Here is a 110,243-nt window from a genome sequence, read left to right on the forward strand (position 1 = left end):
ATTGCATAGGTCACCGAGGTGTCGGTGATGGCCGAAACTGTCTGTCGGCCTTTGCCGTCTTTGCCCTCGAACTGAAACCCTGATCCAACGCCGTGGTCAGGACCAAAATGACTGATTTTCAGGTCAGGGTCCGCAGAGGCATAGGGGTTAAAGCTTTGATAGCCCATGTTGGACGCGGCCCGTGCAATGATATCTGCCGGAGCGGCTTGGACCAGCGCTGTGCGTTCAACGACGACATTGCGGGGCAGCAAATACGTCGCTGCAGTCAGCCCGCCAATGCCGGCCGCAGCAACGACGAAGGTTTGTATGAGGGTCATGATGTCTCTCCTTGGTGTCATGATCAAAAGCAATTTGTGCTTTCATGAACATGACGAACGCAGCAGAGCCGGATCGACAGTTTAGCGAAATATAATTGAGAAATTGGGACTGAGGATAAAAAAGGGGCCAGCGCAGTGACCTGGCTGACCCTTTTGGTTTTTAGGCGTCGTGGTGTTAACCTAGGATGCGTCGCGCGATGACTTGCGCTTGAATTTCCGCGGCCCCTTCAAAGATGTTCAGGATGCGGGCGTCGCACAGCACGCGGCTGATTTTGTATTCCAGCGCGAAACCGTTGCCGCCATGGATTTGCAGACCGTTGTCGGCAGCCGCCCAAGCAACTCGTGCGCCCAGCAGTTTCGCCATGCCCGCCTCTACGTCGCAGCGCCGGCCTTCGTCTTTTTCAAACGCGCTGAAATAGGTCAGCTGACGGGCCACCATGATTTCGACAGCCATCATCGCGAGCTTGTTTGCAACGCGCGGGAATTCGATCAGGGACTTGCCGAACTGTTTGCGGTCAATTGCGTACTGCATCGAAATATCTAGCGCGGATTGCGCCACACCAATCGCACGTGCGGCCGTTTGGATGCGTGCGGATTCGAACGTCTCCATCAGCTGTTTAAAGCCTTTACCCTCTTCGCCGCCCAGAAGGTTCTCGCCTTTGACGTGAAAGCCATCGAACGCCAACTCGTATTCTTTCATGCCGCGATAGCCCAAAACTTCGATTTCGCCGCCGGTCATACCGTCCGTTGGAAACGGGTTTTCGTCGGTGCCCGGGGTCTTTTCGGCCAAGAACATCGACAGGCCTTTGTAGTTGGTCGTGTCGGGATCGGTGCGGGCCAGCAAGGTCATCACGTGGGTGCGAGATGCGTGCGTGATCCATGTTTTGTTGCCGGTCACGGTGTAATCGCCAGCGTCGCCTTTGACTGCGCGGGTGCGCAATGCGCCCAGATCCGAGCCTGTGTTTGGTTCGGTGAACACGGCGGTTGGCAGTGTCTCTGCGGAGGCAATTCTTGGCAGCCACTTTTGTTTTTGCTCGTCAGTGCCGCCTGCGATAATCAGTTCGGCCGCGATTTCAGAGCGGGTCCCGAGGGAGCCAACGCCGATGTAGCCGCGCGACAATTCTTCGGACACCACGCACATGGATGCTTTGGACAGGCCAAAACCACCGTATTCTTCGGGGATCGTCAGGCCAAAGACGCCCATTTCAGCAAGATCGTCGATGATTTCCATCGGGATCAGTTCATCCTTGAGGTGCCATTCGTGGGCAAAGGGTTCGACCTTTTCCACAGCGTAACGGCGGAACTGCTCGCGGATCATTTCCAGTTCTTCGTCCAGACCTGTGGCCCCGACGGTCACATTTGCTGATTGTTCCTGCATCAGATCAACCAGACGAACGCGGGCCGCTTGAGTGTTGCCGCCTTGGGTCAGGGTTTGAACCGCAGGCTCCATCATGCCGCGCATCTCGGACTGGTCCAGACCCATATCTTGCAGCCGCAGCATTTCGCCCTGGTTCATCTGGATGCCGCCGTAGACCTGCCAAAGGTACTCACCAAAGGTGATTTGCAGGATCAATTGTTCGACTTCGCCAAATTTTCCGTCCGCATTTAACGTTTCGGCCCACGCGTGCATTTGGCGCAAAGATTGGGCGTAAGTTGCCAACCAAGCGAGCCCGTGTGTGGCCGTTTGGTGCTGTTCTACAAGGCGCGCGGACACACGACCATCCTCAGACACCAAACCACGCAGGTGGGTCTTGGCAACGTCCAAAATGCTCTCGACAGGAGCGATTGCCGCACCTGTGAGGGAAAGCAGATCGTCGAGGATAACCGAATGTGTCATCGTAAGGTCTTGTCCATCATGGGCCATGCATCACTTCCTTTTTGCTTGGGTCAGGGTCTAATCCTTTCGCAGGTGCAGCGCAACAAAAATACATTTGAGTGCGGCATCTTGTTCGAAAATTGCGCGTTGATTTTTTGCGGTGCAGCACTAACGCTAGGTGCTATAGCGGGCACATGGATATTTTGTTCGAAATCATGACGCTCCCTCAATTCATTTTTGCGTGCTGCATCGCGTTGTTGGCGGGATTCGTCAAAGGCGTCGTCGGATTCGCAATGCCGATGGTTTTTATATCTGGCCTCAGCACCTTTCTCGCGCCTGAGTTGGCTTTGGCGGGGCTGATTCTGCCCACTTTGGTGACGAATGTGATGCAATCCATGCGCCAAGGGCCGCGTGCTGCATGGGAATCAGTCAAACGATTCCGTGTCTTTTTAGGTGTCGGATTGGTGACACTGGTGCTCGGGGCGCAAATGGTGCGCGTTTTGGAACCCGCCACCATGCTGCTGGTGATCGGCGTGCCAGTGGTGGCATTCGCCTGCATGCAGCTGGTTGGTTGGGCCCCGACATTGCCCAGTGCCTCGAACAAGGTCGCAGTTGGCGTTGGCGCATTCACCGGTTTCATGGGTGGATTGTCGGGCATCTGGGGGCCGCCAACGGTCGCGTATTTGACGGCGTTGAACATCGGCAAAAACGACTTTATGCGCGTCCAAGGCGTGATCTATGGTTTGGGCGCTGTGGCGCTGACGCTGGCACATATGGGGTCTGGCGTTCTGCGGGCGCAAACGTGGCCGTTGGGAATCGCAATGGTGCCAACAGCGGTTTTGGGCATGTGGATCGGCGGGCAAGTATTAGACCGTATCGATCAGGCGATGTTCAAACGTGCAATACTTGTGGTGTTGCTTGTCGCTGGCCTAAATCTGCTGCGGCGTGCGGTTATGGGTTGAAACCTAACGCGGCAAAGAAGAATGGGCCTGACCAACTGGCCAGACCCATTTACCAAAACACTGGTTAAAAATTCTAAAGTATTAGGCGCGCCGAGCGACTGTTGTACCGGCGACGTCTTGGATGAAGGTCACGATGCGCGCCTTCATTTGTTCGTCCTTGATCGAAGCAACAGCGCTGACGATGTCCATCGCGCTATCTTTTTGCGTGTTCGCATCTTCGTCGAGGCCTTCAAAGAAATAGGATGTTGGCACTTCCAGAATATTGGAAAGCTCAAACAAACGGCTTGCTGCGATTCGGTTAGAACCAATTTCGTATTTTTGAATTTGTTGAAAAGAAAGTTTTAGGCGACGGGCAACATCTGTCTGAGACAAGCGGCGCAGAGTGCGGGCTTGCTTCAATTGGCGCCCGACGTGGATGTCTACTGCATGTGGCATTTTTATTTATCTCCGGTTGAACTGATTACTGTAATCGTAAAATTTGCCACGTCAGGCAATTGAGTAACTTTTTACATAATGCAACCATAGATAATGCATTGATGTATTAAAAATTTACCTATAAGGTTACACTAACTTACCATCGACGGTGTATTGATCATCCGTCTGCCTGAATTCTCTCCGAATCTCTAAGAGCTCTTGGATAATATGACGACCGTTAATCAGCCCTTACTTTTTGAAATGATCCGGTCATTCACGACATTGGCGCGGACATTAAATTTGTCGCATGCAGTCGAAGAATTAAAGAGCACGCGCCAAACTGTACGCCGCCATATTGAGGCGCTGGAATCTGCAATGGGCGCGCCTTTGTTCGAAGTCAAAGACCGGCGCTATCAATTGACCCATGCGGGCGAACAAATGCTGCCTTCCGCGCAGTCTATTCAGGCACAAGGCCGGCTGTTTCTGCGCGGTGATCTGGGCGAAGTCGACGGCATGATGCGCATGGCTTATCAGGACGGCGAAGGTTGGTATTTTTACATTCAAAAGCAAAAGATTAGCAGCGTTTGGGATTGTGGTTCAGGTCTGCTTCCTGCGGCGGTTCAGGCGTGGGCTGCGTCCAAAGGTGAGCTGGAAAGCGACGCGATGAATGTCGTGCGCCCCTTTGTGTTGGTGTACCGCGACACGCCCGCTGGCTGGTTGTGCAGTGAAGTGGGTGAAAATTCATTCTTTCGCAAGTGGTGGGGCCGGACCGAAGCGTTATCAAGCGTTGGTCGCCCATTGGACCAATTCCCTGGCGGACCAGAAGTCGCAGCGATCATGAAATTGCCATTTGTTGAGGTGCAAACCACCAAAGGCATTCGTCTTGATCAGGTCGCAACCTTGCTGCCACGGGGCGAAGATAGTGCCCCAACGACAATCGTTTTTAACCGACTTCTTATGGCCGCACGACTGCCCGATGGTAGCGACGTTCTGGTTGTAGTGGTTGATAGGGCTAATCAACTTATGATTGCCGACCTGGACAGCGCAATTTTAGAACGGATACCGGATGATGTAGTGCTAGAATTTTGATCTGATTAACCAATTTCTGAGTGTTTCCCGCCCAAGTGCGCTACACTCCCTAGTGAAGTAAACTCACTAGGGGCAGAAAATGACTTTTCAACACATCCATAATAGCGACCAGTTTGTTAACTCAGTTACTAAGTTATTGAATACACACGGTGTGTATCTGACCGTTGGGTATGATTTTAGCGTTTATCGCGACATCCTGAAAAAGTCTTTTCCAGATCGTAAAATAGGGACGCCGTTTGATTGTGATTCGCACGATCTGGACGACGGAAGCGCTTTTTGGATCATTGGCCACTCCCAAGATGGTACAATTGTACACACTCAGGCCATGCGTATGCTAAAAATGGGCCCGCGTAATCTCGCTGATTTTCTGACGTTGCGGTTTCACGAATTTGCACCGGCAGGCGTGGAATTGGACATGACGCGCAGCAGCTATCGTGCCGGTCCCGGTGCCAAACGGATGGATGGTCGGATCGCCTATCACGGTGAATATTGGATCGGTGGTGCGCCGGGTCAATTCCGTGGCACCGGCCTGTCGTGTATCCTTAGCCGCTATGCGTTGTGGCAGGCGATGGAACATTGGGACCCTGATCACATCATCGGATTTATCGCGCAAACCAATGCATTTAAAGGGTTTGTGGAGCGCACAGGCATGATGCATACCGAACCAAATGCGGTCATGATGTGCCCCAAGGGCAGTGACAAAGTGATCAACGGATTTTTGTCGTACCTGCACCGTGAAGATTTGCCTTACTTGCTGGACATCCCACTACAGGCGGCTTTGCTTGAGGCAGCCTAAATCGCAAACTGTTAGAAACAAAGAGTGCGGCAATCAGATTTGATGCCGCACTCTTTGTTTGTCGTTTTGGTGCCTGATCAGCCGATTGCAGCAGATTTCACGTCATCATCAATGTGCGGCAAATACTGTTTAAAGTTATCTGAAAACATCCCGATCAGTTTTGTGGCTTGGCGATCGTAGGATTCAGGATTGTCCCACGTGCGGCGCGGATCGAGCAGAATATCTGCCACGCCGTTAACCGAGACTGGCACGTCAAATCCAAAGTTCGGATCCTTGCGGAATTCGGCACCGGCCAACGACCCGTCCAGAGCAGATGTCAGCAGTGCACGCGTGGCACGGATCGGCATGCGCGAACCCGTCCCATAGGCACCACCGGTCCACCCTGTGTTAACCAACCAGCAGGTCGCGCCATGCTGGGCGATTTTTTCGCGCAACAGGTTGCCGTAGACTTCTGGGCGACGGGGCATGAACGGCGCACCAAAGCAGGTTGAAAACGTCGGCTCTGGTTCGGTCACGCCGCGCTCTGTGCCGGCAACCTTGGACGTAAAGCCGGACAAGAAATGGTACATCGCCTGTGCAGGTGTCAGACGCGCGATAGGGGGCAGAACACCAAACGCATCACAGGTCAGCATGATGATGTTCTTGGGGTGGCCACCTTGCGCATTTGCGCTCGCGTTCGAGATATAGTGCAGCGGATAGGCGCAACGCATGTTCGCCGTCAGGCTGTCATCGTCGAAATCCAGCTCTTTGGTTTCTTCGTCGTAAACCATGTTTTCGATCACGGTGCCGAATTTCTCGGTCGTTGCGTAAATCTCTGGCTCGGCTTCGGCGCTGAGGTTGATGGTCTTGGCGTAGCAACCACCCTCAAAATTGAAGGTGCCGCGATCGGACCAGCCATGTTCATCGTCACCAATCAACGTGCGGGCAGGGTCAGCAGACAGCGTGGTTTTGCCGGTGCCGGACAGGCCAAAAAACACAGCCGTATCAACAGGGTTACCCGTCGCGTGGTTGGCCGAGCAGTGCATCGGCATGACGCCTTTTTCGGGCAGCAAGTAGTTCAACAGCGAGAAAACAGATTTCTTGTTTTCGCCAGCGTATTCCGTGCCACCGATCAGGATCAGCTTTTTGTCAAAGTTCATCGCGATGACGGTTTCGGACCGGCAATTGTGCTTGGTCGGATTGGCTTGGAAGCTCGGGCAGTTGATGACGGTGAAATCCGCAAAGAAATCATCCAGGTCTTCACGCTCTGGGCGGCGCAGCATGTGGCGGATAAACAGGCCGTGCCATGCCATCTCTGTCACCATACGTACGTTAATCGAATAGGCGGGGTCAGAGCCGCCAACCAAATCCTGCACGTAATAGTCTTTGCCCTTCATGTGCTCCAGCATGTCGGCGTACAGCGCGTCAAACCCGGCTTCGGACATTTCGGCGTTGTTTTCCCACCAGATGGTATCAACAACACTGGCTGTCTTTACGACGTGCTTGTCCTTTGGGGACCGCCCTGTGAATTTTCCTGTGGTAACAAGGAACGCGCCACCTTTGCCCAGTGTGCCTTCGCCGCGCTTAAGGGCGGCTTCGATCAGCGCAGGCTCGATCTGGTTATAATAGACATTGCCCAGCCCTTTGATGCCTTGATCTGCGAGCTGAAATTGCGGGTTTACCCGTCCAAATGTCATATGTCGTCTCCTGTTTCCGCCAGTCTCGATGCTGGGCGGATGATCAAAATGAGGTGCAACACTGGTGTGGCCCTCGTGTGATGAGGGCGTCTTAGCATGGCGTCTCAAAGGATGAACAGGCAGCTTTGACGCAGTTAGCGCCACCAATTTGCACTTTGGCGGTTCGTCGCAGGCGAATTCATACCCGCCTGACGCGAAAGTGCGGCAATTTAGCCATTCCTAACCTGTTTGTGGCCTTAATGTGGCGTGCCTACAGACCGATTCGCACTTTTGGATTGATTCGACCGGCCAAAACGCAAAGAGTGACAGAAAAAAATAATGTGGCAGTAGCAGTACAAGGAAACAGGCAATGAACAAGATTGCATTGGTAGACGACGACAGGAATATCCTGACGTCGGTTTCAATGACTCTCGAAGCCGAAGGTTTTGAAGTAGAGACATATAACGACGGACAGGCAGCGCTTGACGCATTCAACAAGAAGTTGCCTGACATGGCCGTGCTGGACATTAAGATGCCACGCATGGACGGAATGGATTTGTTGCAGCGCTTGCGTCAAAAGACGACGATGCCTGTGATCTTCCTGACTTCTAAGGATGATGAAATTGACGAGGTTTTGGGCCTGCGTATGGGGGCCGATGACTACGTCAAAAAGCCGTTTTCCCAGCGCCTGCTGGTAGAACGCATTCGCGCGCTCTTGCGCCGTCAAGAAGCGCAAGCCGGTGAAATCGTTGCAGATAGCGAAGAAACTAAGGTCATGGAACGCGGCGAATTGCGGATGGATCCGCTGCGCCACGCGGTCAGCTGGAAGGGCAACGATGTGTCCCTGACAGTCACCGAATTCTTGCTGTTGCAGGCTTTGGCACAACGCCCGGGTTTCGTGAAATCGCGTGACCAGCTGATGGACGTTGCCTATGACGACCAAGTTTACGTTGATGACCGCACGATCGACAGCCACATCAAACGCTTGCGCAAAAAGATGCGTACGGCAGATGATGAATTCTCAGCGATTGAGACGCTGTACGGTATCGGTTACAGATACAACGAAGATTGATAACGTAAGTGTAACCTCTGGCTTTGGCCGAAAGGACGTTTGTGCGGGACATGGCACCAACTCCATCGCGGGACGGTGATGTGGTTTTGGGCGACGATTGGGTCGCCCCGGACGCAACAGCACCTTCAGAAATGCGCGCTCGCCGTGAACGGCGGGGGCTATTTTCGTTGCGCGCTTCGGCTCTCACCCGCAAAATCATCACCTTCAACCTGATTGCGTTGAACGTTTTGGTTGCGGGTATTCTTTACCTCAACTCTTCTCGTGACAGTCTGGCTGTACAGCGCGCCGTTTCACTGGTCAGCGAAGCAGAGCTGATCGCCGATGTCCTTGAGGCGCAATTGCCAACAGGTGCGCCAGTCAATTTGGCCACGGGCGATGGCATTGACGTTGATGCGTCTTTGGACGGCCTTGATCTGCGCAACGGGATCGAAGTTTTCATCTTTGACCCTACCGAAGCTTTGATCGCCAACACCAGCGGTAGCGTGGCCATTCCCGGCGCGGACCAACAAGCGGGTGGCGGCACCACGATTTTGACCGATGGTCTAAATTGGTTGTGGTCCAAAATTTCATCCCCCTTTACCAGCAAAACCGAAGAACAAATTGCGCCGATCCAAGAACAATTGGCCGCACGTGTGGCGCTTAGCCTGACGGATGGTACGCAAATCGGTGATGCAAAAGATGCCAGCGGTGGCGCATTGTTTAGTGTCGTCACTCCGATCCGGCAGGGTTCTGTCGCGGTGGGTGCGGTGGCCGTGACCAGCGCCAGTGGCGAAATCGATACGCTGGTGCGGGGTGAACGCGAACGCATGCTGCAAATGTTCATCATTGCGACCCTTGTGTCCATTGGGCTCAGCCTCGTTTTGGCCTCAACCATTGCGAACCCGCTTTCTGATTTGGCCGCCGCAGCCGAATTGGGTCGCGATAAAAATGCACGCAAAGTGAACCCGGGGCGCATCCGTATTCCTGATTTGACGGCGCGCCCGGACGAGATTGGGCGCCTGAGCGGTGCGTTGCGTGGGATGATTGCCGCACTCTACAATCGTATCGACGGCAATGAACAATTCGCGGCTGATGTGGCGCATGAGATCAAGAATCCGCTAGCGTCTTTGCGTTCTGCCGTTGGCACGCTGCGGATGATCAAACGCGAGGATCAACGCAACAAACTGCTGGATGTGATTGATCACGATGTGCGTCGTTTGGACCGTTTGGTTAGCGACATTTCAAACGCTTCGCGCCTCGATAGCGAATTGGTCAAAGAAGAAGAAGAACCGTTCAACATTCTAAATATGCTGAACAACCTTGGGCAATACTTGGGTGAAGATGCAAAATCGAAGGGTATCGATTTCATCACTGATCTACCTCCGAACCCGATCGAGCTTCATGGACTTGAGGCACGCCTTGCGCAAGTTTTTGTGAATCTGATCACCAACGCGATTTCGTTCTGCGAAGATGGCGATGCGATCCGCATTTGGGCGCGCAAACGCGAAAACCGTATTCTTGTTGTTGTCGAAGACACGGGCCCCGGCATTCCCGATCAAGCCTTGTCTAAAATCTTTAAACGATTTTATTCGCAACGCCCCGAAGAGCACTTTGGCAATAACTCCGGTCTTGGCCTGGCGATCTCGAAGCAAATTGTTGAGGCGCATGGCGGCGTGATCTGGGCAGAAAATATTCGCCCGACAAATGCGGACATCACGTCTGATCCGCTGGGCGCGCGCTTTGTCGTGGGTTTACCTGTCTAAAAGGCAGCTGGATGAAATGTGTCACCCTACATGCCAGTTGCGTCGCCCTTCAGGGCCAGGGCGTTTTGATTTTAGGGCAGTCTGGGTCTGGTAAGTCGTCCTTGGCGCTTGAGCTGATGGGTTACGGCGCGGATTTGGTCGCGGATGATCGCACAAACTTAACGCGAACAGGCGCGAGTATTGTTGCGACCGCCCCGGCGACTATCGCCAATATGATTGAGGCACGTGGGATTGGCCTTTTGAACGCCGAAAGTATCTCGCAGGCGACAATTCACTGTGTTGTAGACATGGATCAAATCGAAACAAAACGTTTGCCTGAGCCGCGAAATTACACCCTTTTGGGCCTCGAAATCCCATTGCTTCACAAAATTGGGAACCCCTCATTTGCCGCATCACTCTTGCAATTTATCAAGGCAGGACGGCAGGATACCACATGAGCACATCTGACCCAAACCCGCGCCGCGTCGTCTTGGTTACTGGCCCGTCCGGTGCTGGTCGCTCCAGCGCTATTCGGGTGCTAGAGGATTTGGGGTTTGAGGCAATCGACAACATGCCGCTGCGTCTGATCCCAGCTTTGCTGAGTGATCCTGCTGCGGGTAAACCAATGGCTTTGGGAATTGATCCGCGCAACCGTGATTTCTCGACGACGGCTGTCATGGACGCTTTGGGACAAATGGCAGGGTTGCCCGGATTTACGCCTGAATTGCTGTATCTGGATTGCGCTACGGATGTGCTGTTGCGCCGGTTTTCCGAAACGCGCCGCCGTCACCCGTTGGGCGATAGGCCTGCGGCGGGCATCACGCGCGAGTTAGAGATGCTTGGCCCGCTGCGTGAGCGCGCGGATGTGCTGATCGATACCTCTGCTTTGAACGTTCATGAATTGCGCGCCGAGGTCGAGGAATGGTTCGCGACCGGTTCGCAGGATCGGCTGTCTGTTTCGGTTCAGTCATTTTCATACAAACGCGGCTTGCCCCGCAGCGTCGACATGGTGTTCGATTGCCGGTTTCTGAACAATCCGTATTGGGAACCATCGCTTCGCAGCGGCACAGGGCAGGACAAAGCCGTGGCCGATTACATCGACAAAGATCCGCGTTACGCGACGTTCCGCCAAAAGGTGCAAGACCTCGCCTTGTGGTTGCTGCCGGCCTATTTAGATGAGGGCAAATCGCATCTGTCCATTGCATTTGGCTGCACAGGCGGGCAACACAGGTCCGTTGCCATGGCTGAGTCTTTGAACCGGTTTTTGACCCAAGCGGGATGGCAGGTGTCGCTCAGGCATCGCGAACTTGATCGACGAAAGAGAGAAGAGGCTAGCACGTGATAGGCATTGTGATCGTTGCACATGGGGGATTGGCGCGCGAATACCTTGCGGCCATCGAACATGTTGTCGGATCACAGACTGGCATCCGGGCCATCTCTATCGAAGCGAACCATGACCGCACAGACAAACAGACCGAAATTTGCCAAGCCGCCGATGCGGTTGATGACGGCAATGGCGTTGTGGTTGTGACCGATTTATTTGGCGGATCACCATCGAATCTCAGCCTTATGGCGTGCCAACCACAGGGGCGGCGCATTTTGTATGGCGCAAATTTGCCCATGTTGATCAAATTAGCCAAATCCCGCCACAAGCCCGTGGGTGATGCCGTGCGGGCTGCATTAGACGCAGGCCGTAAATATATCGACAGTCAAAACGTCAGCGCTGAAAGTTAATACCGCATTATGACCAATTGCTCCCTTACAATCGTTAATGAAAAAGGTCTGCACGCCCGTGCGTCGGCCAAATTGGTCGAGGTCGTCGAGGCTTTTGACGCTCAGGCTGAGGTCAGCAAAGATGGCATGTCTGCATCAGGCGACAGTATTATGGGGCTTTTGATGTTGGCAGCATCAAAGGGAAGTATTATTGAAATTGAAACTACGGGGCCGGATGCAGACGCATTGTCAGACGCATTAACGGCTCTTGTTGCTGACAAGTTCGGCGAAGGGGCCTAGTTTAGGTCTATCCATGCGATAAAATAAAGGTTTGAACACGTTGGTCGATAGCGTTCACGATGCAGATGCCGAAGGGCAAGTAGAAGCGGCGAGCTTCAAGAAATATGACCGGCGCAGCCTGTCGTATGCATCGACGTTTGACGATCCGTGGAAATCCACCGTGATCCGGATCATGGAGGCACTGACGGGCAAGTTGACCGTGCTGCGCCTTGTTAAAAAATTCGAGCAACAAGAAGCACCTTCGGGTCAAGGCTTTTGGCGCGCGGCGCTAAATGTGATGGGGATCGAACTTACGACCCCGCAATCGCAACTGGATCGTATTCCGAAAACCGGCCCTGTGATCGTCGTTGCCAACCACCCGCACGGAATGGTTGACGGCATGATTTTTGCCGACCTGATTGGTCGCGTGCGCCCGGATTACCGTATTCTGACCCGTTCACTGCTGACCGCGATTGACGAAGTCGCTGGCAGTTACATGATCGCTGTGCCGTTTGCCCATGACCCAGAGGCGCTGACCAAAGGCGTCGCAATGCGCGCCGCAGCAATGAAGCATCTCAAGGAAGGCGGCGTCGTTGCGCTGTTTCCATCCGGCGGCGTTGCCCATTCCGAAACGTGGTTTGGCCCTGCTGTCGAGGACGAGTGGAACGTGTTTACGGCCCAACTGATCCGTCGGTCCGGCGCGGCGGTTGTGCCAATGCATTTTCCGGGCCAAAATAGCCGTATCTACCAGATAGCAAACAAAATTTCACCGATTCTGCGTCAGGGTTTGCTGCTGCATGAAATCGTGTATTCACTGAATAAACCACAGGGGCCTGTGGTCGGAGATCCGCTGAGCGATGATGAGATCACCAAGTGGAAAGACGATCCACGTGGCTTTATGGCTTGGTTGCGCGATCACACCTTGGCGCTCAGAGACTAAGCGCAGGAAATTCCGCAATCGGGCTGGCCAAAAACGGGCCGAAATTTATCTGGTCGGGATCGGCACGTCGCCGCGATAATCATAAAATCCACGCTGTGTTTTACGGCCCAACCAGCCTGCTTCCACATATTTGGTCAGCAACGGGCAGGGGCGGTATTTTGTATCCGCCAGCCCGTCGTGCAGCACGTTCATGATCGCCAAACAGGTGTCCAATCCGATGAAATCCGCCAGTTCTAGTGGGCCCATTGGATGGTTCGCGCCCAGCTTCATTGAGCTGTCGATGGACTGCACGTTTCCGACGCCTTCATACAATGTATAGACCGCCTCGTTAATCATCGGCATCAGGATACGGTTCACGATAAAGGCCGGAAAATCTTCGGCAGAGGCGGCGGTTTTGCCCAGCTTATCAACGACCTTCTTGCACGCATCATAGGTCGGCGCATCGGTCGCAATACCGCGGATCAATTCGACCAGCTGCATGATTGGCACCGGATTCATAAAATGGAATCCCATGAATTTTTCAGGACGATCCGTCCGGCTGGCCAGTCGCGTGATCGAAATAGAAGAGGTGTTGGACGTCAGAATCGTGTGCGGTTCCAGATGTGGCAGCAACGCATCAAAGATCTGCTGCTTGATCGGTTCTTTTTCAGTCGCAGCTTCGATGATCAAATCACTGGGGCCGATTTCCGCCAGTTCTTGGGTTGTCGAAATACGGGCCATGGCGCTGGCTTTGTCGTCAGCGCTGATTTTGTCGCGGCTAACTTGGCGTTCCATGTTTTGGTCGATCAATGCGACAGCGGCGGCAAGGGTCTCGGCGCTGATATCGTTCAACAAAACATCGTATCCGGCCAGCGACATCACATGCGCAATCCCGTTGCCCATTTGCCCTGCACCCACGATGCCAATTTTCTGTATGTCCATAACGATACCTTTCCAGCGGATGCTGCACTGCCGCACCATAGCGGTCAGATGTGCGCAAGAGCAAGGCGGCATCAGCGACACCGTATCGCCACATTTGGTTAGGGGTTTGTCAGGATATCGCTGCCATAACTGCCGTCGGGTGAGATGAGAGGTGGACCGCATGAGTTTTGATGCATTGGGGACAGGTGCCCTAGATTATTTACCGTGCCGCTATGGCACATCCAAATTGCTGTTTCGCGGGCCGCGTCGGACTTTGACGGTGCCTTATGTCGCGTTTCTAGGGGGCACGGAAACCTATGGAAAATTCATCGAAAACCCGTTTCCGAGTTTGGTTGAACAGCATATCTCGATGACTTGCGTGAATCTTGGCTGCGTGAATGCAGGCATTGATGTGTTTTCGAAAGACATGCAAATCGCCGAGATGACGAACGATGCCGCTGTGACAGTTGTGCAGATCATGGGCGCACACAACATGTCCAACCGATTCTACTCGGTACATCCACGCCGCAACGATCGATTCTTGCAAGCGTCTAGCTTGTTACAGGCAATCTACCGTGAGGTGGATTTTGCAGAGTTCAATTTCAACAAACACATGTTGGGCCGTTTACTGACCTTGTCACCGGACCGGTTCCAAACGGTAGTTGATGAATTGCGCGAGGCATGGGTTGGGCGGATGCGCGGTATGCTGCGAGGGATCAGCGGTAAAACGGTTCTGTTATGGTTTGCAGATCATGGGCCTGAGGACGATCTGGCACCAGATGACGAACGTGATCCGTGGTACGTGACACGCGCCATGATCGAGCAGCTGCGCTCCGAAGTGACGGATGTGGTTGAGGTGGTCGCCTCGGACACGGCTCTTGCGTTAGGGACGGAAGGTATGGTGTTCAGCCAGATGGAAACGCCGGCTGCCAACAATTTGATGGGCCCCGCAGCGCATCAAGAAGCAGCAGAAGCAGTCGCCGCCAAATTGCGCGAGATCATGTAGAAACGAAAAAGGCCCGCCGAGTAACCAGCGGGCCCTTATTTTTATCCTGAGCTGCCTTACAGCTTTTCTATCAGCTCTGGTACAGCGTCGAACAAGTCTGCAACTAAGCCGTAGTCGGCGACCTGAAAGATCGGCGCTTCTTCGTCTTTGTTGATCGCCACGATGACTTTGGAGTCTTTCATACCTGCCAAGTGCTGGATCGCACCGGAGATACCGACAGCCACGTACAACTCAGGTGCGACGACCTTGCCTGTTTGGCCAACTTGCCAGTCGTTTGGTGCGTAACCGGAATCGACCGCTGCACGGGATGCGCCAACAGCAGCACCCAGTTTGTCAGCCAGTTTTTCGATCAGAGCGAAATCCTCTTCGGACCCGACACCACGACCACCGGAAACAACGACACCCGCAGATGTCAGTTCTGGACGATCAGAGGCAGCAACTTTGTCCTCGACCCATGACGACAGGCCAGGATTGCCAGCAGCGCCAATGTTTTCGACCGCGGCAGAACCACCGGTTGCAGCAGCATCAAAGGTCGCACCGCGGAAGGTGATAACCTTTTTCGCGTCAGACGATTTAACCGTTTGCATGGCGTTGCCCGCATAGATTGGGCGCTCGAACGTGTTCGCATCGATCACGGCTGTCGCATCAGAGATGATCATCGCGTCCAGCAGTGCAGCAACGCGCGGCATGATGTTTTTTGCGTCAGTTGTTGCAGGTGCTACGATGTGTTCGTAATCGCCAGACAAAGACACCAGCAAATCAGCGACAGGCTCTGCCAAACGTTTGCCGTAGATCGCGTCTTCGGCGCACAGCACTTTTGCGACGCCAGAAATTGTTGCAGCCTCTGTTGCAGCGGCGGCGCATGTGGCACCTGTGCAAAGAACAGTCACGTCGCCAAGGGAACCCGCGGCAGTCACAGCTTTTGCTGTGGCGTCCATTGCCAGTTCGCCGTCGTTGACTTCTGCCAGAAGAAGTACAGCCATTATACAGTCCCCGCTTCTTTAAGTTTCGCGATCAGCTCTTCAACTGATGCAACTTTGATACCGGCGGCACGTGCTGCTGGTTCAACCGTTTTCACAACTTCCAAACGAGGGGTCACGTCAACGCCGTAGTCCGCCGCTGTCTTTTCATCCATCGGCTTTTTCTTGGCTTTCATGATGTTTGGCAGGGACGCATAACGCGGCTCGTTCAAACGCAAATCAACCGTAACAACCGTTGGCATGGACACTTCGATGGTTTGCAAACCGCCGTCGACTTCGCGTGTCACTTTGGCTTTGTCGCCAGCAATCTCAAGCTCGGAGGCAAATGTCGCTTGTGACCACCCCATCAAGGCGGACAACATTTGGCCTGTGGCGTTCATGTCGTTGTCGATGGCTTGTTTACCGCACAGAACCAAACCGGGCTGTTCTTCGTCCACGATCGCTTTCAGGATTTTGGCAACAGCCAGTGGTTCGATGTCTTGGTGAACGTCATCCGCTGCAATCACCAGAATGGCGCGGTCTGCACCCATCGCCAACGCGGTGCGCAGCGTTTCTTGGGATTGCTTGACGCCAACGGAAACGGCGATGACTTCGTCCGCTTGACCCGCTTCTTTGAGGCGGATGGCCTGTTCGACGGAAATCTCGTCAAACGGGTTCATCGACATTTTCACGTTGGCGAGATCAACACCTGAACCGTCCGCTTTGACACGAACTTTCACGTTATAATCAATCACGCGTTTTACAGGTACTAGCACCTTCATGAGCGTTTCTCCTTTAGATATTCGACTCACCCGAATGGGCAATCATCACAGCTTGAACATTTCTTAGCGAAGCCGTGGCCGCGTAGACAGTGCAAAATCGTCATGTTGGCGCAAACGGACGCCGCGTTTCGTTTGATTTGTCAATTTCTAGCGATTTGCGCCCGGAACCCACAGCACATCTGCTTTGCCGCCATCATTGGCAATGCGTGCGGCCACAAAGAACCAATCGCTGAGGCGGTTGAGATATTTGATGGCTGCGGGGTTCACGGATTCCAGTGTCGCCAGTTCTACAGAAAGGCGTTCGGCGCGGCGTGCAACGGTGCGGCACACGTGCAAATGGGCCGACAATTTTGATCCACCCGGCAGAATAAAGCTGCGCAGGGGATCCAGAATTTCGTTCATCGCGTCGATTTCGTTTTCCAGACGCGTGACTTGGGCGTCGGCCATGCGCAACGGCGGGTATTCGGATTCGGCGTCCTTTTCCATGTCGGGGCGACACATGTCCGCGCCCAGATCGAAGAGGTCGTTTTGAATACGGCTTAGCGCGTCATCAACGGCGTCACCTGCCTCAAGGCGTGCGACCCCGACAAAGCAATTCAGTTCGTCCGAGGTGCCATAGGCCGTGACCCGCATCGCGTGTTTTGCAACGCGCGTGCCGTTGCCAAGCGCTGTTTCACCAGCATCACCGGTTTTTGTGTAAATTTTGTTTAAAACAACCATTGTTGTTAGCCCCCTTGGCGTTTGAGGTAGACGTAAATCACGATCAGCCCAACAGCGACCGCCTGCCCGATAATCCGGTAACGCATCAGCCGGTTAGAATTGCTGTGCAATTTTCCACTGCCTTTGCCAAATCCCGTCAGCCCCAAAACGAGGATGCCAACGACAATCAGCACAGCAATGACAACTAGGGCAAATAGGGGATCAGACATGAATTCAGGCTTTCCGTTGCGCGTTTGGCTTTGATGTAGAGGGCGCGCGCGCAAAAGCGAAGGAATTTTATCCAATTAGCGCGACAGCACCCAATCTAGGGCCCGTGTTGGCAGCAAACGGCGCAGCGTGGCCATCAGATATGTCGGAGTCGTGACGAAATAGCGCGGGCGCGGGCGTTTGGATTCAAGCGCGTGCACCAGTTTTTTCACCACCGCTTCGGGCGGTAGTTCAAACGTGTCTGGTCCGCTGGAATGGTACAACCGCTGACGCAGTTCGGTCTTGTACTGTTCGGCGCGTGGGGCGTTTTCCCAGTCGATCCAGCGTTCAAAATGCGGGATAGAATTGACGCGGATTTTTGAGGTCACAGGACCTGGTTCGATCAAAATGATCTTGATGTCAGTGTCACGCATTTCGATGCGTAACGTGTCTGTTAGGCCTTCGAGCGCGAATTTTGTGGAATTATACGCCCCGCGCCACGGCATCGTCACAAACCCAAGCACCGAGGAGCATTGGACAATTCGTCCGTAACCTTGGGCGCGCATGACCGGCAACAGACAGCGCGTCAGTTCGTGCCAGCCAAAGAAATTCGATTCGAAAATCGAGCGCAACGCGTCTGTTGGCATGTCCTCGACTGCACCCGGAATTGCGTGGGCACCGTTGTTAAACAGCGCATCCAGCGTCCCGCCTGTGGTCTCAAGGACTTCGTTCAGGCCGCTGTGAATGCTGGCCGTGTCGGTGTAATCGATGCGCGGACTGTCAAAACCCATGGCGCGCAGGCGGTCGCAATCGACTTGCTGCTTGCACGATGCAAACACCCGCCAGCCGCGTTCACGCAACCCCATGGCCGAGGCGAGGCCAATTCCCGAAGAGCATCCGGTGATCAAAATTGATTTTTGGGTCATACACGCATTTCTAAAATGAAGTCAGCGTACACCATAGGCTGAATCTGGTTGCTCTCAACTCTCGTTCAGTAGGAAATCGGCCAACCAGCCTTCAGAGCCACCGTCAACGGGGCGCATTTTGACCCAACCCTGACCTGGGTCAGACAGGATTTCGACCGCTTGGCCTTTGACCATGCGGCTCACGACGTCATAGTTGGTGCCCGGACCACCGCGTACATTCACGCGGTTGCCTGAAATTGTACGAATGATCGCTTGGGTTTCAGCCTCAAGCGAGGTTTGAACAGCGGCCACTGTCGGTTGGTCGCTGGCCGCGATCAGGCTTGGCAGAATGATCTTCGGGGCTTGGTCGTCCGCGCCTGTCACATCTGCTGTCACAGACGGCGTCAAGGTCGCGCTGACGCGCGTGTCGTTGGATGTCGTTTCAAGTGAGGCCAAGGTCACAACGTTGCGGGTCACTTCACCTGCGTCCAGCTTTGCTTCGGCGATCACAACTGGCGTGTCGACTGGGACGTTGGCCAGTTGAGTTTCCGCAATCGCAGGGGCTGCGTCAACGCGGCTGATGCGCAGGGCATTTGGATCGAAATCAGCGCCATCGCTCATTTCATAAAATGCAAAGCCAAGCAGGCCAAAGGTAATCAGGATAAACGATTTCATAACAGTGACCCCCCAGATCACAAACTCTTCACGACTCTTGCGAGTCGGTAGAAGCTAACACATTCAGAGGTCACGTTCAGGGGCAAGGTCACGAATTTTTCCCCGTAAGCGGCACACGTGGCTTGGATGCAACGTCGATGCGCGGGCATTTCGGCGCGATGGTGCAAAAGCCGAGCATAAGGCGCGATTGCCGTCTTGTTCGTTTTGCGCCACGCGGCTACACACCATCTATGGCTGACACTACAGATACCCCCAACATGGACCTAAGCGAACCGCTGCGCCGCGCGTTGGGTGATCGGTATCTGACCTATGCCCTGTCTACAATTATGCACCGTGCCCTGCCGGATGCGCGCGATGGGCTAAAACCTGTGCACCGTCGTATTTTGTTTGCGATGCGCGAATTGCGATTGGCGTCAAACGGCGGGTTCCGTAAATCGGCCAAGATTTCCGGCGACGTGATGGGCAACTATCACCCGCATGGGGACGCTGCGATTTACGACGCGATGGCGCGTTTGGCCCAAGATTTCAACGTGCGCTATCCGTTGGTCGATGGCCAAGGTAACTTTGGCAACATCGACGGCGATAACCCTGCTGCCTCGCGTTACACTGAGGCGCGCATGACGGCTGTGGCCGAGGCGATGCTTGAGGGGCTGAATGAAAACGCCGTTGATTTTCGCGAAAACTACGATGGCACGCTGACAGAACCTGTCGTGTTGCCGGCGCAGTTCCCGAACCTGTTGGCCAATGGATCTACGGGTATCGCCGTGGGAATGGCGACGAACATTCCGCCGCACAACATTGCCGAACTGTGCGATGCCTGCATCCACATGATCAAAGTACCGGATGTGCGTGATGATACGCTGCTGAACTATGTGCCGGGCCCGGATTTTCCGACCGGTGGTATCATTGTTGAAAGCCCTGAAAATATCGCGACGGCCTACCGCACCGGTAAGGGTGGGTTCCGTCTGCGCTGTCGTTACGAGATCGAAGATTTGGGCCGTGGCCAGTGGCAGATTGTTGTCACGGAAATCCCCTATCAGGTTCAGAAATCCAAGCTGATCGAAAAGATCGCGGAACTGATCCAGACCAAAAAGATCCCGATTCTGGGTGACGTGCGCGACGAATCTGCTGATGATATCCGTTTGGTGCTGGAACCGCGTTCCAAAAACGTCGACCCCGATGTGCTGATGGGCATGATGTATCGCAACTCTGATCTTGAGGTGCGGTTTTCGCTGAACATGAACGTGCTGATCGACGGTTTGACGCCCAAGGTTTGCTCGATGAAGGAAGTGCTGCGTGCCTTTCTTGATCACCGCCGCGAAGTTCTAATCCGCCGGTCCACGCACCGCATGGAAAAGATCGACCACCGTCTGGAAGTGCTCGAAGGCTTCATCGTCGCCTTCCTGAACCTTGACCGCGTAATCGACATTATCCGTTACGACGACGACCCCAAGGCAGGGTTGATGCGCGAAGACTGGTCCAAGGATCACGTGCGGGCCATGAACGAGGCAGACTATGTTTCGCCTGGGCCGTCGGATGGTGAATTGTCCGAGGTGCAGGCCGATGCGATCCTGAACATGCGTTTGCGGTCGTTGCGTCGTCTTGAAGAAATCGAATTGCTGCGCGAACAATCCGCCTTGATGGAGGAACGCGCCGGCCTAGAGGATTTGCTGGAAAGCGATGACATCCAGTGGGACAGCATCACGGCACAGCTAAAAGAAACCAAAAAGAAATTTGGCAAAGACTGGGTGATCGACGACGTCAATCGCGGTCAACGCCTGACGACTTTTGCTGAAGCTGGCGAAGTTGCCGACGTGCCGCTTGAGGCGATGATCGACCGCGAACCGATTACGGTTGTGTGTAGCCAGATGGGCTGGATCCGCGCGATGACGGGCCACATCGATTTGACCCGCGAGCTGAAATTTAAAGACGGCGACGGGCCTCGGTTTACCTTCCATGCGGAAACCACCGATCGCCTGTTGGTCTTTGGTGCGAATGGTCGTTTCTACACGATGAGCGCGTCGAACCTGCCCGGTGGGCGGGGCATGGGTGAACCGCTGCGCCTGATGGTCGATCTGCCGAACGAGGCTGAAATCCTCGACATTTTCATCCACAAGCCCGAGCGTCGACTGTTGGTCGCGTCCTCGGCGGGGGATGGATTTGTTGTGCCTGAATCCGACGTTGTGGCGCAAACCCGTACCGGCAAACAGGTGCTGAATGTGCGCGGCGAAACCCGTGCGCTGGTGTGCAAACCCGTGCGGGGCGATTTTGTTGCCGTTGTCGGCGAGAACCGCAAAGTGCTGTTGTTCCCACTGGAAGAGCTGCCTGAGCTGGGTCGCGGCAAAGGTGTGCGTTTGCAAAAGTACAAAGACGGCGGGCTGTCGGATGCAACCACGTTTGTGCGCGAACTAGGCCTTAGCTGGCTTGACCCCGCAGGCCGTACCCGCACCGAAACTGCGCTGGACGAATGGACTGGAAAACGGGCAGGAACCGGCCGCATGGCCCCGCGCGGCTTTCCGCGGGACAACAAGTTTAACTAGACCGGTTCTGCCGTTAACCAGACGCCGCCCTGAGGGCGTAGGGTCAGGATCATCACCGGTTCAGGATCACGTCCTTTGACCGGTTTGAATTTGAATTTTGACAGCATGGTCGCCAAAATAATCACGGCTTCTTGCAGGGCGAATGACGCGCCGATGCAGATGCGTGGCCCGTCGCCAAACGGCAAATAGGCGTAGCGCGGAATGGCTTTGCGATCCTCGAACCGTTCCGGTCGGAACGCATCAGGATCATCCCACAGCAATTCATTGCGGTGCAGCGCGTAGATCGGAATGATAACCGTGTCGCCCTTTTTGATCTCGCGTTCGCACAGGGTATCGTTCTTCATCGCGGTGCGAGACACGACACCAGCGGGCGGATAGAGGCGCAGGGCTTCGTCGACGATCTGGCGGATGAAAGGCAGGTTTTCGACGTCATCGCCGGTGGCCACACGGCCTTGCAAAACCGATTGCGCCTCTGTGCGCGCACGGGTTTGGGCGTCTTGATCAAAGGCCATCAGGTACATCGACCAGGCCAAAGTTAGGGCAGTGGTTTCGTGACCGGCAACGATGAAGGTCAGCAGATTGTCACGCAATTCAGCCGTGTTCATCTTGCGTTTTGTCTTGGGGTCAACGCCCGCCAACAGCAGATCGAGCAGGTCAGGGACCCCCTCGTGTCCACGTGCTGCGCGGGCATCAATCGCGCCGTCGGCCATTGCCTTCATTTCTTTGAGCGCCTTGCCTGACATGATCCGACCGGGGCGCGGAACCCAATCAGGAGCCCCCAGAATGTCAAAAAGAGAAATCTTGCCAGCCTCGGCCAAATAGTCATCGATTGCGTTGTGTACCCCGTCGCGATCAAAAGTATCACCACCCGAAAACGTGACATCAGCGATCACATCAAAGGTCGTGGTGACCATTTCATCCAGCAGATTTACCGCCCGCGGTCCTGCATCGTTGATACGCTGGGCCGCGCGTTCTGCGGCACTGGTCATGATGGGCGCGAGATTCAGCATGTTGCGATGGGTGAACACGGGCGAGGCCGCACGCCGTTGCCAGCGCCAATGCGCACCTTCGGCCAGAAACAAGGATTCGCCAATCGCAGGCTTCAAAAGGTTCTTTGTGACCAAAGACTTGGGGTAGTCGTCGACCTTATCAAGCAGCATCTCGCGGATGGTGGCGGGGTCCATGACCATATGCCACCGCTTGCCGGTTTTGCCTGATACCATTGGCTGTTTCGTGGCGATATCGGGGATGATGCTGAGCACATTCTTACGGGCTTCGTTCAGGCTTTTGAAGATGCCCCAAGGTTCGCGTACCAATGGCACTCGCACAGGTAGGGTGTTTGGCAGAACAGTGTCAGGCATCGCGTCGCTCCTGTTTGTATACCTGATGATATAAGTGCCGCACCGGTTCTGACAATCGCCTGCGGCCAATTGCGCAAATGTCCGACCTCGGGTATCGCGGTTATCGTACCATTGGGGAGTGTGCGGATGCTGCGTTGGATTGCTGGTGTTTTGTTGGTTCTAAGTGTCGCGGCCTGTAACGGGGCGGCGGATTTAACGGACGCGCCTGTGCCGCTTGGTGACTTTAATCTTGTGCACAACATCGTTGTGGCCCCAAAGGCTGTCAAAGGTGGGCCGCTGAGCCGCAAGGTTAGCAAAGATGAATTGTCCGCCGCGATGAAGGCCGCAATTGCAGAACGGTTTGACCGGTATGATGGCAGCAAACGTTACCATTTCGGCGTGAGTGTCGAAGGCTACGTTCTTGCGCAGCCCGGTGTGCCATTGGTTTTGTCGCCCAAATCAATCCTGATCATCAACCTCACGGTTTGGGATGATGCGGCAGGTAAAAAGATGAACGACGAGCCGCACCAGATTACTGTGCTTGAGTCGTTTGGCAGCGGGACACTTGTGGGGTCTGGCTATACGATGTCCGCCCAAGAGCAGCTGAAAAACCTGTCCCAGAATGCGGCCAAAGCAATTGAACGCTATTTGGTCAAGCAGCAAAAAGAACAAGGATGGTTTGGCGGCGTCCAGTAACGCCCTCAAATCACGCAGATTTCTGCGTATAACCGCGTCATGTAGGTGACAGGCGCGCATCAAGCGTCAAGAGGTGCTTGATTTATGTCCCGAATGGCAATAAATCGCGCGGCAGATGAACTTCGGGCCGCAGCGTGCGGTCCCTCAATCAAAGGGCGCCTGCATCATGGCTAAGGAAAAGTTTGAACGTAATAAACCGCACGTTAACATCGGCACGATTGGCCACGTTGACCACGGTAAAACGACGCTGACGGCGGCGATCACCAAGTATTTTGGCGATTTCCAAGCGTATGACCAGATTGACGGCGCGCCCGAAGAAAAAGCGCGTGGGATCACGATCTCTACCGCACACGTTGAGTATGAGACGGAAAACCGTCACTACGCCCACGTTGATTGCCCTGGCCACGCGGACTACGTGAAAAACATGATCACCGGTGCTGCCCAAATGGACGGCGCGATCCTGGTTGTGAACGCGGCTGACGGCCCGATGCCACAAACGCGTGAGCACATCTTGTTGGGTCGCCAAGTTGGCATCCCGCACATGGTTGTTTACATGAACAAAGTTGACCAAGTTGACGACGAAGAGTTGTTGGAATTGGTTGAAATGGAAATCCGTGAGTTGCTCAGCAAATACGAATATCCTGGCGACGACATTCCGGTCATTCCTGGTTCTGCTTTGGCAGCCATGGAAGGTCGCGATGAAGCGATTGGCGAAAACTCGATCCGCGCTTTGATGGCCGCGGTTGACGATTACATCCCGACACCAGAGCGCGCTGTTGACCAGCCGTTCCTGATGCCGGTCGAAGATGTATTCTCGATCTCTGGTCGTGGTACGGTTGTGACTGGTCGCGTTGAGCGCGGCGTGATCAACGTTGGCGAAGAGATTGAAATCGTTGGTATTCGTGACACGAAAAAGACAACTTGCACGGGCGTAGAAATGTTCCGCAAGCTGCTCGATTCCGGCCAAGCGGGCGACAACATTGGTGCATTGTTGCGCGGTGTTGACCGTGAAGGCGTTGAGCGCGGTCAAGTTTTGTGCAAGCCGGGTTCGGTTAAGCCACACACGAAATTCGAAGCCGAAGCGTACATCTTGAGCAAAGAAGAAGGTGGCCGTCACACGCCATTCTTCGCGAACTACCGTCCACAGTTTTACTTCCGCACAACGGACGTAACGGGCACAGTTCAGCTTCCAGAAGGCACGGAAATGGTAATGCCGGGCGACAACTTGAAGTTCGACGTTGAACTGATCGCTCCAGTCGCCATGGAGCAAGGCCTGCGCTTTGCGATCCGCGAAGGTGGCCGCACAGTCGGTGCCGGCGTGGTGTCCAAAATCACTGAGTAACAACGCCTAGCGTTGTTACCGGTGCGACGCCTTGTGGCAGTGGCTTTTCCCTCTTGAGGAAAAGGTCACGAGAGCAAGGGTCGGAACACAGGTTGTTATGAAATACAAAAGGCCGCAGCACACCGCTGCGGCCTTTTGCTTTGCTGAAACATCACACCTGTTTGACCCAAAGCCACTGACATTAGCTTTTGATTGCGATAAGCTCGCTTCATGAGAGCATTCCTAACCATTCCCGCCGTCGTATTTTCCCTGTTTCTGCTGTTGCCGAACCTTGTCTTGGCAGCAGATGCTGACCGTTTTGCGGGCACTTACGTTGGCCAGGCCGAAACCGTTTTGGACGGCGAAACCAAGGGTCGCGATCTAAAAGCGTCAATTGAGTTGACCGATGATGGTTTCAACCTGAGTTGGACGTCGATTTCTTACCAAGCTGATGGGGACGTCAAGAAAAGCACGTACAAAGTCGAATTTGTACCGAGCCAACGGGATCATATCTTTGGCTCTGCGATGAAAACAAATATGTTTGGCAAACAAGTTCCGCTGGATCCGCTGAAAGGCGAGCCTTTCATTTGGTCGCGGTTTGAGGGCGACACGTTCTCTGTTTTTTCCCTTTTTATCAATGAAATGGGTGACTACGAATTACAAGAATATCACCGGACTCTTCGTGATGGCGGATTGGATTTGTTGTTTCGACGGGTCAGCAACGGGGTGCCACAAAAAGAGATCACCGCGTTTATGGCGCGCCAGTGACAGGATAATCCTGCCTAAGGTGGTCGCCCTAGAGCTCTCACAGGACTAACACATGTTACCACCGCCTGAGACCCTGTATCCAGTGACATTGCCAGACGGGTCATCATACGCGGGAACGGTATTTCTGGCGAACGCCTTGCGCCATCCAAATATCCACGTCGGCGATTACACATATTTCAGCACGTTCGAGCCAGCGCAGGATCCGGCAGATTACGCAGCCCGCCTTGCGCCGTATCTGTTCGAAGGGGCCAAGGATTGCATTCGTATCGGCAAGTTTTGCCAAATTGCCCACGGCACCCGGATTATCACGACTGGGGCCAATCACGCGATGACTGGCTTTTCCACCTATCCGTTTCCGATTTTTGAAGCGGACCGGATCGGTGCGTACAGCGAAAGTTTTCCCAAAGGGCGGGATGTCGTGATCGGGCATGATTGTTGGCTGTCTGACAGCTGCACGATTTTGCCTGGCGCGCAGTTGGGGAATGGTGTGATCGTCGGTGCGGGGGCTGTCGTTGGCGGTGTGGTACCTGATTATGCCGTGGTGGTCGGGAACCCGGCAAAGGTGCTGCGAATGCGCTTTGATCCTGACACGATTGCCAACTTGAATGCACTGGCATGGTGGCATTGGCCACGTGAGGTTTTGACGCAGCACGAAGCCCTGATTGTCGGGCGTGATGTGCAGGCGTTGCTCGACGTTGGCAAATCCATTCACCCCTAATTCTTGGACCAAACCGGACCACCCTGCGGTTTTTCTTTCGCCCATTTTGCTTTGCTGCGACTGCACGGTAAAGGTGAATTTTCTGTGAGAAATCAAAGCTGGCATTCTATGCTGCATATGCAAAATCCTTGTTCGGTATACGACGGTATTCCGCTAAGTCATTAAAATTGCTTGATAAAATTGGAATCCTCTGCAATTTTAAAGTCCAGATGATTGCAGGAGCTGATGATATGGACCAAGTAAACCTATCCGCATGGGAAGGCCGCTCACAGACGCGCTCAGGGTGTGTTTCTCAGGCGCAGGCCGCTCAGCTTCATGCGACGCTGGGCAATGCGCGCACACTGGCTCCGACTCAGTGCGAACCGCTGCCTGCCTTGTGGCATTGGTGCGCATTTCCGATGAGCACGCCTATGTCAGAGCTGTCCAAAGACGGGCATCCGGGCCTTGGTGGGTTCTTGCCGCCTGTGCTTCTGGATCGTCGGATGTGGGCCGGTGGATCGCTGCGTTTTGGCGCACCGTTGCGTGTCGGCGAACTGCTAGAGGCGCGATCTTCCATTCGGTCTATTACCGAAAAATCGGGGGCCAGTGGGCCGATGGTTTTTGTCACGGTGGACCACGCGATCTACGGTGAAAAAGGTCTGGCAATCAGTGAACGCCAAGACATCGTGTATCTTGAAATCCCGCAGGAATTTTCGCCACCGCGCAAGCGTGACATGCCGCGTGATCCGGTTCTGAACCGGACAGTGGACATGCCGGAAACGCTGTTGTTTCGCTATTCTGCTCTGACCTTCAACGCGCATCGAATCCATTACGATCTGCCGTATGCGCAAGAGGTCGAGAATTATCCGGGGCTGGTGGTGCATGGCCCGTTGCAAGCGACGTTGCTGATGCAAGAAGCCGTTAAGCACCGTGGCCGCACGCCTGATCATTTTGATTTTCGCGGTGTGCATCCTGCCTTTGCAGGAGCGCCCTTGCAGATTGCGGCAACCGAAGAAGACGCAGGCGGTCTGTCGTTGGTGACCGGCACAGACACGCACCAGTGCATGCAAGCCACCGCCATGTGGGAGGAAACCGTATGAGCGGACTGCTCAGCGGCATGCGCGTGGTTGAAGGATCGGCCTTTGTCGCCGTGCCTTTGGCGGGGATGACCCTGGCGCAAATGGGCGCAGAGGTGATCCGTTTTGATCGCATCGGTGGTGGCTTGGACTATGGGCGCTGGCCTGTCGCCCCATCCGGTCAAAGCCTGTTTTGGGCGGGCATGAACAAAGGCAAGAAATCCATTGCTGTGGATATGAAAACCGAACGTGGGCGCGACCTGATCACCCAAGTGATCACCGCACCGGGCGAGGAGGCAGGGCTGTTTCTAACCAACCTTCGGGTGCGCGGCTGGATGGATTACGAAACGCTGAGCCAACACCGCAAGGACTTGATCCAAGTGACGTTAACGGGCGATCGCCATGGCCGCCCACAGGTCGACTACACGGTGAACCCAGCGTTGGGTATTCCGCACATCACTGGGGCCGAGGGCAGCGCCGATCCCGTCGCCAATGCCCTGCCTGCTTGGGATTTGGTTGCTGGAAACTTGTGTGTTTCGGCGCTGCTAGGCGCAGAACGGCACCGCTTGCGGCATGGCGCGGGCCAAGATGTAGAACTTGCGCTCAAGGACGTTGCTGCGGCCACGTTGGGGCACCTGGGAATGATAGGGGATGCGTCGATCAACAGCGACGATCGCGGTAAATCAGGCAACGCGTTGTATGGCGCATACGGGCAGGATTTTGTGTGTGCGGACGGTCGCCGCGTCATGATCATCGGTCTTACGGATCGCCAATGGCGAGGCATTGTCAAAGTGACAGACACCAAAGATGCGATGGCGCGTCTGGCGCAAGAACACAACGTAAACCTGATGAACGAAGGCGTGCGCTGGCGCTTGCGTCACGACATCACAGCGATCCTCGAACCGTGGTTCGCTGCGCGCGCGGTTGCTGATTTCGCCGCTGATTTCGACACCGCGGGTTTGACGTGGTCAGAATTTCGCACAACCCGCCAAGCATTGGCTGAGGATGCAGATCTAAGCACGGCCAACCCGATGTTTCGGGATGTTGTCCAACCGGGCCTTGGTACGTTTCCTGTCCCATCCTGCCCGATCCAGTTTTCTGCGTATGACCGTCAACCGCCCAAAGCTGCACCTGCATTGGGTTTGCACACAGAAGAAATCCTTGGCGATGTTGTCGGTTTGCCGGATGTGGAAATTGCGCAACTGTTTGACAGTGGTGTGGTGGAAAGCCCGGCGTGGTCGGCAAGACGCGGTGCTGCCTAAACATGTGATTTTGTCTCTTGCAAACTGCCCGTTCGGCGCGTAGATCACACCTCGCGTAGGGGTATAGCTCAGTTGGTAGAGCGACGGTCTCCAAAACCGTAGGCCCACAGTTCGAGTCTGTGTGCCCCTGCCACGATTTCTGATCCGCCAATGTACCCCAGTGTACCAAGGTGTGATCGATCTGCCTGTCATTGACATCAACGCTATGCGACCGACAGACAGGCGCATTTCGCCCAGTGATTCAAGTTTTGGGATGTGCTGCCTTGCACCAATGCCCCGACACTGCCCAGACCGCGCCGCCCTGTGACAATCAAATCAGCGCCGCATTGCTCGGCGCAGGCGATGATCTGTTTTGCCGGATCACCGTCGCCCGTGTGGGTTTTGGTGATGTCGCGGCCGAACTCTTTGGCTATTTCACGGCCAGAGTTCAAGACTTTTTCGCAGGCTTCCTGAACCTCTAGATGTGACGGCATCGTGGTCACCGCGTGGTAGCCCGCGACCGCACCCATCGCAAATGCAACCGTGTGCGGTTGGGGCGTGTGAACAAGGTACAGCTCTGAATCGTATTTCCCAGCCAGATCGCAGGCCAGGCGCAGCGCGTTTTCCGACAGTTCCGAACCATCAATGCCGACGACAATCTTTTTGAACATTTGGTGTCCTTCCAAGGATTAGAAAAGACAAATGATACCGGGGCGCAGCGTTTCGGCCTTGATTTGCATCAAGTTTCAATACCTCTGCGTTCGGTATTGCCAGCTGGCTGTTTACGTCTGACCCGCGATCGCTAGGGGGCGTATCCCAAAGCTCTAGCCGTCTGGCAGTTCCGGTGCGCGTCCGACACGTTCGGCCAGACGTGTCACGGTGAGCCCCTGAACGATGATTGAAAAGACGACGACGATGTAGGTCGAGGTCAGGATCAGTGGCTTCCAGTCACCCTCGGGCAGCGACAAGGCCAGTGCGACGGAAATGCCGCCCTTCAAGCCGCCCCAGGTCATGATCGGGATCACGCCATCGCTGAAATCGCGGAACGGTTTCAGCATCAACACCGGCACGGACACGGCGACCAATCGGGCAAACAGCGCCAGTGCGATCGCCATGCAGCCGGTGACCAGCAAATCGAAATCAAAGGCGACGGCAAACACCTCAAAGCCGATCATCAGGAACAGCACTGCGTTTAGAATTTCATCGACGAGTTTCCAGAAGGCTTCGACGTATTTGCGGGTTTCTTCGGACATGCCATGACGCGCGCCAATGTCGCCGATCAGCAGGCCTGCGCAGACCGCCATGATCGGGGCCGAGACGTGCAGGAACACGGCCAGCTCGTAGCCACCAAAGGCGAGCCCCAGCGTGATCAGCACCTCGAGCGAAAAGTCATCGATGCGGCGCATGACGCGGAAGGTCAGCCAGCCAAGGACGATGCCCAAAATGGCACCACCGAGGGCTTCTTGGAAGAACAGCTTTGCGGCGTCACCCAAGCCCGCGGCGTGGTGATCGTCGCCCGTTGGAAAGGCGAGACCGACAAGCACAAGGAACACCACGTAGCCGACGCCGTCGTTAAACAGGCTTTCGCCCGCGATCTTGGTTTCCAGCGATTTTTGCAAATCGGCCTGACGCAGCACGCCCAGAACGGCCACAGGATCGGTCGGGGAAATCAGCGCGCCAAAGACCAGCGCGATCATGATCGGCATGCCGGTTAGCCAATGAAACCCAAAGCCGACGATGGTGGTCGATAACCCAACGCCGATCGTCGCCATCAGCAGAATGACCAGCCACGCCTTGCGCAGGTCAGACAATTTGACGTGCAAGGCACCGGCAAACAGCAGCAGGCCCAACATGCCTTCTAGCAATGCTTCGGAAAATTCCAGTTCCAGCACCTGCGCGCGGATGTTTTCTTCGACCGTTAGGGCAGGGAACAGCGCGTCAGTGGCAATCACTGCAAAGGACGCAATCAGCGCGACCACGAGGATGCCGATGGCTGATGGCAGTTTGAGAAACAGGTAATTGATGGCGCCGAACGCTCCGGCAAGAACGATCAAAAGCGACGCGATTTGAAGAAGTGACATGATGGTCCAGTCTGGATTTTTGTAATCCTTACCACCGTTTGTCATGCGCCGCCATTGTGCAGCGCATGACCATTTTCGTTTGCGTATCTAGCCGGAGATCAGGCTGATCACTGTAAAGATCGCCGCAGACAGCAGTGCGGCGGCAGGCACCGTGATGACCCAGGCCGCAATGATCGTCAGAAAGTGCGAGCGGCGCACCAGTTTGCGACGACGGCGTTCTTCGGTTGGTTGCTCTGGCAAGGTAGGCACATCAATGCGCGCCTTTTTCATGCGGCGTGTTGCATCCCATTCGCGAAAGAACCCGACACCAAAGACGCCACCCACAGCAATGTGGGTCGAGCTGACAGGCAGGCCCAGCCAACTGGCGACAATCACGGTGATCGCGGCTGACAAGGCAACGCAATAGGCGCGCATCGGGTTCAGTTTGGTGATCTGGCTGCCGACCATGCGGATCAGTTTTGGGCCAAACAGGAACAGACCGAACGAGATGCCAAGCGCGCCGATCACCATGACCCATAGCGGGATCGAAATAGCATGCGTGAAATCACCCGATTGCGAGGCTTGGACGATGGCAGCAAGTGGTCCGACCGCGTTCGCCACATCGTTGGCCCCATGCGCAAAGCACAGCAATGCGGCCGAAACAACCAGTGGAATTCCAAATAAAATCTTGAGCGATTTGTTGCGGTTCTCTAGCCCTTCGGATTGTTTCTTGATCACCGGGATCATGATGGCCCAGATCGCGATGCCAATGGCCGCACCGATCATCAGGGACGTCGTGATGTCGATCTTGATGATCTTCTTCAGGCCCTTCAAGGCGAGGTAGCTGGCGAATGCGCCAGCCATGATGCCGACTAGAACCGGCACCCATTTGCGGGCTGCAGCGATCTTGTCAGGCTGATAGATGATGCGGGCTTTGATGAACCACAAAAACGCGGCCGCCACGGCACCGCCCAACACAGGCGAGATCACCCAGCTGGCTGCGATCTTGGTCATTGTCGGCCAGTTTACGGCCGCGAAGCCGGCAGCCGCGATGCCCGCGCCCATTACGCCCCCCACAACCGAGTGGGTCGTGGACACAGGTGCGCCGACCCACGTGGCAAGGTTCACCCAAAGGGCCGCTGACAAAAGTGCTGCGAGCATCGCCCAGATAAACACTTGGGCCGTTGGCAGGCTGTCTGGTGCGATGATGCCTTTGGCGATGGTTTTGACCACGTCGCCGCCGGCAATCAGTGCGCCAGCGCTTTCAAACACCACGGCAATCGCGATCGCGCTGCCCATCGACAGTGCACCGGCCCCAACGGCGGGGCCCATGTTGTTGGCGACATCGTTGGCCCCGATGTTCAGCGCCATGTAGGCCCCGATCCCGGCGGCAACGATCACAACCAGCGTGTTGCTGGATTGCCCGAAAAACACCGCCGCCAAGAGGCTGGCCAGCACGATGAACACCAGCGATATACCCGGCCCAACCATGGGGCGCGCAGCATAGGCCGTTGCTATTTCCAGATTGGACAGGCGCCCAAGGTCACGGTCGAGCGTCTCTAGATTGCCCGCTTCGAAATCGTTATTGGACATAGTCCCCCCCAAACGACAAATTCATTTGAATCGCGATTAGCAGACTTTTTCGAATGGCTCAATTACCGCAAGTGCCGTGTTATCATCTTCCAGTGAAACCGGCTGTAACCGTGCTCTGTGACCTTCAGGTGTGGCATAACCATCGCATGTAGGTCCTGAAGTCGATGAAACGGGACGGTCGGGCTGGCGTGATGTTCTGCGTGATAGGGCATGTTCCACGCCAGTTTACGAATGACGAAAGACGTGAATGTGGTCCGTGTGTTGGCAAACATGTCGGCCACCAGTGGGCAGCGCCCATGCTCTGCCATCAGGTACAGACGCAGGAATGGCTGACCGAGCAGCATCGGAATGATCCAGATGTACAGCACCTGCCAAAACCCGCCCGATACACTGACCAGCGCAATCAAGGCATAAATTCCGATCAGAACCTGCGCCTCTTTGCGCACTGTTGCCAGCTTGGCGGTCGGGACGAAATCGTCGTCACAGTGCCCGCGCGCATTGTGCACCAAGGTTTTGAAATGGCTGGCATAGGTCGGCAGGCCTGAAACATGGGTGATGTACTGGCCCCATGTTTCGGGCTTTGGAAAGGCCAGTTCGGGGTCTTTGCCTTGAACCTGCGTGTAGCGGTGGTGTGCGAAGTGGAAATACCGAAACCAGTTGGACGGAAGCACCAGAACGCACCCACAGACGGCACCGACAATGCGGTTCAACATCGGTGTTGCAAACGGCGTCAAATGGCAGGTTTCGTGCAACAAGGTGAACAAGAACACCAACAGAATGCCTTGGATCAACATCAAAACTGGCCACCCCGGAACTTGCCAGACAATCAACGTTCCAATCAGCGCAATCAGCCCCCAATGTGCGGCCAGATGCATCAACCCGATGACATCAGATTTGGCATTCAGATCATTGCGTAGCTCTGGCGTGAGCGATTTTAGAAAACTGCGGTGATCCATATTCGTCCTTTAGGGTCTCAAAATTCATACGTTAGAAATTTCGATGTTGCCACGGATTTGCCACAGTTCTGGCACGCGGTTGGCACATTTACGTGGGATTGTGTCGGTGAAAGGGCGCACGTCTGCTGTGCACCTTGTGTTTACGATTTATGAATGAGTACTGCCATGAGCGCCCAAGCTGCCACCTTGGATGACGACAAAACGTTGTCCGCCATCCGCTCCGTTTTGACCGAACCTGCTGAGGTTGCGGCCCCAGTCCCCAAGATTGAACAGGAACCGCGGATCCGGTCCACAATTGACCCACTGCCAACGGCCGCAGTCGCGGCAGAAGCACCAGCCGATGCCAAGCTATCCTTGGTGGAACAGGTGCGCGGTATCGCGTTTCGTCCATCGCGCAAAATGGTGTTTTGGGGTGTCGTGGCGCTGCTGGTTATTTTGCGCCCGCATGTGTTTGTGATCGGCGCAATTGTCGCCCTGTTCATTATCGGCGGCGCATTCGCTGTGTTTGGCGGCGATGCGGTCTGGGGGGTTGCGATGCGCTGTTTTACGCGGTTCGCCAATATCGCCCCGACGCGGGCTGCGCGCCTTGCCAAACGTATGGACACGTTCGCCTTGCGCTGGGACGCGTTGTTGGACCGGTTCCCGGATGGATCCGTGGACGGGCTTTACTTGCCCGACTTTCAGGCACAGACCAAAGCCGATGAACATCACGCCGCGGTCATGTCCGAACGACTGGCGCGCATGCAATCCAGCGCTCGGGCCTAAGCATCACGCGCAATGTGGCCTTGAATTTGCCTGAAACCACGGTTACATGGCCTTTCAACGCAGCGCGATAGGGCATCACCATGGCAATCACCAATCCACTTCAGTTCATTCAGCAAGTTCGCTCTGAGGTGTCCAAAGTTGTTTGGCCGACACGCCGCGAAGTCGTGTTGACCACCGTCATGGTCTTTATCATGGCCGCGCTGACAGCGATCTTTTTCGCTACAGTCGATATTTTGATCCGCGGCGGGTTGCGCCAGGTTCTCGAAATCTTCGGCTAAACCCCTCCGTTATTACGCTAAGGGCCTTGAACCGAAACGGTTTGGCGGGTAAATGGCGGCTCTACCCAGTGTGAAGGCGTGCGTCGATTCGAGATGTGCGCAGTGGTTCATATGGGGATCCCACGGTGATCACCGTGGGGAAATTTTGAATTCGGTTGCGGGCGTTTGCCACGTGACCCGCAGACAAGGGCAGACAGCACATGGCGAAACGGTGGTATTCGGTCAGCGTTCTTTCGAACTTCGAAAAGAAAATTGCTGAAACAATCCGGACGTCAGTCGCCGAGCAAGGTCTGGAGGACGAGATCGACGAAGTTCTGGTCCCGACCGAAGAAGTGATTGAAGTCCGTCGTGGCAAAAAAGTTACGAACGAACGCCGGTTCATGCCAGGCTATGTTCTGGTGCACATGGAAATGTCTGACCGTGGCTATCACCTGATCAACTCGATCAACCGCGTCACAGGTTTCTTGGGTCCGCAAGGTCGCCCGATGCCGATGCGCGATGCCGAAGTGAACCAGATCCTGAACCGTGTACAAGAAGGCGAAGACAGCCCGCGTACGCTTATTCACTTTGAAACAGGTGAAAAAGTTAAGGTCAACGACGGTCCGTTCGAGGATTTCGACGGTATGGTGGAAGAAGTGGACGAAGAGAACCAGCGCCTCAAGGTGACGGTATCGATCTTTGGTCGCGAAACTCCGGTCGAGCTGGAATTCACTCAAGTCACCAAACAGATGTAATATCTGCGGTGGGCCGCGTGTCCACCAACGCTATTTTCGCTAAATGTAATTCAAGAACACGCCTTTCGGGCGTGTTTTTTTGTGATTTACGCTAATCGGCGTCAGGGCCAAAAAAAAATATGTCCCAGGGCGGACGCAGTTGGCACGCCCTTGATTCAAAAGGAAATGAGTCTTTCCAATAGTTTAGCTAGGCGGCTGCAACCATGGCGATTCTCTGCGGGTAATTTGAACGCAAGAAAAGTCAAACGCACATGTTGACGGCTCCCCTAAATATGCTTCAATTGCGACAATTCAACACGATATATTGCTGTTGATCTAAAGAATTCGAGCCGTTTTTAGGGGGTCAAAAACGATGTCATTAAGATTTTTCAAGGAAAATTTACCTTGGATCGCACCGTCTGCCGCGATTGTATTTGCTGCTTCAGGATATTTCGACCGAGGGTTAAGAACGCAAGCCGCACCAGAGACTGTCATTGAACAGGTTCAACCCGTACAGGCTGCTGCCGCGCCTTTGGTTGGAAATGGTGTTGTCGCACAAGCATCGCAAGATCAAGTTGTCGCGCGCGCGGACACAGGCATCGGGACCAGCCTGACATCGCCAATCACTTCGCAAAACCAACCGACATTCACGGACACGCAACCGACTGCCGTTGCGACCTTGGGTGCCGTGCAGGGGCAATTGTTGGGTCAGCCGCAACCGACACAACAGGTTGCGTCCTTCGAAAGCAATCCGGCCGCGTTCTTTAAAGACGCGCAAGCCAGCCTGAACGCTGCGAATTCGTGCAAAGACGATCTGCGGGCTTTGGCGGCGCAAGCGCGTGTTTATTTCCCAAGCGGTGGTCTGACTGCCGAAGAAGCCGGCCTGTCACAAGCCCGTTTGATCGGCACAGTGATGCAAGGCTGCAAAGGCGTTGGCATTCTGGTCACTGGCCACTCTGATCCATCTGGTGATCCGGCTGTGAACCTGCGCCTTAGCCAAAAACGCGCCGAATTGGTGATCCAACGGATCAGCGCATCTGGCATCGATACCTCGTCGTTTGTGCCGCAAGGGTTTGGCGATCGTCAGCCATCGACCGCAACGGGCTCAAAGACGCGGGCATACTACGATCGCCGCGTTGAATTCTCGGTTGTGGATTTGCAAACCAACGCATCATTCACAACGGCCTCGACGCAATCGACGTTCACACCATCTTGTGTCGCGCGTTTGGAAAAAGCCGTTCAGAACACCAAACTGTACTATTCGCCACGCTCCATCGCGGCCCCTGCGGCTGATTTGGACACGGTCCTGCAACTGGCAAAACAAGCATCGGCCTGCCCGCAAGCCCGCTTGCGCATCATTGGCCAGCACACGGACGAAACTTGGGCGAACGAAGACTTTAACACCGGCATCCTGCGCGCCAAGGCGTTGATGTCGATCCTGGTCGGGCAGGGCATCGCCTCGAACCAAGTGATTATTGCAGCACCGTCCCGCTCTGTCGGGGTGGAAGGGCAACCACAACTGAGCAATAGCCGCGTCGATTTCGACGTCATACAAGAGCCGAGTTAAGACCTGTCGAGCAGACTCTTAAAAGAAGCTCATAAAATGGGGCGCGCAAGCGCCTCATTTTTTTTGTCTAAAACCACGTCTTGAATTGTTTCAGGCTTCGGTGTATCCGCCGCGATGGTCGCATCCGTGTGACTGTCCCTGTGGGAGGAAAGCGCAACGCGTTGCGACAACCGAACCACATCACATAAATCTGGCGCAACGCGATGTGTCGGAGTTGAGAAAGGAAATGGCTCATGGCCAAGAAGCTCGTCGGGTCGATGAAGTTGCAAGTTGCAGCTGGTCAAGCAAACCCATCCCCACCCGTAGGCCCAGCATTGGGTCAACGCGGCATTAACATCATGGAATTCTGCAAAGCGTTTAACGCCAAAACTGCAGACCTGGAGCCAGGTGCGCCTTGCCCAACCGTGATCAGCTATTACCAAGACAAGTCTTTCACGATGGAAATCAAGACGCCACCTGCGTCCTACTTCCTCAAGAAAGCTGCCAAAGTGAAATCTGGCGCGACCAACCCGTCCCGTGACGTTGTCGGTTCCGTGACTGTGAAACAGATTCGCGAAATCGCAGAAGCCAAAATGGCCGATCTGAACGCCAACGATATCGAAGCGGCGATGAAGATCATCATGGGCTCGGCCCGTTCTATGGGCATTGAGGTTAAGTAAGATGGCAAAACTAGGTAAACGTACAACCGCCGCCCGCGAAGCATTTGTTGGCAAAAACAATCTGACCGTCGAAGATGCTGTGGCACTGGTGAAAGCCAACGCAACTGCGAAATTTGACGAAACAATCGAAATCGCAATGAACCTGGGCGTTGACCCACGTCACGCGGACCAAATGGTTCGTGGTGTTGTTGGCCTGCCAAACGGCACTGGCAAAACAATGCGCGTTGCTGTTTTTGCCCGCGGCCCAAAAGCTGACGAAGCAACAGCGGCTGGTGCGGACATTGTCGGCGCAGAAGACCTGATGGAAACTGTGCAATCCGGCAAAATCGAATTTGATCGCTGCATTGCAACACCAGACATGATGCCAATCGTTGGTCGTCTGGGTAAAGTTCTGGGTCCACGTAACCTGATGCCAAACCCAAAAGTGGGCACGGTAACAATGGACGTGGCCGATGCGGTCAAAGCGGCCAAAGGCGGCGAAGTACAGTTTAAGGTCGAGAAGGCCGGTGTTGTACACGCAGGTATCGGCAAAGCGTCATTCGACGAAGCCAAGCTGATCGAAAACGTTCGCTCGTTCATCGATGCGGTTGCTAAAGCACGCCCAGCCGGGTCCAAAGGCGCGTACATGAAAAAGATCGTCATCAGCTCTTCCATGGGCCCAGGTGTTTCGATCAACATCGAAAGCGCGACCGGCGAAGCATAAGCTTTTCTGCTGTAAGATTTTGGAAAGAGGCGCTCTTGCGGGGGCGCCTTTTTTGTTTTGGAGCGGCGTTCTGATGACGGTCGTACAGTTATTCGTGCATCGCCTCTTGCCCAACTGCGGCTTTGGGACTAAACCACGCCTCGTCTGGTCGCGCGATTCTGTCGTGTGATCTGATACTTCGTCCGAGACGGTGGGTTGAGACAGGACAAAATCTTGTTTCTATAAAGCCTGCCTGAGATGGGAAAAACCAGATTTACTCGAGCGCCTGAATGGGCCTCGCTGCGATCTTGGGCGGACCCGTAAGGACCCGACTGTCAGGGTTTCTCACGAGACTCTGGCTGAACTGAGCCGGGGATACTTCCCCAAAATTGGAGTGAAACTGTGGATAGAGCACAAAAAGAACAATTGGTCGACGAACTCGGCCAAATCTTTGAAAGCTCTGGCGTTGTTGTGGTAAGCCACTACGCCGGTCTGACAGTTGCTGACATGCAGTCTTTGCGCGCGAAAGCGTCCGAAGCAGGGTCTGCTGTTCGTGTTGCCAAAAACAGGCTCGCCAAGATCGCCCTAGACGGAAAGCCATGCGCAAGCATTGCTGACTTCCTAACGGGCATGACCGTTCTAACCTATTCTGAGGACCCCGTGGCAGCTGCCAAAGTGGCCGAAGACTTTGCCAAAGAAAACGATAACTTCGTGATTCTTGGTGGGGCAATGGGTGAGAACGCGTTGGACCGGGCTGGTGTTACAGCTGTTTCCAAAATGCCGTCGCGCGACGAACTTATCGCGACAATCGCCGGCATGCTGGGCGCACCTGCAAGCAACATCGCTGGGGCCATTGGCGCACCTGCAAGCAACATTGCATCCATCTTGTCCACTGTTGAGGACAAGGCGGCAGCTTAAGCAATCGTCAAACTGGCGTCTGGTGAATATGCCGACGTTGGAACACACATATCGTTAACGGAAAGAGCTAAAACATGGCTGATCTGAAAAAAATGGCAGAAGACATCGTTGGTCTTACACTGCTTGAAGCACAAGAACTGAAAACTATCCTCAAAGACGAGTACGGCATCGAGCCTGCAGCCGGTGGCGCAGTCATGATGGCGGGCCCTGCAGACGGCGGTGCCGATGAAGAGGAAAAAACTGAATTCGACGTCGTTCTGAAGAACGCCGGCGCATCCAAAATCAACGTGATCAAAGAAGTTCGCGGCATCACAGGCCTGGGCCTGAAAGAAGCCAAAGACTTGGTTGAAGCTGGCGGCAAAATCAAAGAAGGCGTTGATAAAGCTGAAGCAGAAGACGTTAAAGCCAAGCTGGAAGCAGCTGGCGCAGAAGTCGAACTGGCCTAAGCCACTTCGCCTTTATGGCATTATGGAAACGGCGGTCCGCAAGGGTCGCCGTTTTTGTTTGTGGGGTTGGTGTCTAACGCCTGGTTCGCGGATTAGCGGACCTTGAATTCAACTTCGATATGTTCTTGCTCGCGTGCTACGTCGAAGAGGGCTTTGACACGAGGCACCAAAGCAGCGACGCTTGTTGGCAGATTGGTGCCTACTGACAAATCGATGGAATAAGGTGGCATAACGTTGTTGATATCGCTTGTGACGCTGTCCCATAGAGCATCCAAGTTTCGTCCGTGCCAATCCGGCGCATCGAGCGATGAAAGCAAAATACCGTAAAAATCATCAACGGTTTTTCAGCTTGATATGTCGATAGCAATTCGCTTCATCACGCAAGCATCGCATACGTTTGGCGCGGTTACTATGGGCTCAAAACCGCCGTTCACCCAAACCTATTGACCGACCCCACCCATCTTTGCGACACTCCCTTATCACAGCGCAAACCACGCTAGGCCACCAATCTGATCTGATCCCCCCTTGCGTTCGCCACGTTCACGACTTATTTAGCAACTTCACGCGGGTTCGATTGATTCGAAACCCGTTTTTTCTGTCGCGCATAATGGAGCCGTAAATAACCCTCTGACACCCACAACGTCACGCAGGGAACGGCAAAGCATTGTGCGACACCTGTCTTGGTAAGTCCCCGAAATCGCGGGCATTTTCCAAGGCAGGAGAGGTCGGGAGCCACACATTGGGACGTGTGGCAAGAATAGGCCTCTCTATCGCTGTCTCGTAGGGATAGGCACCGTGGCCCGACGGTGACTGTCTCAATTGAGAAAACTGAAAGGTGACCTAGTCTTATGGCGCAATCGTTCCTTGGTCAGAAACGTCTACGTAAATATTATGGCAAAATCCGCGAAGTGCTGGAAATGCCGAACCTTATCGAGGTACAGAAATCATCGTATGATCTGTTCCTGAACTCTGGTGATGCCACCACGCCGACCGACGGCGAAGGCATTACAGGTGTGTTCCAATCCGTCTTTCCTATCAAAGACTTCAACGAAACATCCGTTCTGGAATACGTCAAGTATGAGCTGGAAAAGCCCAAATATGACGTAGAAGAATGTCAGCAACGCGACATGACGTACAGCGCGCCGCTTAAGGTGACGCTGCGTTTGATCGTGTTTGATGTAGATGAAGACACAGGCGCAAAATCCGTCAAAGACATCAAAGAACAAGACGTGTTCATGGGCGATATGCCTTTGATGACACCAAACGGCACGTTTGTTGTAAACGGTACCGAGCGCGTGATCGTTTCGCAAATGCACCGCTCGCCTGGTGTGTTCTTTGACCACGACAAAGGCAAAAGCCACTCTTCGGGCAAACTGTTGTTTGCTTGCCGCATCATCCCATACCGCGGCTCTTGGTTGGACTTTGAATTTGACGCCAAAGACATCGTATTCTGCCGCATTGACCGTCGCCGCAAACTGCCGGTAACGACATTGTTGTATGCCCTTGGTCTTGACCAAGAATCGATGATGGACGCCTATTACGACACCGTCACCTACACACATCAAAAGAACAAAGGCTGGGTCGCCCCGTTCTTCCCTGATCGTGTCCGTGGCACGCGCCCGACCTATGATTTGGTTGACGCCGCCACCGGTGAAGTGATTGCCGAAGCTGGCAAGAAAGTAACCCCACGCGCCGTCAAGAAATTGATCGACGAAGGCACGGTTCAAAACCTGCTGGTCCCATTCGATCACATCGTTGGCAAATTCGTGTCCAAAGACATCATCAACGAAGAAACCGGTGCGATTTACGTCGAAGCTGGTGACGAGTTGACACTGGAATACGACAAAGACGGCGATCTGATCGGCGGCACAGCAAAAGAGCTGATCGAAGCCGGCATCACGGACATCCCAGTTCTGGATATCGACAACATCAACGTCGGTCCGTACATGCGCAACACCCTTGCGATGGATAAAAACATGAACCGCGAAACCGCGCTCATGGATATCTACCGCGTGATGCGTCCGGGCGAGCCACCCACCGTTGATGCGGCGTCGAACCTGTTCGACACGTTGTTCTTTGATGGCGAACGCTATGATCTGTCGGCTGTTGGTCGTGTGAAAATGAACATGCGCTTGGCTTTGGACAAAGAAGACACGCAGCGCACGCTGGACCGCGAAGACATCGTGGCCTGCATCAAGGCGCTGGTTCACCTACGCGACGGGCGCGGCGACATCGACGATATTGACCACTTGGGCAACCGTCGTGTGCGTTCCGTTGGCGAGCTGATGGAAAACCAGTACCGCGTTGGTTTGTTGCGCATGGAGCGCGCGATCAAAGAGCGTATGTCGTCTGTCGAGATCGACACGGTCATGCCGCAAGACTTGATCAACGCCAAACCGGCGGCTGCTGCGGTACGCGAATTCTTCGGCTCTAGCCAGCTGTCGCAATTCATGGACCAAACCAACCCGCTCTCTGAGGTTACGCACAAGCGCCGCCTGTCCGCGCTTGGACCAGGTGGTTTGACACGCGAACGTGCCGGTTTTGAAGTCCGTGACGTTCACCCAACGCACTACGGTCGGATGTGTCCGATTGAAACGCCCGAGGGTCCGAACATTGGTCTGATCAACTCGCTGGCCACGTTTGCCCGCGTGAACAAATACGGCTTTATTGAAACACCGTACCGCCGCGTCGAAAACCGCGTTGTGACGGATGACGTTCAATACATGTCCGCGACCGAAGAAATGCGTCACACTGTGGCTCAGGCCAACGCGCAACTCGACGAAAACGGTCGTTTCCAAAACGATCTGGTCAGCACGCGCCAGTCTGGTGATTACACGCTGGCACCGTCTGAAAATGTCGATCTGATCGATGTTTCACCAAAGCAGTTGGTATCTGTTGCGGCGTCTTTGATCCCGTTCCTCGAAAACGACGATGCGAACCGGGCCTTGATGGGTTCGAACATGCAACGTCAGGCGGTTCCTTTGCTGCAGGCCGAAGCGCCTCTGGTCGGGACCGGCATCGAAGAAGTTGTGGCACGGGATTCCGGTGCGGCTTACATGGCGAAACGCGCAGGCATCATCGACCAAGTTGATGCCACACGTATCGTTGTGCGTGCGACCGAAGACCTGGAACTGGGCGACGCGGGCGTAGACATCTACCGCATGCGTAAATTCCAACGCTCCAACCAAAACACCTGCATCAACCAGCGTCCGTTGGTGAAAGTTGGCGAACGCGTGACCAAAGGTCAGGTTATTGCTGATGGTCCATCGACCGACATGGGTGAATTGGCCTTGGGTAAAAACGTGGTTGTCGCGTTTATGCCTTGGAACGGTTACAACTACGAAGACTCGATCCTGATCTCTGAGCGCGTTTCGCGTGACGACGTGTTCACATCCATCCACATCGAAGAATTCGAAGTGGCGGCACGTGACACGAAACTGGGTCCAGAAGAAATCACTCGCGACATTCCAAACGTCGGTGAAGAAGCGCTGCGCAACCTCGACGAGGCAGGCATCGTTTACATCGGCGCGGACGTTGAACCGGGTGACATTCTGGTCGGCAAGATCACACCAAAAGGCGAAAGCCCGATGACACCAGAAGAAAAGCTTCTGCGCGCCATCTTTGGTGAAAAAGCCTCTGACGTGCGTGACACATCGTTGCGTGTGAAACCGGGTGATTTCGGGACTGTTGTTGAGGTTCGTGTGTTCAACCGCCACGGCGTTGAAAAAGACGAACGTGCGCTGCAAATCGAGCGTGAAGAAGTCGAACGTCTGGCCCGTGACCGCGACGATGAAATGGCGATCCTTGATCGCAACATCTATGCGCGTTTGTCGGATCTGATGACAGGCAACGAAGTCGCAAAGGGGCCAAAAGGCGTCCGCGCGGGTGCGTTGGTCGACGCAGAAATGCTAGAAGCGTTCCCACGCTCTGCTTGGTGGCAGATCGCGTTGAAAGACGAAGACGCAGCACAGATCGTCGAGGCCCTGAACGAGCAATACGAAGTGCAAAAGCGCGCTTTGGATGCCCGCTTTGAGGACAAAGTCGAGAAAGTCCGTCGTGGAGATGACCTACCGCCGGGCGTCATGAAGATGGTCAAAGTGTTCATCGCGGTAAAGCGCAAGCTGCAACCGGGCGACAAAATGGCTGGCCGTCACGGGAACAAAGGTGTTATTTCCAAGGTTGTACCGATGGAAGACATGCCGTTCCTTGAGGATGGTACACCTGTCGACTTCTGTCTGAACCCACTTGGCGTTCCGTCACGTATGAACGTTGGTCAGATCCTCGAAACACACATGGGTTGGGCCGCACGCGGTCTGGGTTTGAACGTGGACGAGGCTTTGCAAGAGTACAAACGCTCTGGCGATTTGACACCTGTGCGCGAAGCAATGTCTTTGGCCTATGGCGACGATGTCTATCAAGAAGGCATCGCTGGCATGGACGAAGACGAGCTGGTTGATGCGGCTGGCAACGTCACACGCGGTGTGCCGATCGCGACGCCAGTCTTTGACGGCGCGAAAGAAGCAGACGTGAACGATGCGCTGAAACGTGCGGGCTTTAGCACCTCTGGTCAATCAGACTTGTACGATGGCCGCACAGGCGAGAAATTCTCGCGTCAGGTCACCGTGGGCGTCAAATACCTGCTGAAACTGCACCACCTTGTGGACGACAAAATCCACGCGCGTTCAACTGGTCCATACTCGCTGGTCACCCAGCAGCCATTGGGCGGTAAAGCGCAATTTGGTGGTCAGCGCTTTGGGGAAATGGAAGTCTGGGCGCTTGAAGCGTACGGCGCGGCCTACACCCTGCAGGAAATGCTGACCGTGAAATCGGATGATGTTGCTGGACGGACGAAAGTCTACGAAAGCATCGTCAAAGGCGAGGACAACTTTGAAGCCGGCGTGCCGGAATCCTTCAACGTTCTGGTCAAAGAAGTCCGGGGCCTCGGCCTGAACATGGAACTCCTGGACGCTGAGGAAGACGAATAACGGATCGAGGCGGGGGACACCCCCGCCTTACCGAAACTCGACCTTCTAATGCCTCCCTTTCAAGGATTTGAAAATGAACCAGGAACTGACAAACAACCCGTTTAACCCGATCGCACCGGTGAAAACCTTCGACGAGATCAAAGTGTCTTTGGCATCGCCAGAGCGCATCTTGTCGTGGTCTTTTGGTGAGATCAAAAAGCCGGAAACCATCAACTACCGGACGTTCAAGCCCGAGCGTGATGGCCTGTTCTGCGCGCGTATCTTTGGCCCGATCAAAGACTACGAATGCCTCTGCGGCAAATACAAACGCATGAAATATCGCGGCGTTGTCTGCGAAAAATGTGGTGTCGAAGTCACGCTGCAAAAAGTACGTCGCGAGCGTATGGGCCACATCGAATTGGCCGCACCCGTTGCACACATCTGGTTCCTGAAGTCGCTGCCATCCCGCATCGGCCTGATGCTGGACATGACATTGCGTGATCTGGAACGTGTTTTGTACTTTGAAAACTACGTTGTGATCGAACCCGGTCTGACGGAACTGTCCTACGGTCAGATGATGTCCGAAGAAGAGTACATGGACGCCCAAGACGCCTACGGCATGGACGCCTTCACCGCCAACATCGGTGCCGAAGCGATCCGCGAAATGCTGGCGGCGATCGATCTTGAAGCCGAAGCTGACCAGCTGCGCGCCGATTTGGCCGAAGCGACTGGTGAGTTGAAGCCCAAGAAGATCATCAAACGGCTGAAAGTTGTGGAATCCTTCCTTGAATCCGGCAACCGTCCGGAGTGGATGGTTCTGACCGTGATCCCGGTGATCCCGCCAGAATTGCGCCCGCTGGTGCCGCTGGATGGTGGTCGTTTTGCGACGTCCGATCTGAACGATCTGTATCGCCGTGTGATCAACCGGAACAATCGTCTGAAACGTCTGATCGAACTGCGCGCGCCTGATATTATTGTGCGCAACGAAAAGCGGATGTTGCAGGAATCTGTGGATGCGTTGTTTGACAACGGCCGTCGTGGCCGTGTGATTACGGGCGCCAACAAACGTCCGTTGAAATCACTGTCCGACATGCTGAAGGGTAAGCAAGGTCGTTTCCGTCAGAACCTTTTGGGCAAACGCGTCGACTTTTCCGGTCGTTCGGTGATTGTGACGGGGCCTGAGCTGAAGCTGCACCAGTGTGGCTTGCCGAAAAAGATGGCTTTGGAACTGTTCAAGCCGTTCATCTATTCGCGTCTTGAAGCCAAAGGTCTGTCTTCGACCGTCAAACAAGCCAAGAAGCTGGTCGAAAAAGAGCGTCCCGAAGTGTGGGATATCTTGGACGAGGTTATTCGCGAACACCCGGTCATGTTGAACCGTGCGCCGACCTTGCACCGTTTGGGCATCCAGGCGTTCGAACCGGTCCTGATCGAAGGTAAAGCGATCCAGCTGCACCCGCTGGTGTGTTCTGCGTTTAACGCGGATTTCGACGGTGACCAAATGGCGGTCCACGTTCCGTTGTCTTTGGAAGCGCAACTCGAAGCGCGCGTTTTGATGATGTCCACGAACAACGTTCTGTCGCCTGCCAACGGCGCGCCGATCATTGTTCCGTCACAGGACATGATTTTGGGTCTGTACTACACGACGCTTGATCGCGCTGGCATGAAGGGCGAAGGCATGGTCTTCTCCTCGATCGACGAAGTTCAGCACGCGCTGGATTCCGGCGAGGTGCACTTGCACGCCCGCGTCACTGCCCGTCTTCCGCAGATCGACGAGGAAGGTAACGAAGTGATGCAACGCTTTGAAACCACACCTGGTCGTATCCGTTTGGGCGCGCTGTTACCGCTGAATGCCAAGGCTCCGTTCGAGCTGGTCAACCGTTTGCTGCGCAAGAAAGAAGTGCAGCAGGTCATCGATACGGTCTACCGTTATTGCGGTCAGAAAGAGTCGGTTATCTTCTGTGACCACATCATGACGCTGGGCTTCCGCGAAGCGTTCAAGGCCGGTATTTCGTTTGGTAAAGACGACATGCTGATCCCTGATAGCAAATGGCCACTGGTTGATGAAACGCGCGATCAGGTCAAAGATTTCGAACAACAGTACATGGACGGCCTGATCACTCAGGGCGAAAAGTACAACAAAGTTGTCGATGCTTGGTCAAAGTGTAACGACAAAGTCACCGACGCGATGATGGGTGCGATTTCTGACACACGCCACAACGAAGCGGGCGCTGAAATGGAGCCGAACTCGGTTTACATGATGGCCCACTCTGGTGCGCGTGGGTCTGTGACGCAGATGAAACAGCTGGGCGGTATGCGCGGTCTGATGGCGAAACCAAACGGTGACATCATCGAAACGCCGATCATCTCGAACTTTAAAGAAGGCCTGACCGTTCTCGAGTACTTCAACTCGACGCACGGTGCACGTAAAGGTCTGTCTGATACGGCTCTGAAAACGGCGAACTCGGGTTACTTGACCCGTCGTTTGGTTGACGTGGCGCAAGACTGTATCGTTCGCATGATCGACTGTGGCACTGAAAATTCGATCACAGCCGTGGCAGCGATCAACGATGGCGAAGTTGTCTCGTCCCTCGCCGATCGCCTGTTGGGTCGTGTTGTGGCCGAAGATCTGCTGAAGCCGGGTACGGACGAGGTACTCATCGCGCATGGCACATTGATCGACGAGCACATGGCAGACGCCATCGACAAAGCCGGCGTTGCCTCTGCACGCATCCGTAGCCCATTGACGTGCGAGGCCGAAGAAGGCGTTTGCGCAACATGCTACGGTCGCGACCTTGCACGCGGTACACGGGTAAACACTGGCGAAGCGGTCGGCATTATTGCTGCCCAATCCATCGGTGAACCGGGTACGCAGCTGACAATGCGGACGTTCCACATTGGCGGCGTTGCACAGGGTGGCCAACAGTCGTTCCTCGAGGCGTCCCAAGCGGGTAAGGTTGTGTTCGAAAGCGCGCAAACTTTGAAAAATGCCAACGGCGAAATCATGGTCATGGGCCGCAACATGAAGTTGTCCATTGTCGATGAAAACGGCGACGAGCGTGCCAGCCACAAAATCGGCTATGGTTCCAAACTGTTTGTCACAGACGGCCAAGACATTGCCGCCGGCGACAAAATGTTCGAATGGGATCCGTACACATTGCCGATGATCGCGGAGAAATCCGGTACTGCGAAATTCGTTGACCTTGTCAGCGGGATCGCAATCCGTGACGAAACCGATGATGCGACAGGCATGACCCAAAAGATCGTCATCGACTGGCGCTCTGCGGCCAAAGGCAACGAACTGAAACCAGAGATCATCTTGGTCGACAAAGACGGCGAGCCAGTGCGCAATGACGCGGGCAACCCTGTGACCTATCCGATGTCTGTGGATGCGGTTCTGTCCATTGAGGACGGCCAGGAAATCGTTGCCGGTGAAATCGTCGCGCGTATCCCGCGTGAAGGTTCCAAGACCAAGGACATTACCGGTGGTTTGCCGCGGGTTGCGGAATTGTTCGAAGCACGTCGTCCAAAAGATCACGCGATCATCGCGGAAATCGATGGTTATGTGCGCTACGGCAAGGACTACAAAAACAAGCGTCGCATCGCGATCGAGTCATCCGAAGATCCGGATCACAAGGTCGAGTACATGGTGCCCAAGGGCAAGCACATCCCTGTTGCTGAAGGTGACTTCATCAAGAAGGGTGACTACATCATGGACGGCAACCCGGCCCCGCACGATATTCTTGCGGTTATGGGAGTAGAGGCGCTTGCGAACTACATGATCGACGAAGTGCAGGACGTTTACCGCCTGCAAGGTGTGAAAATTAACGACAAACACATCGAAGTCATCGTCCGCCAAATGCTGCAAAAGTGGGAAGTCCAGGATTCTGGCGACACCACGATGCTGAAGGGCGAACATGTAGACAAGCAAGAGTTCATGGCCGCCAACGAAAAGGCACTGTCCAAGAAAGGTCGCGAAGCCAAAGGCGAACCGATCCTGTTGGGCATCACCAAAGCGTCCTTGCAGACACGTTCGTTCATCTCGGCTGCGTCGTTCCAAGAAACAACCCGCGTTCTGACCGAAGCCTCGGTTCAGGGCAAACGCGACAAACTGGTTGGCCTCAAGGAAAACGTAATCGTGGGTCGTTTGATCCCTGCCGGGACGGGTGGCGCGACCATGCAAATGCGCGCTGTTGCCACAGACCGTGACAACGTGGTCATTGAAGCCCGCCGCGAAGAAGCCGAAGAGGCCGCCCGTTTGGCAGCCCCTGCAGCGACAGACGTGGTTGGTGGTGATGTGTTCGACACAGTGATCACAACGGACGAAGACAGCCGCGACTAAAGCGACACGTTTTCAGACCTAAATTTGGCCCTCGCATCCCGCAACGGATGCGGGGGCTTTTTTGTGTGGTACGGCGAGCGCCGCAGCGCGGTCGTAATCCGCCGGATTTATCTAAAGTTAAGCAACAATTTCAAATTATTCTGAATGAAGTTGCACTGTCCTGCCGCAATCATTGCCAGCTTTGAACACGTAAACCTTGTGAATTGATCCTCAGAACACACACCCACTCAGGGTCGACTAAATCACAAAGGAGACTACAAATGTTTAAGAAAGCCGTATCCGCCGCAGTTTTGTTGGCTGTCACTTCTACCACTGCTCACGCGGGCATTGGTGACAGAATTTTGAACATGTTTGAGACAAACAACGTCCAACTTGCATCCGCCAATGGAGGGCACAAACGGGTCTACAATCGCCCGCCTGCGTCCTACGTTGGTCAGTGGTTCACGACATCTGACGGTTGTTCCTATTCGCGCGCCAATCCTCCGGGTGGTGTGTCCACGTGGTATCTGATCCAGAATCCGCATCACATTGGCCAGCCGAACGCACATTGGGGATGCGCCCCGACATTGTAAAAATAGGCCTCGTCGTAAAACACGAGGCCTTTTCTTTTGGCCGCTGTCGGTGTTGTGTAGCGATTAGACCTCGCAACTCAAAGGCGCTCAGGCATGTCTCCAAATATGACCGGCGCGCTGCTGATGATGGCCTCGATGGCCGCATTCACTGCCAACGATATTTTTGTGAAACTGACCGGCGGTGCCGTGCCGCTGTTCCAATTTTTGTTCCTGCGCGGGATACTTTCGACGCTTATGGTGCTGGGCTTTGCGCGGTATCTGGGCGCGCTCCGATTTGACCTGCGGCGCAGTGATTGGATCATTGTCGCTATCCGTTGTGTGGCTGAAATCGCGACCGCGTATTTCTTTCTAACTGCGCTCTTCCATATGCCATTGGCCAACATCACAGCGATTTTGCAAATCTTGCCGCTGACAGTGACGCTGGGTGCTGCAATATTCTTTAGCGAAGTCATCGGATGGCGCCGCATGATCGCCATCGCCATTGGATTTTGCGGCATGCTGCTGATCGTCAGACCCGGTGCCGAAGGGTTTAACGTGTGGTCCGTCTACGCCCTTTGCGCGATGATGTGCGTGACAATCCGCGATCTCGTCACCCGCCAGCTCAGCAAAGATGTCCCATCGATGACGGTGACGTTTGTCGTGTCGTTTGCGGTCATGGCATTTTCCGGACTGGTGACGTTGACCAATCCGTGGGTGGCGATCAGCGTGCCAAACCTGTGGATGATTGTCGGTTCATCCTTTTGCATCTTGGGTGGCTATTTCTTTTCCATCCAGGTCATGCGCGCAGGTGACGTCGGATTTATCGCGCCGTTTCGCTATGTCAGTTTGGTGTTTGCGCTGCTTGCTGGTTGGTTTTTGTTTGACGAATGGCCGGACACAATCACGTTGGTCGGTGCCGCGATCGTTGTGGGGACCGGGCTGTTCACCCTTTACCGCGAACGTCACGCATCACGCGCCTGAAAACACCCGTCGCACGTGATCTGCGTCGATGTTGAAGGTATCGCGAAAATGATCCTCGCCAGCGGTGTCCAGCAGTTCCATCGGTTGAACTTCGTGCCCCGGTTTTTGCATGGAGTCGTTGAAATCATTGTAGCCGCGCGCCCACATATTATCGTCAGCAAAGGTCAGCGTTGGCATCCCGTGCCACAGCTTGTGATGCCCGTAGTTCATGACGGTTTTGGGGACGCGCGGTGATAGCACCAAGGCTTGGGCGATCCCAAGAGACAGCTGGCGGTGCTCCATCGCTTCGATCCCGAGAGGACCCATACGCGCCTTGAACCCCTGGACAAAATCGATAGCGAACACCTTGCGGGTTAACATCATTGGCAGGGCCAACTCAGCGACCGCCTTGGCCTTTTCAACAAAGGTAACCGCCATCGCGTCGTCATCATCCAAGCGGAACTGAATGCAATGTTTGCCATCAAATTCGCGGATCGAATTCACGGCCGTGGCCATAACCGTGCGGTGGCGGTCAGGGGCATGGACCTGAATGATGGCTTGCGGGATGTCAGCGATCAGGGTGTCCAAACGCCTGCGAAACGCGTCGGGAAACCGTTCGCCGATCACGATCAGGAATTTGAAATCCGGATCAGTTTGCCCGCGAACCGACGGCAGCGTCATCGTTTCAAAAAACCTGAACCGTTGTTCCAACCTGTCGGCGTTGTACAAAAACGCCTCTCGGTCTGCGAGGGTGTCATGCATGGTCTGAAAACCGCCGTCACCGAGGTAGGAAAATCTACAAAGGCCAATCGTTTGCATAGTTTAGCCTTTGGAAAAAGTTTCACGGATGACATCCGCATTGATAGCAAATCGGTTCACAAATTCGAGTTCTTGTTCACCGGTTAAAGGCGTTACAGAGACCGGTTTCACCTTTTTCTGGCGCGAGTCGTTAAAACCATTGTGCGAGCGCACCCACATTTGTTCGTCCGGGTAGGACACCACTGGCATGAATTTGTTAATTTTCTCATGGGCAAAGTTCATGATTGTCAGCCCGTCGTTGGCCTGAATACGCACGCCCAGTGATGCGACGTAGTGCAGCCGGTCCATTTCCACAGCCGCGATGCCATCCGCCCCAAATTCCGCCACATAACCCTTGTGCCAATCAAATGCGACAGCGCGATGTTTGTCACATAGCCCCTCGGTATCCTCTGCCGCTTCGCGCAGTTTTTCGACAAGGTCGATGGCGACAGCATCATCATCGTCATAGCGAAAATGCAGCACAGGTTTGGATTTATCGCGACGCGCGGCGCGCATGATATCTTTCATCCGCTCGCGCTGTTTGGCGGGTTCGTGTTCCTGGATCTGGACCTGCGGCATGCCAGCGGTGATGTCGTGCATCCGGTCCATGTGCTGTTTCGGGAACTGATTGCCAACAACAATGATCAGATCAAAGTTGGGATCCGTCTGCGCTTTGAGGCAGGGCAGGGCGACGGTTTCGAACAATTGAAACCGTTCCTCTAGCCGCTTTTCTTCGTACAGATAGGCGATGCGTTCTTCGATGGTTTCGTGTTCGACTTGAAAACCGCCGAGGGCAGGGTAGGAAAACCGGCACAATCCTATGGCTTGAAGCATGTGTGACGGTCCTTGTGTGGTTATGAAACGAATATGCGAGTGGGGGTGGGGAAAAAGCAAGACGCAATGAAGCAAGTTGCGTTTGTGAACATCAAGACGCGGCGGTTGGTAAAGGGCCTCACGAAAACGGAAGCTTTTGAATTCATGGTCGATTCAATCGAAACCGGATGTCCAGGTTGAAACCGAAATGGTTTGTCCATATGATTTTTTCATTTAACAAAGGAGGCGCTGATATGTCGCCAGACGCACGACGACTTTGGTATTGGGTGACGACCTGTGTGGATGATTTTGCATTTTGGTGTGGGCCAAATGACAATGCAGGCCCCACATATTCAGAAAAAATCACGTATTCCGTATGGCAAGAAATAAAGGAACACCACAAACAGACAGTTTTTGTGGACAAAGAATACTACTATAAAATTCTCGCTGGACAGTTCAAAAGAGACGGGCGAGGTGCGCAAGGGAATGTTCAACTGCGAGACGCCCAATACAAACTATGTATGAATTTGCACGTCCCGCTTTACCGAGTGGAAACCGTTTACGACGCGGACGGATTTGAAAGCAAGTTCAATCCGCCCTATAAGTCAAAGTAACAAGCCTATGTTTGGTTTAGGACTTTTCTTGGGCATGGGACATAACGCTTGCGCCTGTTGACACCTCAAGCGACTCCCCATATACGCGCGCTATCTCGGTGATGGGGGTTTCCCTGTTGTGACCGAAATCATGTCTGAAGTGGTCAAGATCCGTCCTAATGCTGGGCCGATCCTCTGAAAACCCACCGCAACGTTTTCCTCGGTACGGGAACGTCGCGGTCTTTTTGCTTTGCGAATTCGGTACACCGCGTACCGATCTTTGTTTTTAGCAAATCCAGTCATGTAGAATTTCGCCGCAGGGGCACGCGCCTTTGCAAAAGTATGTGCTAAACGGGGAATAACCGCCAATGCCAACGATCCAACAGCTGATCCGCAAGCCGCGTCAGCCAAAGCGTAAAACATCCAAGTCGCAGCACTTGGAACAGTGTCCTCAAAAACGTGGCGTATGTACGCGCGTTTATACAACGACACCAAAGAAACCAAACTCCGCGATGCGGAAAGTTGCCAAGGTTCGCCTGACCAACGGTTTCGAAGTCATCTCCTACATCCCGGGTGAAAGCCACAACCTTCAGGAGCACTCTGTTGTCCTGATCCGCGGCGGTCGTGTAAAAGACCTTCCCGGTGTGCGTTACCACATCCTGCGCGGTGTTCTGGATACTCAGGGCGTCAAAGATCGTAAACAACGTCGTTCGAAATACGGCGCCAAGCGTCCTAAATAAGGAGATCAGCAGATGTCACGTCGTCACGCCGCTGAAAAACGTCAAATCCTGCCAGACGCTAAGTTTGGTGATATGATTTTGTCGAAATTCATGAATAACCTGATGGTAGATGGTAAAAAATCTACAGCAGAACGCATCGTCTATAACGCGCTTGAGCGTGTTGAGACAAAAATCAAACGCGCACCTGTCGAAGTGTTTCACGAAGCGCTGGAAAACATCCAGCCGTCCGTCGAAGTGCGTTCACGTCGCGTTGGTGGTGCCACCTATCAGGTTCCAGTCGAAGTGCGCCCAGAGCGTCGCCAAGCATTGGCCATCCGTTGGTTGATCAAAGCGGCCCGTTCGCGCAACGAAAACACAATGGAAGAGCGCCTCGCAGGCGAGCTGATGGACGCCGTACAGTCCCGCGGCACAGCTGTGAAAAAGCGCGAAGACACCCACAAAATGGCCGAAGCGAACAAAGCTTTCAGCCACTACCGCTGGTAAGAGGAACGCACCACTATGGCACGCGAATATCCACTCGACCGCTACCGCAACTTCGGCATCATGGCACACATCGATGCGGGCAAAACCACGTGTTCAGAACGCATCCTGTTCTACACGGGCAAATCCCACAACATCGGTGAAGTTCACGATGGCGCCGCCACCATGGACCACATGGAACAAGAGCAAGAGCGCGGTATTACTATCACGTCTGCGGCGACAACAACGTTCTGGGAACGCACAGAAGACGGCGTAACGCCTGACTCTGAAAAGCACCGTATGAACATCATCGACACACCGGGCCACGTTGACTTCACCATCGAAGTTGAACGTTCCTTGGCGGTTCTTGATGGCGCGGTTGCTGTTCTTGATGCGAACGCTGGTGTTGAGCCACAGACTGAAACAGTTTGGCGTCAGGCCGACCGTTACAAAGTTCCACGTATCGTTTTTGTCAACAAAATGGACAAAATCGGCGCGGACTTCTTTAACTGCGTCGAAATGATCAAAGACCGTGTTGGTGCTATCCCATGCCCGATTCAGATCCCAATCGGGGCTGAAACCGAGTTGGAAGGCATGGTCGATCTGATCACCATGAAAGAATGGGTATGGGCCGGTGAAGACCTCGGCGCATCCTGGGAACTTCGCGAAATTCGTCCAGAGCTCAAAGAGCAGGCCGACAAATGGCGCGCAAACATGATCGAAATCGCCGTCGAAATGGACGACGACGAGATGGAAAAATACCTGATGGACGGCGCTGAGCCGGACGAAGCAACTTTGCGTCGTCTTATCCGTGCGGGTACTATCGCGATCAAGTTTATCCCGATCTTGTGTGGTTCGGCGTTCAAAAACAAAGGCGTCCAGCCATTGTTGAACGCTGTTATCGACTTTTTGCCGTCCCCGTTGGACGTTGTCGATTACATGGGCTTTGAGCCAGGTGACGAAACAGAAACACGCAACATCCCGCGCCGTGCGGATGATGAAATGCCGTTCTCTGCACTTGCATTCAAGATCTGGAATGACCCCTTCGTTGGTTCCTTGACGTTCACGCGCATCTACTCTGGCACGATGGCCAAAGGCGATAGCTTCTTGAACTCGACCAAAGGCAAAAAAGAGCGCGTTGGCCGCATGATGATCATGCACTCCAACGACCGTGATGAAATCACCGAAGCATTCGCTGGTGATATTATCGCGCTTGGCGGCCTGAAAGACACGACAACCGGTGATACGCTTTGCGCGATCAACGCCCCTGTCGTTCTGGAAACAATGACGTTCCCTGATCCTGTGATCGAGATCGCCGTTGAGCCTAAAACCAAGGCTGACCAAGAGAAAATGGGTATCGCGCTGGCACGTTTGGCAGCTGAGGATCCATCCTTCCGCGTTGAAACTGACTTTGAATCCGGTCAGACAATCATGCGTGGCATGGGCGAACTTCACCTCGACATCCTTGTCGACCGTATGAAGCGCGAATTCAAAGTCGAAGCGAACATTGGTGCGCCACAAGTGGCCTACCGTGAGACCATCGGCCACGAAGTAGAGCACTCTTACACGCACAAGAAACAGTCCGGTGGTTCTGGTCAGTTCGGCGAAGTGAAATTGCTGATCTCTCCGACAGAGCCTGGCGAAGGTTACTCGTTTGAATCGCGTGTTGTTGGTGGGTCCGTGCCTAAGGAATTTATTCCTGGCGTCGAAAAAGGCATCAAATCGGTTATGGACAGCGGCCCTCTGGCTGGCTTCCCGGTCATCGATTTCAAAGTTGCTTTGCTCGAGGGCAAATACCACGACGTTGACTCTAGCGTACTGGCGTTTGAAATCGCGGGTCGTATGTGTATGCGTGAAGGTATGCGCATGGCGGGTGCGAAGCTGCTTGAGCCGATCATGAAAGTCGAAGTTGTAACACCAGACGAATACACTGGTGGCATCATTGGCGATCTGACGTCTCGTCGCGGTCAAGTTCTGGGTCAAGACACACGCGGCAATGCGATTGCCATCGACGCGCAAGTGCCTTTGGCCAACATGTTCGGTTACATCAACACGTTGCGTTCGATGTCTTCTGGTCGTGCGAACTTTACCATGCAGTTCGGTCACTACGAGCCGGTTCCGTCGAACATCTCTGACGAAATCCAAGCGAAGTTCGCGTAAGCGGTTAGGGATACGAAACGATGCATACTCGACGTTTTGCGATGCTTGGTGCGGCGCTGCTTTTGGCAGGCTGCATGGGCGACACTGGGGGCCAACCAACGGTCTCTGCACCAGCTGCATATACAGTTTCAAAGGTGACTTTGAAACTGGCAGAAGGTGCAACAGTGAAAGGCCGCTTCGAAGACAAGGCCTTGCGCGATTCCGTTTTGGCACGTGTCAGCGCAACTGCGACTGAATACGCCAAGTCGAAACCCGGTGGGGCGCAAAACGCGCGTGCCATCGTGTCGGTCACAGAAATGCAACTAAAAGGAGCTGACGGTCGCTCTTTTGGTGGCGTGAATGCGATCAACGGACAAATGTCGATTGTTGCCTCTAACGGGACGGTTCTTAAGGGACCCGTTCCGGTCCGGTACTTCGATCAAGCGAAAAATACGGGTGCCAGCTTTAACGGTATTCCAATTGGTCTCTTGATCAACGCCGGTCGTAACTCTGCTGATCAAGAGTCTGGCGCGGATGTAGACACACTTATCAAAGGGTTCGCCACACAGGTCGTGGCGGGCTTCTAAAGTCTAAAACAGTATTCGTTCTCGGTGATCCGAGACCGACAATGAATGGAGGCCATCATGGCTAAGGAAAAGTTTGAACGTAATAAACCGCACGTTAACATCGGCACGATTGGCCACGTTGACCACGGTAAAACGACGCTGACGGCGGCGATCACCAAGTATTTTGGCGATTTCCAAGCGTATGACCAGATTGACGGCGCGCCCGAAGAAAAAGCGCGTGGGATCACGATCTCTACCGCACACGTTGAGTATGAGACGGAAAACCGTCACTACGCCCACGTTGATTGCCCTGGCCACGCGGACTACGTGAAAAACATGATCACCGGTGCTGCCCAAATGGACGGCGCGATCCTGGTTGTGAACGCGGCTGACGGCCCGATGCCACAAACGCGTGAGCACATCTTGTTGGGTCGCCAAGTTGGCATCCCGCACATGGTTGTTTACATGAACAAAGTTGACCAAGTTGACGACGAAGAGTTGTTGGAATTGGTTGAAATGGAAATCCGTGAGTTGCTCAGCAAATACGAATATCCTGGCGACGACATTCCGGTCATTCCTGGTTCTGCTTTGGCAGCCATGGAAGGTCGCGATGAAGCGATTGGCGAAAACTCGATCCGCGCTTTGATGGCCGCGGTTGACGATTACATCCCGACACCAGAGCGCGCTGTTGACCAGCCGTTCCTGATGCCGGTCGAAGATGTATTCTCGATCTCTGGTCGTGGTACGGTTGTGACTGGTCGCGTTGAGCGCGGCGTGATCAACGTTGGCGAAGAGATTGAAATCGTTGGTATTCGTGACACGAAAAAGACAACTTGCACGGGCGTAGAAATGTTCCGCAAGCTGCTCGATTCCGGCCAAGCGGGCGACAACATTGGTGCATTGTTGCGCGGTGTTGACCGTGAAGGCGTTGAGCGCGGTCAAGTTTTGTGCAAGCCGGGTTCGGTTAAGCCACACACGAAATTCGAAGCCGAAGCGTACATCTTGAGCAAAGAAGAAGGTGGCCGTCACACGCCATTCTTCGCGAACTACCGTCCACAGTTTTACTTCCGCACAACGGACGTAACGGGCACAGTTCAGCTTCCAGAAGGCACGGAAATGGTAATGCCGGGCGACAACTTGAAGTTCGACGTTGAACTGATCGCTCCAGTCGCCATGGAGCAAGGCCTGCGCTTTGCGATCCGCGAAGGTGGCCGCACAGTCGGTGCCGGCGTGGTGTCCAAAATCACTGAGTAAATCGGGTAAGGTGTGCCTGTGGCACATCCCTCGTGATACAACAAAGGCCGCTGAGAAATCAGCGGCCTTTTGCTGTGGCATCAAAAGCAACAGAGAATCTGCCAGATTTGGTAGGGTTCAAGATTTAGTTGCGATGTTTCAGCCTGCTCGCTAACTTACTAAAAAATATAAAAAAGTTCGAGGCAGGCAAAACATTGACACACCCCTATGAAAATATGGGGCCTGAGGCCTATTGGAAATCTGCTGTCGCAGAACCCGGCGCTCATGGCCTAACGGGACTTTGGTCGCCAAAGTTTCAAATCAAACCCAATCATCGCATTGTGACTGCGGGATCTTGCTTTGCTCAGCATATTGGCAATGCCCTGGCGAACCGTGGTTATCAGTGGGTCGATTGCGAACCCGCGCCGCCTTTTGTCTTAGGCCAAGAGGCGCGCCACTATGGATACGGTGTGTTCAGCTTTCGCACGGGTAACATTTATACGCCTTCAATTTTGTTGCAGTGGTTAGAGCTGGCGTATGGGTTGCGCGAAGAGGTTCGCGAAATCTGGGAAAAGAATGGCCGGTTCTATGATCCGCTTCGCCCTGCGATCGAACCCGGTGGATTTGCTTCTGAGGACGAGGTGTGGGCAGCACGGGCTGTGACCTACGCGTCTTTGCGAAAGGCCGTGGAAACGGCGAATGTTTTTGTCTTTACGCTTGGGCTTACAGAGCGTTGGATGAACCGCGAGACCGGTCTTGAATACGCGTTATGCCCCGGTACGGTTGCGGGCACGTTTGACTCATCTGTACATGCGTTTTCCAATGCAACGACGCGCCAGACCATGCGCGCGTTGACCAAATCGCTAAAGCTTCTCAAGTCTAAAAACCCCAAAATCAAGGTTCTGCTGACGGTGTCACCTGTGCCCCTGACGGCAACCGCGTCGGGCAAACACGTATTGACCGCCACACAGTATTCCAAATCTGTTCTGCGCGCGGTTGCGGGGCAGGCGGCCGAGGATTTTTGGTTCGTCGATTACTTTCCCTCGTTTGAAATTATCACGCACCCGATCTTTCGTGGCATGTTCTTTGCCCCCAACATGCGCTCTGTGGTGCCTGAAGGTGTGAATACGGTCATGAGCCATTTCTTTGCGGATCAGCAGCGGACCTTTGGAGGCGATAAAAAGCAGGCCGCCAAAGTCGCCATACCCATTATTGCAGAGTCCGAAGAGCAGGATATCAAATGTGAGGAGGAGCTGCTTCATGCCTTTGCACCAAGAACCTAAGCGCGTTTGTTTTCTTGGCGACAGTCAAATGGGCAGTTTGCGGATTGCGCTGGAAGAAAATCTGACGTCATTGCCGACCGGCGTTGAGGTAGAGTATTGGGGTGCTACTGGTCCGGCATTTCGCCAAATTGATTGGCAAGACGGGGCAATTCACGCGACCGGCGACGCGCTTGATATGGCGCTCGCGATAAATGGAAATGAGCGCGCGTTCATTGCGCCGGACGATTTTGACACGTTGGTCTTTTATGGCGCGCGGTTGCGAGTGGCAGAATTTTTTGGCAGCTACCTCGACTGGATTGATGAAAACGGACAGATGCCCAGTGCCGCAGTCGTGAAGGCGGGCGCGCGGTTGTTTTTGAATAACACCCGAATGTTTCGCATTGCTGGAAAGGCTGCGATCGCAGGGTGCGAAGTAATCTATGTTCCGTCGCCGTTTTATACGGATGGCATTCGTGATTTGTCTGTTAAAAGCCGTTTCTTTGATGCCTACCCCGGTGCGGAAAAAGCCACGCCAGAGCAGCGCGCGATGCTTTGGGATGCCTTGGTGTCGGTTGCTGGTGATGACGGAATTACGCTTGTTCCCCAGCCCGAAGACACCGTCATTCGAGGCAGTTTGACAAAGAATGAATTTGCCCGTGAAAATGCGCTTGAAGATGACGATGCTGGCCATAAGTGCCCGGCGTTTGCAGCGCGTTGGATGCAGGATGTTTGGCCTTTGATCCAGCCCGCTGCACAGGCGGCGTAGGGCCGGCTTTTACGTATCCAAAGGTCTGTGGCTTAGGAGGTGGGATTGTCGCGGTTGCGATGGATTCCCCTCTTGCCAGCCATCCCGACTCGGCCTATACGCGCGCTTACGGAACAGGGGTACGTCATGCGTGCCCCTCATTTAGTTTCGCAAAACTATACGCGATGAGGGTGTGCGATGAGCGCCCGTCCTCCTCTCCGTTGCAATCCCAATCCAAGGGATGATGATACATGGCACAAAGCCAAAACATCCGCATCCGTTTGAAGGCGTTTGATTATCGTGTGCTGGATGCGTCCACACAAGAGATCGTAAACACCGCCAAACGCACTGGTGCATCTGTTCGCGGGCCTATCCCGCTTCCGAACAAAATCGAAAAATTCACTGTTCTGCGTGGTCCACACGTAGATAAGAAATCCCGTGACCAGTTCGAAATCCGCACGCACAAGCGCCTGCTGGATATCGTTGATCCGACTCCACAAACCGTTGACGCGCTGATGAAGCTCGATCTTGCGGCCGGTGTGGACGTCGAGATCAAGCTGCAGTCTTAAAGGAGGGTATAGAATATGCGCTCTGGAATTCTCGCAAAGAAACTCGGCATGACACGCTTGTTCATGGAAGACGGCAAACAGATCCCTGTTACCGTTTTGCAAATGGACGGCCTGCAAGTCGTGACACAACGGACAATCGAACGTGATGGCTATACCGCTGTTCAGCTTGGTGCTGGCACGGCGAAAGTCAAACGCGTCAGCAAAGCGATGCGTGGCCACTATGCCGCTGCAAAAGTTGAACCAAAGCGCAAGCTGGTTGAATTTCGCGTGTCCGCAGACAACCTGATCAGCGTCGGCGAAGAGCTGTCTGCTGAGCATTACCTTGACGGTCAAAAAGTTGACGTGACAGGCACATCCATTGGTAAAGGTTTCCAAGGTGCCATGAAGCGTCACAACTTTGGTGGTTTGCGCGCGACACACGGTGTTTCGATCTCGCACCGTTCGCACGGTTCTACTGGCCAATGTCAGGATCCGGGTAAGGTTTTCAAAGGCAAGAAAATGGCCGGTCACATGGGCGCTGCTCGTGTTACCACTCAGAACCTTGAAGTTGTCAAAACAGACGTGGATCGTGGCTTGATCATGATCAAAGGCGCTGTTCCTGGCTCCAAAGGTGGTTGGGTTACAGTCAAAGACGCTGTGAAAAAGAAATTGCCAGATGGCGTGCCGTTCCCGGCCGCTCTGAAATCGGCAGCTGTAACTGAAGCTCCGGCGACAGAAGCACCTGCGGAAGGTGGTGAAGCATGAAACTTGATGTGATCAAACTGGACGGCTCCAAAGCCGGTTCTGTTGACTTGGACGCGGCCCTGTTCGGCCACGAGCCACGCGCAGACATCCTGCACCGTGTGGTCCGTTGGCAGCGCAATGGCGCCCAAGCCGGCACGCACAAAGTTAAGACACGTTCCGAAGTGAACTATTCTACCAAGAAGATCTATCGTCAGAAAGGTACCGGCGGCGCACGTCACGGTGCACGTTCTGCTCCGATCTTTCGCGGTGGTGGCGTTTACAAGGGTCCGGTATCCCGGTCCCACGGCCACGATCTGACCAAGAAGTTCCGCAAACTGGGATTGTGCCACGCACTGTCCGCAAAGTTTAAAGCGGGTGAATTGGTTATCTTGGACGACGCGAACTCTGACGGTAAAACATCCGCGCTGGCAAAACAGGTCAAGGCCTTGGGTTGGAAGCGCGCGTTGGTTATCGATGGCGTTTCTGTCAACGAAGATTTCCTGCAAGCGTCGCGCAACATTGAAGGTCTGGATATCCTGCCGACAATGGGTGCAAACGTCTATGACATCCTGAAGCGTGATACACTCGTGATCACCAAAGCCGGGATCGAAGCACTGGAGGCCCGTTTGAAATGAGCGCCAAAGCAGAACATTACGATGTGATCCGCAAGCCGATCATCACCGAAAAAGCCACAATGGCGTCCGAAAATGGCGCAGTGGTTTTCGAAGTGGAAATCAGCAGCAACAAGCCACAGATCAAAGAAGCTGTCGAAGCTTTGTTTGGTGTAAAGGTCAAAGCGGTCAACACGACAATCACCAAAGGTAAAACCAAGCGTTTCCGTGGGGGCCTTGGCCGCCGCAAAGACGTGAAGAAAGCCTATGTGACGCTCGAAGAGGGCAACACGATTGACGTATCCACTGGCCTGTAAGGGTTAAGTGATAAACGGTTTGGGAAACCCCGGCTGCGAGAGTAGTCGGGGTTTTTCTGTGTTGGGTGGAGTTTTCCAAAATTCGCGTTTAACAAGAGCAGGAGTATCTAGTGCATTTATAAGGTAAAACAGAATGATAGCTTTCGATGTAAATCCCTTCGGATATGGAATCCTGTCGCTTTCAAACCCAAAAACATGGCCTAATGAGGCTGAATGCGATGAATGTTCTCATATTATCACTGGAAAATCTGTTTACGTCTGGCCTTTGGTATTTGCTGCATACACTTGGCACCTTGAAAATAGGAAGGGGACGGATTTCCCTTCAGAACTGAAAAAGATTGACGACTATATTGGGCGTCATTTTGCTGAGTTCAAAGCAGCCAACCCAGTCGATTTCTCGAACGCGGGTAGCCAATATGTCAGATCGAAGCCAGGCTCATTTCAGGCAATTCGCAAAAATTTTGGTGCTCCCGTCAAGAAACTTCAAATTCCAGATGCAGAGAAAAAGCTGTCCAACGAGCTGAGAGACTTAGAAAATCGACATCTCATTGTTGACCCATTCACTGTGACGGCGGCTGGGGCTACACTGGCTGTACTAGGGGCCATACCATATTCGTTCACTCAAAGAACCGATGAAGGCGATGAGAAATATCTGCAAATCAAGGCGATGCTTTGGGAGTATGAGAACCTTACTAAGGGAGAAAAGCACGAAGTCCGTTTTCACTTCTTTATGGAAAAAGCGATTGCTCATCTGAAAAAACACTTGAGACTTTTGCTCGTTGAAGACCAGCCTCAACAAGAACAAGAACAAGAACAAGAACAAGAACAAGAACAAGTTTAACCTTAATCCAGAATAAAGTCGTAGGCTTCGGGCTAGTGGCGGACCGTCTGGCGCTTTTGAAAGAGCCGCGCTGTCGTACAGAGTTCGGGATGTGAGCAGCGGCCATAAAGTGCCACGCCCGAATGTCGCAGCGCCATCCCACGGCCCGTCGTTCACCCATCGCACAAATCGCGGCGCTTTGTCGCCCATCTGCGTCCTCTCAACATAAACCCTTGCTATTCACCCCAGATAGGCGCAAACGCGGCCCTGCAACGTTACGACTATCGTCATCACTGCTCCTTACGGCTCAGTCTACGATCTTTCCAATGACTTAGCCGCCCTGCCGCATTCCGCGGGCAGACTTATAAGGAATACTAAAATGGCTTCAGGTACAGTAAAGTGGTTCAACTCCACAAAAGGTTTCGGTTTTGTAGCACCAGAAGGTGGCTCTAAAGATGTATTCGTACACATCTCTGCCGTTGAGCAAGCTGGTTTGACAGGTCTGCAAGACGACCAAAAAATCACATTCGACATCGAAGCAGGCCGCGACGGTCGCGAATCTGCGACAAACATCAAACTGGCATAAGCCGGTTCGCCCTTGAGGGGGCGTTGTTTGAGTGAATTAAGTGGGCTTGTCCGAAAGGGCAGGCCCGTTTTTATTTGGGTAAACTGAATTGCCAAAATATGAGACACTGACAACTTATTGGATCAATCGCTAAAGAGATCGAATGCTTTCAAAGAAAAATCCAGACCAATCGTTGTGGACGGCGAACCTTATCGTTGGCTGGTTTCGCCGGACCTCAAGCATGTCGTTCTGGTGATCCGATGCGCCACCTCAAACGGACAAGTGTTGGAGGTTCTAATCAATTCTGATGTCCATCGTTTTTGGATCGAGTTTCCGGCACTGATAATTTGAACTTGCGTACAATACAGCCTTCTTTGGTGTCTAAAGTAATTGGATCTGCGCTCGCATTCGGATGGAAGCCAACTGCAAAGTCCCAGCCTATGAAGGTCTATCTTGGTGTGGAAGATAAGCTGGAGGCGCGCTGAACGTTCGGCAATCCAGTGGTTTAGTTTATTACTTTCCTTCTTGCCACACAAAGTCGCGATCCGCATAGCTATCCCTGACCTCAACGCAAAGGCGCACCACATGGCCAAAGACGATCTGACCACAGGCCCGATGGCGCTGCATTTCAAGAATCTCGCCATTCCTGCGGCGTTGGGGATGTTGTTCTCGACCCTCTATAACGTCGTTGATGTGTATTACGCGGGGCAGTTGTCGACCGATGCGCAGGCGGGTCTGGCGATCGGCTTCCAAGCGTTCTTTATCCTCATGGCCATCGGGTTTGGTTTGGGTTCCGCCCTCAGCGCGTTGGTCAGCAATGCCAAGGGGCGCAAGGACAGTTCGGGGACGCGCAAGCTGGCCGCACAGGGCATCAGTTTCGGTGTTCTTGCAACGCTGACCCTGATGGGTGTCGGCGCGCTGATTGGGCCGCACTTAATTGCGCTGGTGTCCGAAGCGGGCGGTTATCGTGACGCGGCCCTTGGGTATTTCAATGTTCTGATCTTTGCGTTGCCGGGATTTTTCCTCGCGTATGGTGGCAACGGTATCTTGCAGGCGCATGGCGACAGCGTGTCGATGCAGCGTGCGATGATGGTCGCGTTTGTTGCCAACATCGGGCTGAATCCGCTGATGATGTATGGCGTGCCGGGGCTGTGGGATGGGATGGGGTTCAATGGCATCGCTGTCGCCACCGTGCTCAGCCAAACTGGCGTGATGCTGTTTATCCTGTCCCGCGTGTTCCGGTTGGGCATGATGGTCGGCGTGCTGCGGACCGAGTTCTTGCCTGATTTGACCAGTTATCGCGCGATCATTGCGCAATTGCTGCCGGCAAGCACGGCGATGATGGTGATGTTTGTGTCCGGCTTTGTCGTGCAATTTGCGCTCAAAGGGTTCGGAGGCAGTGCGATTGCGGCCTATGGTGTGGCGCTCCGGATCGAACAGATCTTGCTGCTGCCGGTTTTGGGCATGACGGGGGCGTTGCTGCCGATTGCGGGCCAGAACTTTGGGGCAGAACAATTTGATCGTGTGCGCGAGGCGCTGTTCTTTTGTTGGAAGCTGGGCTTTGCCATGACCCTGATCGCGACGCCGACCCTGTGGTTTGCAGGGGGCTTTGCGATGCGCTTGTTTACGGATGATCCCGAAGTGATTGCCGTTGGCATCAGCTATTTGCGCGTGGATGGGTTTTTGTTCCCGATCTACATGATGCTGTTTTCGATCAACGCGCTGTTGCAGGCCCTGCAACGTCCGATCTGGACCCTTTGGATCAGTATCTATCGCCAGGGCTTTGGTGTCGCGTTTTTCATCTGGGTGTTTATCGGGTTTATGGGCTTTGATGTATGGGGCGTCTGGTTCGGGATTGCGACGGCTGTGACCAGTGGCTGGATCATCGCGTTGATCGTCGCAAACGGGGTCGCCAAACAGCATATTGGTGGATTGCGTCCGGCAATGGCCTGACTTGGCGGGTTTTGCGGTCTTACGGCTTGACCCTATCCCACCTCTGACCTAAACGAAGCCAACGGCAGAGCCCCAGATTCGTCTGGGGCTTCGTTGTTGTTCGGGATGGTGTGCGACACGCACACCTTACGGACACCTCGGTAAGGTGGGTCTTGACCCATCACGCCACTCTAAACGGGGACCTTCGGGGCCCTATAACCATCGGCAGGCCCCTCAATCGGGTTCTGCTGCACAAGCAAACGGAAGACATCAACATGGCACTAAAGTCGTATAAGCCGACTACGCCAGGCCAACGCGGGTTGGTACTGATCGACCGTTCGGAGCTGTGGAAAGGTCGCCCTGTAAAGGCGCTGACTGAAGGTCTCACCAAGAATGGTGGCCGCAACAACACCGGACGGATTACGATGCGCCGCAAAGGCGGGGGCGCCAAGCGTCTCTATCGTATCGTCGATTTCAAGCGTAATAAAATGGATGTTTCGGCCACGGTCGAACGCATCGAATATGACCCTAACCGGACAGCCTTTATCGCTCTCGTAAAATACGAAGACGGCGAACAGGCCTACATCCTTGCGCCACAGCGCCTGGCCATTGGGGACAAAGTGATCGCATCTGCCAAGGCAGACATTAAGCCGGGCAACGCGATGCCGTTCTCAGGCATGCCAATCGGTACGATCATCCACAACATCGAAATGAAGCCAGGCAAGGGCGGTCAGATCGCACGTGCCGCCGGTACATACGCCCAGTTCGTTGGTCGTGATGGCGGTTACGCTCAGATCCGTTTGTCTTCGGGCGAACTGCGTTTGGTACGTCAAGAATGCATGGCCACCGTTGGTGCCGTGTCTAACCCTGACAACTCCAACCAGAACTTCGGTAAAGCGGGCCGTATGCGTCACAAGGGCATCCGTCCTTCTGTACGTGGTGTCGTAATGAACCCGATCGATCACCCGCACGGTGGTGGTGAAGGTCGGACCTCAGGTGGTCGTCACCCGGTTTCCCCATGGGGCAAGCCGACCAAAGGTGCACGTACTCGCAACAAGAACAAAGCGTCGCAAAAGCTGATCATCCGCTCGCGTCACGCCAAGAAGAAGGGGCGTTAATTAATGTCTCGTTCCGTATGGAAAGGTCCATTCGTCGACAGCTATGTCTTGAAAAAGGCAGAAGCAGTTCGCGAATCCGGCCGCAAAAACGAAGTGATCAAAATCTGGTCGCGTCGTTCAACAATCCTGCCCCAGTTTGTGGGCCTCACATTTGGCGTCTATAACGGCCACAAACATATCCCGGTGAACATCACCGAGGAAATGATTGGTCAAAAGTTTGGTGAGTTTTCACCGACGCGGACCTACTATGGTCACGCCGCTGATAAGAAGGCGAAACGCAAATGAGCAAGGATAAGAACCCTCGCCGCGTTGCTGATAACGAAGCAATGGCAAAAACACGCATGTTGCGCACCAGCCCTCAGAAGCTGAACCTGGTTGCACAAATGATCCGTGGCAAGAAAGTCGACAAGGCCCTTACGGACCTGACGTTCTCCAAAAAACGGATCGCTGGCGATGTTAAAAAATGCCTACAGTCTGCAATTGCAAACGCTGAAAACAACCACAACCTGGACGTCGACGAACTGATCGTTGCCGAAGCTTGGGTCGGTAAAAACCTGACGATGAAACGGGGTCGCCCTCGTGCCCGTGGTCGTTTTGGTAAGATCCTCAAGCCTTTTGCTGAGATCACGATCAAAGTGCGTCAAGTTGAAGAAGTGACAGGGGAGCAAGCCTAATGGGTAACAAAGTAAATCCAATCGGGATGCGCCTTCAGGTTAACCGTACTTGGGACAGCCGCTGGTATGCGGACACCAAGGACTACGGCAACCTGTTGCTCGAAGACCTGAAAATGCGTGAATTCATCAAGAAAGAATGCGCTCAAGCGGGTATTTCCCGTGTGATCATCGAACGTCCGCACAAAAAGTGCCGCGTTACGATCCACACAGCCCGTCCAGGTGTAATCATCGGCAAAAAAGGTGCGGACATCGAAGGTTTGCGCAAAAAGCTGGCGAATTTCACTGCCTCCGAATTGCACCTCAACATTGTTGAAGTTCGCAAGCCGGAACTGGACGCAGCACTTGTTGGCGAATCCATCGCACAGCAACTGGAACGTCGTGTATCGTTCCGTCGCGCTATGAAGCGTGCGGTACAAAACGCGATGCGCATGGGGGCCTTGGGCATCCGTGTGAACCTTGCCGGTCGTTTGGGCGGCGCGGAAATCGCGCGTACCGAATGGTACCGTGAAGGTCGCGTTCCGTTGCACACATTGCGTGCCGACATCGATTACGCACACGTTGAAGCGATGACTGCTTATGGCATCATCGGGATCAAAACCTGGATCTTTAAAGGCGAGATCATGGAACACGATCCAGCAGCGCGTGACCGTAAAGCACAAGAACTCCAAGACGGCCCAACACCTCGCGGTGCTGGCGGTCGTCGCTGATAGGAGGGCATATAGATGCTTCAGCCAAAGCGTACCAAATTCCGCAAGCAGTTTAAGGGCTCTATCAAGGGTCTGGCTAAAGGCGGTTCCGATCTGAACTTTGGGACTTATGGTCTTAAGGCAACAGAGCCTGAGCGTGTGACAGCACGTCAAATCGAGGCGGCTCGCCGCGCGATGACACGTCACATGAAACGTCAGGGCCGCGTCTGGATCCGTATTTTCCCAGACGTACCTGTGACAGCCAAACCTATCGAAGTTCGTATGGGTAAAGGTAAAGGTTCTGTTGACCGTTGGGCAGCCAAGGTCAAACCAGGCCGCGTGATGTTCGAGATCGATGGCGTCAACGACGACATCGCTCGCGAAGCCCTGCGTCTTGCAGCGATGAAACTGCCAATCAAAACGCGCGTTGTTGTGCGCGAAGACTGGTAAAAACGTCGCTCCGGCCTAGGCCGGAGCTGGCGATGCGGAGGCAGGGTATTTATTCATAAATGCCCGTTCCGCACAGTAGTTATAAAGAAGCCCCTGCCGAGTGATCGGTGGGGGCTTTTTGTTATTTTGTTGCAACATTCATTGAATTCAGTGAACCTGAGGCATTAGTTTTTAAAGGACCAATCGTGAAATTCATTATACAAACGGCATTTGCCTTTCTCGTCTTATCGTTAAGTTTTTCCATATCTAACGCACAAAACTATGTGCCTCGAATTGCACAGTGTGTTGCAATTGAAAATGGCGAAACTATCGTGAATGGCCCGTGCATGTTTGAGGCAACAGACGAAGAAGGTTCCTTTAAGTTTCAGACAGACGGGATGGAGTATTGGGGATCATTCACTGTGGACAATCAATCAGGGGTGATCATTTGGAACGGTGAATCTTTTGCATCTCATGCACATAACATCCAACGCAATCTCAGGCGCTATGATGCGTGTTGGGTGAACGAAGCGTCTCTATTTTGTTTCTGGTAATAGGCTGGGTTGCTTAGATCTTGCCCAATCAAAGATTGGGCAGCGTCCGTACATCCCCCGTCTTGCCGAAGGCAAACCTGCGGTTTGAATTGCGAGATTATCGCCAGCCCCCATACCGCTTTAATTTCGCCCGCATATCCGGTTGCTCCAAATGACGGTATTTCCCTTTAGAGTAATGCCCACCATCCAACGCTAAACCTGCTTTAACGATTTCCGCCCCGATATCTCTGCCATCCGCCAAATAGGCAGTGCCAACCAAACGATCATATGAAGTCTCGCCAGTCAGTTCGACACGCAAGACATTCCCCTTACAAATTCGCACCATTTCCCACTTGGATTTTTGCCCCCACGGCTGATCTAACTCGGGTGCGTCGATCCCGGCCAAGCGCACTTTGATCTTGCTGACGACAATCGTATCGCCGTCGATCACGTACGCACGGCCATTTAGCTCGCGGGATGCTGGGATGTCAGGGGGCGGGGCGTGCTTGACCTCGTCGTCTTCGATTTTGGTTGGTTTTTGCAGCTGAGATGGTTTTGCCGGTGAGGGCGTTGGCTTTTTGGGTTTTGGTTGAGGCCGAGGTGGCGGTGTGACAAACGGTGGTGGTTGCCTATTTGCTTTCGAAATTCCGTTCGCCGCGAACACGACAAAACCCAAAACGACCAGACTTATAAATAAATATTCCATAAACTCTCAACCGACTAACTTTTTTAGAATAGTCAGTACCGATCGCCATTCGCAACCGGGATATTTTGAGGTACTGATCTGTCGGGATTGGATGATGCCCGCTAGGGGTTGCCCCACACCCGAAACCCTCCTATACGCAGCCATCTACTATGACCTCCACCAGAATCAGGGTCACCCACATGGGGCCCGCTGGTGATGTTGAAAGGAACAGGCGATGAACGCCAATGAACTACATGATCTGACACCGGATCAGCTGCGCGAAAAGCTGGCTGAGACCAAGAAAGAAAGCTTTAACCTGCGCTTCCAAGCAGCAACAGGCTCTCTTGAAAACCCTGCACAAATCCGCAAAGCCCGTCGCGGCGCTGCGCGTATCAAAACAATTCTGAACCAAAAAGCCGCAGCTGCGGCGTCTGAATAAGGAGAGCACTTATGCCTAAGCGTATTTTGACCGGCACAGTGACCTCTGATGCCAACGAACAGACAGTCACCGTTTCTGTAGAGCGTCGCTTTACACACCCGGTTCTGAAGAAAACCATTCGTAAGTCCAAGAAATATCGGGCGCACGATGAAAAGAATGCCTTTAAGACTGGCGATTCCGTACGCATCATCGAATGCGCGCCACGCTCAAAGACAAAACGCTGGGAAGTGATCACAGCCTAAGCTGCGAACGCGAACAGTATAATCGAAACCCTGGGGATCAGGCGCGCATCGCCCCCCAAAGGTCGGGAGAAACCATATGATCCAGATGCAATCAAATCTTGAAGTGGCTGACAACAGCGGCGCACGCCGTGTTCAGTGCATCAAGGTTCTGGGTGGTTCCAAGCGTAAATACGCATCCGTCGGCGACGTTATTGTCGTGTCGGTCAAGGAAGCCATTCCACGTGGTCGTGTTAAGAAAGGTGATGTCCGTAAGGCCGTCGTCGTTCGCACGGCAAAAGAAGTTCGTCGTGACGATGGCACAGCCATTCGTTTTGACACGAATGCAGCAGTCATTCTGAACAACAACAACGAGCCAGTAGGTACACGTATCTTTGGACCGGTTGTTCGTGAATTGCGCGGCAAGAACTTCATGAAAATCATCTCACTCGCTCCGGAGGTGCTGTAACCATGGCTGCTAAGCTGAAGAAAGGCGACAAAGTCGTCATGCTGGCCGGTAAGGACAAAGGCAAAGAGGGCACGATTTCCTCTGTCAATCCTACCGCAGGCAAAGCCGTTGTTGACGGTCTGAACATCGCTATTCGTGCGACACGTCAGTCTCAAGAATCCCAAGGTGGCCGCATTCCAAAAGCCATGCCAATCGCGCTGAGCAACCTTGCTTTGATCGACGCAAACGGCAAGCCAACACGCGTTGGCTTTAAAATGGACGGCGACAAAAAAGTGCGTTTTGCCAAGACAACAGGAGACGTGATCTAATGTTGGACGAAGCAAACTACACACCCCGTCTTAAGTCGATCTACGCGGACACAATTCGTCCGGCGATGAAAGAAGAGTTTGGCTACAAAAACGATATGATGATCCCTCGTTTGGATAAAATCGTATTGAACATTGGTTGTGGCGCTGCTGCGGTACGCGACTCCAAGAAAGCCAAATCCGCTCAGGGCGACCTGACATTGATTGCCGGCCAAAAAGCGCTGACAACCATTGCCAAGAAATCCATCGCGGGCTTCCGTGTACGTGAAGAAATGCCAATGGGTGCGAAAGTTACCCTGCGCGGCAATCGCATGTACGAATTCCTTGATCGTCTGACCACGATTGCAATGCCTCGTATCCGTGACTTCCGCGGCGTATCTGGCAAATCTTTTGACGGTCGTGGCAACTATGCCATGGGCTTGAAAGAGCACCTCGTGTTCCCTGAAATCGATTTCGATAAAATCGACGAAAACTGGGGAATGGACATCGTTATCGCAACGACGGCTAAAACCGACGACGAAGCAAAAGCACTGTTGAAAGCTTTCAACATGCCTTTCAATTCGTAAGCGGAAGGGAATTTAGATATGGCTAAAAAATCCATGATCGCACGCGAAGTTAAGCGTGAGAAGCTGGTCAAACAGTACGCCGAACGTCGTGCTGAGTTGAAAGCAATCGTGAACAACCAAGAGCTGCCTATGGAAGAGCGTTTTCGCGCTACTCTGAAGCTGGCCAAGTTGCCACGTAACTCGTCCAAAGTTCGCTTGCACAACCGTTGCCAGCTGACAGGTCGTCCACACGCTTACTACCGTAAGCTCAAAATTTCGCGGATCGCGTTGCGGGATCTCGGCTCTGCCGGTCAAATCCCCGGCATGGTCAAGTCGAGCTGGTAAGGAAGGGCATTAGATATGAACGATCCTATCGCAGATATGCTCACACGCATTCGTAACAGCCAACTGCGCGGCAAATCCATCGTCGAGACACCAGCCTCAAAGCTGCGTGCCTGGGTTTTGGACGTACTCGCAGACGAAGGTTACATTCGCGGCTATGAAGCAACGACAGGCAAAGACGGCCACCCGGCCATCGAAATCAGCCTGAAGTATTACGAGGGCGAACCTGTTATTCGCGAACTGAAGCGGGTCTCTAAACCCGGTCGTCGCGTTTACATGGGCGTCAATGACATCCCAGTTGTCCGTCAGGGCTTGGGTGTGTCGATTGTCTCCACCCCTAAGGGTGTGATGTCGGACGCAAGCGCGCGCGCAGCCAATGTTGGCGGCGAAGTGCTCTGCACCGTATTCTAAGGAGCATTTGATGTCTCGTATTGGTAAAAAACCAGTCGGTCTTCCTGCAGGCGTTTCCGCCTCCATGTCTGGCCAAACTATCGAAGTCAAAGGCCCAAAAGGCACACGTTCGTTCAAGGCAACGGATGACGTGACCATCACGGTCGAAGACGGCTCTGTATCTGTAACACCACGCGGTAAATCCAAGCGCGCACTTCAGCAGTGGGGCATGAGCCGCACAATGATTGCAAACCTGGTCACCGGCGTCACCGATGGTTTCAAGAAAGAACTTGAAATCCACGGTGTTGGTTATCGTGCAAACGTGCAGGGCAACACATTGAAACTGAACTTGGGCCTGTCCCATGACGTTGATTACGTCGCGCCTGAAGGCGTGACCGTAACGTCACCAAAACAGACCGAGATCATTGTGGAAGGCATCGACGACCAGCTAGTTGGTCAAGTTGCCGCGAACATTCGCGCTTGGCGGAAACCAGAGCCCTATAAAGGCAAAGGCATCCGTTACAAGGGCGAGTTCATCTTCCGCAAAGAAGGCAAGAAGAAGTAAGGAACGCACAGATGGCAAACAGCAAACGTACACTGTTCATCAAACGCCGCATGCGCGTTCGGAACAAACTTCGCCGCGTAAACGCAGGACGCTTGCGTCTTTCGGTTCATCGCTCCAACAAAAACATCAGCGCGCAGATCATCGACGATGTGAACGGCGTGACGCTCGCGTCCGCTTCCACATTGGAAAAAGGTCTGGGTTCTGTTGGCAAAAACAACGTCGAAGCAGCGACCAAAGTGGGCGCGGCAATTGCCGAGCGTGCTAAGAAAGCTGGCGTTGAAGAAGCTTACTTTGATCGGGGCGGTTTCCTGTTCCACGGCAAAGTAAAAGCAGTTGCAGACGCGGCCCGCGAAGGCGGTCTGAAGATCTAAAATCTTGAGGGCAGCGTTCGCGCTGCCCCGATGATCCGGGGGCATGTCGCCCACCAGGATTGAAGCTATTTGGCGCAAGCCACCAATGAAAAAGGATGTTCTCAATGGCAGAACGTGAAAACCGTCGCGGCCCACGCCGTGATCGTGACGAAACACCGGAATTTTCCGACCGCCTGGTCGCGATTAACCGCGTATCGAAAACCGTAAAAGGTGGTAAGCGCTTTGGTTTCGCAGCTCTCGTAGTTGTTGGTGACCAAAAAGGCCGCGTAGGCTTTGGCAAAGGTAAAGCGAAAGAGGTCCCAGAGGCCATCCGCAAAGCCACAGAGCAAGCCAAGCGTCAAATGATCCGCGTGCAATTGCGCGAAGGTCGGACACTGCACCACGACATGGAAGGCCGCCACGGCGCCGGTAAAGTTGTGATGCGCTCAGCACCAGAAGGTACCGGTATTATTGCTGGTGGTCCAATGCGTGCCGTTTTCGAAATGCTGGGTGTTAAGGACGTTGTGTCCAAATCCATCGGTTCGCAAAACCCGTACAACATGATCCGCGCCACCATCGACGGCCTGCGCAAAGAGGCATCGCCTCGTTCCGTAGCCCAACGTCGTGGCAAAAAAGTAGCTGACATTCTGCCAAAGCGTGACGACGCGCCTGCGGCCGAAGCACCTGCTGAATCAGCAGACGCATAAGGACTGGCATCATGGCTAAAACAATCGTCATCAAACAAGTAGGCTCCCCGATCCGCCGCCCTGCAAAACAGCGCGCAACTCTGATCGGCCTTGGCTTGAACAAAATGCACAAAACCCGCGAGCTGGAAGACACACCTTCCGTACGCGGCATGGTAAGCTCGATCTCTCACATGGTTGAGATCATCGAAGAAAAAGGCTGAAGTCAGCCACCCGTAAGGTGCATCTTGATGCACCCCGCGATAATTAGAACGCCTCGCATGAAAATGCGGGGCGTTTTCTTTTCCGGAGTTTTATCAGTCTTGAGGTAGAAACGATTTAGTTCAAAGTGACGTAAACTAGATAAACATTTAGGAGGGTCGCAATTGTAACAATCGCCGTTAGCCAGACAATAAGGGTGTTCTGGCGGTTCGCTTTGCGAGCGCGAAGTTCATCGTAGATGAAGTTCACCCCAACCTGAACATTTATCTCCATACTTGAGAGCTTCTCAATCAAATCCTTCTCCGTCATTGATTTCAATTCAGTATACTTGGGCAGCATCATTGCAATTAATTCCTTTACAAAACGATTTGGAATGTCGGTCGTGAAGCTGATCCAACACAGGCTACAAATGATGTAGTACTTTTTTGTCGGTTTTTAACCGCCCGTAGTCCCCGACTACGGGCCGCGTCCGACCCGCCCCATGGGCGGGCGCGTCTTCGCTGCACCCGAGGCTATCGCCTTCTTCGGCCTCATTTGATCCAGTGGATCAAATGCAAGACGGCCTACGACCCCGTGTCGGACGCGGCCCTAGGTCTTCGCTGCGTCGATGATTTCGTCAGAGTGTAGCCCATACTTCCCCGCAAACTTTACCCTTGCTGCCACCAGCCGCGCGTCATCCGGCTCTAACCCCAGCGTCTTGATAAACTCGATCCGCTGCTTGGACCGCAAAGCGTCCCGATTAATTGCCGTCCCCATCATCCGGTCAATCACATGCCCGCCGGGCGACACATGAAACCACCGATCGAAATCGCGAAAGTGATGTTGCGCGTGCAATCCTGCCACATGTCGTTCAATCCAAGTTTTGCGCACGGGCAAGTGGGCCGTCATGTGGAACCACTCGTACCCCAGAAACGTGCCGACGCCGCCGACCATGACCAAGGCGGCGGCGATGGGCAGGGCGTGCATCGACACCAGCGACGCGATCCCCCAGACCAACGCAAAGTTGATCACCAAGATCGGTAATGTCACCCACGCAGGTGCAAAGAACAGCGGGATGTTCGTTGGGAAATCGTGATGGCCGTAGTGCGCTTGGTATAGGATATCGAATTTCCATTGTTCGCTTGGCGGGGGCAGATGAAAGATATGGCGATGCAGCGAATACTCGTTCAGCATTTGCAGTGGCACGCCCAACAGCGCGAACAACCAGACCCACCACGGTCCGCTAAAGGCGACGATCAACACGCCTGCGCATAAGGCAACCACCATCGGAGGGATGGAATTGTGTGACAGCATGATCCGCCAGCGTGGCAGGAATTGTTGATTTTTTGACATAAGACCAGATCAACACAGGCTGCCCTGTGCACGCAATAGATTCCCGTACGGCAGTTTCAAACCAACTGCCCCTTGATCCCTCCTTGCTCGGCGACTATACGCGGCCAGTGTTCACCTCACAGGTGACTCGAAAACCAAACATGCCGTGGTTGTCCCATTTGCTTCGAGGGGCATATCCGGCGATAGGAGAAGCAAAATGTTTAAACTAAATGAACTACGCGACAACCCAGGTGCCACCAAACCACGCAAGCGCGTTGGCCGTGGTCCAGGTTCCGGCACCGGTAAAATGGGTGGCCGTGGTATCAAAGGTCAAAAATCCCGTTCGGGTGTTGCGATCAAAGGTTTTGAAGGCGGTCAAATGCCTTTGTACCAACGTCTGCCAAAGCGTGGCTTTAACAAGCCGAACCGCAAGGCATATGCCGTCATCAACTTGGGTCTGATCCAGAAGTTTGTTGACGCAGGCAAGATCGACGCGAAATCAGCCATCACCGAAGAAGCGCTGGTCGCATCTGGTGCGGTTCGTCGCATTTTGGACGGTATCCGCGTCCTGGCAAAAGGCGAAGTTACGTCCAAGCTGAACATCGAAGTACACGGCGCGTCCAAGTCTGCTGTTGAAGCAGTCGAGAAAGCTGGCGGGAAATTGACCCTGACAGCCAAGGTTGCGGCCGAGTAACTGAGCCTTCGGACTTGTGAGGCGTGCGTTTGCCGCCTACATAGTCCTAAGAGTTTTCCAAACGCCGCCCCCCGGAAAATCGGTGAGGGCGGCGTTTTTGATATAGAAAGAGCCTTCCTATGGTATCTGCCGTCGAAAATATGGCCGCCAACACGACTTGGGCGAGCCTTGGCAAAGCGACCGATCTGCGCAACCGCATCCTGTTTACGTTGGCGCTGCTGATCGTTTACCGCTTGGGCACGTTTATTCCTGTCCCCGGCATCGACGGCGCTGCATTGCGCGACTTTATGGAAAATGCGGGCCAAGGGATTGGCGGCATGGTGTCCATGTTTACCGGTGGCGCGCTGGGTCGCATGGGTATTTTTGCCCTCGGGATCATGCCCTACATTTCGGCCTCGATCATCGTTCAATTGATGACCTCGATGGTGCCCTCGCTTGAGCAACTCAAGAAAGAAGGGGCGCAAGGCCAAAAGAAAATTAACCAATACACCCGTTACGGGACGGTCGCGCTGGCCACGGTGCAGGCATACGGCCTTGCTGTGTCGCTGGAATCTGGCGACTTGGTCACCGAGGCTGGTTTCTACTTCCGCATGACCTGCCTGATTACGCTGGTTGGTGGGACGATGTTCCTGATGTGGCTGGGTGAACAGATCACTGCGCGCGGCATCGGTAACGGTATTTCCTTGATCATTTTCGTCGGCATTATTGCCGAAGTTCCTGCCGCTTTGGCGCAGTTCTTTGCCTCCGGCCGGTCCGGCAGCATTAGCCCAGCGGTGATTGTCGGGGTGATCGTGATGGTGATCGCAACCATTGCATTCGTCGTCTTTATGGAAAGGGCCTTGCGCAAGCTGCATATCCAGTATCCGCGCCGCCAGGTCGGCATGAAGGTTTATGACGGTGGGTCCTCGCACTTGCCGATCAAGGTGAACCCAGCCGGCGTTATCCCCGCGATCTTTGCATCGTCCTTGTTGTTGCTGCCTGTGACAATCAGCACGTTCTCTGGCGGGTCTACCAGCCCTGTGATGTCGTGGTTGCTCGCGAACTTTGGTCCCGGTCAGCCGTTGTACCTGTTGTTCTTCATCGCGATGATCGTGTTCTTTGCGTACTTCTATACGTTCAACGTGTCGTTCAAACCGGACGAAGTTGCGGACAACCTGAAAAACCAGAACGGTTTTGTTCCAGGGATCCGTCCGGGCAAAAAGACCGCTGAATATCTGGAATACGTTGTGAACCGCGTTTTGGTTCTGGGGTCCATGTACCTTGCTGCGGTGTGCGTTCTGCCAGAAATTCTACGCGGTCAGTTCGCGATTCCGTTTTACTTTGGTGGCACGTCGGTTTTGATCGTTGTTTCGGTGACGATGGACACTATCCAACAAGTGCAAAGCCATTTGCTTGCTCAGCAGTACGAAGGTCTGATTGAAAAATCGAACCTGCGTGGCAAGGGTAAAACACGCAAGAAACGGAGCCCGGCTCGTAAATGAACATTATCCTTCTCGGGCCACCAGGCGCTGGCAAAGGGACGCAAGCGCGTCATTTGGTTGAAACACGTGGCATGGTGCAACTGAGCACCGGCGACATGTTACGCGCTGCCAAAGACAGTGGCACCGAGATGGGCAAGGTTGTTGCCGACGTGATGGCACGGGGTGCATTGGTCACGGACGAGATCGTGATCGGCCTGATCCGTGAACAGCTGAACACGGTCAAAGCAGCGGGTTTCATCTTTGACGGTTTCCCGCGGACGCTGGCACAGGCGGATGCGCTGACGGAATTGCTGTCAGCTGAGGGCGAAAGCCTTGATGCGGTGATCGAGATGGAAGTCGATGACGAGGCGCTTGTTGCCCGCATCACTGCCCGCTCAACATGCGGTGCCTGTGGTGAGGTCTACAACGACAACACCAAGCCAGAGCCGGCAGACGGCAAATGTTCCAACTGTGGTGCGGTTAACAAATTCACCCGCCGTGCAGATGACAACGAGGAAAGCCTGAAAACGCGCCTCATGGAATATTACAAAAAGACGTCTCCACTGATCGGCTATTACTACGCCAAAGAGATGTTGAACCGGATTGACGGTTTGGGTGACATCGAAACCGTGCAGCGCGATATCGCAAAGGTCATGGATTGAAGCGGGCTCGGATTGCAGCCTTTCTTGCCATCTGCGGTCCTTTTGCGACGTATGCAGACGGTCAGGCCGGCGATTACTTTGTAACAAACATCGAACAATGCGCGCTTGATTCTGCGGGACTGCCACTTGTCGACACTTTGGTGCTGCGCGCCCAAAGCATTTCAGGTCATGGTGTCAATTGTGATTGGGCCGAGGCATTGGATTTTGATGCCTTGGTGGGGCAAACTGTTATTGCCAAGACGACCTGCGGCAATGGCGAGAAAAGCTGGACAGACGAGTACAGTTTTTCGGTTCCCGTTCTTGGGGCCGTTGCGACCAAACCCGTGCGTGTGCAGGGTTTGCCCACATTATTTTACCGGTGCGAGTGAATCTTTGGCTCTGACCGATTGGATTCACAATCTACGGGCTTTTCGCAGTTGACGCTTGGGCCAAAAGCCCATAACCAGCCGTATCTCTTATGAGAATCAAATATGTTTCAAAGGTCGCTCCTGCGAAACACGATCACCTGATCAGCTGCGGCCCGAATGCTTAATTGCCTCGGGCTTACGTTGTGAAAAAAGGGCCTGGAATGACGGGCTCGCAACGAAAAGGAATTCCACACGTGGCACGTATTGCCGGCGTAAACATCCCGACTGCAAAGCGGGTTCCAATCGCCCTCACATATATCACCGGTATCGGCACAACTTCTGCGCAAGCGATTTGCGAAGCTGTTGGCATTGACGCGACACGTCGCGTTAACGAACTGTCCGACGCCGAAGTTCTGAAAGTGCGTGAGCACATCGACGAAAACTACACCGTTGAAGGTGACCTTCGTCGTGACACACAGATGAACATCAAACGCCTGATGGATTTGGGTTGCTACCGTGGCTTGCGTCACCGTCGTAACTTGCCTGTCCGTGGTCAGCGCACTCACACCAACGCTCGTACTCGCAAAGGCCCTGCAAAGGCCATTGCTGGTAAGAAGAAATAAGGGAGGCTCTGATCGATGGCACGCGATAAAGTACGCGCAAAGAAAAAAGAGCGTAAGAACATCGCCGCAGGTGTGGCGCATGTGAACTCTTCTTTCAACAACACCAAAATCTTGATCTCAGACGTTCAAGGCAACGCAATTGCATGGTCTTCTGCCGGCACGATGGGCTTCAAAGGCTCACGTAAATCTACGCCTTATGCGGCGCAGATGGCTGCCGAAGATGCAGGCAAAAAAGCACAAGATCACGGCGTGAAAACGCTGGAAGTCGAAGTGCAAGGTCCAGGCTCTGGCCGTGAAAGTGCGCTGCGCGCATTGGCTGCTGTTGGGTTCAACATCACATCTATCCGTGACGTGACACCAATGGCGCACAACGGTTGCCGCCCACCAAAGCGCCGCCGCGTCTAAGCACGACTACTTCGGTTGGGGCCGCGTGTTTTCGCACGGCCCCATTCCGCATTTTTTGAAACCTCGGGCGCTTTAGCCTTTAGGACATGGGGCTGAGGCAAGAATGGAGGGACGCATGATCCACAAGAATTGGGCTGAACTAATCAAGCCAACACAATTGGACGTTAAGCCGGGCAATGATCCAGCACGTCAAGCAACCGTTGTTGCAGAACCACTGGAACGTGGTTTTGGTCTGACAATGGGCAACGCGCTGCGTCGCGTTCTGATGTCATCGCTGCAAGGTGCCGCGATCACGTCTGTGCAAATCGACAACGTTTTGCACGAATTTTCGTCAGTTGCTGGTGTACGTGAAGACGTCACCGACATCATCCTGAACCTCAAAGGCGTTTCATTGCGCATGGAAGTCGAAGGGCCAAAGCGCCTGTCGATTTCTGCAAAAGGTCCGGGCATTGTCACAGCAGGCGACATTTCTGAATCCAACGGCATCGACGTGCTGAACCGTGATCACGTGATCTGCCACCTCGACGATGGTGCCGATCTGTACATGGAACTGACGGTTAACACCGGCAAAGGTTACGTTTCTGCTGAAAAGAACAAACCAGAAGATGCACCAATCGGTCTTATCCCGATCGACGCGATCTATTCGCCGGTCAAGAAGGTCTCTTATGACGTTCAGCCAACGCGCGAAGGTCAGGTTCTAGACTATGACAAACTGACGATGAAAATCGAAACAGACGGGTCCATCACGCCAGACGACGCGGTCGCTTTTGCGGCGCGTATTCTGCAGGACCAACTGGGTATTTTCGTGAACTTTGACGAACCAGAATCAGCATCCCGCGCGGATGAAGATGACGGTTTGGAATTCAACCCGCTGCTTCTCAAGAAAGTGGACGAGTTGGAATTGTCTGTTCGTTCGGCAAACTGCCTGAAGAACGACAATATAGTGTACATCGGCGATCTGATCCAAAAAACCGAAGCAGAAATGCTGCGCACCCCGAACTTTGGCCGCAAATCTTTGAACGAAATCAAAGAAGTGTTGTCAGGCATGGGTCTGCACCTCGGCATGGACGTCGAAGACTGGCCACCAGACAACATCGAAGATCTGGCGAAAAAGTTCGAAGACGCCTTTTAAACAATTCGGGTAGGCAGGCCATGTGTCCGCCTACCCATACGAACAGACTGGGCAATCTGCCCCAAGGAGAGCCTGCGACACGCATCAAAGGCCAGACAAAGTAAAATCGCTCGTAGAGAGCACACTTAGGAGAATAGAAAATGCGTCACGCACGTGGATACCGCCGCCTGAACCGTACACATGAGCACCGCAAGGCGCTCTGGGCAAACATGGCCGGCTCGCTCATTGAACATGAGCAAATCAAAACAACATTGCCAAAAGCAAAAGAACTGCGCCCGATCATTGAGAAAATGATCACTTTGGCGAAACGTGGCGATCTACACGCCCGTCGCCAAGCCGCATCCAAGCTGAAGCAAGACCAATATGTCGCGAAATTGTTCGACATTTTGGGACCACGCTACAAAGACCGCCAAGGTGGTTATGTGCGCGTCCTCAAGGCCGGTTTCCGTTACGGCGACATGGCACCGATGGCGATCATCGAATTTGTTGACCGCGACCGCGACGCCAAAGGCGCAGGCGACAAAGCCCGCGTTGCAGCAGCAGAAGCCGCTGGCGAATAAGAATTTGAACCATCCGGTTCTAACAATGCCCTCGCCAATTGGCGGGGGTTTTTGCGTTTTGGGGAACAGATGCCGAAACTGACAATTCCGGCACTGTATTTGCTGAGCATGCCAGTTCTGATTGGCACATTTGAACGGGTTGCATTTTTAGTGACGCCCCCGTCGCACGCAGCTTGGGTTGATCAGCGATACATTGATCACCCTTATCTGACGTTACTGCATCTGCTTCCGGGATTGGTTTTGTTTCTTTTCGGCCCGCTGCAGTTTTCAATGGTTTTGCGTCGCAAAGCATTGTGGTTACACAGGTTGATCGGGCGCACTTTTGTTGTATCCGCGGTGTTGTGTGGCATCGGGGTCTGTTGGATGGTGATAGCGTTTCCCGCGCTTGGCGGGCTGCTAACCCAAGCCGTAACTTTTGTATTGGTTGCTGTAATGATTGTATTTATGGGACTGTCCATTCATGCAATCCGTGCCCGAAAACTAGTACGTCACCAGGCGTTCATGATGCGCGCTTATGCGATTGCATTGTCTGTCACGACTGCGCGCATATTTATTGACGCAGCCAAATGGTTGTTTGATCTACCGTTCGAGACGACTTTTGTCATAGCGTCCTCGTTAGGTGTTATTTTGAACTGCACGTTTGTCGAAATGCTCATATATCCGCGCGCGCGTAGATAACCTGAATACACGGGGTTGCATGATTGTGGGGCGCTGCGCATATCCTAGTCCATGAGACATATTTTTGCCCTAATCGCTTCGTTTAGTTTTGCAACCGCCGCGTTGACGCAAGAGCAAGTGCCGCAAAGTCAGACGCAAATCGCCCTCAGCTTTGCGCCCTTGGTCAAACAATCGGCACCTGCGGTCGTGAACATCTATGCCAAACTTATTACGCAGGCACGCCCCAATACCTTTATGGAGGACCCGTTCTTCCAGCGTTTCTTTGACGGTGGCACACCTGCGCCACGCGTGCAAAATTCGCTCGGGTCTGGTGTGATCCTGTCCGAAAGCGGGATTGTCGTGTCCAACTATCACGTGGTCGGCATGGCGACGGATATCCGTGTGGTTCTGAACGATCGCCGTGAATATTCCGCCCGTGTTTTATTGGGGGACGAGGACAGCGATCTGGCGATTTTGCAACTGGAAGGGACTGACGACTTACCCAGCCTCGATCTGCGCGCCAGCGACGACGTTGAAGTTGGTGAATTGGTGCTCGCCATCGGTAATCCCTTTGGTGTCGGTCAAACTGTCAGCAGCGGTATTGTGTCGGGCCTTGCGCGATCCGGCAGCTCGAATGGGTCGGGGCGCGGGTATTTCATCCAAACGGATGCACCGATCAATCCCGGCAATTCCGGCGGCGCGCTGATCGACATGGCCGGTCGCCTGATTGGCATCAACACGCAGATTTTGACGCGCTCTGGCGGGTCCAACGGTATCGGTTTTGCTATTCCGGCTGACTTGGTTGGTGCTTTCGTGGCCCAAGCCGAGGCGGGCAATCAAGAATTCCTACGTCCGTGGGCCGGCATGAGCGGGCAATCGGTAGATGCCGATATGGCCGATACTTTTGGCCTTGATCGCCCGGGCGGCATCGTCATTTCGGGACTGCATCCTATCAGCCCGTTTAAGCAGGCGGGCTTTGCCGCAAGTGACGTGATCACGGCGGTCGACGGGCAAGTCGTCAATACGCCCTCGGAAATGGTGTTCCGGATGAGCGTTGCCGGGCTTGGCAACACGTCGCAGGTGACCCGTATTCGGGACGGCATCGCCGAGGACATCGCTGTCAATCTGGTCGCGGCCCCTGATGATCCACCCCGAAACGCGACGGTCTTGGGCGAGGATTCGATCCTGCCCGGGCTGCAATTGGCGCAGATTAATCCGGCCGTGATCAGTGAGATGAACTTGCTATTGCAGGCCGCAGGCGTCGTGATCACAGACACCGGCCCGTTTGGCGCGCGCGTCGGTTTACAAGGCGGGGACGTCATCGAAAAGGTGCGCGGCACACCAACGCGAACCCCGTCGGATGTCGAAGAATTGCTGGCAAGCGGCGGGCGCAATGTGTCGATCGTTGTGCTGCGCGGCGATAGCCGTGTGCAGCTTCGGTTCCGTCTCTGATGGCGGATTTATTTGGGGATCAGCCAGTTCCTGATATGCCGCGCCCTTTGGCGGATCGTTTGCGTCCACAGACGTTGGCAGAGGTTATTGGCCAAACCCAAGTTCTTGGTCCTGACGCGCCGCTTACGGTCATGCTGGGTGCGGGCGCGTTAAGTTCGCTGATCTTTTGGGGCCCGCCGGGCGTTGGAAAAACCACAATTGCGCGGCTACTGGCCAACGAAACCAATCTGCATTTTGTACAAATCTCAGCCATTTTTACTGGCGTTCCTGACCTGAAGAAAGTATTCGAGGGCGCGCGTATTCGGCGTCAAAACGGGCAGGGGACACTGCTGTTTGTCGACGAAATCCACCGTTTCAACAAAGCCCAACAAGACGGGTTTTTGCCGCACATGGAAGACGGGACCATTTTGTTGGTTGGCGCGACAACCGAAAATCCGTCGTTTGAACTGAACGCAGCGGTTCTGTCGCGCTCGCAGGTTTTGGTACTTGAACGCCTTGATTTGTCGGATATGGAACGCCTCGCGCAGCGTGCGGAAAAGGAATTGGACCGCGCGTTGCCGCTGGATGGTCCTGCACGCGAAGCGCTGCTTGAGATGGCCGACGGCGATGGCCGCGCGTTGCTGAACCTGATCGAGCAGGTCGCTGCGTGGAAGGTTGAGGGCAAGCTGAACACAAACACGTTGTCGACCCGTTTGATGCGTCGCGCGGCGCAATACGACAAGGGCGGCGATGCGCATTACAACCTGATCAGCGCGCTGCACAAATCGGTGCGTGGATCGGACCCGGACGCGGCCCTTTATTGGTTTGCGCGGATGCTTGAAGGTGGCGAAGACCCGCGGTTTCTGGCCCGTCGCATCACCCGAATGGCGGTTGAGGACATAGGTCTGGCCGACCCCAACGCCCAAGCTGTGTGCCTGCAATGTTGGGAAACCTACGAGCGTCTTGGCAGTCCCGAAGGCGAATTGGCATTGGCCCAAGCGGTCACGTATCTTGCGCTCGCCCCCAAATCGAACGCGACCTACGTGGCGTACAAAGCCGCGCGCAATGCCGCCAAACAGACGGGATCGCAACCGCCCCCAAAGCACATCCTGAACGGGGCGACATCGTTGATGAAAGATCAGGGTTACGGGGCCGGATATGCCTATGACCACGACGCCGAAGACGGGTTTTCGGGGCAAAACTATTTCCCCGACGGGATGAAACGTCCGGTGTTGTATGTCCCTGTGGAACGCGGCCATGAACGCGAATTGAAAAAGCGGCTCGATTACTTTGCTAAATTGCGCGCCAAGCGCGGCGAATAACCCACAAAACTTGACTCTGCCTGCCGTGTGCGCGATGCGGTCGATTATGTTTTCAACCTTGTCTCTTGTTGCCCTTGGCGGGGCCATCGGCGCGTCGACGCGCTACCTCTTTGGGGTTGGTGCGATGCGTTTGGCTGGCCCAACCGACTTTCCTTGGGCGATCATGTCGGTCAACGTCATCGGTTCGTTTCTGATGGGCGTCTTTGTCGTGGCAGCAGCGCAGCGCGGGTTAACCCATTTTAGTCCGTTCGTGATGACGGGCTTGCTTGGTGGTTTCACAACGTTTTCGGCCTTTTCGCTGGAAACCGTCACACTGATGGAACGAGGTAACATTGGCGCGGCGAGCCTTTACGTGGCCTTGTCCGTCGGACTTTCAATTGTTGGCCTGATGGTAGGCCTGGCTGTCGCCCGAGGTATATTCGCATGAGCCGTGTTCAAACAGTAATCGTAGGAAAAGACGAAGGCGATCAACGCCTGGATCGTTGGTTCAAGCGGCGCTTTCCGCATATCCCGCAGGGGCGCGTCGACAAGATGTGTCGCAAGGGTGATTTGCGTGTCGATGGTGGGCGCGTCAAAGGGTCAACCCGCATCGAAGTCGGTATGCAAATCCGCATTCCGCCGCTGCCCGATCATGCGGCCCCGGAACCCGATCACAAACGTCGCGTGTCGGCAGCAGACACCAAATTGATGCTGGATTGTGTGATCTACAAAGATGACCACGTCATCGCGATCAACAAACCTGCAGGCTTGCCGACCCAAGGTGGATCCGGTCACTCCCGTCACGTCGACGGGCTAGCCGAAGCCTTGCAGTTTGACTACGAGGAAAAGCCGCGTCTGGTGCATCGCCTCGACAAAGACACATCCGGTGTTTTGCTTTTGGCGCGCACACGTGTTGCCGCACGGGCATTGACCGAAGCCATGCGTCACCGCGAAACCCGCAAGATTTACTGGGCGCTCGTCGCTGGTGTGCCGACGCCGTATCTTGGTGAAATCCGCTTTGGTCTGGTCAAGGCCGCAGGGCGTGGCAAGGGCGGCGAAGGCGAAAAGATGATCGCAGTCCACCCGCGTGACGTCGAAAACACCGAAGGCGCCAAACGCGCGCAGACGTTGTACGCGACGCTCTACCGTGTGGCATCGCGGGCGGCGTGGGTCGCGATGGAACCCATCACCGGACGTACCCACCAGCTGCGTGCGCACATGGCCGAAATCGGGCATCCGATCATTGGCGATGGCAAGTACGGCGGTTCCGGTCAGGAAAATATGGGCGACGGTTGGGGCGCGCAATTGGGCGGCACCATTTCCAAAAAACTGCACCTGCACGCGCGCATGATGCGGTTTCAGCACCCCGAAACGAAAAAGGTCATCACGGTCACAGCCGAGTTGCCAGAACACATGGCGCACAGCTGGGACACCTTCGGGTGGACCGAAGATCTGGCCGCAGAAGACCCGTTCGAGTCGCTTTGATGGCTGCGGATTTGCGGCTGGTTGTGTTTGATGTTGATGGCACGTTGGTGGACAGTCAGGGCGATATCGTTTCAGCGATGACCTCTGCATTTGTGGCGCTTGGGTTGGCGGTGCCAGAGCGCGCTGCGATCCTTGGTGTCGTGGGATTGTCACTGGATGTTTTGATGCCAATGCTGGCACCTGACGCGTCTGGCGCAACCCATGCGCAGTTGGTTCAGGCCTACAAAGACAGCTACATGGATGCGCGTAAACAGCAGGGGGCGGCAGTGTCATCGCCGCTTTATCCGGGTGCGCGTGCCTGCCTTGAGGCGCTAAATTCGGACCCGAACATCTTGCTGGGCGTGGCCACGGGCAAATCCAAACGCGGGCTAGATAAACTGATCGAAGGCCACGGGTTCGAGCGCATGTTCGTCACCCAACAGGTCGCAGATTTCCATCCCTCCAAACCGCACCCGTCCATGCTGATCCAGGCAATGGCAGATGCGGGTGTTGAGGCGCACAGTGCTGTGATGATTGGCGACACCAGCTTTGATATGGACATGGCCAAATCTGCGGGCATGCGCAGCATTGGTGTGGCGTGGGGCTATCACACTCGTGATCGTTTGGCGCAGGCCACGCGTTTTGCTGGCACCTTTGCCAACATACCTGACATTCTGACCGAGCTATGGAGCACACAGCCATGAGCGATTGGGCGCTAAAACGGTTTTGGACAGAGGCAAAAAGCGTCGCGGTTGACGGTGGATTTGCTGTTCAATTGGACGGGCGATCGGTTAAAACACCGGCGAAATCTGCATTGGTTGTGCCGACCCAAGCGCTCGCGGATGCGATTGCCGCCGAATGGGACGCGCAGAGTGAAAAAGTAAATCCGAACACGATGCCGTTTACCCGATCGGCCAATGCGGCGATCGACAAAGTCGCAACCCAACACAGTGAAGTTGCGGACCTGTTGTCGGAATACGGTGACAGTGATTTGCTGTGCTACCGTGCTGACACGCCTGTCGAACTGGTCGCCCGGCAAACGGAGCAGTGGGATCCGATGCTGGATTGGGCGCGCACCAATTTGGGTGTCGTACTGCACCCGCGCGTCGGCATTATTCACGCCCCCCAAGATCAGGGCGCTTTGGATATTCTGCGCGCCAAGACCCATGCATTCGACGCGTTCGAATTGGCAGCCTTTCACGATCTGGTGTCGCTCAGCGGGTCATTGATTCTTGGTTTTGCGGCGACGACGAACAATTTTTCCGCAGAACAGATGTGGAAAATTTCGCGCTTGGACGATCTTTGGCAAGAAGAACAATGGGGGCCAGATGACGAGGCAACCGCACTCGCAGAGGTTAAAAAGAGTGCATTTGCGCACGCAAAGCAGTTTTTTGATGCGTGTCAGCGCGCTTGACGCTGGGGAAGGTGAACTTATGCGGGATTGTGACACCTCGAACGATCCGTTTTCGTGATGCAACACTTGACGTTGGATGATGAATCCTAGCACACTGTGCGACACGGGCTCAGTAACAACTGGGCCTGTATCGCTTACGGTGTAAAATACACCGACGAACCACCCTAATTATGGTGGAAAATCAGGAAGAGGTAAAAATGAAAAAATCTGTAATCTTTGGCGCGTTGACCGTTGCTGGCCTTGCGGCCGGTGCTGCGGCAGCTGGCACTTTGGAAGATGTACAAGCACGCGGCAAACTGAACTGCGGCGTGACAACTGGTCTGGTTGGCTTTGCTGCACCAGATGCGAATGGCGTATGGAAAGGCTTTGACGTTGCTGTATGTCGCGCTGTAGCCGCCGCTGTTCTTGGTGACGGCAATGCCGTTGAGTTCGTTCCTACAACAGGCAAAACACGCTTTACTGCGTTGGCGTCTGGCGAAATCGACATGCTGGCACGTAACACCACATGGACATTCTCCCGCGACGTGGACCTGAAGTTCACTTTCGTAGGCGTGAACTACTATGACGGCCAAGGCTTCATGGTTCCAAAAGATCTGGGTGTTTCTTCTGCCAAAGATCTGGATGGCGCAACTGTCTGCATCCAAACCGGTACAACAACAGAGCTGAACTTGGCGGATTTCTTCCGTTCAAACAACATCTCTTATGAGCCAGTGCCAATCGAAACAAACGCCGAAGCGCAACAGCAATACCTGTCCGGTGCGTGCGACGTTTACACGACAGACGCATCCGGCCTGGCCGCGACACGTGCAACTTTCGAAGCACCTGGCGACCACGTTCTGCTGCCAGAAATCGTTTCCAAAGAGCCACTGGGCCCGCTTGTTCGCCACGGCGACAACAACTGGGGCGACGTTGTTCGCTGGACATTGAACGCATTGATCACAGCTGAAGAGCTGGGTGTGTCCTCTGCAAACCTGGCAGAATTGTCTGCTGGCACAAACAACCCAGAAGTTAACCGTCTGTTGGGTACCGAAGGTACACTGGGCGAAATGCTGGGTCTGTCTGCTGATTGGGCGAAAAACGCAATCGCAGTTGGCGGCAACTACGGTGAGATCTTTGAAGGTAACATCGGCGAAGCAACACCGATCGGTCTGGCCCGTGGCCTGAACGCTCAGTGGACAGAAGGCGGCCTGTTGTACAGCCCACCGTTCCGCTAAACGCTACAGTCAAAGGGCGCGAGGATCACCTCGCGCCCTTTGCACTTTGACGACACTGAATTGCGACGACTTACTAAATCTCCGGCCTTTGGCGCACAGACGCCGCATTAAGCTTTGGACCGGAACACGGGGAAACATTCCATGACAATTATGACCGACCCTCCGAAGGGCGCGTTCCGGCTATCTATGCTGTTGAATGACACCCGCTACCGGTCGCTTACCTTGCAAGTGATCGCAGCGATCGTTCTCGCATTGGCAATCTTTTATCTTGCCAGCAACGTGGTTTCAAACCTGACGCGACTGGGGTTGAACATCGACTTCGCCTTTTTGGGCGCGCCTGCAGGTTACGACATTAACCAGCGTTTGATCGAATATACCAGTCAATCGACCAACCTTCGGGCGGCGTTTGTCGGTATTCTGAACACGCTACTTGTGGCGTTTCTGGCCTGTATCATGGCGACCATCTTTGGGGTTCTGGCGGGTGTTCTGCGCCTGTCGAACAACTGGTTGGTCAGCAAGCTGATGGCCTTTTACGTGGAAATCTTCCGCAACATCCCTGTGTTGATCTGGATCTTGATCATCTTCGGCATCATGACTGTGGTGCTGCCGGGCCCAAGGGCGTTCCGGGGCGAAGATGCAGAAGCATCAATGTTCTTGGGCATTTCGGCCTTTACCAATCGCGGTGTGTACCTGCCGGGACCAGAATTTTCGCGCATCTTTGGCGAAACTGGCATCTTGTCGGCGGGTATTGGATGGCTGGTTGCGCTCGCCGTTCTGGTCGGTTCCTTCTTTGGGGCGCGTACAGTCAACAAACGCGCCACGCGCATCCAAGAAGCGACGGGCGTCCGCCCAGCCACAATGCTGACCAATCTGGCAATCTGGTTTCTGCCAATAATCGCGTTTTTCATCATCACTGGCCTTAGCTTTGAAATCCCTGAACTCAAGGGCTTCAACTTTAAGGGTGGCATCAAAGTTGGTGCACCGCTGATTGCGATCTGGTTCGCCCTGTCGATTTACACCGGTGCCTTTATCGCGGAAAACGTGCGTGCAGGTATTCAGGCCGTGTCAAAAGGGCAAACCGAAGCGGCTGGTGCCTTGGGCATTCGTCCGGGCCGGATCATGAGCCTGGTTGTTCTGCCACAAGCCATGCGGGTGATCATCCCGCCGCTGATTTCGCAGTATCTGAACATCACCAAAAACTCGTCTTTGGCGATTCTGGTTGGCTACGCGGACGTTACGGCGACTTTGGGTGGCATTACCTTGAACCAAACCGGGCGTGCGATTGAATGTATCGTTCTGTTGATGTTGTTCTATTTGATCATCTCGCTGTCGATCTCTGCGGTGGTCAACGTCTACAACAACACCATTAAACTGAAGGAGCGCTAGGCCATGTCAGATGTATCTGCTAATGTCGTCGCCTTTGTTCGGACGGAAACCGTGCCACAGTCTGCCCCGCCCTCTAACGCGGCGGGACCAGCTAAATGGGTTAAGGATAATTTGTTCGCCGGTGTCGGCAACTCGATCCTGACCATTCTGGCCTTCATCGCGATCTATTTGATCCTTGCCAAAATCATGCCTTGGATCTTGAACGGGGTTTGGGATGCGCCAACGCTTTCCGCGTGCCGCGAGATTCTTGAAGGGGCGACTGGTGGTTGCTTTGCCGTCATCTCCGAACGCTGGAACCAACTGTTGTTCGGGTTCAAATACCCAAGCGACCTGTACTGGCGCCCGGCCCTTGCCTTTGCGATGTTGTTCTTGGCAGCGGCCCCCGTGCTGTTCTTTGATCTGCCGCGCAAACTGCTGATCTTTACAGGGCTTTACCCCTTCATCGCCTTTTGGTTGATCTGGGGCGGTCCGGTGTATTACCCAATCATGGCTCTGGTTGGCTTTGTCGTTGCGTTCAAAGTGTTCGAACGCCTCGAAAAGCAAAACTTTGCTCTGGCTTTGGGTGCTGGCGTTCTTGGTGCGGCGATTGTTTGGTACCTCGGCACAATGATCGGACCAGATGACGCTGCGCGTAAGGCGGGTTCATTGTTTGCAGCAGGGCTTGAGCCTGTGCCAAGCCGTGATCTGGGTGGTTTCATGCTGAACATGATGTTGGGTGTGACCTGTGTGTCGTTGTCCTTGCCTTTGGGCATTGCACTGGCGTTAGGTCGTCAATCATCGATGCCGTTCATCAAATACATCTGCGTGATCTTTATTGAATTCATTCGCGGCGTGCCATTGATCACCCTGTTGTTTGTGGCCAGTGTCATGCTGTCGTACTTTTTTCCACCGGGCACTGGCGTGGATTTGTTTATCCGCGTTGTGATCATGATCACCCTGTTTTCGGCAGCATACATTGCCGAAGTTATTCGGGGTGGCTTGGCCGCCTTGCCAAAAGGGCAATACGAGGCCGCGGATTCACTGGGGCTGAATTACGCCCAAGCAACACGCCTGATCATCCTGCCACAAGCGTTGAAAATCTCGATCCCAGGTATCGTGAACATCGCAGTGGGCCTGTTCAAAGACACCACGCTGGTATCAGTCATTTCGATGTTCGATATCGTGGGTATGATCCGCGGACCCATTTTGGCGTCAACCGATTGGAACGGGGTGTATTGGGAGCTGTTCAGCTTTGCAGCCGTCCTGTTCTTCGTCGTTTGCTACGGCATTTCACAATATTCGCAGTGGCTGGAACGCCGTCTCGCGACAGATCACCGATAAGGAGGCCGGAACATGGCTGAACAAGCAAAAATGCAAGTGTCCGACGAAGTCGCGATCAGCATCCAGAACATGAACAAATGGTACGGCACATTCCACGTGCTGCGCGACATTGATTTGACCGTTCAACGCGGCGAACGGATCGTGATTTGTGGGCCGTCAGGCTCAGGCAAATCCACGCTGATCCGGTGCATCAACGCGTTGGAAGAGCACCAAAAAGGGTCGATCGAAGTCGACGGCACGCTGTTGTCATCCGACCTTAAGAACATCGACAAGATCCGGTCGGAAGTTGGCATGTGTTTCCAACACTTCAACTTGTTCCCGCATCTGAGCATTTTGGAAAACCTGACGCTGGCTCCAATCTGGGTGCGTAAAACGCCCAAGAAAGAAGCCGAAGAACTGGCGATGCATTACCTTGAAAAAGTAAAAATCCCTGATCAGGCGAACAAGTATCCGGGCCAGTTGTCCGGTGGCCAGCAGCAACGTGTGGCGATTGCCCGTTCGTTGTGCATGCAGCCGCGTATCATGCTGTTTGATGAACCGACGTCCGCGCTGGACCCGGAGATGATCAAAGAGGTTCTGGACACGATGATCGAGCTTGCCGAAGAAGGCATGACAATGCTGTGCGTCACGCACGAGATGGGTTTTGCCCGTCAGGTGGCGAACCGCGTGATCTTTATGGATGAAGGTCAGATTGTGGAGCAGAACGAACCGGAAGAGTTCTTTAACAACCCGCAAAGCCCGCGGACGCAGTTGTTCCTGAGCCAGATCTTGGGTCACTAACGACGCGTGGTGTGCGACACGCACACCTTACCAACATTTCGCAAACGGCTGGCTGTCAGGGCTGGCCGTTTCGCGTTTTAGCGACCCGTAAAGGCACGCATGTGAAAGGCGCTTTGTTCTGGATCACGGTTGAAAGATTGGCTGACGGGGCAGGCGGTGCGCACGTGGCAGCCCCCAGTCATGCAGCTATCGCCAGCGGGCGTATCCAGATACGCCTTACACGTTGGGACATCGTACATTGCCGTCAGAGACAAAGCATTAACTGGGCAGGCAGTCGCACAAGGCTGTTCTGCGCAGGTGTCACACGGGTTTTCTGACAACTGTGTTTGCACGGCGAATGGCAGGCGGACCGCGCCACGGATCGAGATCATCAACCCGGCTGTATCATGCACCATCATGCCGGTTGGGCTTTGCCAGAACCGCCCCGATTTCAGGGCCCACGCGATGAACGGAGCATAGGGCGGCCCGTCTGATGGGAAGATTGCCGAGCCGCCGTGTTCGGATGCAAGCGCGTTTATGTGTCTCTTGGACCACCGGTCAATTGGGTTAGCTATGTCGTCACTGTACTCGGGTGCCTTGGTGAAAACGGACCAAAACGTATCGGCGGCACCCAGTAGGACAATTGCGCCTTGGTCTTGGTTAAACGCGCCCATCACAAACAGACCCAGCGGGTCGATGCGTTGTGCGATCTGTTTAAGGATCATTTGCGCGTAAACGGCAATGTCAGGGACCAACCAAGTTTGCTTGGCCTGTCGTCCTGCCATTGTAGCCCAACCTGCATGTCATCGTGTCCTGCGGCCGGTTGCGCGATGTAGGTGCCGAACATCTGATCCCAAATCGATAAGGCAAAGCCGTAGTTGCTGTCGTGCTCCTGACGGTTCACGGAATGATGCACGCGATGCATGTCGGGCGTGACCAAAACGCGGCGCACAATGCGATCAACCGCCAAGGGCAGGCGGATATTAGCATGGTTGAACATAGCGGTGCCGTTCAGCATTATTTCGAAGAGGATCACGGCAATTGCGGCTGGCCCAAGCAGGTAGACGACGCCAATTTTCAAGATCATAGACAACGCGATTTCTACAGGATGAAAGCGAATAGCAGTGGTGACATCCATGTCGACATCCGCGTGATGAACACGGTGCAAGCGCCACAGCAGGGGGACTTTGTGGGTGATCAAATGCTGTGCCCAGATGATGAAATCAAGGATCAACATGGCGAGGATCACTTCGGCCCAGGCCGGCAAGGCGATCGCATTGAACACCCCCCATCCATTTATCTGCGCATCTACTGCGGCCCCAACTGCGAGAAACGGTAGGAAAATAGCCAAGGCACGCAACGCCACCATGTTCGCGATGGTGATGCCCCAGTTTGTCACCCAGCGGGCCTGACGCGTTTGGCTGCGTACGCGGCGCGGTGCCAGCGTTTCGATCAACGCAAGAACAGCAAACAGGCTGATGAAGACGGACAGGCGGATGAGAGATTCATTTTCCATAGGCCAGACGTAGCGTAATGGGGGCCTTGTGCCAACCTGCAGATCAACACGGTTGCGTCAGTCGCGGATCAAGCTGCCAGCACCGTGATCAGTAAACAGCTCTAGCAAGCAGGCGTTCGGCACGCGACCATCCAGGATAACCACCGCGCGCACACCGTTTTCAATGGCATTCAGCGCGGTTTCGGTTTTCGGGATCATGCCGCCGGCGATGGTGCCGTCTGCCGTTAACGCGCGGATTTGCGCCGCGGTCAGTTCGGTCAAAACTTCGCCTTCGCCGTTTTTGACGCCCGCAACGTCAGTCAGCAAAAGCAAGCGATCCGCGTTCAAGGCACCCGCGATGGCACCGGCTGCCGTGTCGCCATTTATGTTGAAAGTCTCGCCGTCATGACCCGCACCCAAGGGCGCAATGACCGGAATGGTGTTGGATTGGAACAGGTCTTGCAGGATCGATGGATCAACCACAGACGGTGTGCCGACGAACCCGAGCGCTGGATCAGTTTGTGTGCAGGTCACAAGGTTTGCGTCTTTGCCAGACAGGCCAACGGCGCGGCCACCTTGGGCCCCGATAGCTTGTACAATACGCTTGTTCACGAGGCCGCTCAGCACCATTTCTACGACTTCCATGGTCGGCGCGTCGGTGACCCGTTTGCCATTCACAAAGTCGGATTTGATATCGAGCCGTTCCAGCATCGCGTTGATCATCGGCCCGCCGCCATGAACGATCACAGGGTTCGCGCCGACTTGTTGCATCAGCACAACGTCACGCGCAAAGCTGGCCATGCCTTCGTCACTGCCCATCGCGTGGCCGCCCAGTTTTATCACGACAATCGCACCAGAATAGCGCTGCATGTAGGGCAGGGCGCGGCTTAGCGTTTCGGCAGTGGTGATCCAGTCGCGGTTCATATCTTGTGTCTTCATGTTGTTCCCTCGTCACAGAGTTATGGGAAACCGAAGCCCTGCGCGCAAGGCATTCCATGGCGACACAAGGATACTTGGGGCGATTGGATGAATTATTCGAGGGTGGCGATGATGCTGCGCAATGTATCGATGCCGGTGCCCTTTTCGGAACTGGTCATGACGATCTCGGGGTAGGCTGCGGGATGTGCTGCCAGTTTGCTGCGGACCTGTTCGAGCAGTTTTTCGTGCGCTTCTTCTTTGATCTTGTCCGTCTTGGTCAAAACGCACTGGAAAATCACCGCGGAACTGTCGAGCAACGACATGATTTCTTCGTCCACAGGTTTGACGCCGTGACGTGCATCAATCAGCACAAAGGCGCGGCGCAAAGTTTGACGGCCCGACAAGTACTGCTTGAGCAGGCGCTGCCATTTCTCAACGACTGGCAGGGGCGCGTTCGCGTAACCGTAACCCGGAAGGTCGACCAGATAGTGGCTGTCATGCGCGGTGAAATAGTTGATTTCCTGCGTACGGCCAGGCGTGTTCGAGGCGCGTGCCAGACCTTTGCGGCCGGTGACCGCATTGATCAGTGACGATTTCCCAACGTTGGAGCGGCCGGCAAAGCAAACCTCCATCCGGTCCGCAGACGGCAGGCCGTCCATGGCCACAACGCCTTTGACGAATTCGGTGCCGTGGGCAAACAACAAGCGACCTTGTTCTTTGATTATCTTGTCCGGCGTTTCGGCCAGTGAAAATTGCATTTGCATTATACGGGCCGCACCTTGTCGCCTGTGGCGATTGCACCGCCTTGAATGACTTCGCAGCGCACTGAGAAATCCTGGTGGCCAAAGCTTTTGAGCGCGGCCAATGTGTCGGCATCACGTCTGCCGGTGTCTGGGTTCGACGTGGTTGCTACACAGCGATCCGTGCGCTCGCGAGGGCGCAAAATCGCGTCACCGATTGCGATGTCCTTGCCCATCCAGTCGAATTCGATCCATGGGGTTTCGCTGTCAAACCAGACGTTGCCACGCCAGCGGTGGATCGACAGATCTTGGCCAACTGCCCGCTCGACGGCGCGATGCGACGCCATATTGCACAGGGTCACCGACGGAAAATCGCTGTCGGTATATCCGCGTCCATCAAGGCGCATGATGTGGCTGGGCAACGCGCGGTTCTGAGGAACCAATGGCGATGTCCACCCGATCAGCGCATCAGGATTGTCATCTGGGCGAAACGTCAAATCAGGGCGATCCGGGTGGCGCAACGTGATGGTTTCGTTCGCCTCGTCCAACTCGGCTGTGATCGCCATCAGCGCAGGCGCTTTGGAGACACGGCTAAAGTTTGCACATTGCGCCCACACACCAGCCTGCGCCTTGGCGCTGTCATGCGCCACGGCCCAAACACGATCCCACGGCATCGCCGCGCCAGCGATGAGCGCGACGTTTTGCAACGCCTCGCGACCGTGCGATTTGATCGGGTGTCGCCATATGCTGGTGATCTGATCCAAGTTTACGTGTCTGCCTTTGGTTTCTTGCTGAAGCTGCCTTTGATGTTGCCAAAGACGTCAGGTTTGTAGCCTTGGCTGCGCATGATCAAATACTGTTGCGTAAAGGTGATCGTGTTGTTTGCGATCCAGTAAACCACCAGACCAGAGGCAAAGCTGCCCAGCATGAACATAAAGACCCACGGCATCCACGCAAAGATCATCTGCTGTGTCGGGTCGGTGGGTGCCGGGTTCAGTTTTTGCTGCAACCACATCGAGATGCCGAGAATGATCGGCAAAATACCGATAAAGATCAGGGCCATAACACTGCCAGCTTCGGGGCCACCATTTGGCAGCAGGCCAAACAGGTTCAACAGCGTTGTGGGGTCAGGCGCGGACAAATCCTGGAATGGGCCAAACCATGCCGCATGGCGCAGTTCGATCGTCACAAAGATAACCTTGTAGAGCGAGAAGAAGATCGGGATTTGCATCAAGATCGGCAAACAGCCCGCCGCGGGATTAACCTTGTTCTTCTTATACAGCTCCATCATGCCGGTTTGCAGCTTTTGCTTGTCGTCACCGGCGCTGGCTTTCAGCTTTTCCATCTCTGGCTGAAGCTCTTTCATCTTGGCCATCGAGACGTAAGATTTATAGGCTAGGGGGAAAAGAACCGCTTTGATGATGAGCGTCAGCGCGATGATTGACCAACCCATGTTGCCAACGATTTTGTTCAACTCGTGCAGCAGCCAAAAAATTGGTTTGGTCAAGAAAAAGAACCAACCCCAATCGATACTATCGATGAATTTGGTGACGCCACCGGTTTGGTATTCGCGAATGGTTTCCCATTCTTTTGCACCGGCAAAGACGCGCAATGTGCTGGTTTCTGTCGCACCGGGTTGCACGGTGACTTTGGGCATGACCGCTTCGATCTGGTAGATGTCAGAGCGCGGGCGGTATTTTGCGGTCAGGCGTGTAGGCACGTCTTTTGCAGGGATCAATGTTGTCATCCAAAAGTGATCTGTGATGCCGATCCAGCCGTTGGCGACGTCGTCGATACGTTCAGCTGGAACACCTTCTTTTGGATGGATGTCAAAGTCGGGAATGTCGTCCCAGTTTGTCTCACTGTATTCGTCGGTCATTGTGACCAGACCTTCGTGCAAAACAAAGAAGTTCTTTAGGTCTTTTGGCTCGCCGTGACGCGCCAGTAAACCATAAGGCACCATCGATGCGGCGACATCGCCTACGTTTTCCACCGATTGAGTAACAGTGAACATGTAGTTTTCGTCGATGGCGTAGGTGCGGTTAAAGACCAAGCCTGCGCCATTGTCCCATTTCAGTGTCAACGGGGTCGACGGCGTCAAAACTTCACCTTCTGAAATCGACCATTGTGTTTCGGGGCCAGGAACGTTTGCAGGATCAACGCCTGTGCTCGCGGCCCAACCAAATAGCGCGTAATAGGGATCGTCGCTGCCCACCGGTGACAACAAGGTGACTGTGTCAGCATCTTCGGCTTGGGTTTCGTTGTAATCACTCAGTTTCAGTTCGTCGATACGACCACCGAGCAAGGAAATAGATCCGCTCAGGCGGGACGTTTCGATTGCAGCGCGTGGCGCGTCTATCAATGCTTGTGGTGTACTGGTTTCCGCGGTGGTGACCGCCGCGTCATCTGCGCTAGGGGCGGCCGCAGGGGTTGCGCCGTCCGCCGTTTCTGTTTGCGTTGTTACGACTTGCTCAGGCACAATCGCTTCTTCGGGTGCGAACCATGTCATCCACACGAAAATAACGGCCATGCTCAACACAGTTGCAAGGATGAGATTCTTGTTCTGATCGTCCATTGGGACCGCCACCTAATTCGTTTGATATTAGGGTTGGGTTCAACAGAGATGAGGGCCAAAGGTCAAGCGGATTCGAGGGTTTTACCAATATCTGCGTAGTATTTGTTGCACTGATCTGTGTGCGAATTTTGCAAGACCCAAACGCTTATTTGCTGCTGCGTTGGGTAATTTGCGGAGCATCTTGCAATTTCGCCTCATGGGCAGAAATCCAATCCAAGGTTTCTTGGAACGGCATGGGTTTGCCGATGCCGAACCCCTGAACATGATCGCAGCCCAATTGTGCGAGTAAGGCATGCTCGCCAACGGTCTCGACACCTTCAGCAAGAGTTTCCAGATTCATACGTTCGGCCATGGTCAAAATGGCGCTGATCATGCGTTGTTGTTCAGGATCGCGGTCTGCCTTCATAACAAAGGAGCGATCGATTTTGATGCGATTGACAGCAAAACGGCGAATTGAAGAGATTGATGCGTGACCTGTCCCAAAATCATCAAGGTCCATACGGCACCCTAAGGCGACCAATCCATTGATGTTTTTCGTCACTTGATCATCAGGCGCGCCTGCAATCACGGTTTCAAGGATTTCGACTGACAACCGGTCTGGTGTCAAATTGAAACGGTCTAATTCCCATTTCACTTTTTCGATCAGCCGCGGGTTATTCAATTCCACAGCGCTAAAGTTCACGCCGACTTGCGGAACATGCACACCAGCGGCATCCCATGCTTTGAGAGCCGTAAACGTGTGGTACATCATCAATTCTACCAGCCGTTCCATGCGGCCGGATTGATCAATGGCAGGCAGAAATTCAGCGGGCGCAATCATGCCACGTTCTGGATGGTTCCAGCGTGCCAATGCCTCAAATCCAGTAACTTTTCCGGTGTCGGTGGAAATTTGCGGTTGAAACCAAGGGATGATTTGCCCTGATTCTAACGCCGAAGTGACTTCTTCTCTTAGCTCTGCGCGGCTTTGCGTGATGCGCCGCATTTCGTCGGTATAGGCGCGAATTGCGGATGGGCCGCGTTTTTGGGCTGCACGCAACGCTGTTGCAGCGGCTTGCGACCATGCTGCACCAGATGACCCCGGCGCGCGCGAACTAAGGCAAAACCCAACACATGCAGAAACATACAGTGACAAACCATCGACTGAAATCGGCTCTTCGATGACAGATTGGATGCGACCGGCCAGTTGAATGCAAACCTCAAGGTCGGTTTGTCGTTCGGCACCGATACATACGGCAAACCGGCAATCGCCCAGACGTGCGACGTTATCGTAATCGCGCATCGCAGTGACAATCCGGTCACCTGTGCGTTGGATAACAATGTCGCCTGCTGCCTCTCCGTGGCGTTCGACAAGTTCTGCAAAATCTTCGAGCTCGATATGAAATACAGCCGAGGTGCGGGTTTTATCCAACGTTTTTTCACGGATGTGTTCGACAAGCTCGTCAAATCCGTCACGCTGCAACAGGCCGGTAAAGCTGTCGCGGGGCAGGAACGCCCGGCTGTTGCCAACTGAAAAACCACCCAACAACAGGTAGATCGCGGGGGATGCAATCGCGACAATTAACAACGCTGCCTCGCCGCCCGTCCAATAAGCGGCCAAGACCACCGCTGGCAAAAACGCCAATGCCTGCGGGCCAACCAAAGCCAAGCAAATACGTTCGCGCAAGCGCAACCACGTTCGGATCGGACTATACCGCATGATGACTTCCCAATTAGGCAGTTGCCAGTTGCAATTGCACGGTCACAGCTAAGCAGGCAGTGTAATTGCCGCGTTAACGCAGCTTGGGAATGTCGTCAGGGTTTGTTTCAAATTTGTCTAAATCGCGGGTCAAGCCGGCAAAATCAAACAGCTCTGGATCCAGCAAATGCGACGGACGCGTGTTGGTCAATGCGCGAAACATAATTTGACGGCGACCGGGTGAATTCGCTTCCCAGCCATCCAGAATTTGTTTTACTTGTTGGCGCTGTAACCCGTCCTGTGACCCACATAAATCACATGGAATTATCGGGTATTGCATGGCTTTTGAAAATTTTTCGCAATCAATTTCAGACACATGCGCAAGCGGGCGGTACACAAACAGATCGCCGTCTTCGTTCAGCAATTTGGGTGGCATTGTCGCCAAACGGCCGCCGTGAAACAAGTTCATAAAGAACGTCTCGAGAATGTCGTCGCGGTGGTGACCTAAAACGACGGCACTGCACCCTTCTTCGCGCGCAATGCGATATAAATTGCCACGCCGCAGCCGCGAACACAGTGCGCAAAACGTACGCCCCTGCGGGATTTTATCCATCACGATAGAATAGGTATCTTTGTATTCAATCCGGTGCGGCACGCCCATTTTTTCAAGAAACGCAGGCAACACAGTCGCAGGAAAACCCGGCTGGCCCTGATCCAGATTGCAGGCCAGAATATCGACGGGCAGCAAACCACGCCATTGCAACTCGTGCAGGACAGCCAGCAGCGTGTAACTGTCCTTACCGCCCGACAGGCACACCAGCCACCGCGTGCCTTTTTCGATCATGCCGTATTGCTCGATCGCCTCGCGGGTCAGGCGCACGATCCGTTTGCGCAGCTTTTTGAACTCGGTTGTGCGGGGCGCACCTGCGAACAGAGGATGGATATCATCAGAGTGATCAGTCATGGGGTTTGTCGTCCGGCACAGGGTCATAACCATCGCCGCCCCAAGGGTGACAGCGGCAGATGCGGTGTGCGGCCAAATAGCTGCCCTTGATGCCGCCATGTTTGTGCAACGCTTCCATCGCGTAGGCGCTGCATGTCGGCTGATAGCGACAGTTAAATCCGACCCACGGGCTAAACACCAAACGATAGGCGCGCACGGGCAGGGACAGGGTGAACGCCAGCGGGCTCATCGTCGCCCACCTTTGGCCAAGGCGGTGCGCAGATCGTCTTTCAAGGTTTCCAAAGGGATCGTTGCCGTCGCATCGCGCCGCCCGATCAACACATAATCGATGCCTGCTTTGCCCTCGTCAGGCAGCACCATGCGGGCAATTTCCCGTAACCGCCGCTTGGCTCGATTGCGCGCCACCGCATTGCCGACTTTTTTGGAACAGGTAAATCCGACGCGCAGGGGCGCATCATCACCACGCTGACGGATTTGCAGAATAAAGCCGGGCATCGCGACGCGCGGGGCCCGCGAGGCTTGCAAAAATTCGGACCGGTTTTGCAGAACGGCAATGCCGCGCTTGCCAAGCCCTAAACGTGACGACCCCGCCGGAGGGTTATCCCCGGCAGTTGGTAAACTGCACATTGGGGGCTCCGGCGGGGTCATGTCAGGTAAACCTGTTCGAGACGCTTAAATTAAGCGCTCAGTTCCGAACGACCTTTTGCACGACGTGCATTCAGGATCTTGCGGCCAGCTTTTGTTGCCATGCGCGCGCGGAAACCGTGGCGCCGTTTGCGCACAAGGTTAGAAGGTTGAAAGGTGCGTTTCATCGCTCCGTCTCCATATTAAGCCATTGGACGCGAGGAATCGCCGCCAAGGGTGTCTATTCAGAACCCGTCCTTTAAGGGGGTCCATGGACCAAGTCAAACCCTAGCGGCGGTGAATAGGATGGTTTTGCAACAAATATCTGTTTGATGCGTGTTAGATGTTTCATTTACCCGACTTTGGCCGGATTTGGAACGCATTTCTCACGAAATCGGGCCTTTGCGATCAATCGGCTGTGATCGCCTTTGTTTGTTGGTGGTGCCCACCCCCACCTTAAGTCCATTGATGCAGCAGACAAAAGAGGCAACACTGATGAGCGATATGACCAATTCTCACGACAATCTAACCAAATCCGGGTTTTTGCGGCATCTGCCGTTGCTGGTGATTCTTGTGGTGGCCGGTCTTGGCGCGTTTTTCCTCAGCGACTACCTGAGCTTTGACACCTTACGCGACAACCGCGAGGCGTTGATCGATTTCCGCGATGACAACTACCTGCTGACGGTGCTGATCTTTGTCGCCGCCTACATCTTGATCGTCGGGTTTTCCCTGCCCGGTGGCACCGTCGCCACGCTGACGGGCGGGTTCCTGTTTGGCACGGTTTTTGGGGTGCTGTTCAACGTCACCGGTGCCACCATCGGCGCGGCGGTCATTTTCCTCGCGGCGCGCTACGGGTTTGGCGAAACTCTGGGGGCGAAAATGGAAGGCTCCAAAGGGGCGGTGAAAAAGATCAAAGACGGTATTGATGAAAACCAATGGTCGATGCTGTTTATCATCCGCCTCGTGCCGATTGTGCCGTTTTTCATGGCCAACCTGATCCCGTCGTTCATGCAAGTGCCGCTGCACCGCTTTGTGATCTCGACGTTTTTCGGCATCATTCCGGCCTCTATCGTGTTCACGTCAATCGGGGCAGGCTTGGGCGAAGTGTTCGCGGCGGGCGAAACCCCGAATCTCGGCATTATCTTTGAACCGCACATCCTGCTGCCGATCTTGGGCATGGCCGCGCTGTCGTTGGTTCCTGTTGTTCTAAAAGCCGTGACTGGCAAAAAGGGTCTGTAAGTAATGAAAACGATCAAGACAGATATTTTGGTGATCGGGGCTGGTTCCGGTGGGCTTTCGGTTGCTGCGGGGGCCTCGCAAATGGGCGCGTCTGTGACCTTGCTTGAAGGCCACAAAATGGGCGGCGATTGCCTGAATTTTGGCTGTGTGCCGTCCAAAGCGCTGATCGCGAGCGGCAAAGCGGCTTACGGCATGACGCACGCGGCGGACTACGGCGTGGCGAATGTTGAACCACAGGTCGACTACGCTGCCGCCAAAGACCACGTGGCCGACGTGATCGCCACAATCGCCCCAGTCGACAGCCAAGAGCGGTTCGAGGGCTTTGGCGTCAACGTGATCCGCGAATTTGGTGAATTCGTATCCCCGACCGAAGTCAAAGCGGGCGACACTATCATCAAGGCCCGCCGCGTCGTGATCGCCACAGGGTCTTCGCCGTTGGTGCCGCCAATTCCCGGGCTGGAAAACGTGCCCTATGAAACCAACGAAACCCTGTTCGATCTGCGGACGCGCCCTGACCACTTGCTGATCATCGGAGGTGGCCCCATCGGTATGGAAATGGCGCAGGCGCATATCCGTCTTGGATCCAAAGTTACCGTGATTGAAGGGGCAAAAGCGCTGGGCAAGGATGACCCTGAACTGGCAAAGGTCGTTCTGGACACGCTGCGCGATGAAGGCATCGAGATTGCCGAAGATGCCATGGCCGCCGAAATTCGCGGCACGGCCGGCGCGATTGAGGTCGAGGTTCAAGACGGCCGTATTTTCAAAGGCTCGCACCTGCTGATGGCCGTGGGGCGGAAATCCAACACCGACAAACTGAACCTTGCGGGGGCGGGCATCGAAACCACGCGCACCGGCATTCAGGTCGACGCAGGCATGCGCACCACCAACCGCAAAGTCTATGCCATCGGCGACGTCGCAGGCGGGCTGCAATTCACCCACGTCGCAGGCTACCACGCGGGCGTCATCATCCGCTCGATGCTGTTCGGGTTGCCCTCCAAGGCCAAGACCAGCCACATCCCGTGGGCCACCTACACCGACCCGGAACTGTCGCAAGTCGGCATGACCGAAGCACAAGCGCGCGAAGCGCATGGCGACAAACTCGAAGTGATCCGCTTTGATTATTCCCACAACGACCGCGCTATCGCGGAACGCAAAACCAAAGGTTTCATCAAGGTCATGGTCGTCAAGGGCCGCCCCATCGGCGCGTCGATCGTTGGCTATCAGGCGGGCGAGCTGATCAACCTTTGGGCGCTCGCGCTCGCCAACAACATGAAGATGTCCCAGATCGCGGCCATGGTCGCGCCCTATCCCACAATCGGAGAGGTGAACAAACGCGTCGCGGGTGCCTACTACACACCCCGATTGTTTGATAATCCTACCGTCAAACGCGTCGTTGGGTTTGTCCAACGGTTCATTCCATAACGATAGGGGCGTATTTTGAATTCCCTCTCTGGCCGATTTTTGATCCTGACCATCATCTTTGTGATGCTGGCCGAGATTTTGATATTTGTACCCTCCATCGCGCGGTTCCGCGAAGACTACTTGTTGGACCATTTGGAACGCGCGCAAATCGCGTCTCTTGCGCTGTTGGCCGACGACATGCTGGAACCGAAACTAGAGGAAGAGCTGCTTGAAAACGCCGGCGTCTTTAACGTGGTTTTGCGTCGCGACGAAATCCGCCAGTTGATGTTGTCCACGCCCATGCCGATGCCAATCTCAGCGACGTATGATTTGCGTGATGGCACCGCGCTGGTGCTGATCCGAGACGCCATGCGGCGGATTGTGCAGCCCGAAAACGAAGTCATTCGTGTGATCGGCGCGCCCCTGCGCGAGGCGGGCCTGCTGATCGAAGTCACGATGGAAGCAGGCCCCATGCGTGCTGCCATGATCGACTACGGCGTGCGCATTTTGATCCTGTCCGCCGTGATCTCGATCTTTACGGCGTTCTTGTTGTTCCTGGCAGTGCGCGCCACGCTGGTCAAACCGATCCGCGGGGTTGTTGGTGCCATGCAAAGCTACGCTGCCGCGCCAGAGGACGCCCGTCGTATCATCACCCCGAACGCCGGTGTGACCGAGTTGCGCGAGGCCGAAGACGCGCTGAAATTCATGCAAACCGAGCTGACGAGCGCCTTGCGTCAAAAAGATCGCCTTGCCCAACTTGGCAGTGCTGTCAGCAAAATCAGCCATGATTTGCGCAACATCATGACCTCGGCGCAGCTGTTCACAGACCGCATCGAAATGTCAGAAGATCCGCTGGTTGCGCGCCTTGCGCCAAAGCTGGTGAATTCGATCACCCGCGCTGTGCACCTGTGCGAAAGCACGCTGGCCTTTGGCAAAGCCGAAGAACCCAGCCCCACCTTGTCCGTGGTCCCGCTGGCCCCCATCGTCGCTGACGTGATCGACAGCGAACGACTGGCGATCGGTGATTTTGACCTCAGCTTTGCCGAGGACGTCCCCGCTGCAATGACCCTGCGCGCCGATTCCGAACAGCTGTTCCGCGTGATCGCCAATTTGGTACGCAATGCCCGCCAGGCCATCGTGGCCAGCGGTAAACCTGCCGAAATCGCGGTGTCTTCGTTCGAGGATGACACCAGCTGGAAGATCGAAATCACCGATACCGGCCCCGGTCTGCCCGCAAAAGCCCAAGAGCACCTGTTTACGCCGTTTCAGGGTGGGTTCACCAAGGGTGGCTCCGGTCTTGGGCTCGCGATCTCCGAAGAACTGATCCGCGGGCACGGCGGAACCATCGTTTTGCAACGCACAGGGCCCGAAGGTACCGCGTTTTGCATCCACCTGCCCAAAGGTGATGTCACTTTGTGACGAAATTTTTTCGATAGGTGCGAAACGGGGCTTGCACTGCCCCGCAGGCAAGACTAAACCCCCGCTCAGCGCACCCGTAGCTCAGCTGGATAGAGTACCTGACTACGAATCAGGGGGTCAGAGGTTCGAATCCTCTCGGGTGCACCATTTCCAACTTGTTGAATGTAGACGTAAGTTTCTTTTTTGAGCACGATTTTGCCTTTTCATTGGGAATTTTCCAGCTAGGCATTTCGAGTATATTGTTCGACGTCACATGACTTTGACCTTTGCGTCAAAAACTGACCTTATTCTCGAAATCCTTGGTCGACCCTTTTGCGGCTCATCCCCAAGAATGGCAGAAGGTTCGAAAATTTGGCACGTAGACCCGGAAAAACCCTTGAAAAATGGGAAGTGGCGATCGTTAAAGCGATGCTACAGAAGAATTATGTCCCGCAGGATGTTCACGCCTATTTTTCGAGGCCGACGCGGTCTGTTAACCAAGCTCGAATATCTCAAATCAAAGATGGGAAGATGCATGTAGCCGTCAAACCCGCAAGCGATGTTGAACTCGACGCTTTCCTGAATGCATGGCCGGATATTGACCCATTAACGGGGCTTCACATCAAAGGCGACGAGTTATTGATCAAAGCTCGCGAAGCTATGATTGCTGCTGTTCACACCTTCAACAGTGCGGGTCTGTTTTTTAGGGCAGAGCTGTTCATTGTCACAAGCGTCATCGCTTGGACGTATCTGATGCACGCCTACTACAAGCGGGAGGGCGTCGATTACAGATACAAGAAAGCAGGCGTCGTTCAGAAAACAAAGCATGGTGCCGACAAGTATTGGGAACTAGGCCAATGCCTAACTCACGGTGGTAGCCCAATAGAAAAGGGTATCGTTGACAATCTCAGCTTCCTCACTGAAATTCGACATGAGATAGAACACCAATCGACTGCGCGAGTTGACGATGCTTTGAGCGCCAAACTACAAGCGTGCTGCATCAACTTCAACGATACGATCAAGACCCTGTTCGGCAAAGAGTTTGCGTTGGAAAAGCGGCTGCCGATTGCGCTTCAATTCGTTACCTTTGATGGAGGGCAGAGAGCAAACTTGGTCGGCCAAGACCTACCGGCCAACTTGGCGACGGCAATGGATGACTTTCACAATGGACTAAGTGAAGCAGAACAGGCCGACCCCAAATTTCGCTACCGAGTAGCCTTCGTACCAAAGGTAGCTGGCAAGGCGTCCAACTCAGATTTGGCTGTTGAGTTTGTAAAGCCTGGCACGCCGGAAGCGGAGAGTGTTGAGAGGGTTCTTCTCAAGGAAACAGAGCGTCCGAAATATCTACCGACAGCGATTGTCGCTAAAGTAAAGGCCGCAGGCTTTACTCAGTTTGAGATTTACGATCATACGCAACTAGTGGACCAGCTCAACGCAAGAAATGCGGGGAAAGGCTACGGCGTAGATGTTGCTGGAAAGTGGTATTGGTATGAGGGCTGGTTTGAGAAAGTAATAGAAAAGCTCGAAGAGGGATGGACCCGGTGACAAATAGTCTCTTAGCGGGGTCGTTTGCAGGATGGGGCGAAATGACGCGCTAATTTCAGTTTTAATACTGCTACTTCCCAGAAGGTCTGGCGCCGCTGTCGTTCTTAGAGGACTACGACGGCGACATGGAAAGCTACGGGAAGGGTGCAAAAGCTTGGCAATCCGCGATAAAAGAAAATTCCGGAGAGGATGCTAACGACCACAACACTTCTTGAACTTAATCCCCGACCCGCAAGTGCAGGGCTCGTTCCTGCCAACTTTAACTGTGTTAGGTGTTGGCGAACCTAAGGCGCGACTAAGTGCACCAGTAGGCGGAATTTGACGTTGTAGTCTCGCCTCGCCCGAAATGATCTGAGAAACGAATGCTGATCTTTCGTTCAGCATCTGTCGCTCTTCGTCATTAACCGCATATTCTCTTAACGCCGACAACTCGGCCAAGGCGGCATTATGGGCACCGTTCCAGGCTAACACGATTGAATAAACGCTTCTGGTAGGTAAAATTAACTCTGTAAGCTGGCTTTCACGAACGATGGGCAGGACGTGCTGCTCAATAATCTCGCGAGCACCAACTGGATCAGCCATTAAGACAAGAAAGTCATCAACCGCTTCTAACCCTGTCGAGACAACAGATCTTGCGGCTTGAGCGAGGACATAGAATTTTAGAGCCGTGATGCGCCTAAGGAGCGGCGGCTCGTCCATCTTCACCACGATATGAGACCACAGCGCTAGGCTACACGTCCACAGAAACCTGCAAGCGGCTTTCGATCAATTTTGAAACGCTGCATCTGTTACGTGACAACGGCATGCTCGAGCTACGTCGGATGAAGAGCGCTATGTCACGGATGACTGGCTTTCTCGTCACATTGGATTCTTTGTCGGCCTTTGAGAAGCGGTACTTTTCGCTCGGCATGTTGCGGGGAAGCAATCCAGTCTGCAAAGACCTAAGGCTGGTAGACTTGGATCGTCTGAATTTGAAACCAATCATTGATAAGAGCGGCTTGCGCAGGATCTACAAGTGGCGCGATCTGCCGACTGATCCGGTTGGAAGGCTCGAAGCCATGGCGCTTGAGGAAGCAGCACAGGTTGAAGAGGAAATACAATGAAAGACTTACTGATTGATGATATTTCGGACGAAGTTCTGAGTGCATTGTACGACCAAGCGGAGGCAAAGGGGATCAGCCTCGAAGAGCATGCCCGACGCATTTTGTGCGACGCGCTCGGTGTCAGCCCATTGGACGGCAACCCTTTCGTTTCGGTCGAATTTCTGCGTGACAATCACGAAGCAGTTTTGGATGCAGCAAACAAGCAACCGGTCTGCGTGTTCGATGCGGGTGGAAAGGAGTTCGTGATCGTTTGCCAGAGCGAATTTGACCGGTTAGGGGAGTACTTTTTGAAGGCTGAATAGCATTACCTGTATCGTTTGTATGGCCTTACTATCACGCATGAAGAGTACATTGAGGACTGTTTCATCAATCCACGCAACATCACTGGAACTGTAGTATTCGATCTGAGGCCAACGCCACAGGTGATGCATCTTGCATTTAACAACTAGAAATTGCACGCATTGTTTAAAAACGCGCAAGCTGCATTTTGGTTTCACTGATCCGGAAGAAAAGGCGATACTTCATGAAAAAGATGAAACCTCACTCCAAGCCTTTCCTCACAACGAAAGCAGGTCGATTTCTAGACAGGGTCTCCTATTTTGACATTATCTTTTTCGCCACAACTGCCGTGGGGCTGTCAACAACCTACTTTGCGATCATCCCATCTGACTTCGACAATTGCCCTAGTGATAGTCTGGATATTTTAAATGCGCTGTATTTTTCAACGATCACGTTCACAACTGTTGGTTACGGTGACATTGCGCCGAGCGGATTTGGACGTCTTGTGGCTGCGGGAACTGCTTTTTCTGGTCTTTTCACTACCGCGTTATTGATCGGAAAGTTATCGTCTGAAAGACAATCGGCAACCCTTCAACTGCTCCACACTAGTGACGTGGAGCGGAGGCTTGCAAAATTTAGCGACGACATGAGATCAGTTATTTCACAATTAAGCTCCAATAGGCCTGTGATCGACCTTTCCGACAAGCGCGCACTCGAAGAGTTTGAGGCTGTCAGGTATGGAGTCGATGTTATCAAGGGAACAAACAGGTATGTTTTTTTCAACGCTATGCAGGCAAATATTACTGTAATAGGCAATCGCTCTTCTTTTCCTGAGTTGTGCAAATGTGTAGAAGCGCTAGGTAAACGTGCGCTCAAAGTCTCTCTCGATAACAAAAGCCTGCGGAGCGAAAAGCTCGACAATGAAGTTCAGAATTTGATTGAAAGTTGTTCTAATTTTTTCACGGATATCACGCAACTTCACACCTTAAACCCTCCAACATCTATCCTTGGATCAGTTCTATCTAACCTTACGTCAGCGTTTCGAAAACCAAATGTAAGACGCAGCCCCTCCAACAACGGCCAAGTTTGGGTGCAAACAGCTCAAAATGCCTTATCAGAACACACACCTATCGCGCCGACAGTCGAAATGCTCCGGACGGTTGAAGCTCGGCTGCCAAGCAAAAACACAAGTGAGTGGCAGCAGGGTTTTCATAAGAAAGTTGCTGCAGATCTTGGTATCAGCAACGCCGCAATTAGTAGATACATCGACATTCTAAAGGAGAGGGGAACCGTAACGGACGACGGCAATCAAACGCAGTCTATGACCTGCCCCCCGAAACTTCCCTCGTTTTAATGTAAAGTTTGCTCAACTTTCGAAGGAGCAAACAAATGCGACAGAGTCGTTTTACTGAGGCCCAGATTATTGGGATGATCAAAGAGCAAGAAGCTGGAATGCCAACGGCTGAGGTGTGTCGGAGACATGGCCTGAGCCCTGCGTCGTTCTACAAGTTCAAAGCCAAAGGTGGCATGAACGTTTCTGACACCCACCGCCTTAAATCGCTGGAGGACGAGAACGCCAAGCTGAAGCGTCTTCTGGCGGACACGATGCTCGACAATGTTGTGTTGAAAGATTTGCTGGGAAAGAACTGACGACACCGAATTTGCGACGGGCTGTAGCACGCAAGGCAATGCGGGATCATGATATCTCGCAACGTCGTGCGTGCAGGCTGGTCGGTGTCGATCCCAAGACCGTACGGCGCGACAAGCCGCCGGATAATCCAGAAGTTCGCGAAGAGATGAAGGCGATTGCCAGCAAACGGCGTCGGTTCGGCTATCGCCGGATTGGCGTGCTGTTGGAACGCAAAGGCATGATTATGAACCACAAGAAGCTGTATCGTCTCTACACCGAGGAAAAGCTGGGTGTCAGGCGGCGCAGAGGCCGTAAACGTGCGCGTGGATCGCGGACACCTATGCCCGTGGCTTTGCGCCCGGGCGAGCGTTGGTCGTTGGATTTTGTGTCGGACACGTTTGGTGCGTCTCGCAAGTTCCGCATGCTGGCAGTGAATGACGACTGCTGCCGTGAGAACCTGTGCCTGATGGCCGATACCAGCATCTCTGGCGCTCGGGTTGCCCGTGAATTGGACGCACTGGTGCGCGTCTACGGAAAGCCTGCTTGTATTGTCAGTGACAACGGGACGGAGTTTACCAGTCGCGCGATCCTGAAGTGGGCTGGCGATAGCGACGTGGATTGGCATTACATCGATCCGGGCAAACCGCAGCAGAATGGCTTCATCGAAAGCTTTAATGGCAGCCTGCGAGACGAGCTGCTGAATGAGGAGATCTTCGACACTTTAGATGACGCCCGCAGAAAACTGGCGCTTTGGCGATACGACTACAATCAGGTCAGACCGCACTCGTCTCTCGGGAACAAAACGCCCACTGAAGCGCGCCGGGCGCTTGAGCAACTTGAGGGCTCCGCGCACGACGCGCTTGCCCAAACTGACGATGAAGAATATGAAATCCAAACCCGCAAACTCTCGTTATGAATGAGGGAGCCTCGGGGGGCAGGTCA

At 54.2% G+C, this 110,243-nt stretch carries 122 protein-coding genes, 2 tRNA genes and 1 pseudogene (1 of these 125 running past the window's edge); 91 read left to right on the plus strand and 34 right to left on the minus strand.

Features of this window, described 5'->3' with window-relative positions:
* On the minus strand, positions 1-317 hold the 5' portion of the coding sequence (locus ACFIO0_RS20175) for an SRPBCC family protein (protein WP_390912215.1). 193 nt of this gene lie to the left of the window's left edge; only the first 317 of its 510 coding nucleotides appear in the window; it begins with the start codon at positions 315-317; its stop codon lies off the left edge, out of view.
* Positions 318-492: 175 nt separating this feature from the next.
* Positions 493-2,181, minus strand: coding sequence for an acyl-CoA dehydrogenase family protein (locus ACFIO0_RS20180; protein WP_390912216.1), 1,689 nt, complete (start codon positions 2,179-2,181; stop codon positions 493-495).
* A gap of 146 nt (positions 2,182-2,327) precedes the next feature.
* On the opposite strand from ACFIO0_RS20180, the gene ACFIO0_RS20185 reads away from it, so the two are divergent.
* On the plus strand, positions 2,328-3,095 hold the full coding sequence (locus ACFIO0_RS20185) for a TSUP family transporter (RefSeq protein ID WP_390912217.1): 768 nt from the start codon (positions 2,328-2,330) through the stop codon (positions 3,093-3,095).
* A gap of 81 nt (positions 3,096-3,176) precedes the next feature.
* On the opposite strand, the gene ACFIO0_RS20190 is transcribed toward ACFIO0_RS20185, so the two are convergent.
* A complete protein-coding gene (locus tag ACFIO0_RS20190) occupies positions 3,177-3,494 on the minus strand; it encodes a helix-turn-helix domain-containing protein (protein ID WP_390912218.1) in 318 nt (105 codons plus the stop codon).
* A gap of 276 nt (positions 3,495-3,770) precedes the next feature.
* Between ACFIO0_RS20190 and ACFIO0_RS20195 the strand changes: the two genes are divergently transcribed.
* Both ACFIO0_RS20195 and ACFIO0_RS20200 read left to right on the plus strand, forming a co-directional pair.
* The gene (locus tag ACFIO0_RS20195) at positions 3,771-4,598 is read left to right on the plus strand and encodes a LysR family transcriptional regulator (protein ID WP_390912219.1); all 828 of its coding nucleotides are present in this window, start codon (positions 3,771-3,773) and stop codon (positions 4,596-4,598) included.
* Between the two features lie 325 nt (positions 4,599-4,923).
* Entirely contained in the window at positions 4,924-5,394 is a 471-nt protein-coding gene (locus ACFIO0_RS20200) for a hypothetical protein (RefSeq protein WP_390912220.1), read from the plus strand.
* 77 nt (positions 5,395-5,471) lie between these two features.
* Here the strand turns inward: ACFIO0_RS20200 and ACFIO0_RS20205 are convergent, their stop codons facing one another.
* Positions 5,472-7,070, minus strand: coding sequence for a phosphoenolpyruvate carboxykinase (locus ACFIO0_RS20205; protein WP_390912221.1), 1,599 nt, complete (start codon positions 7,068-7,070; stop codon positions 5,472-5,474).
* A 349-nt stretch (positions 7,071-7,419) separates the two neighbouring features.
* On the opposite strand from ACFIO0_RS20205, the gene ACFIO0_RS20210 reads away from it, so the two are divergent.
* Genes ACFIO0_RS20210 through ACFIO0_RS20240 form a run of 7 tightly spaced genes read left to right on the plus strand, consistent with a single transcriptional unit; the run spans position 7,420 to position 12,774 of the window.
* Complete coding sequence (locus tag ACFIO0_RS20210; protein WP_390912222.1) at positions 7,420-8,121, plus strand: response regulator; 702 nt, start codon at positions 7,420-7,422, stop codon at positions 8,119-8,121.
* Positions 8,122-8,171: 50 nt separating this feature from the next.
* Positions 8,172-9,863 carry a sensor N-terminal transmembrane domain-containing protein gene (locus tag ACFIO0_RS20215; protein WP_390912223.1) on the plus strand — a complete coding sequence of 564 codons (1,692 nt, stop codon included), beginning with the start codon at positions 8,172-8,174 and terminating at the stop codon, positions 9,861-9,863.
* Between the two features lie 11 nt (positions 9,864-9,874).
* On the plus strand, positions 9,875-10,300 hold the full coding sequence (locus ACFIO0_RS20220; protein WP_390912224.1) for an HPr kinase/phosphorylase: 426 nt from the start codon (positions 9,875-9,877) through the stop codon (positions 10,298-10,300).
* A complete protein-coding gene (gene rapZ, locus ACFIO0_RS20225) occupies positions 10,297-11,184 on the plus strand; it encodes an RNase adapter RapZ (protein ID WP_390912225.1) in 888 nt (295 codons plus the stop codon). Before ACFIO0_RS20220 ends, rapZ begins: the two co-directional genes overlap by 4 nt.
* Positions 11,181-11,576, plus strand: a complete 396-nt coding sequence (locus ACFIO0_RS20230; RefSeq protein ID WP_390912227.1) for a PTS sugar transporter subunit IIA — start codon at positions 11,181-11,183, stop codon at positions 11,574-11,576. The genes rapZ and ACFIO0_RS20230 overlap by 4 nt, the downstream gene beginning before the upstream one ends.
* A 9-nt stretch (positions 11,577-11,585) precedes the next feature.
* Positions 11,586-11,855, plus strand: coding sequence for an HPr family phosphocarrier protein (locus ACFIO0_RS20235; protein WP_390912229.1), 270 nt, complete (start codon positions 11,586-11,588; stop codon positions 11,853-11,855).
* A gap of 40 nt (positions 11,856-11,895) precedes the next feature.
* Positions 11,896-12,774, plus strand: coding sequence for a 1-acyl-sn-glycerol-3-phosphate acyltransferase (locus tag ACFIO0_RS20240; protein ID WP_390912230.1), 879 nt, complete (start codon positions 11,896-11,898; stop codon positions 12,772-12,774).
* A gap of 45 nt (positions 12,775-12,819) precedes the next feature.
* On the opposite strand, the gene ACFIO0_RS20245 is transcribed toward ACFIO0_RS20240, so the two are convergent.
* Positions 12,820-13,695 (minus strand): 3-hydroxybutyryl-CoA dehydrogenase, encoded by an 876-nt coding sequence (locus ACFIO0_RS20245; RefSeq protein ID WP_390912231.1) that lies wholly within the window; start codon positions 13,693-13,695, stop codon positions 12,820-12,822.
* A 160-nt stretch (positions 13,696-13,855) separates the two neighbouring features.
* Between ACFIO0_RS20245 and ACFIO0_RS20250 the strand changes: the two genes are divergently transcribed.
* Positions 13,856-14,680 carry a DUF6473 family protein gene (locus ACFIO0_RS20250; RefSeq protein WP_390912233.1) on the plus strand — a complete coding sequence of 275 codons (825 nt, stop codon included), beginning with the start codon at positions 13,856-13,858 and terminating at the stop codon, positions 14,678-14,680.
* A 56-nt stretch (positions 14,681-14,736) separates the two neighbouring features.
* Here ACFIO0_RS20250 and ACFIO0_RS20255 read toward each other — a convergent pair whose 3' ends face one another.
* The 6 genes from ACFIO0_RS20255 to ACFIO0_RS20280 form a co-directional block, all read right to left on the minus strand.
* Entirely contained in the window at positions 14,737-15,663 is a 927-nt protein-coding gene (locus ACFIO0_RS20255) for an FAD-binding protein (protein WP_390912235.1), read from the minus strand.
* Positions 15,663-16,421 carry an electron transfer flavoprotein subunit beta/FixA family protein gene (locus ACFIO0_RS20260; protein WP_390912236.1) on the minus strand — a complete coding sequence of 253 codons (759 nt, stop codon included), beginning with the start codon at positions 16,419-16,421 and terminating at the stop codon, positions 15,663-15,665. The genes ACFIO0_RS20255 and ACFIO0_RS20260 overlap by 1 nt, the downstream gene beginning before the upstream one ends.
* 147 nt (positions 16,422-16,568) lie before the next feature.
* A complete protein-coding gene (locus ACFIO0_RS20265; RefSeq protein ID WP_390912238.1) occupies positions 16,569-17,141 on the minus strand; it encodes a cob(I)yrinic acid a,c-diamide adenosyltransferase in 573 nt (190 codons plus the stop codon).
* A 5-nt stretch (positions 17,142-17,146) separates the two neighbouring features.
* Entirely contained in the window at positions 17,147-17,350 is a 204-nt protein-coding gene (locus ACFIO0_RS20270) for a twin transmembrane helix small protein (RefSeq protein WP_390912240.1), read from the minus strand.
* Between the two features lie 75 nt (positions 17,351-17,425).
* Positions 17,426-18,253 carry an SDR family NAD(P)-dependent oxidoreductase gene (locus tag ACFIO0_RS20275; protein ID WP_390912241.1) on the minus strand — a complete coding sequence of 276 codons (828 nt, stop codon included), beginning with the start codon at positions 18,251-18,253 and terminating at the stop codon, positions 17,426-17,428.
* Between the two features lie 54 nt (positions 18,254-18,307).
* Positions 18,308-18,907, minus strand: a complete 600-nt coding sequence (locus tag ACFIO0_RS20280) for an SH3 domain-containing protein (protein WP_390912242.1) — start codon at positions 18,905-18,907, stop codon at positions 18,308-18,310.
* 230 nt (positions 18,908-19,137) lie between these two features.
* Between ACFIO0_RS20280 and ACFIO0_RS20285 the strand changes: the two genes are divergently transcribed.
* Positions 19,138-21,447: a DNA topoisomerase (ATP-hydrolyzing) gene (locus ACFIO0_RS20285; RefSeq protein ID WP_390912243.1), complete on the plus strand. Its 2,310-nt coding sequence runs from the start codon at positions 19,138-19,140 to the stop codon at positions 21,445-21,447.
* On the opposite strand, the gene ACFIO0_RS20290 is transcribed toward ACFIO0_RS20285, so the two are convergent.
* On the minus strand, positions 21,444-22,808 hold the full coding sequence (locus tag ACFIO0_RS20290) for a cytochrome P450 (RefSeq protein WP_390912244.1): 1,365 nt from the start codon (positions 22,806-22,808) through the stop codon (positions 21,444-21,446). The two genes, ACFIO0_RS20285 and ACFIO0_RS20290, sit on opposite strands and share 4 nt — an antisense overlap.
* 126 nt (positions 22,809-22,934) lie before the next feature.
* On the opposite strand from ACFIO0_RS20290, the gene ACFIO0_RS20295 reads away from it, so the two are divergent.
* From ACFIO0_RS20295 to ACFIO0_RS20325, 7 genes are all read left to right on the plus strand, one after another.
* Positions 22,935-23,483: a hypothetical protein gene (locus tag ACFIO0_RS20295; protein ID WP_390912245.1), complete on the plus strand. Its 549-nt coding sequence runs from the start codon at positions 22,935-22,937 to the stop codon at positions 23,481-23,483.
* A 166-nt stretch (positions 23,484-23,649) separates the two neighbouring features.
* Positions 23,650-24,825, plus strand: coding sequence for an elongation factor Tu (gene tuf, locus ACFIO0_RS20300; RefSeq protein WP_390912246.1), 1,176 nt, complete (start codon positions 23,650-23,652; stop codon positions 24,823-24,825).
* A 210-nt stretch (positions 24,826-25,035) separates the two neighbouring features.
* Positions 25,036-25,572, plus strand: a complete 537-nt coding sequence (locus ACFIO0_RS20305) for a hypothetical protein (protein ID WP_390912247.1) — start codon at positions 25,036-25,038, stop codon at positions 25,570-25,572.
* A 52-nt stretch (positions 25,573-25,624) separates the two neighbouring features.
* On the plus strand, positions 25,625-26,290 hold the full coding sequence (locus ACFIO0_RS20310) for a CatB-related O-acetyltransferase (protein ID WP_390912248.1): 666 nt from the start codon (positions 25,625-25,627) through the stop codon (positions 26,288-26,290).
* Positions 26,291-26,520: 230 nt separating this feature from the next.
* Positions 26,521-27,369 carry a MaoC family dehydratase N-terminal domain-containing protein gene (locus tag ACFIO0_RS20315; RefSeq protein WP_390912249.1) on the plus strand — a complete coding sequence of 283 codons (849 nt, stop codon included), beginning with the start codon at positions 26,521-26,523 and terminating at the stop codon, positions 27,367-27,369.
* Entirely contained in the window at positions 27,366-28,607 is a 1,242-nt protein-coding gene (locus tag ACFIO0_RS20320; protein ID WP_390912250.1) for a CoA transferase, read from the plus strand. Before ACFIO0_RS20315 ends, ACFIO0_RS20320 begins: the two co-directional genes overlap by 4 nt.
* Before the next feature lie 57 nt (positions 28,608-28,664).
* Positions 28,665-28,740 (plus strand) — tRNA-Trp (locus tag ACFIO0_RS20325).
* Between the two features lie 70 nt (positions 28,741-28,810).
* On the opposite strand, the gene ACFIO0_RS20330 is transcribed toward ACFIO0_RS20325, so the two are convergent.
* The 4 genes from ACFIO0_RS20330 to ACFIO0_RS20345 all read right to left on the minus strand — a co-directional run bounded on the left by ACFIO0_RS20330 (position 28,811) and on the right by ACFIO0_RS20345 (position 33,195).
* A complete protein-coding gene (locus tag ACFIO0_RS20330; protein WP_390912251.1) occupies positions 28,811-29,257 on the minus strand; it encodes a universal stress protein in 447 nt (148 codons plus the stop codon).
* A 153-nt stretch (positions 29,258-29,410) separates the two neighbouring features.
* A complete protein-coding gene (locus ACFIO0_RS20335; protein WP_390912253.1) occupies positions 29,411-30,667 on the minus strand; it encodes a cation:proton antiporter in 1,257 nt (418 codons plus the stop codon).
* A gap of 87 nt (positions 30,668-30,754) precedes the next feature.
* Positions 30,755-32,239, minus strand: coding sequence for an inorganic phosphate transporter (locus ACFIO0_RS20340; protein ID WP_390912255.1), 1,485 nt, complete (start codon positions 32,237-32,239; stop codon positions 30,755-30,757).
* Between the two features lie 62 nt (positions 32,240-32,301).
* Complete coding sequence (locus ACFIO0_RS20345) at positions 32,302-33,195, minus strand: fatty acid desaturase (protein WP_390912257.1); 894 nt, start codon at positions 33,193-33,195, stop codon at positions 32,302-32,304.
* A 165-nt stretch (positions 33,196-33,360) separates the two neighbouring features.
* Between ACFIO0_RS20345 and ACFIO0_RS20350 the strand changes: the two genes are divergently transcribed.
* From ACFIO0_RS20350 to rplL, 8 genes are all read left to right on the plus strand, one after another.
* A complete protein-coding gene (locus tag ACFIO0_RS20350) occupies positions 33,361-33,960 on the plus strand; it encodes a hypothetical protein (RefSeq protein WP_390912258.1) in 600 nt (199 codons plus the stop codon).
* Positions 33,961-34,040: 80 nt separating this feature from the next.
* Positions 34,041-34,238 (plus strand): preprotein translocase subunit SecE, encoded by a 198-nt coding sequence (gene secE, locus ACFIO0_RS20355; RefSeq protein WP_390912260.1) that lies wholly within the window; start codon positions 34,041-34,043, stop codon positions 34,236-34,238.
* A 200-nt stretch (positions 34,239-34,438) separates the two neighbouring features.
* Positions 34,439-34,972, plus strand: a complete 534-nt coding sequence (gene nusG, locus ACFIO0_RS20360; RefSeq protein ID WP_390912262.1) for a transcription termination/antitermination protein NusG — start codon at positions 34,439-34,441, stop codon at positions 34,970-34,972.
* A gap of 352 nt (positions 34,973-35,324) precedes the next feature.
* Positions 35,325-36,518 carry an OmpA family protein gene (locus ACFIO0_RS20365; RefSeq protein ID WP_390912263.1) on the plus strand — a complete coding sequence of 398 codons (1,194 nt, stop codon included), beginning with the start codon at positions 35,325-35,327 and terminating at the stop codon, positions 36,516-36,518.
* 233 nt (positions 36,519-36,751) lie between these two features.
* Positions 36,752-37,177, plus strand: coding sequence for a 50S ribosomal protein L11 (gene rplK / locus ACFIO0_RS20370; RefSeq protein WP_390912265.1), 426 nt, complete (start codon positions 36,752-36,754; stop codon positions 37,175-37,177).
* A 1-nt stretch (position 37,178) separates the two neighbouring features.
* The gene (rplA, locus tag ACFIO0_RS20375; protein ID WP_390912266.1) at positions 37,179-37,880 is read left to right on the plus strand and encodes a 50S ribosomal protein L1; all 702 of its coding nucleotides are present in this window, start codon (positions 37,179-37,181) and stop codon (positions 37,878-37,880) included.
* Positions 37,881-38,261: 381 nt separating this feature from the next.
* Entirely contained in the window at positions 38,262-38,777 is a 516-nt protein-coding gene (gene rplJ / locus ACFIO0_RS20380; protein WP_390912268.1) for a 50S ribosomal protein L10, read from the plus strand.
* Positions 38,778-38,851: 74 nt separating this feature from the next.
* Positions 38,852-39,223: a 50S ribosomal protein L7/L12 gene (gene rplL, locus ACFIO0_RS20385; protein WP_390912270.1), complete on the plus strand. Its 372-nt coding sequence runs from the start codon at positions 38,852-38,854 to the stop codon at positions 39,221-39,223.
* A gap of 92 nt (positions 39,224-39,315) precedes the next feature.
* On the opposite strand, the pseudogene ACFIO0_RS20390 reads toward rplL, so the two are convergent.
* Positions 39,316-39,552: pseudogene (locus tag ACFIO0_RS20390) on the minus strand (barstar family protein); the annotation flags it as partial.
* A 519-nt stretch (positions 39,553-40,071) separates the two neighbouring features.
* Between ACFIO0_RS20390 and rpoB the strand changes: the two are divergent.
* The 4 genes from rpoB to ACFIO0_RS20410 all read left to right on the plus strand — a co-directional run bounded on the left by rpoB (position 40,072) and on the right by ACFIO0_RS20410 (position 50,058).
* The gene (rpoB, locus tag ACFIO0_RS20395; protein ID WP_390912272.1) at positions 40,072-44,208 is read left to right on the plus strand and encodes a DNA-directed RNA polymerase subunit beta; all 4,137 of its coding nucleotides are present in this window, start codon (positions 40,072-40,074) and stop codon (positions 44,206-44,208) included.
* 73 nt (positions 44,209-44,281) lie between these two features.
* Entirely contained in the window at positions 44,282-48,526 is a 4,245-nt protein-coding gene (rpoC, locus tag ACFIO0_RS20400) for a DNA-directed RNA polymerase subunit beta' (RefSeq protein ID WP_390912274.1), read from the plus strand.
* Between the two features lie 260 nt (positions 48,527-48,786).
* The gene (locus ACFIO0_RS20405) at positions 48,787-49,098 is read left to right on the plus strand and encodes a hypothetical protein (RefSeq protein ID WP_390912275.1); all 312 of its coding nucleotides are present in this window, start codon (positions 48,787-48,789) and stop codon (positions 49,096-49,098) included.
* Between the two features lie 93 nt (positions 49,099-49,191).
* Entirely contained in the window at positions 49,192-50,058 is an 867-nt protein-coding gene (locus tag ACFIO0_RS20410; RefSeq protein WP_390912277.1) for an EamA family transporter, read from the plus strand.
* Here ACFIO0_RS20410 and ACFIO0_RS20415 read toward each other — a convergent pair.
* Complete coding sequence (locus ACFIO0_RS20415; protein WP_390912279.1) at positions 50,047-50,856, minus strand: glycosyltransferase; 810 nt, start codon at positions 50,854-50,856, stop codon at positions 50,047-50,049. The two genes, ACFIO0_RS20410 and ACFIO0_RS20415, sit on opposite strands and share 12 nt — an antisense overlap.
* Before the next feature lie 3 nt (positions 50,857-50,859).
* Entirely contained in the window at positions 50,860-51,669 is an 810-nt protein-coding gene (locus ACFIO0_RS20420) for a glycosyltransferase (RefSeq protein WP_390912281.1), read from the minus strand.
* Between the two features lie 233 nt (positions 51,670-51,902).
* On the opposite strand from ACFIO0_RS20420, the gene ACFIO0_RS20425 reads away from it, so the two are divergent.
* From ACFIO0_RS20425 to ACFIO0_RS20525, 21 genes are all read left to right on the plus strand, one after another.
* The gene (locus ACFIO0_RS20425) at positions 51,903-52,262 is read left to right on the plus strand and encodes a hypothetical protein (RefSeq protein WP_390912283.1); all 360 of its coding nucleotides are present in this window, start codon (positions 51,903-51,905) and stop codon (positions 52,260-52,262) included.
* A 347-nt stretch (positions 52,263-52,609) separates the two neighbouring features.
* Complete coding sequence (rpsL, locus tag ACFIO0_RS20430) at positions 52,610-52,981, plus strand: 30S ribosomal protein S12 (protein ID WP_089949183.1); 372 nt, start codon at positions 52,610-52,612, stop codon at positions 52,979-52,981.
* 12 nt (positions 52,982-52,993) lie between these two features.
* The gene (gene rpsG / locus ACFIO0_RS20435; protein ID WP_390912285.1) at positions 52,994-53,464 is read left to right on the plus strand and encodes a 30S ribosomal protein S7; all 471 of its coding nucleotides are present in this window, start codon (positions 52,994-52,996) and stop codon (positions 53,462-53,464) included.
* A gap of 15 nt (positions 53,465-53,479) precedes the next feature.
* Positions 53,480-55,600, plus strand: coding sequence for an elongation factor G (fusA, locus tag ACFIO0_RS20440; protein WP_390912287.1), 2,121 nt, complete (start codon positions 53,480-53,482; stop codon positions 55,598-55,600).
* Between the two features lie 20 nt (positions 55,601-55,620).
* Positions 55,621-56,166: a hypothetical protein gene (locus ACFIO0_RS20445; protein ID WP_390912289.1), complete on the plus strand. Its 546-nt coding sequence runs from the start codon at positions 55,621-55,623 to the stop codon at positions 56,164-56,166.
* Positions 56,167-56,223: 57 nt separating this feature from the next.
* The gene (gene tuf, locus ACFIO0_RS20450) at positions 56,224-57,399 is read left to right on the plus strand and encodes an elongation factor Tu (RefSeq protein WP_390912246.1); all 1,176 of its coding nucleotides are present in this window, start codon (positions 56,224-56,226) and stop codon (positions 57,397-57,399) included.
* Between the two features lie 194 nt (positions 57,400-57,593).
* Positions 57,594-58,661 (plus strand): GSCFA domain-containing protein, encoded by a 1,068-nt coding sequence (locus ACFIO0_RS20455; RefSeq protein WP_390912291.1) that lies wholly within the window; start codon positions 57,594-57,596, stop codon positions 58,659-58,661.
* Positions 58,639-59,406 carry a hypothetical protein gene (locus tag ACFIO0_RS20460; RefSeq protein WP_390912293.1) on the plus strand — a complete coding sequence of 256 codons (768 nt, stop codon included), beginning with the start codon at positions 58,639-58,641 and terminating at the stop codon, positions 59,404-59,406. Before ACFIO0_RS20455 ends, ACFIO0_RS20460 begins: the two co-directional genes overlap by 23 nt.
* A gap of 230 nt (positions 59,407-59,636) precedes the next feature.
* Positions 59,637-59,954, plus strand: a complete 318-nt coding sequence (gene rpsJ / locus ACFIO0_RS20465) for a 30S ribosomal protein S10 (RefSeq protein ID WP_005849850.1) — start codon at positions 59,637-59,639, stop codon at positions 59,952-59,954.
* Between the two features lie 15 nt (positions 59,955-59,969).
* Positions 59,970-60,698 (plus strand): 50S ribosomal protein L3, encoded by a 729-nt coding sequence (gene rplC / locus ACFIO0_RS20470; RefSeq protein ID WP_390912294.1) that lies wholly within the window; start codon positions 59,970-59,972, stop codon positions 60,696-60,698.
* Positions 60,695-61,312: a 50S ribosomal protein L4 gene (gene rplD / locus ACFIO0_RS20475; protein ID WP_390912296.1), complete on the plus strand. Its 618-nt coding sequence runs from the start codon at positions 60,695-60,697 to the stop codon at positions 61,310-61,312. The genes rplC and rplD overlap by 4 nt, the downstream gene beginning before the upstream one ends.
* A complete protein-coding gene (locus ACFIO0_RS20480) occupies positions 61,309-61,605 on the plus strand; it encodes a 50S ribosomal protein L23 (RefSeq protein ID WP_390912298.1) in 297 nt (98 codons plus the stop codon). Before rplD ends, ACFIO0_RS20480 begins: the two co-directional genes overlap by 4 nt.
* 133 nt (positions 61,606-61,738) lie before the next feature.
* A complete protein-coding gene (locus ACFIO0_RS20485) occupies positions 61,739-62,446 on the plus strand; it encodes a hypothetical protein (RefSeq protein ID WP_390912300.1) in 708 nt (235 codons plus the stop codon).
* A gap of 358 nt (positions 62,447-62,804) precedes the next feature.
* Complete coding sequence (locus ACFIO0_RS20490; RefSeq protein ID WP_390912302.1) at positions 62,805-63,011, plus strand: cold shock domain-containing protein; 207 nt, start codon at positions 62,805-62,807, stop codon at positions 63,009-63,011.
* A 564-nt stretch (positions 63,012-63,575) separates the two neighbouring features.
* Positions 63,576-64,943 (plus strand): MATE family efflux transporter, encoded by a 1,368-nt coding sequence (locus ACFIO0_RS20495; RefSeq protein WP_390912304.1) that lies wholly within the window; start codon positions 63,576-63,578, stop codon positions 64,941-64,943.
* A 254-nt stretch (positions 64,944-65,197) separates the two neighbouring features.
* A complete protein-coding gene (gene rplB, locus ACFIO0_RS20500; protein WP_390912306.1) occupies positions 65,198-66,040 on the plus strand; it encodes a 50S ribosomal protein L2 in 843 nt (280 codons plus the stop codon).
* Between the two features lie 3 nt (positions 66,041-66,043).
* On the plus strand, positions 66,044-66,325 hold the full coding sequence (rpsS, locus tag ACFIO0_RS20505) for a 30S ribosomal protein S19 (RefSeq protein ID WP_390912308.1): 282 nt from the start codon (positions 66,044-66,046) through the stop codon (positions 66,323-66,325).
* Complete coding sequence (gene rplV / locus ACFIO0_RS20510) at positions 66,322-66,714, plus strand: 50S ribosomal protein L22 (protein ID WP_390912310.1); 393 nt, start codon at positions 66,322-66,324, stop codon at positions 66,712-66,714. Before rpsS ends, rplV begins: the two co-directional genes overlap by 4 nt.
* Positions 66,714-67,421 carry a 30S ribosomal protein S3 gene (gene rpsC, locus ACFIO0_RS20515; protein ID WP_390912311.1) on the plus strand — a complete coding sequence of 236 codons (708 nt, stop codon included), beginning with the start codon at positions 66,714-66,716 and terminating at the stop codon, positions 67,419-67,421. Before rplV ends, rpsC begins: the two co-directional genes overlap by 1 nt.
* A 15-nt stretch (positions 67,422-67,436) precedes the next feature.
* Positions 67,437-67,850 (plus strand): 50S ribosomal protein L16, encoded by a 414-nt coding sequence (gene rplP, locus ACFIO0_RS20520; RefSeq protein WP_108829448.1) that lies wholly within the window; start codon positions 67,437-67,439, stop codon positions 67,848-67,850.
* A gap of 185 nt (positions 67,851-68,035) precedes the next feature.
* The gene (locus ACFIO0_RS20525; RefSeq protein ID WP_390912312.1) at positions 68,036-68,383 is read left to right on the plus strand and encodes a hypothetical protein; all 348 of its coding nucleotides are present in this window, start codon (positions 68,036-68,038) and stop codon (positions 68,381-68,383) included.
* 97 nt (positions 68,384-68,480) lie between these two features.
* Here ACFIO0_RS20525 and ACFIO0_RS20530 read toward each other — a convergent pair whose 3' ends face one another.
* Positions 68,481-69,068: a thermonuclease family protein gene (locus ACFIO0_RS20530; protein WP_390912313.1), complete on the minus strand. Its 588-nt coding sequence runs from the start codon at positions 69,066-69,068 to the stop codon at positions 68,481-68,483.
* A gap of 214 nt (positions 69,069-69,282) precedes the next feature.
* On the opposite strand from ACFIO0_RS20530, the gene rpmC reads away from it, so the two are divergent.
* From rpmC to rpmD, 11 genes are all read left to right on the plus strand, one after another.
* Positions 69,283-69,486, plus strand: a complete 204-nt coding sequence (rpmC, locus tag ACFIO0_RS20535) for a 50S ribosomal protein L29 (RefSeq protein WP_390912314.1) — start codon at positions 69,283-69,285, stop codon at positions 69,484-69,486.
* Between the two features lie 11 nt (positions 69,487-69,497).
* Entirely contained in the window at positions 69,498-69,728 is a 231-nt protein-coding gene (gene rpsQ, locus ACFIO0_RS20540; RefSeq protein WP_390912315.1) for a 30S ribosomal protein S17, read from the plus strand.
* A gap of 76 nt (positions 69,729-69,804) precedes the next feature.
* Positions 69,805-70,173: a 50S ribosomal protein L14 gene (gene rplN, locus ACFIO0_RS20545; RefSeq protein WP_390912316.1), complete on the plus strand. Its 369-nt coding sequence runs from the start codon at positions 69,805-69,807 to the stop codon at positions 70,171-70,173.
* Positions 70,174-70,175: 2 nt separating this feature from the next.
* The gene (gene rplX / locus ACFIO0_RS20550; RefSeq protein ID WP_390912317.1) at positions 70,176-70,481 is read left to right on the plus strand and encodes a 50S ribosomal protein L24; all 306 of its coding nucleotides are present in this window, start codon (positions 70,176-70,178) and stop codon (positions 70,479-70,481) included.
* Entirely contained in the window at positions 70,481-71,044 is a 564-nt protein-coding gene (rplE, locus tag ACFIO0_RS20555; protein WP_390912318.1) for a 50S ribosomal protein L5, read from the plus strand. The genes rplX and rplE overlap by 1 nt, the downstream gene beginning before the upstream one ends.
* Positions 71,045-71,062: 18 nt before the next feature.
* Entirely contained in the window at positions 71,063-71,368 is a 306-nt protein-coding gene (gene rpsN / locus ACFIO0_RS20560; protein WP_390912320.1) for a 30S ribosomal protein S14, read from the plus strand.
* A gap of 15 nt (positions 71,369-71,383) precedes the next feature.
* Positions 71,384-71,776 carry a 30S ribosomal protein S8 gene (gene rpsH, locus ACFIO0_RS20565; protein ID WP_390912321.1) on the plus strand — a complete coding sequence of 131 codons (393 nt, stop codon included), beginning with the start codon at positions 71,384-71,386 and terminating at the stop codon, positions 71,774-71,776.
* A gap of 10 nt (positions 71,777-71,786) precedes the next feature.
* Positions 71,787-72,320 (plus strand): 50S ribosomal protein L6, encoded by a 534-nt coding sequence (rplF, locus tag ACFIO0_RS20570; protein WP_390912322.1) that lies wholly within the window; start codon positions 71,787-71,789, stop codon positions 72,318-72,320.
* A gap of 11 nt (positions 72,321-72,331) precedes the next feature.
* Positions 72,332-72,691, plus strand: a complete 360-nt coding sequence (rplR, locus tag ACFIO0_RS20575; RefSeq protein WP_390912324.1) for a 50S ribosomal protein L18 — start codon at positions 72,332-72,334, stop codon at positions 72,689-72,691.
* A gap of 104 nt (positions 72,692-72,795) precedes the next feature.
* Positions 72,796-73,377 (plus strand): 30S ribosomal protein S5, encoded by a 582-nt coding sequence (gene rpsE / locus ACFIO0_RS20580; protein ID WP_390912326.1) that lies wholly within the window; start codon positions 72,796-72,798, stop codon positions 73,375-73,377.
* Positions 73,378-73,388: 11 nt separating this feature from the next.
* Positions 73,389-73,577 (plus strand): 50S ribosomal protein L30, encoded by a 189-nt coding sequence (rpmD, locus tag ACFIO0_RS20585; RefSeq protein WP_390912327.1) that lies wholly within the window; start codon positions 73,389-73,391, stop codon positions 73,575-73,577.
* A 115-nt stretch (positions 73,578-73,692) separates the two neighbouring features.
* On the opposite strand, the gene ACFIO0_RS20590 is transcribed toward rpmD, so the two are convergent.
* Together ACFIO0_RS20590 and ACFIO0_RS20595 are read right to left on the minus strand one after the other, a co-directional pair.
* Positions 73,693-73,917, minus strand: a complete 225-nt coding sequence (locus tag ACFIO0_RS20590) for a hypothetical protein (protein WP_390912329.1) — start codon at positions 73,915-73,917, stop codon at positions 73,693-73,695.
* Positions 73,918-74,163: 246 nt separating this feature from the next.
* The gene (locus tag ACFIO0_RS20595) at positions 74,164-74,907 is read right to left on the minus strand and encodes a fatty acid hydroxylase (protein WP_390912331.1); all 744 of its coding nucleotides are present in this window, start codon (positions 74,905-74,907) and stop codon (positions 74,164-74,166) included.
* A gap of 196 nt (positions 74,908-75,103) precedes the next feature.
* On the opposite strand from ACFIO0_RS20595, the gene rplO reads away from it, so the two are divergent.
* The 19 genes from rplO (at position 75,104) to ACFIO0_RS20690 (ending at position 91,736) form a co-directional block, all read left to right on the plus strand.
* Entirely contained in the window at positions 75,104-75,580 is a 477-nt protein-coding gene (rplO, locus tag ACFIO0_RS20600) for a 50S ribosomal protein L15 (RefSeq protein ID WP_390912333.1), read from the plus strand.
* Positions 75,581-75,699: 119 nt separating this feature from the next.
* Positions 75,700-77,061, plus strand: coding sequence for a preprotein translocase subunit SecY (gene secY / locus ACFIO0_RS20605; protein ID WP_390912335.1), 1,362 nt, complete (start codon positions 75,700-75,702; stop codon positions 77,059-77,061).
* Entirely contained in the window at positions 77,058-77,702 is a 645-nt protein-coding gene (locus ACFIO0_RS20610; protein WP_390912337.1) for an adenylate kinase, read from the plus strand. Before secY ends, ACFIO0_RS20610 begins: the two co-directional genes overlap by 4 nt.
* On the plus strand, positions 77,699-78,070 hold the full coding sequence (locus ACFIO0_RS20615) for a hypothetical protein (RefSeq protein ID WP_390912339.1): 372 nt from the start codon (positions 77,699-77,701) through the stop codon (positions 78,068-78,070). The genes ACFIO0_RS20610 and ACFIO0_RS20615 overlap by 4 nt, the downstream gene beginning before the upstream one ends.
* Positions 78,071-78,303: 233 nt before the next feature.
* Positions 78,304-78,672 (plus strand): 30S ribosomal protein S13, encoded by a 369-nt coding sequence (rpsM, locus tag ACFIO0_RS20620; RefSeq protein ID WP_390912341.1) that lies wholly within the window; start codon positions 78,304-78,306, stop codon positions 78,670-78,672.
* A gap of 15 nt (positions 78,673-78,687) precedes the next feature.
* Entirely contained in the window at positions 78,688-79,077 is a 390-nt protein-coding gene (gene rpsK, locus ACFIO0_RS20625; protein ID WP_390912343.1) for a 30S ribosomal protein S11, read from the plus strand.
* Positions 79,078-79,192: 115 nt separating this feature from the next.
* Positions 79,193-80,209, plus strand: coding sequence for a DNA-directed RNA polymerase subunit alpha (locus ACFIO0_RS20630; RefSeq protein ID WP_390912345.1), 1,017 nt, complete (start codon positions 79,193-79,195; stop codon positions 80,207-80,209).
* Positions 80,210-80,349: 140 nt separating this feature from the next.
* Positions 80,350-80,769 carry a 50S ribosomal protein L17 gene (rplQ, locus tag ACFIO0_RS20635; protein ID WP_390912346.1) on the plus strand — a complete coding sequence of 140 codons (420 nt, stop codon included), beginning with the start codon at positions 80,350-80,352 and terminating at the stop codon, positions 80,767-80,769.
* Positions 80,770-80,877: 108 nt separating this feature from the next.
* Entirely contained in the window at positions 80,878-81,447 is a 570-nt protein-coding gene (locus ACFIO0_RS20640) for a DUF2306 domain-containing protein (protein ID WP_390912347.1), read from the plus strand.
* Between the two features lie 51 nt (positions 81,448-81,498).
* Complete coding sequence (locus ACFIO0_RS20645; protein ID WP_390912348.1) at positions 81,499-82,878, plus strand: trypsin-like peptidase domain-containing protein; 1,380 nt, start codon at positions 81,499-81,501, stop codon at positions 82,876-82,878.
* The gene (locus ACFIO0_RS20650) at positions 82,878-84,179 is read left to right on the plus strand and encodes an AAA family ATPase (protein WP_390912349.1); all 1,302 of its coding nucleotides are present in this window, start codon (positions 82,878-82,880) and stop codon (positions 84,177-84,179) included. The genes ACFIO0_RS20645 and ACFIO0_RS20650 overlap by 1 nt, the downstream gene beginning before the upstream one ends.
* A 46-nt stretch (positions 84,180-84,225) precedes the next feature.
* Positions 84,226-84,606 carry a fluoride efflux transporter CrcB gene (gene crcB / locus ACFIO0_RS20655; RefSeq protein WP_390915378.1) on the plus strand — a complete coding sequence of 127 codons (381 nt, stop codon included), beginning with the start codon at positions 84,226-84,228 and terminating at the stop codon, positions 84,604-84,606.
* Positions 84,603-85,643 carry an RluA family pseudouridine synthase gene (locus tag ACFIO0_RS20660; RefSeq protein ID WP_390912350.1) on the plus strand — a complete coding sequence of 347 codons (1,041 nt, stop codon included), beginning with the start codon at positions 84,603-84,605 and terminating at the stop codon, positions 85,641-85,643. The genes crcB and ACFIO0_RS20660 overlap by 4 nt, the downstream gene beginning before the upstream one ends.
* Positions 85,643-86,326 (plus strand): HAD-IA family hydrolase, encoded by a 684-nt coding sequence (locus ACFIO0_RS20665; protein ID WP_390912351.1) that lies wholly within the window; start codon positions 85,643-85,645, stop codon positions 86,324-86,326. The genes ACFIO0_RS20660 and ACFIO0_RS20665 overlap by 1 nt, the downstream gene beginning before the upstream one ends.
* Positions 86,323-87,036 (plus strand): ATP12 family protein, encoded by a 714-nt coding sequence (locus ACFIO0_RS20670; protein WP_390912352.1) that lies wholly within the window; start codon positions 86,323-86,325, stop codon positions 87,034-87,036. Before ACFIO0_RS20665 ends, ACFIO0_RS20670 begins: the two co-directional genes overlap by 4 nt.
* 197 nt (positions 87,037-87,233) lie before the next feature.
* A complete protein-coding gene (locus ACFIO0_RS20675) occupies positions 87,234-88,250 on the plus strand; it encodes a transporter substrate-binding domain-containing protein (RefSeq protein ID WP_390912354.1) in 1,017 nt (338 codons plus the stop codon).
* Between the two features lie 141 nt (positions 88,251-88,391).
* On the plus strand, positions 88,392-89,636 hold the full coding sequence (locus ACFIO0_RS20680; RefSeq protein WP_390912356.1) for an ABC transporter permease subunit: 1,245 nt from the start codon (positions 88,392-88,394) through the stop codon (positions 89,634-89,636).
* A 3-nt stretch (positions 89,637-89,639) separates the two neighbouring features.
* Positions 89,640-90,956: an ABC transporter permease subunit gene (locus tag ACFIO0_RS20685; RefSeq protein WP_390912358.1), complete on the plus strand. Its 1,317-nt coding sequence runs from the start codon at positions 89,640-89,642 to the stop codon at positions 90,954-90,956.
* A gap of 12 nt (positions 90,957-90,968) precedes the next feature.
* Positions 90,969-91,736 carry an ATP-binding cassette domain-containing protein gene (locus ACFIO0_RS20690; protein ID WP_390912360.1) on the plus strand — a complete coding sequence of 256 codons (768 nt, stop codon included), beginning with the start codon at positions 90,969-90,971 and terminating at the stop codon, positions 91,734-91,736.
* Positions 91,737-91,813: 77 nt separating this feature from the next.
* Here the strand turns inward: ACFIO0_RS20690 and ACFIO0_RS20695 are convergent, their stop codons facing one another.
* The 11 genes from ACFIO0_RS20695 to rpmH form a co-directional block, all read right to left on the minus strand.
* Complete coding sequence (locus tag ACFIO0_RS20695) at positions 91,814-92,500, minus strand: ferredoxin (RefSeq protein ID WP_390912362.1); 687 nt, start codon at positions 92,498-92,500, stop codon at positions 91,814-91,816.
* Positions 92,437-93,231 (minus strand): sterol desaturase family protein, encoded by a 795-nt coding sequence (locus tag ACFIO0_RS20700; RefSeq protein WP_390912364.1) that lies wholly within the window; start codon positions 93,229-93,231, stop codon positions 92,437-92,439. Before ACFIO0_RS20700 ends, ACFIO0_RS20695 begins: the two co-directional genes overlap by 64 nt.
* A 57-nt stretch (positions 93,232-93,288) precedes the next feature.
* Complete coding sequence (gene argB, locus ACFIO0_RS20705; protein WP_390912366.1) at positions 93,289-94,149, minus strand: acetylglutamate kinase; 861 nt, start codon at positions 94,147-94,149, stop codon at positions 93,289-93,291.
* 92 nt (positions 94,150-94,241) lie between these two features.
* Positions 94,242-94,892, minus strand: a complete 651-nt coding sequence (gene yihA, locus ACFIO0_RS20710) for a ribosome biogenesis GTP-binding protein YihA/YsxC (RefSeq protein WP_390912368.1) — start codon at positions 94,890-94,892, stop codon at positions 94,242-94,244.
* Entirely contained in the window at positions 94,892-95,632 is a 741-nt protein-coding gene (locus ACFIO0_RS20715) for an MOSC N-terminal beta barrel domain-containing protein (protein WP_390912370.1), read from the minus strand. The genes yihA and ACFIO0_RS20715 overlap by 1 nt, the downstream gene beginning before the upstream one ends.
* Positions 95,633-95,634: 2 nt before the next feature.
* Positions 95,635-97,443: a membrane protein insertase YidC gene (gene yidC, locus ACFIO0_RS20720; RefSeq protein WP_390912372.1), complete on the minus strand. Its 1,809-nt coding sequence runs from the start codon at positions 97,441-97,443 to the stop codon at positions 95,635-95,637.
* Between the two features lie 145 nt (positions 97,444-97,588).
* Positions 97,589-99,139: an EAL domain-containing protein gene (locus tag ACFIO0_RS20725; RefSeq protein WP_390912374.1), complete on the minus strand. Its 1,551-nt coding sequence runs from the start codon at positions 99,137-99,139 to the stop codon at positions 97,589-97,591.
* A gap of 73 nt (positions 99,140-99,212) precedes the next feature.
* Complete coding sequence (gene ttcA, locus ACFIO0_RS20730; protein ID WP_390912375.1) at positions 99,213-100,082, minus strand: tRNA 2-thiocytidine(32) synthetase TtcA; 870 nt, start codon at positions 100,080-100,082, stop codon at positions 99,213-99,215.
* Positions 100,075-100,311 (minus strand): membrane protein insertion efficiency factor YidD, encoded by a 237-nt coding sequence (yidD, locus tag ACFIO0_RS20735; RefSeq protein WP_390912377.1) that lies wholly within the window; start codon positions 100,309-100,311, stop codon positions 100,075-100,077. The genes ttcA and yidD overlap by 8 nt, the downstream gene beginning before the upstream one ends.
* Positions 100,308-100,709, minus strand: coding sequence for a ribonuclease P protein component (gene rnpA, locus ACFIO0_RS20740; protein ID WP_390912379.1), 402 nt, complete (start codon positions 100,707-100,709; stop codon positions 100,308-100,310). The genes yidD and rnpA overlap by 4 nt, the downstream gene beginning before the upstream one ends.
* 50 nt (positions 100,710-100,759) lie before the next feature.
* Positions 100,760-100,894, minus strand: coding sequence for a 50S ribosomal protein L34 (gene rpmH / locus ACFIO0_RS20745; RefSeq protein WP_390912381.1), 135 nt, complete (start codon positions 100,892-100,894; stop codon positions 100,760-100,762).
* A 307-nt stretch (positions 100,895-101,201) separates the two neighbouring features.
* On the opposite strand from rpmH, the gene ACFIO0_RS20750 reads away from it, so the two are divergent.
* From ACFIO0_RS20750 to ACFIO0_RS20770, 5 genes are all read left to right on the plus strand, one after another.
* Positions 101,202-101,945 carry a VTT domain-containing protein gene (locus tag ACFIO0_RS20750; protein ID WP_390912383.1) on the plus strand — a complete coding sequence of 248 codons (744 nt, stop codon included), beginning with the start codon at positions 101,202-101,204 and terminating at the stop codon, positions 101,943-101,945.
* A 3-nt stretch (positions 101,946-101,948) separates the two neighbouring features.
* Positions 101,949-103,367: an FAD-dependent oxidoreductase gene (locus tag ACFIO0_RS20755; protein WP_390912385.1), complete on the plus strand. Its 1,419-nt coding sequence runs from the start codon at positions 101,949-101,951 to the stop codon at positions 103,365-103,367.
* Between the two features lie 12 nt (positions 103,368-103,379).
* Complete coding sequence (locus ACFIO0_RS20760) at positions 103,380-104,765, plus strand: ATP-binding protein (RefSeq protein WP_390915379.1); 1,386 nt, start codon at positions 103,380-103,382, stop codon at positions 104,763-104,765.
* Between the two features lie 70 nt (positions 104,766-104,835).
* A tRNA-Arg gene (locus ACFIO0_RS20765) sits at positions 104,836-104,912 on the plus strand.
* A 204-nt stretch (positions 104,913-105,116) separates the two neighbouring features.
* A complete protein-coding gene (locus ACFIO0_RS20770; protein WP_390912387.1) occupies positions 105,117-106,289 on the plus strand; it encodes a DUF3644 domain-containing protein in 1,173 nt (390 codons plus the stop codon).
* A gap of 192 nt (positions 106,290-106,481) precedes the next feature.
* Here the strand turns inward: ACFIO0_RS20770 and ACFIO0_RS20775 are convergent, their stop codons facing one another.
* Complete coding sequence (locus tag ACFIO0_RS20775) at positions 106,482-106,988, minus strand: SEC-C metal-binding domain-containing protein (RefSeq protein ID WP_390912389.1); 507 nt, start codon at positions 106,986-106,988, stop codon at positions 106,482-106,484.
* Between the two features lie 104 nt (positions 106,989-107,092).
* Here ACFIO0_RS20775 and ACFIO0_RS20780 point away from each other — a divergent pair, with 104 nt between their 5' ends.
* From ACFIO0_RS20780 to ACFIO0_RS20795, 4 genes are all read left to right on the plus strand, one after another.
* Complete coding sequence (locus tag ACFIO0_RS20780) at positions 107,093-107,392, plus strand: hypothetical protein (protein ID WP_390912391.1); 300 nt, start codon at positions 107,093-107,095, stop codon at positions 107,390-107,392.
* Positions 107,389-107,694: a hypothetical protein gene (locus ACFIO0_RS20785; protein ID WP_390912393.1), complete on the plus strand. Its 306-nt coding sequence runs from the start codon at positions 107,389-107,391 to the stop codon at positions 107,692-107,694. Before ACFIO0_RS20780 ends, ACFIO0_RS20785 begins: the two co-directional genes overlap by 4 nt.
* Before the next feature lie 221 nt (positions 107,695-107,915).
* Positions 107,916-109,025: an ion channel gene (locus ACFIO0_RS20790; protein ID WP_390912395.1), complete on the plus strand. Its 1,110-nt coding sequence runs from the start codon at positions 107,916-107,918 to the stop codon at positions 109,023-109,025.
* 35 nt (positions 109,026-109,060) lie between these two features.
* Positions 109,061-110,217, plus strand: a protein-coding gene (locus ACFIO0_RS20795) for an IS3 family transposase (RefSeq protein ID WP_390910992.1) whose coding sequence is annotated in 2 segments (ribosomal slippage) — positions 109,061-109,307 and positions 109,307-110,217 — 1,158 coding nt in all. Because the reading frame shifts where the segments join, the coding sequence is not laid out codon by codon here.
* The last annotated feature ends 26 nt before the right edge of the window (positions 110,218-110,243 follow it).

This window comes from Pseudosulfitobacter sp. SM2401 (genome assembly GCF_042932805.1).
GTDB lineage: Bacteria > Pseudomonadota > Alphaproteobacteria > Rhodobacterales > Rhodobacteraceae > Ascidiaceihabitans.

Excerpts from the sequence above, each read along its gene's own strand:
- ACFIO0_RS20180 (WP_390912216.1), bottom strand. The coding sequence starts at position 2,181 with ATGGCCCATGATGGACAAGACCTTACGATGACACATTCGGTTATCCTC.
- ACFIO0_RS20185 (WP_390912217.1), top strand. The coding sequence starts at position 2,328 with ATGGATATTTTGTTCGAAATCATGACGCTCCCTCAATTCATTTTTGCG.
- ACFIO0_RS20195 (WP_390912219.1), top strand. The coding sequence starts at position 3,771 with ATGATCCGGTCATTCACGACATTGGCGCGGACATTAAATTTGTCGCAT.
- ACFIO0_RS20200 (WP_390912220.1), top strand. The coding sequence starts at position 4,924 with ATGCGTATGCTAAAAATGGGCCCGCGTAATCTCGCTGATTTTCTGACG.
- ACFIO0_RS20205 (WP_390912221.1), bottom strand. The coding sequence starts at position 7,070 with ATGACATTTGGACGGGTAAACCCGCAATTTCAGCTCGCAGATCAAGGC.
- ACFIO0_RS20210 (WP_390912222.1), top strand. The coding sequence starts at position 7,420 with ATGAACAAGATTGCATTGGTAGACGACGACAGGAATATCCTGACGTCG.
- ACFIO0_RS20215 (WP_390912223.1), top strand. The coding sequence starts at position 8,172 with ATGGCACCAACTCCATCGCGGGACGGTGATGTGGTTTTGGGCGACGAT.
- ACFIO0_RS20220 (WP_390912224.1), top strand. The coding sequence starts at position 9,875 with ATGAAATGTGTCACCCTACATGCCAGTTGCGTCGCCCTTCAGGGCCAG.
- rapZ (WP_390912225.1), top strand. The coding sequence starts at position 10,297 with ATGAGCACATCTGACCCAAACCCGCGCCGCGTCGTCTTGGTTACTGGC.
- ACFIO0_RS20235 (WP_390912229.1), top strand. The coding sequence starts at position 11,586 with ATGACCAATTGCTCCCTTACAATCGTTAATGAAAAAGGTCTGCACGCC.
- ACFIO0_RS20245 (WP_390912231.1), bottom strand. The coding sequence starts at position 13,695 with ATGGACATACAGAAAATTGGCATCGTGGGTGCAGGGCAAATGGGCAAC.
- ACFIO0_RS20250 (WP_390912233.1), top strand. The coding sequence starts at position 13,856 with ATGAGTTTTGATGCATTGGGGACAGGTGCCCTAGATTATTTACCGTGC.
- ACFIO0_RS20255 (WP_390912235.1), bottom strand. The coding sequence starts at position 15,663 with ATGGCTGTACTTCTTCTGGCAGAAGTCAACGACGGCGAACTGGCAATG.
- ACFIO0_RS20260 (WP_390912236.1), bottom strand. The coding sequence starts at position 16,421 with ATGAAGGTGCTAGTACCTGTAAAACGCGTGATTGATTATAACGTGAAA.
- ACFIO0_RS20265 (WP_390912238.1), bottom strand. The coding sequence starts at position 17,141 with ATGGTTGTTTTAAACAAAATTTACACAAAAACCGGTGATGCTGGTGAA.
- ACFIO0_RS20270 (WP_390912240.1), bottom strand. The coding sequence starts at position 17,350 with ATGTCTGATCCCCTATTTGCCCTAGTTGTCATTGCTGTGCTGATTGTC.
- ACFIO0_RS20275 (WP_390912241.1), bottom strand. The coding sequence starts at position 18,253 with ATGACCCAAAAATCAATTTTGATCACCGGATGCTCTTCGGGAATTGGC.
- ACFIO0_RS20280 (WP_390912242.1), bottom strand. The coding sequence starts at position 18,907 with ATGAAATCGTTTATCCTGATTACCTTTGGCCTGCTTGGCTTTGCATTT.
- ACFIO0_RS20285 (WP_390912243.1), top strand. The coding sequence starts at position 19,138 with ATGGCTGACACTACAGATACCCCCAACATGGACCTAAGCGAACCGCTG.
- ACFIO0_RS20290 (WP_390912244.1), bottom strand. The coding sequence starts at position 22,808 with ATGCCTGACACTGTTCTGCCAAACACCCTACCTGTGCGAGTGCCATTG.
- ACFIO0_RS20295 (WP_390912245.1), top strand. The coding sequence starts at position 22,935 with ATGCTGCGTTGGATTGCTGGTGTTTTGTTGGTTCTAAGTGTCGCGGCC.
- tuf (WP_390912246.1), top strand. The coding sequence starts at position 23,650 with ATGGCTAAGGAAAAGTTTGAACGTAATAAACCGCACGTTAACATCGGC.
- ACFIO0_RS20305 (WP_390912247.1), top strand. The coding sequence starts at position 25,036 with ATGAGAGCATTCCTAACCATTCCCGCCGTCGTATTTTCCCTGTTTCTG.
- ACFIO0_RS20310 (WP_390912248.1), top strand. The coding sequence starts at position 25,625 with ATGTTACCACCGCCTGAGACCCTGTATCCAGTGACATTGCCAGACGGG.
- ACFIO0_RS20315 (WP_390912249.1), top strand. The coding sequence starts at position 26,521 with ATGGACCAAGTAAACCTATCCGCATGGGAAGGCCGCTCACAGACGCGC.
- ACFIO0_RS20320 (WP_390912250.1), top strand. The coding sequence starts at position 27,366 with ATGAGCGGACTGCTCAGCGGCATGCGCGTGGTTGAAGGATCGGCCTTT.
- ACFIO0_RS20330 (WP_390912251.1), bottom strand. The coding sequence starts at position 29,257 with ATGTTCAAAAAGATTGTCGTCGGCATTGATGGTTCGGAACTGTCGGAA.
- ACFIO0_RS20335 (WP_390912253.1), bottom strand. The coding sequence starts at position 30,667 with ATGTCACTTCTTCAAATCGCGTCGCTTTTGATCGTTCTTGCCGGAGCG.
- ACFIO0_RS20340 (WP_390912255.1), bottom strand. The coding sequence starts at position 32,239 with ATGTCCAATAACGATTTCGAAGCGGGCAATCTAGAGACGCTCGACCGT.
- ACFIO0_RS20345 (WP_390912257.1), bottom strand. The coding sequence starts at position 33,195 with ATGGATCACCGCAGTTTTCTAAAATCGCTCACGCCAGAGCTACGCAAT.
- ACFIO0_RS20350 (WP_390912258.1), top strand. The coding sequence starts at position 33,361 with ATGAGCGCCCAAGCTGCCACCTTGGATGACGACAAAACGTTGTCCGCC.
- secE (WP_390912260.1), top strand. The coding sequence starts at position 34,041 with ATGGCAATCACCAATCCACTTCAGTTCATTCAGCAAGTTCGCTCTGAG.
- nusG (WP_390912262.1), top strand. The coding sequence starts at position 34,439 with ATGGCGAAACGGTGGTATTCGGTCAGCGTTCTTTCGAACTTCGAAAAG.
- ACFIO0_RS20365 (WP_390912263.1), top strand. The coding sequence starts at position 35,325 with ATGTCATTAAGATTTTTCAAGGAAAATTTACCTTGGATCGCACCGTCT.
- rplK (WP_390912265.1), top strand. The coding sequence starts at position 36,752 with ATGGCCAAGAAGCTCGTCGGGTCGATGAAGTTGCAAGTTGCAGCTGGT.
- rplA (WP_390912266.1), top strand. The coding sequence starts at position 37,179 with ATGGCAAAACTAGGTAAACGTACAACCGCCGCCCGCGAAGCATTTGTT.
- rplL (WP_390912270.1), top strand. The coding sequence starts at position 38,852 with ATGGCTGATCTGAAAAAAATGGCAGAAGACATCGTTGGTCTTACACTG.
- rpoB (WP_390912272.1), top strand. The coding sequence starts at position 40,072 with ATGGCGCAATCGTTCCTTGGTCAGAAACGTCTACGTAAATATTATGGC.
- rpoC (WP_390912274.1), top strand. The coding sequence starts at position 44,282 with ATGAACCAGGAACTGACAAACAACCCGTTTAACCCGATCGCACCGGTG.
- ACFIO0_RS20405 (WP_390912275.1), top strand. The coding sequence starts at position 48,787 with ATGTTTAAGAAAGCCGTATCCGCCGCAGTTTTGTTGGCTGTCACTTCT.
- ACFIO0_RS20410 (WP_390912277.1), top strand. The coding sequence starts at position 49,192 with ATGTCTCCAAATATGACCGGCGCGCTGCTGATGATGGCCTCGATGGCC.
- ACFIO0_RS20415 (WP_390912279.1), bottom strand. The coding sequence starts at position 50,856 with ATGCAAACGATTGGCCTTTGTAGATTTTCCTACCTCGGTGACGGCGGT.
- ACFIO0_RS20420 (WP_390912281.1), bottom strand. The coding sequence starts at position 51,669 with ATGCTTCAAGCCATAGGATTGTGCCGGTTTTCCTACCCTGCCCTCGGC.
- ACFIO0_RS20425 (WP_390912283.1), top strand. The coding sequence starts at position 51,903 with ATGTCGCCAGACGCACGACGACTTTGGTATTGGGTGACGACCTGTGTG.
- rpsL (WP_089949183.1), top strand. The coding sequence starts at position 52,610 with ATGCCAACGATCCAACAGCTGATCCGCAAGCCGCGTCAGCCAAAGCGT.
- rpsG (WP_390912285.1), top strand. The coding sequence starts at position 52,994 with ATGTCACGTCGTCACGCCGCTGAAAAACGTCAAATCCTGCCAGACGCT.
- fusA (WP_390912287.1), top strand. The coding sequence starts at position 53,480 with ATGGCACGCGAATATCCACTCGACCGCTACCGCAACTTCGGCATCATG.
- ACFIO0_RS20445 (WP_390912289.1), top strand. The coding sequence starts at position 55,621 with ATGCATACTCGACGTTTTGCGATGCTTGGTGCGGCGCTGCTTTTGGCA.
- tuf (WP_390912246.1), top strand. The coding sequence starts at position 56,224 with ATGGCTAAGGAAAAGTTTGAACGTAATAAACCGCACGTTAACATCGGC.
- ACFIO0_RS20460 (WP_390912293.1), top strand. The coding sequence starts at position 58,639 with ATGCCTTTGCACCAAGAACCTAAGCGCGTTTGTTTTCTTGGCGACAGT.
- rpsJ (WP_005849850.1), top strand. The coding sequence starts at position 59,637 with ATGGCACAAAGCCAAAACATCCGCATCCGTTTGAAGGCGTTTGATTAT.
- rplC (WP_390912294.1), top strand. The coding sequence starts at position 59,970 with ATGCGCTCTGGAATTCTCGCAAAGAAACTCGGCATGACACGCTTGTTC.
- rplD (WP_390912296.1), top strand. The coding sequence starts at position 60,695 with ATGAAACTTGATGTGATCAAACTGGACGGCTCCAAAGCCGGTTCTGTT.
- ACFIO0_RS20480 (WP_390912298.1), top strand. The coding sequence starts at position 61,309 with ATGAGCGCCAAAGCAGAACATTACGATGTGATCCGCAAGCCGATCATC.
- ACFIO0_RS20485 (WP_390912300.1), top strand. The coding sequence starts at position 61,739 with ATGATAGCTTTCGATGTAAATCCCTTCGGATATGGAATCCTGTCGCTT.
- ACFIO0_RS20490 (WP_390912302.1), top strand. The coding sequence starts at position 62,805 with ATGGCTTCAGGTACAGTAAAGTGGTTCAACTCCACAAAAGGTTTCGGT.
- ACFIO0_RS20495 (WP_390912304.1), top strand. The coding sequence starts at position 63,576 with ATGGCCAAAGACGATCTGACCACAGGCCCGATGGCGCTGCATTTCAAG.
- rplB (WP_390912306.1), top strand. The coding sequence starts at position 65,198 with ATGGCACTAAAGTCGTATAAGCCGACTACGCCAGGCCAACGCGGGTTG.
- rpsS (WP_390912308.1), top strand. The coding sequence starts at position 66,044 with ATGTCTCGTTCCGTATGGAAAGGTCCATTCGTCGACAGCTATGTCTTG.
- rplV (WP_390912310.1), top strand. The coding sequence starts at position 66,322 with ATGAGCAAGGATAAGAACCCTCGCCGCGTTGCTGATAACGAAGCAATG.
- rpsC (WP_390912311.1), top strand. The coding sequence starts at position 66,714 with ATGGGTAACAAAGTAAATCCAATCGGGATGCGCCTTCAGGTTAACCGT.
- rplP (WP_108829448.1), top strand. The coding sequence starts at position 67,437 with ATGCTTCAGCCAAAGCGTACCAAATTCCGCAAGCAGTTTAAGGGCTCT.
- ACFIO0_RS20530 (WP_390912313.1), bottom strand. The coding sequence starts at position 69,068 with ATGGAATATTTATTTATAAGTCTGGTCGTTTTGGGTTTTGTCGTGTTC.
- rpmC (WP_390912314.1), top strand. The coding sequence starts at position 69,283 with ATGAACGCCAATGAACTACATGATCTGACACCGGATCAGCTGCGCGAA.
- rpsQ (WP_390912315.1), top strand. The coding sequence starts at position 69,498 with ATGCCTAAGCGTATTTTGACCGGCACAGTGACCTCTGATGCCAACGAA.
- rplN (WP_390912316.1), top strand. The coding sequence starts at position 69,805 with ATGATCCAGATGCAATCAAATCTTGAAGTGGCTGACAACAGCGGCGCA.
- rplX (WP_390912317.1), top strand. The coding sequence starts at position 70,176 with ATGGCTGCTAAGCTGAAGAAAGGCGACAAAGTCGTCATGCTGGCCGGT.
- rplE (WP_390912318.1), top strand. The coding sequence starts at position 70,481 with ATGTTGGACGAAGCAAACTACACACCCCGTCTTAAGTCGATCTACGCG.
- rpsN (WP_390912320.1), top strand. The coding sequence starts at position 71,063 with ATGGCTAAAAAATCCATGATCGCACGCGAAGTTAAGCGTGAGAAGCTG.
- rpsH (WP_390912321.1), top strand. The coding sequence starts at position 71,384 with ATGAACGATCCTATCGCAGATATGCTCACACGCATTCGTAACAGCCAA.
- rplF (WP_390912322.1), top strand. The coding sequence starts at position 71,787 with ATGTCTCGTATTGGTAAAAAACCAGTCGGTCTTCCTGCAGGCGTTTCC.
- rplR (WP_390912324.1), top strand. The coding sequence starts at position 72,332 with ATGGCAAACAGCAAACGTACACTGTTCATCAAACGCCGCATGCGCGTT.
- rpsE (WP_390912326.1), top strand. The coding sequence starts at position 72,796 with ATGGCAGAACGTGAAAACCGTCGCGGCCCACGCCGTGATCGTGACGAA.
- rpmD (WP_390912327.1), top strand. The coding sequence starts at position 73,389 with ATGGCTAAAACAATCGTCATCAAACAAGTAGGCTCCCCGATCCGCCGC.
- ACFIO0_RS20590 (WP_390912329.1), bottom strand. The coding sequence starts at position 73,917 with ATGATGCTGCCCAAGTATACTGAATTGAAATCAATGACGGAGAAGGAT.
- ACFIO0_RS20595 (WP_390912331.1), bottom strand. The coding sequence starts at position 74,907 with ATGTCAAAAAATCAACAATTCCTGCCACGCTGGCGGATCATGCTGTCA.
- rplO (WP_390912333.1), top strand. The coding sequence starts at position 75,104 with ATGTTTAAACTAAATGAACTACGCGACAACCCAGGTGCCACCAAACCA.
- secY (WP_390912335.1), top strand. The coding sequence starts at position 75,700 with ATGGTATCTGCCGTCGAAAATATGGCCGCCAACACGACTTGGGCGAGC.
- ACFIO0_RS20610 (WP_390912337.1), top strand. The coding sequence starts at position 77,058 with ATGAACATTATCCTTCTCGGGCCACCAGGCGCTGGCAAAGGGACGCAA.
- rpsK (WP_390912343.1), top strand. The coding sequence starts at position 78,688 with ATGGCACGCGATAAAGTACGCGCAAAGAAAAAAGAGCGTAAGAACATC.
- ACFIO0_RS20630 (WP_390912345.1), top strand. The coding sequence starts at position 79,193 with ATGATCCACAAGAATTGGGCTGAACTAATCAAGCCAACACAATTGGAC.
- rplQ (WP_390912346.1), top strand. The coding sequence starts at position 80,350 with ATGCGTCACGCACGTGGATACCGCCGCCTGAACCGTACACATGAGCAC.
- ACFIO0_RS20640 (WP_390912347.1), top strand. The coding sequence starts at position 80,878 with ATGCCAGTTCTGATTGGCACATTTGAACGGGTTGCATTTTTAGTGACG.
- ACFIO0_RS20645 (WP_390912348.1), top strand. The coding sequence starts at position 81,499 with ATGAGACATATTTTTGCCCTAATCGCTTCGTTTAGTTTTGCAACCGCC.
- ACFIO0_RS20650 (WP_390912349.1), top strand. The coding sequence starts at position 82,878 with ATGGCGGATTTATTTGGGGATCAGCCAGTTCCTGATATGCCGCGCCCT.
- crcB (WP_390915378.1), top strand. The coding sequence starts at position 84,226 with ATGTTTTCAACCTTGTCTCTTGTTGCCCTTGGCGGGGCCATCGGCGCG.
- ACFIO0_RS20660 (WP_390912350.1), top strand. The coding sequence starts at position 84,603 with ATGAGCCGTGTTCAAACAGTAATCGTAGGAAAAGACGAAGGCGATCAA.
- ACFIO0_RS20665 (WP_390912351.1), top strand. The coding sequence starts at position 85,643 with ATGGCTGCGGATTTGCGGCTGGTTGTGTTTGATGTTGATGGCACGTTG.
- ACFIO0_RS20670 (WP_390912352.1), top strand. The coding sequence starts at position 86,323 with ATGAGCGATTGGGCGCTAAAACGGTTTTGGACAGAGGCAAAAAGCGTC.
- ACFIO0_RS20675 (WP_390912354.1), top strand. The coding sequence starts at position 87,234 with ATGAAAAAATCTGTAATCTTTGGCGCGTTGACCGTTGCTGGCCTTGCG.
- ACFIO0_RS20680 (WP_390912356.1), top strand. The coding sequence starts at position 88,392 with ATGACAATTATGACCGACCCTCCGAAGGGCGCGTTCCGGCTATCTATG.
- ACFIO0_RS20685 (WP_390912358.1), top strand. The coding sequence starts at position 89,640 with ATGTCAGATGTATCTGCTAATGTCGTCGCCTTTGTTCGGACGGAAACC.
- ACFIO0_RS20690 (WP_390912360.1), top strand. The coding sequence starts at position 90,969 with ATGGCTGAACAAGCAAAAATGCAAGTGTCCGACGAAGTCGCGATCAGC.
- ACFIO0_RS20695 (WP_390912362.1), bottom strand. The coding sequence starts at position 92,500 with ATGGCAGGACGACAGGCCAAGCAAACTTGGTTGGTCCCTGACATTGCC.
- ACFIO0_RS20700 (WP_390912364.1), bottom strand. The coding sequence starts at position 93,231 with ATGGAAAATGAATCTCTCATCCGCCTGTCCGTCTTCATCAGCCTGTTT.
- argB (WP_390912366.1), bottom strand. The coding sequence starts at position 94,149 with ATGAAGACACAAGATATGAACCGCGACTGGATCACCACTGCCGAAACG.
- yihA (WP_390912368.1), bottom strand. The coding sequence starts at position 94,892 with ATGCAAATGCAATTTTCACTGGCCGAAACGCCGGACAAGATAATCAAA.
- yidC (WP_390912372.1), bottom strand. The coding sequence starts at position 97,443 with ATGGACGATCAGAACAAGAATCTCATCCTTGCAACTGTGTTGAGCATG.
- ACFIO0_RS20725 (WP_390912374.1), bottom strand. The coding sequence starts at position 99,139 with ATGCGGTATAGTCCGATCCGAACGTGGTTGCGCTTGCGCGAACGTATT.
- ttcA (WP_390912375.1), bottom strand. The coding sequence starts at position 100,082 with ATGACTGATCACTCTGATGATATCCATCCTCTGTTCGCAGGTGCGCCC.
- yidD (WP_390912377.1), bottom strand. The coding sequence starts at position 100,311 with ATGAGCCCGCTGGCGTTCACCCTGTCCCTGCCCGTGCGCGCCTATCGT.
- rnpA (WP_390912379.1), bottom strand. The coding sequence starts at position 100,709 with ATGTGCAGTTTACCAACTGCCGGGGATAACCCTCCGGCGGGGTCGTCA.
- rpmH (WP_390912381.1), bottom strand. The coding sequence starts at position 100,894 with ATGAAACGCACCTTTCAACCTTCTAACCTTGTGCGCAAACGGCGCCAC.
- ACFIO0_RS20750 (WP_390912383.1), top strand. The coding sequence starts at position 101,202 with ATGAGCGATATGACCAATTCTCACGACAATCTAACCAAATCCGGGTTT.
- ACFIO0_RS20755 (WP_390912385.1), top strand. The coding sequence starts at position 101,949 with ATGAAAACGATCAAGACAGATATTTTGGTGATCGGGGCTGGTTCCGGT.
- ACFIO0_RS20775 (WP_390912389.1), bottom strand. The coding sequence starts at position 106,988 with ATGGACGAGCCGCCGCTCCTTAGGCGCATCACGGCTCTAAAATTCTAT.
- ACFIO0_RS20780 (WP_390912391.1), top strand. The coding sequence starts at position 107,093 with ATGCTCGAGCTACGTCGGATGAAGAGCGCTATGTCACGGATGACTGGC.
- ACFIO0_RS20785 (WP_390912393.1), top strand. The coding sequence starts at position 107,389 with ATGAAAGACTTACTGATTGATGATATTTCGGACGAAGTTCTGAGTGCA.
- ACFIO0_RS20790 (WP_390912395.1), top strand. The coding sequence starts at position 107,916 with ATGAAAAAGATGAAACCTCACTCCAAGCCTTTCCTCACAACGAAAGCA.